Source organism: Salinicola sp. V024 (assembly GCF_052645315.1).
In genome coordinates this window covers 686,827-778,627 of the sequence record NZ_JBQXYB010000001.1, presented here as the reverse complement: position 1 = coordinate 778,627, position 91,801 = coordinate 686,827, and the positions used below count along the sequence as shown (strand labels likewise).

At 61.6% G+C, this 91,801-nt stretch carries 82 protein-coding genes (1 of these 82 cut by a window edge); 27 read left to right on the top strand and 55 right to left on the bottom strand.

Going from position 1 to position 91,801, the window contains the following annotated elements:
* Nucleotides 1–318 precede the first annotated feature (318 nt).
* A complete protein-coding gene (locus ACUN9V_RS03550) occupies nucleotides 319–1,266 on the top strand; it encodes an AEC family transporter (RefSeq protein ID WP_075561691.1) in 948 nt (315 codons plus the stop codon).
* A 155-nt stretch (nucleotides 1,267–1,421) separates the two neighbouring features.
* Here the strand turns inward: ACUN9V_RS03550 and ACUN9V_RS03545 are convergent, their stop codons facing one another.
* The 17 genes from ACUN9V_RS03545 to ACUN9V_RS03465 all read right to left on the bottom strand — a co-directional run bounded on the left by ACUN9V_RS03545 (nucleotide 1,422) and on the right by ACUN9V_RS03465 (nucleotide 22,477).
* Nucleotides 1,422–2,999: an aldehyde dehydrogenase (NADP(+)) gene (locus ACUN9V_RS03545; RefSeq protein WP_445510348.1), complete on the bottom strand. Its 1,578-nt coding sequence runs from the start codon at nucleotides 2,997–2,999 to the stop codon at nucleotides 1,422–1,424.
* Nucleotides 3,000–3,256: 257 nt separating this feature from the next.
* Nucleotides 3,257–4,000, bottom strand: coding sequence for a FadR/GntR family transcriptional regulator (locus ACUN9V_RS03540; RefSeq protein WP_110693759.1), 744 nt, complete (start codon nucleotides 3,998–4,000; stop codon nucleotides 3,257–3,259).
* Between the two features lie 116 nt (nucleotides 4,001–4,116).
* A complete protein-coding gene (locus ACUN9V_RS03535; RefSeq protein ID WP_445510347.1) occupies nucleotides 4,117–4,926 on the bottom strand; it encodes an NAD-dependent epimerase/dehydratase family protein in 810 nt (269 codons plus the stop codon).
* 64 nt (nucleotides 4,927–4,990) lie between these two features.
* Complete coding sequence (locus ACUN9V_RS03530) at nucleotides 4,991–6,271, bottom strand: TRAP transporter large permease (RefSeq protein WP_445510346.1); 1,281 nt, start codon at nucleotides 6,269–6,271, stop codon at nucleotides 4,991–4,993.
* Between the two features lie 4 nt (nucleotides 6,272–6,275).
* On the bottom strand, nucleotides 6,276–6,797 hold the full coding sequence (locus ACUN9V_RS03525) for a TRAP transporter small permease (RefSeq protein WP_445510345.1): 522 nt from the start codon (nucleotides 6,795–6,797) through the stop codon (nucleotides 6,276–6,278).
* A gap of 75 nt (nucleotides 6,798–6,872) precedes the next feature.
* Entirely contained in the window at nucleotides 6,873–7,874 is a 1,002-nt protein-coding gene (locus ACUN9V_RS03520; protein WP_445510344.1) for a TRAP transporter substrate-binding protein, read from the bottom strand.
* Between the two features lie 305 nt (nucleotides 7,875–8,179).
* The gene (locus ACUN9V_RS03515; protein WP_445510343.1) at nucleotides 8,180–9,508 is read right to left on the bottom strand and encodes an enolase C-terminal domain-like protein; all 1,329 of its coding nucleotides are present in this window, start codon (nucleotides 9,506–9,508) and stop codon (nucleotides 8,180–8,182) included.
* Nucleotides 9,509–9,681: 173 nt separating this feature from the next.
* On the bottom strand, nucleotides 9,682–10,812 hold the full coding sequence (locus ACUN9V_RS03510) for an L-talarate/galactarate dehydratase (protein ID WP_445510342.1): 1,131 nt from the start codon (nucleotides 10,810–10,812) through the stop codon (nucleotides 9,682–9,684).
* Nucleotides 10,813–11,027: 215 nt separating this feature from the next.
* Nucleotides 11,028–12,059: a LacI family DNA-binding transcriptional regulator gene (locus ACUN9V_RS03505; protein WP_445510341.1), complete on the bottom strand. Its 1,032-nt coding sequence runs from the start codon at nucleotides 12,057–12,059 to the stop codon at nucleotides 11,028–11,030.
* Between the two features lie 189 nt (nucleotides 12,060–12,248).
* Nucleotides 12,249–12,719, bottom strand: a complete 471-nt coding sequence (gene sixA, locus ACUN9V_RS03500) for a phosphohistidine phosphatase SixA (RefSeq protein WP_445510340.1) — start codon at nucleotides 12,717–12,719, stop codon at nucleotides 12,249–12,251.
* Nucleotides 12,719–13,768 (bottom strand): NAD(P)H-dependent glycerol-3-phosphate dehydrogenase, encoded by a 1,050-nt coding sequence (locus ACUN9V_RS03495; RefSeq protein WP_445510339.1) that lies wholly within the window; start codon nucleotides 13,766–13,768, stop codon nucleotides 12,719–12,721. The genes sixA and ACUN9V_RS03495 overlap by 1 nt, the downstream gene beginning before the upstream one ends.
* 171 nt (nucleotides 13,769–13,939) lie before the next feature.
* Nucleotides 13,940–15,385 carry an NAD(P)(+) transhydrogenase (Re/Si-specific) subunit beta gene (locus tag ACUN9V_RS03490; protein WP_445510338.1) on the bottom strand — a complete coding sequence of 482 codons (1,446 nt, stop codon included), beginning with the start codon at nucleotides 15,383–15,385 and terminating at the stop codon, nucleotides 13,940–13,942.
* Nucleotides 15,386–15,401: 16 nt separating this feature from the next.
* Nucleotides 15,402–16,973 carry a Re/Si-specific NAD(P)(+) transhydrogenase subunit alpha gene (locus tag ACUN9V_RS03485; protein WP_445510337.1) on the bottom strand — a complete coding sequence of 524 codons (1,572 nt, stop codon included), beginning with the start codon at nucleotides 16,971–16,973 and terminating at the stop codon, nucleotides 15,402–15,404.
* Nucleotides 16,974–17,362: 389 nt separating this feature from the next.
* Nucleotides 17,363–18,835, bottom strand: coding sequence for a protein adenylyltransferase SelO (locus ACUN9V_RS03480; protein WP_445510336.1), 1,473 nt, complete (start codon nucleotides 18,833–18,835; stop codon nucleotides 17,363–17,365).
* A 210-nt stretch (nucleotides 18,836–19,045) separates the two neighbouring features.
* Nucleotides 19,046–19,981 (bottom strand): glucosaminidase domain-containing protein, encoded by a 936-nt coding sequence (locus ACUN9V_RS03475; protein WP_445510335.1) that lies wholly within the window; start codon nucleotides 19,979–19,981, stop codon nucleotides 19,046–19,048.
* 151 nt (nucleotides 19,982–20,132) lie between these two features.
* On the bottom strand, nucleotides 20,133–22,031 hold the full coding sequence (gene htpG / locus ACUN9V_RS03470; RefSeq protein WP_445510334.1) for a molecular chaperone HtpG: 1,899 nt from the start codon (nucleotides 22,029–22,031) through the stop codon (nucleotides 20,133–20,135).
* A gap of 110 nt (nucleotides 22,032–22,141) precedes the next feature.
* Nucleotides 22,142–22,477 carry a YkvA family protein gene (locus ACUN9V_RS03465; protein ID WP_445510333.1) on the bottom strand — a complete coding sequence of 112 codons (336 nt, stop codon included), beginning with the start codon at nucleotides 22,475–22,477 and terminating at the stop codon, nucleotides 22,142–22,144.
* A 404-nt stretch (nucleotides 22,478–22,881) separates the two neighbouring features.
* Here ACUN9V_RS03465 and ACUN9V_RS03460 point away from each other — a divergent pair, with 404 nt between their 5' ends.
* Nucleotides 22,882–24,855: a transglycosylase SLT domain-containing protein gene (locus tag ACUN9V_RS03460; protein WP_445510332.1), complete on the top strand. Its 1,974-nt coding sequence runs from the start codon at nucleotides 22,882–22,884 to the stop codon at nucleotides 24,853–24,855.
* A 134-nt stretch (nucleotides 24,856–24,989) separates the two neighbouring features.
* Here ACUN9V_RS03460 and ACUN9V_RS03455 read toward each other — a convergent pair whose 3' ends face one another.
* Both ACUN9V_RS03455 and ACUN9V_RS03450 read right to left on the bottom strand, forming a co-directional pair.
* Complete coding sequence (locus tag ACUN9V_RS03455; protein ID WP_445510331.1) at nucleotides 24,990–25,568, bottom strand: exopolysaccharide biosynthesis protein; 579 nt, start codon at nucleotides 25,566–25,568, stop codon at nucleotides 24,990–24,992.
* 152 nt (nucleotides 25,569–25,720) lie between these two features.
* Nucleotides 25,721–26,137, bottom strand: a complete 417-nt coding sequence (locus ACUN9V_RS03450) for an NINE protein (RefSeq protein WP_246837660.1) — start codon at nucleotides 26,135–26,137, stop codon at nucleotides 25,721–25,723.
* A 556-nt stretch (nucleotides 26,138–26,693) separates the two neighbouring features.
* Here ACUN9V_RS03450 and ACUN9V_RS03445 point away from each other — a divergent pair.
* Nucleotides 26,694–26,900, top strand: coding sequence for a cold-shock protein (locus ACUN9V_RS03445; protein WP_071232112.1), 207 nt, complete (start codon nucleotides 26,694–26,696; stop codon nucleotides 26,898–26,900).
* Nucleotides 26,901–27,032: 132 nt separating this feature from the next.
* Here ACUN9V_RS03445 and ACUN9V_RS03440 read toward each other — a convergent pair whose 3' ends face one another.
* From ACUN9V_RS03440 to ACUN9V_RS03425, 4 genes are all read right to left on the bottom strand, one after another.
* Nucleotides 27,033–27,473, bottom strand: a complete 441-nt coding sequence (locus tag ACUN9V_RS03440; RefSeq protein WP_075561669.1) for a nucleoside deaminase — start codon at nucleotides 27,471–27,473, stop codon at nucleotides 27,033–27,035.
* 113 nt (nucleotides 27,474–27,586) lie between these two features.
* Nucleotides 27,587–28,510, bottom strand: a complete 924-nt coding sequence (gene yegS, locus ACUN9V_RS03435; protein ID WP_445510330.1) for a lipid kinase YegS — start codon at nucleotides 28,508–28,510, stop codon at nucleotides 27,587–27,589.
* Nucleotides 28,511–28,765: 255 nt separating this feature from the next.
* Nucleotides 28,766–29,959 (bottom strand): multidrug effflux MFS transporter, encoded by a 1,194-nt coding sequence (locus tag ACUN9V_RS03430; protein WP_445510329.1) that lies wholly within the window; start codon nucleotides 29,957–29,959, stop codon nucleotides 28,766–28,768.
* Between the two features lie 67 nt (nucleotides 29,960–30,026).
* Nucleotides 30,027–30,722, bottom strand: a complete 696-nt coding sequence (locus ACUN9V_RS03425; protein WP_110693777.1) for an MgtC/SapB family protein — start codon at nucleotides 30,720–30,722, stop codon at nucleotides 30,027–30,029.
* A 150-nt stretch (nucleotides 30,723–30,872) separates the two neighbouring features.
* Here ACUN9V_RS03425 and ACUN9V_RS03420 point away from each other — a divergent pair, with 150 nt between their 5' ends.
* Entirely contained in the window at nucleotides 30,873–31,721 is an 849-nt protein-coding gene (locus ACUN9V_RS03420) for a formate/nitrite transporter family protein (RefSeq protein WP_445510328.1), read from the top strand.
* Between the two features lie 91 nt (nucleotides 31,722–31,812).
* Here ACUN9V_RS03420 and ACUN9V_RS03415 read toward each other — a convergent pair whose 3' ends face one another.
* Complete coding sequence (locus tag ACUN9V_RS03415; RefSeq protein WP_445510327.1) at nucleotides 31,813–33,513, bottom strand: 2-isopropylmalate synthase; 1,701 nt, start codon at nucleotides 33,511–33,513, stop codon at nucleotides 31,813–31,815.
* A gap of 234 nt (nucleotides 33,514–33,747) precedes the next feature.
* Here ACUN9V_RS03415 and ACUN9V_RS03410 point away from each other — a divergent pair, with 234 nt between their 5' ends.
* From ACUN9V_RS03410 to ACUN9V_RS03395, 4 genes are all read left to right on the top strand, one after another.
* Entirely contained in the window at nucleotides 33,748–34,233 is a 486-nt protein-coding gene (locus ACUN9V_RS03410; protein WP_445510326.1) for an Lrp/AsnC family transcriptional regulator, read from the top strand.
* Between the two features lie 120 nt (nucleotides 34,234–34,353).
* On the top strand, nucleotides 34,354–34,869 hold the full coding sequence (locus ACUN9V_RS03405) for an invasion associated locus B family protein (RefSeq protein ID WP_445510325.1): 516 nt from the start codon (nucleotides 34,354–34,356) through the stop codon (nucleotides 34,867–34,869).
* Between the two features lie 215 nt (nucleotides 34,870–35,084).
* Nucleotides 35,085–36,062, top strand: a complete 978-nt coding sequence (locus ACUN9V_RS03400; RefSeq protein WP_445510324.1) for a tripartite tricarboxylate transporter substrate binding protein — start codon at nucleotides 35,085–35,087, stop codon at nucleotides 36,060–36,062.
* A gap of 158 nt (nucleotides 36,063–36,220) precedes the next feature.
* Nucleotides 36,221–37,063, top strand: a complete 843-nt coding sequence (locus ACUN9V_RS03395; protein ID WP_445510323.1) for an HpcH/HpaI aldolase family protein — start codon at nucleotides 36,221–36,223, stop codon at nucleotides 37,061–37,063.
* 91 nt (nucleotides 37,064–37,154) lie between these two features.
* Here ACUN9V_RS03395 and ACUN9V_RS03390 read toward each other — a convergent pair whose 3' ends face one another.
* Nucleotides 37,155–37,358, bottom strand: coding sequence for a putative motility protein (locus ACUN9V_RS03390; protein ID WP_075561660.1), 204 nt, complete (start codon nucleotides 37,356–37,358; stop codon nucleotides 37,155–37,157).
* Between the two features lie 211 nt (nucleotides 37,359–37,569).
* Here ACUN9V_RS03390 and ACUN9V_RS03385 point away from each other — a divergent pair, with 211 nt between their 5' ends.
* From ACUN9V_RS03385 to aldA, 4 genes are all read left to right on the top strand, one after another.
* Nucleotides 37,570–38,178 (top strand): hypothetical protein, encoded by a 609-nt coding sequence (locus ACUN9V_RS03385; protein WP_445510322.1) that lies wholly within the window; start codon nucleotides 37,570–37,572, stop codon nucleotides 38,176–38,178.
* A gap of 109 nt (nucleotides 38,179–38,287) precedes the next feature.
* Complete coding sequence (gene nfo / locus ACUN9V_RS03380; RefSeq protein ID WP_445510321.1) at nucleotides 38,288–39,136, top strand: deoxyribonuclease IV; 849 nt, start codon at nucleotides 38,288–38,290, stop codon at nucleotides 39,134–39,136.
* A 103-nt stretch (nucleotides 39,137–39,239) separates the two neighbouring features.
* Nucleotides 39,240–39,527, top strand: coding sequence for a hypothetical protein (locus ACUN9V_RS03375; protein ID WP_075561657.1), 288 nt, complete (start codon nucleotides 39,240–39,242; stop codon nucleotides 39,525–39,527).
* Between the two features lie 177 nt (nucleotides 39,528–39,704).
* Entirely contained in the window at nucleotides 39,705–41,180 is a 1,476-nt protein-coding gene (gene aldA / locus ACUN9V_RS03370; protein WP_445510320.1) for an aldehyde dehydrogenase, read from the top strand.
* Between the two features lie 111 nt (nucleotides 41,181–41,291).
* Here aldA and ACUN9V_RS03365 read toward each other — a convergent pair whose 3' ends face one another.
* The 14 genes from ACUN9V_RS03365 to ACUN9V_RS03300 all read right to left on the bottom strand — a co-directional run bounded on the left by ACUN9V_RS03365 (nucleotide 41,292) and on the right by ACUN9V_RS03300 (nucleotide 58,348).
* A complete protein-coding gene (locus ACUN9V_RS03365) occupies nucleotides 41,292–42,491 on the bottom strand; it encodes an MFS transporter (protein ID WP_445510319.1) in 1,200 nt (399 codons plus the stop codon).
* A gap of 49 nt (nucleotides 42,492–42,540) precedes the next feature.
* Nucleotides 42,541–43,425: a LysR family transcriptional regulator gene (locus ACUN9V_RS03360; RefSeq protein WP_445510318.1), complete on the bottom strand. Its 885-nt coding sequence runs from the start codon at nucleotides 43,423–43,425 to the stop codon at nucleotides 42,541–42,543.
* 39 nt (nucleotides 43,426–43,464) lie between these two features.
* Nucleotides 43,465–43,956, bottom strand: coding sequence for a pyridoxamine 5'-phosphate oxidase family protein (locus ACUN9V_RS03355; protein WP_075561653.1), 492 nt, complete (start codon nucleotides 43,954–43,956; stop codon nucleotides 43,465–43,467).
* A gap of 317 nt (nucleotides 43,957–44,273) precedes the next feature.
* Nucleotides 44,274–46,940, bottom strand: coding sequence for an aminopeptidase N (pepN, locus tag ACUN9V_RS03350; RefSeq protein ID WP_445510317.1), 2,667 nt, complete (start codon nucleotides 46,938–46,940; stop codon nucleotides 44,274–44,276).
* Between the two features lie 240 nt (nucleotides 46,941–47,180).
* Nucleotides 47,181–47,591, bottom strand: a complete 411-nt coding sequence (locus ACUN9V_RS03345; RefSeq protein WP_439285078.1) for a YbaN family protein — start codon at nucleotides 47,589–47,591, stop codon at nucleotides 47,181–47,183.
* Nucleotides 47,592–47,842: 251 nt separating this feature from the next.
* Nucleotides 47,843–48,637, bottom strand: coding sequence for an AraC family transcriptional regulator (locus ACUN9V_RS03340; RefSeq protein WP_445510365.1), 795 nt, complete (start codon nucleotides 48,635–48,637; stop codon nucleotides 47,843–47,845).
* A gap of 236 nt (nucleotides 48,638–48,873) precedes the next feature.
* On the bottom strand, nucleotides 48,874–50,157 hold the full coding sequence (locus ACUN9V_RS03335) for a benzoate/H(+) symporter BenE family transporter (RefSeq protein ID WP_445510316.1): 1,284 nt from the start codon (nucleotides 50,155–50,157) through the stop codon (nucleotides 48,874–48,876).
* 69 nt (nucleotides 50,158–50,226) lie between these two features.
* Nucleotides 50,227–51,030 (bottom strand): enoyl-CoA hydratase/isomerase family protein, encoded by an 804-nt coding sequence (locus ACUN9V_RS03330; RefSeq protein ID WP_295037572.1) that lies wholly within the window; start codon nucleotides 51,028–51,030, stop codon nucleotides 50,227–50,229.
* Nucleotides 51,031–51,105: 75 nt separating this feature from the next.
* The gene (locus ACUN9V_RS03325) at nucleotides 51,106–52,635 is read right to left on the bottom strand and encodes an AMP-binding protein (protein WP_445510315.1); all 1,530 of its coding nucleotides are present in this window, start codon (nucleotides 52,633–52,635) and stop codon (nucleotides 51,106–51,108) included.
* Nucleotides 52,635–53,141 (bottom strand): (2Fe-2S)-binding protein, encoded by a 507-nt coding sequence (locus tag ACUN9V_RS03320; RefSeq protein ID WP_439285070.1) that lies wholly within the window; start codon nucleotides 53,139–53,141, stop codon nucleotides 52,635–52,637. The genes ACUN9V_RS03325 and ACUN9V_RS03320 overlap by 1 nt, the downstream gene beginning before the upstream one ends.
* On the bottom strand, nucleotides 53,122–53,970 hold the full coding sequence (locus tag ACUN9V_RS03315) for an FAD binding domain-containing protein (RefSeq protein WP_445510314.1): 849 nt from the start codon (nucleotides 53,968–53,970) through the stop codon (nucleotides 53,122–53,124). Before ACUN9V_RS03315 ends, ACUN9V_RS03320 begins: the two co-directional genes overlap by 20 nt.
* Nucleotides 53,967–56,972, bottom strand: a complete 3,006-nt coding sequence (locus tag ACUN9V_RS03310; protein ID WP_445510313.1) for a xanthine dehydrogenase family protein molybdopterin-binding subunit — start codon at nucleotides 56,970–56,972, stop codon at nucleotides 53,967–53,969. Before ACUN9V_RS03310 ends, ACUN9V_RS03315 begins: the two co-directional genes overlap by 4 nt.
* 309 nt (nucleotides 56,973–57,281) lie before the next feature.
* Nucleotides 57,282–57,767, bottom strand: a complete 486-nt coding sequence (locus ACUN9V_RS03305) for a YajQ family cyclic di-GMP-binding protein (protein WP_075561644.1) — start codon at nucleotides 57,765–57,767, stop codon at nucleotides 57,282–57,284.
* A gap of 41 nt (nucleotides 57,768–57,808) precedes the next feature.
* Nucleotides 57,809–58,348: a GNAT family N-acetyltransferase gene (locus ACUN9V_RS03300; protein WP_445510312.1), complete on the bottom strand. Its 540-nt coding sequence runs from the start codon at nucleotides 58,346–58,348 to the stop codon at nucleotides 57,809–57,811.
* A 224-nt stretch (nucleotides 58,349–58,572) separates the two neighbouring features.
* Here ACUN9V_RS03300 and ACUN9V_RS03295 point away from each other — a divergent pair, with 224 nt between their 5' ends.
* Nucleotides 58,573–60,060: a RimK family protein gene (locus ACUN9V_RS03295; protein WP_439303725.1), complete on the top strand. Its 1,488-nt coding sequence runs from the start codon at nucleotides 58,573–58,575 to the stop codon at nucleotides 60,058–60,060.
* A gap of 103 nt (nucleotides 60,061–60,163) precedes the next feature.
* Here the strand turns inward: ACUN9V_RS03295 and ACUN9V_RS03290 are convergent, their stop codons facing one another.
* The 5 genes from ACUN9V_RS03290 to ACUN9V_RS03270 form a co-directional block, all read right to left on the bottom strand.
* Entirely contained in the window at nucleotides 60,164–61,048 is an 885-nt protein-coding gene (locus ACUN9V_RS03290; RefSeq protein ID WP_445510311.1) for a DUF2797 domain-containing protein, read from the bottom strand.
* Complete coding sequence (locus ACUN9V_RS03285) at nucleotides 61,036–61,302, bottom strand: YeaC family protein (protein WP_075561641.1); 267 nt, start codon at nucleotides 61,300–61,302, stop codon at nucleotides 61,036–61,038. Before ACUN9V_RS03285 ends, ACUN9V_RS03290 begins: the two co-directional genes overlap by 13 nt.
* Nucleotides 61,299–62,180: a rhomboid family intramembrane serine protease gene (locus tag ACUN9V_RS03280; protein ID WP_445510310.1), complete on the bottom strand. Its 882-nt coding sequence runs from the start codon at nucleotides 62,178–62,180 to the stop codon at nucleotides 61,299–61,301. The genes ACUN9V_RS03285 and ACUN9V_RS03280 overlap by 4 nt, the downstream gene beginning before the upstream one ends.
* Before the next feature lie 353 nt (nucleotides 62,181–62,533).
* A complete protein-coding gene (locus ACUN9V_RS03275) occupies nucleotides 62,534–63,511 on the bottom strand; it encodes a metallophosphoesterase (protein ID WP_445510309.1) in 978 nt (325 codons plus the stop codon).
* Between the two features lies 1 nt (nucleotide 63,512).
* Nucleotides 63,513–64,394, bottom strand: a complete 882-nt coding sequence (locus ACUN9V_RS03270; protein ID WP_445510308.1) for an NAD(+) kinase — start codon at nucleotides 64,392–64,394, stop codon at nucleotides 63,513–63,515.
* 279 nt (nucleotides 64,395–64,673) lie between these two features.
* Between ACUN9V_RS03270 and ACUN9V_RS03265 the strand changes: the two genes are divergently transcribed.
* From ACUN9V_RS03265 to ACUN9V_RS03235, 7 genes are all read left to right on the top strand, one after another.
* Complete coding sequence (locus ACUN9V_RS03265) at nucleotides 64,674–65,039, top strand: hypothetical protein (RefSeq protein ID WP_445510307.1); 366 nt, start codon at nucleotides 64,674–64,676, stop codon at nucleotides 65,037–65,039.
* Nucleotides 65,040–65,050: 11 nt separating this feature from the next.
* On the top strand, nucleotides 65,051–67,222 hold the full coding sequence (locus tag ACUN9V_RS03260) for a pyrroloquinoline quinone-dependent dehydrogenase (RefSeq protein ID WP_445510306.1): 2,172 nt from the start codon (nucleotides 65,051–65,053) through the stop codon (nucleotides 67,220–67,222).
* Nucleotides 67,223–67,407: 185 nt separating this feature from the next.
* A complete protein-coding gene (locus tag ACUN9V_RS03255) occupies nucleotides 67,408–68,715 on the top strand; it encodes a DUF3100 domain-containing protein (RefSeq protein ID WP_445510305.1) in 1,308 nt (435 codons plus the stop codon).
* Nucleotides 68,716–68,744: 29 nt separating this feature from the next.
* Nucleotides 68,745–69,905, top strand: coding sequence for a M20 aminoacylase family protein (locus tag ACUN9V_RS03250; RefSeq protein WP_445510304.1), 1,161 nt, complete (start codon nucleotides 68,745–68,747; stop codon nucleotides 69,903–69,905).
* Nucleotides 69,906–69,957: 52 nt separating this feature from the next.
* Nucleotides 69,958–70,869: an NAD(P)-dependent oxidoreductase gene (locus ACUN9V_RS03245; protein WP_445510303.1), complete on the top strand. Its 912-nt coding sequence runs from the start codon at nucleotides 69,958–69,960 to the stop codon at nucleotides 70,867–70,869.
* Nucleotides 70,866–72,425, top strand: coding sequence for an aldehyde dehydrogenase family protein (locus tag ACUN9V_RS03240; protein ID WP_445510302.1), 1,560 nt, complete (start codon nucleotides 70,866–70,868; stop codon nucleotides 72,423–72,425). Before ACUN9V_RS03245 ends, ACUN9V_RS03240 begins: the two co-directional genes overlap by 4 nt.
* A gap of 231 nt (nucleotides 72,426–72,656) precedes the next feature.
* Complete coding sequence (locus ACUN9V_RS03235; protein ID WP_445510301.1) at nucleotides 72,657–73,529, top strand: VOC family protein; 873 nt, start codon at nucleotides 72,657–72,659, stop codon at nucleotides 73,527–73,529.
* Between the two features lie 14 nt (nucleotides 73,530–73,543).
* Here the strand turns inward: ACUN9V_RS03235 and ACUN9V_RS03230 are convergent, their stop codons facing one another.
* The gene (locus tag ACUN9V_RS03230; RefSeq protein ID WP_445510300.1) at nucleotides 73,544–74,461 is read right to left on the bottom strand and encodes a LysR family transcriptional regulator; all 918 of its coding nucleotides are present in this window, start codon (nucleotides 74,459–74,461) and stop codon (nucleotides 73,544–73,546) included.
* A gap of 244 nt (nucleotides 74,462–74,705) precedes the next feature.
* Here ACUN9V_RS03230 and ACUN9V_RS03225 point away from each other — a divergent pair, with 244 nt between their 5' ends.
* The 3 genes from ACUN9V_RS03225 (at nucleotide 74,706) to ACUN9V_RS03215 (ending at nucleotide 76,858) form a co-directional block, all read left to right on the top strand.
* Nucleotides 74,706–75,041, top strand: a complete 336-nt coding sequence (locus ACUN9V_RS03225; RefSeq protein WP_110693807.1) for an antibiotic biosynthesis monooxygenase family protein — start codon at nucleotides 74,706–74,708, stop codon at nucleotides 75,039–75,041.
* Nucleotides 75,025–75,660: a cell wall hydrolase gene (locus ACUN9V_RS03220; protein WP_445510299.1), complete on the top strand. Its 636-nt coding sequence runs from the start codon at nucleotides 75,025–75,027 to the stop codon at nucleotides 75,658–75,660. The genes ACUN9V_RS03225 and ACUN9V_RS03220 overlap by 17 nt, the downstream gene beginning before the upstream one ends.
* 148 nt (nucleotides 75,661–75,808) lie before the next feature.
* Complete coding sequence (locus ACUN9V_RS03215) at nucleotides 75,809–76,858, top strand: DUF1853 family protein (RefSeq protein ID WP_445510298.1); 1,050 nt, start codon at nucleotides 75,809–75,811, stop codon at nucleotides 76,856–76,858.
* On the opposite strand, the gene ACUN9V_RS03210 is transcribed toward ACUN9V_RS03215, so the two are convergent.
* Entirely contained in the window at nucleotides 76,794–77,684 is an 891-nt protein-coding gene (locus tag ACUN9V_RS03210; protein WP_075563163.1) for a carboxylate/amino acid/amine transporter, read from the bottom strand. The two genes, ACUN9V_RS03215 and ACUN9V_RS03210, sit on opposite strands and share 65 nt — an antisense overlap.
* A gap of 28 nt (nucleotides 77,685–77,712) precedes the next feature.
* Here ACUN9V_RS03210 and ACUN9V_RS03205 point away from each other — a divergent pair, with 28 nt between their 5' ends.
* A complete protein-coding gene (locus tag ACUN9V_RS03205) occupies nucleotides 77,713–78,165 on the top strand; it encodes a DUF6314 family protein (RefSeq protein WP_439303739.1) in 453 nt (150 codons plus the stop codon).
* A gap of 202 nt (nucleotides 78,166–78,367) precedes the next feature.
* On the opposite strand, the gene ACUN9V_RS03200 is transcribed toward ACUN9V_RS03205, so the two are convergent.
* Together ACUN9V_RS03200 and ACUN9V_RS03195 are read right to left on the bottom strand one after the other, a co-directional pair.
* A complete protein-coding gene (locus ACUN9V_RS03200) occupies nucleotides 78,368–78,526 on the bottom strand; it encodes a YqaE/Pmp3 family membrane protein (protein ID WP_075563162.1) in 159 nt (52 codons plus the stop codon).
* Nucleotides 78,527–78,691: 165 nt separating this feature from the next.
* Complete coding sequence (locus ACUN9V_RS03195) at nucleotides 78,692–78,967, bottom strand: hypothetical protein (RefSeq protein ID WP_445510297.1); 276 nt, start codon at nucleotides 78,965–78,967, stop codon at nucleotides 78,692–78,694.
* Nucleotides 78,968–79,281: 314 nt separating this feature from the next.
* Here ACUN9V_RS03195 and ACUN9V_RS03190 point away from each other — a divergent pair, with 314 nt between their 5' ends.
* The 3 genes from ACUN9V_RS03190 to ACUN9V_RS03180 all read left to right on the top strand — a co-directional run bounded on the left by ACUN9V_RS03190 (nucleotide 79,282) and on the right by ACUN9V_RS03180 (nucleotide 81,177).
* A complete protein-coding gene (locus tag ACUN9V_RS03190; RefSeq protein ID WP_445510296.1) occupies nucleotides 79,282–79,602 on the top strand; it encodes a hypothetical protein in 321 nt (106 codons plus the stop codon).
* A 259-nt stretch (nucleotides 79,603–79,861) separates the two neighbouring features.
* Nucleotides 79,862–80,590, top strand: a complete 729-nt coding sequence (locus tag ACUN9V_RS03185) for an RNA methyltransferase (protein WP_445510295.1) — start codon at nucleotides 79,862–79,864, stop codon at nucleotides 80,588–80,590.
* Nucleotides 80,591–80,769: 179 nt separating this feature from the next.
* Nucleotides 80,770–81,177, top strand: coding sequence for a hypothetical protein (locus tag ACUN9V_RS03180; protein ID WP_445510294.1), 408 nt, complete (start codon nucleotides 80,770–80,772; stop codon nucleotides 81,175–81,177).
* Nucleotides 81,178–81,288: 111 nt separating this feature from the next.
* Here the strand turns inward: ACUN9V_RS03180 and rpsA are convergent, their stop codons facing one another.
* The 7 genes from rpsA to ACUN9V_RS03145 all read right to left on the bottom strand — a co-directional run.
* Complete coding sequence (gene rpsA / locus ACUN9V_RS03175) at nucleotides 81,289–82,968, bottom strand: 30S ribosomal protein S1 (protein WP_439303742.1); 1,680 nt, start codon at nucleotides 82,966–82,968, stop codon at nucleotides 81,289–81,291.
* Between the two features lie 227 nt (nucleotides 82,969–83,195).
* Nucleotides 83,196–83,876 carry a (d)CMP kinase gene (cmk, locus tag ACUN9V_RS03170; protein ID WP_445510293.1) on the bottom strand — a complete coding sequence of 227 codons (681 nt, stop codon included), beginning with the start codon at nucleotides 83,874–83,876 and terminating at the stop codon, nucleotides 83,196–83,198.
* Nucleotides 83,873–86,110 carry a bifunctional prephenate dehydrogenase/3-phosphoshikimate 1-carboxyvinyltransferase gene (locus ACUN9V_RS03165; protein ID WP_445510292.1) on the bottom strand — a complete coding sequence of 746 codons (2,238 nt, stop codon included), beginning with the start codon at nucleotides 86,108–86,110 and terminating at the stop codon, nucleotides 83,873–83,875. The genes cmk and ACUN9V_RS03165 overlap by 4 nt, the downstream gene beginning before the upstream one ends.
* Nucleotide 86,111: 1 nt before the next feature.
* Nucleotides 86,112–87,212, bottom strand: a complete 1,101-nt coding sequence (gene pheA / locus ACUN9V_RS03160; protein ID WP_075563156.1) for a prephenate dehydratase — start codon at nucleotides 87,210–87,212, stop codon at nucleotides 86,112–86,114.
* 63 nt (nucleotides 87,213–87,275) lie between these two features.
* Nucleotides 87,276–88,415, bottom strand: coding sequence for a 3-phosphoserine/phosphohydroxythreonine transaminase (gene serC, locus ACUN9V_RS03155; protein ID WP_445510291.1), 1,140 nt, complete (start codon nucleotides 88,413–88,415; stop codon nucleotides 87,276–87,278).
* An 89-nt stretch (nucleotides 88,416–88,504) separates the two neighbouring features.
* Nucleotides 88,505–91,324, bottom strand: coding sequence for a DNA gyrase subunit A (gene gyrA, locus ACUN9V_RS03150; protein ID WP_445510290.1), 2,820 nt, complete (start codon nucleotides 91,322–91,324; stop codon nucleotides 88,505–88,507).
* A gap of 161 nt (nucleotides 91,325–91,485) precedes the next feature.
* Nucleotides 91,486–91,801: the 3' portion of an acyl-CoA thioesterase gene (locus tag ACUN9V_RS03145; protein ID WP_439303748.1), read on the bottom strand. It continues 116 nt past the right edge of the window; only the last 316 of its 432 coding nucleotides appear in the window; its start codon lies off the right edge, out of view; the stop codon is at nucleotides 91,486–91,488.

Genomic DNA, 91,801 nt, shown 5'->3' with positions numbered 1-91,801 from the left:
ACCATGACCTACAGCATGGATCTGCCTGAGCCCGAGAAGAACTTCGGCGTCGATCTATCAACCTTCTGGCGGGACTAAGCACTTGGAGGGGCTGGCAGGCACCTTCAACCAGATAATCCGGATACCCTAAAAAATTAACGACTTCCGTCGAACGTCATTGCCGGGGTAGTGACGCTCCACCCGACTTCAACCAAGGATTGTACTGTGTCTCGCAAAGGAACCCATCGTGATACCCGTCTGCGTAACCGATTATTCTGGGCCGTGCTGGTCGCGGCACTGATCATCGGCTTCTGGCTAGTGCGCGGCGGAGACTGATTCATGGGGCTGCTCGCGGCTTTCACCCACACCCTGGAAATCACGCTCCCGGTATTTCTGATGGTGTTCCTCGGCCTGGGGCTCAAGCGACTCGGCTGGATCGACTCGCACTTCATCACTACCGCATCGATGCTGGTGTTCAAGGTCACCATGCCGGCGCTGCTATTTCTGAGCATCGTCAAGGCCGACCTCAGCCGCGCCCTGCAGCCGGAGCTGATCGGCTACTTCATCGGCTACACCGTCATCAGTTTTCTACTGGCCTGGGCCTGGGCAGTCTGGCGACACCCGCGTGTCGAGCGCGGTATCTTCACTCAGGGCGCGTTTCGCGCCAACAACGGCATCGTCGGCCTCGCCCTGGCCGCCGGCCAGTACGGTGATTACGGACTCTCCGTCGGCGGCGTGCTGGCCGGCGCGGTCATCGTCATCTACAACGTCCTCTCAGTGTTCATCCTGTCGCTTTACAGCGATGACGTGGCCACGGATTTCCGCAGCCTGGTCAAGAACCTGGCCAGAAATCCGCTGATCCTGAGCGTCGTATTCGCGATTCCGGTGGCACTATCGGGCCTCGAGCTGCCCGGCTGGATCATGACGTCGGGTGGCTATCTCGCCGGCATGTCACTGCCGTTGGGACTGATCTGCATCGGCGGCACGCTCTCGATCAGCGCGTTCAAGCGCAGCAGCACCATCGCCCTGGACGCCAGCCTGTGGAAGCTGGTGTGGGTTCCGCTGTTCGGGGTGCTCGGTGCCCTCGCCGTGGGCATTCAGGGGCCGGCGCTGGGGATTCTTTTCCTCTACCTGGGTTGCCCCGGCGCCGCAGCCAGCTTCGTCATGGCCAAGGCGTTCAAGAGCAACGACAAACTGGCGGCCAACATCATCGTCATCACCACGTTCGCCTCGATGTTCACCCTGAGCCTGGGGCTGTTCGTGCTGAAGTGGCTAGGATTGACATAGGGCTTTGAAAGAGGGCTTTGAAAGAGGGCTTTGAGATAGCGATTGATACCGCAATAACGGCCACCGCTGCCGGACGAGCATGGCCGTAAAAAAAAGGGCCGCTCTCTCGAGCGGCCCTTGTCGTTTCGTCGTTGCCTGGAATCCGGCGATCGAGATCAGCCTTCGCGCTCGCCATCGAGCAGGCGGCTCAGCTTCAACGGATTGCCGTCGCGAATGGCTTCCGGCAGCAGCGCCTCGGGCAGATCCTGATAGCAGACCGGCCGTAGAAAGCGAAAGATCGCCGCCGTGCCGACCGATGTCGACCGAGCGTCGGAGGTCGCCGGAAACGGGCCACCATGAACCATCGCATGACTCACCTCGACACCGGTCGGCCAGCCGTTGGCCATCACCCGACCGGCCTTACGCTCGAGCGTCGACAGCAAGGTCCTAGCTGCGTCGATGTCCGCGTCGTCCATCTGCAATGTCGCCGTCAACTGGCCTTCCAGCGCCTCGGCAACGCGCTTGGCCTCGGCCGAATCTCGGCAGGCGACGATCAGCGAGGAGGCCCCGAAGATCTCGGCCTGCAGCGCCTCATCGGCGATCAGATCTTCGCCGGTCGCCATGAAGAGACCGCTCTGGCACTGATAGGCACCTTCGCCGATCCGGCCGCGCGCCAATTCACGCACCTTGGCATTGGCAGCCAGCGCCGAAACGCCGCGGCCGTAGGCCTCGTGAATGCCGGGCGTGAGCATCGTCTGGGCGGTGCTGTTTCTGACGGCCTCCGCCGCCGCCTCGACGAACGCGTCGAGATCCGGCCCCTCGATGGCGATCACCAGGCCCGGATTGGTGCAGAACTGGCCGGCGCCCATGTTGAGTGAGCCGACGAACGACTCGGCCAATGCCTTGCCGCGCGCCTTCAACGCCGCCGGCAGCAGGAAAACCGGATTGATGCTGCTCATCTCGGCGTAGAACGGAATCGGCTCCGGGCGACTCTGGGCGATCTCCAGCAGCGCCAATCCGCCCTTGCGCGATCCGGTAAACCCACCCGCCTTGATGCGCGGATCGGCAATCAGCGCCTGGCCGACTTCGAAGCTCGAATCGTGCAGCATCGAGAAGACTCCTTCCGGCAGGCCGCACTTGTTGACCGCCGCCTGCACGGCACGCCCGACCAGCTCGCAGGTGCCGGGGTGCGCCGGATGCGCCTTGACCACCACCGGGCAGCCCGCGGCCAGCGCCGATGCGGTATCACCACCGGCAACGGAGAACGCCAGCGGAAAGTTGCTGGCACCGAAGACGGCTACCGGACCCAGCGCGACATGACGCTGGCGCAGATCGACCCGCGGCATCGGTTGGCGATCCGGCAGCGCCGGGTCGATGCGGACATCGAGCCATTCGCCGGCCCGCACGGTCTTGGCGAATAGACGCAGCTGGCCGCAGGTGCGGCCGCGCTCGCCTTGGATACGGCCCTGAGGCAGACCGGACTCGGCCACGGCCTGTTCGATCAACGCATCGCCGATCGCCTCGATTTCATCGGCGATCGTCTCGAGAAACGTGGCGCGATCCTCGAGCGACGATTCGCGGTAGCTGTCGAATGCCGACCAGGCCAGTTCGCAGGCTCGTGCCACGTCTTCAGGCGTGCCGCCGAAGAACTCGGTCGGCAGACGTTCGCCGGTGGCCGGGTTGATCGCCACGATCGGATCGCGACTGCCTTTGACGGTTTGCTGTCCAATCAGTAGTTCACCGGTCAGATTCACGTTACCTCCTAGCAGAATACTCGAATGAAGCATTGATGAAGCGAGAGCACGCTTGGGCGAGGGTTGCTGGAACATGACAATGCTCGATTCCAGCGATGCCGAACGTGGCGACGAAGACTGTGATGATGCCGCGAATGCGCAAAATCGGGTGTCGAGAGGCTTGCAGCAACAGGACACCGCCACCCCGAAGAATGGCAGTGCAATCCAACGGCACTTCGATCATGTCGGTTCGAATGATCATACTAACCGGCGCAGCCTTACGCTTGCGGCCTGTCCTGGTACACAGCGTAGTTGTCATACGCCCGCTGAAGATGGCGATACATGGCATCACGGGCGGTTTCCGCCTCGCCGGTGACTATCGCCTGGAGAATATCGGCGTGCTCACGAGCGACCCTTTCAAGATAGTAAGATACGGCTTCGGGGTCGAGCTCTACCGATAACAGCTTGGTGCGGGGGATGGCGCCTTCATTGAGCTGATCGTACAGCGAGACGAAGAACGGATTGTGGGTGGCTTCGACGATGGCCCGGTGAAAGACGTAGTCTTCATGACGCGCCTGACTACCCGAATCGCAGGCGGCCAGAAACTGTTCATGAGCCGCCTGCATCGCTGCCACGTTTTCCGGCGTGCGTCGTTCGGCAGCCAGCGACGCGGCCTGGGAATCCAGCGTCATGCGCAGTTCCAGCACGTGCAGAATATCTTCCACCGTGTTGGCGCTGATGCGCCTGGCCGGGAATTGATGCTCCGGGGCAGAACGCAGAACGCGCGTGCCGATACCCCGACGCGTTTCGACCAGCCCCATCGACTTGAGATGGGCAATCGCCTCGCGCACTGCGGTCCGGCTGACGCCGAACATGTCGCACAGTTGGCTCTCGGTCGGCAACTTGTCCCCCACCGCGATGCGACCCTGAGTGATCAGAGCCTCCAACTGCCGGGCAATCTGGCGCGAAAGACTCTCCTGAGAGGAGATGCGCTTGATCTCCCAAGCTTGGGTCTGCTCCATCGTGCTGCCTACCTTATTGAATGTCTTGTCCGACACGGGATCTGTGATCGCCCTGCGCGGTCATTGCGGTAAAACGTTCGAGACAGCATACCAGTTTGATCCATCCAGGCACGGGATCACGTTTCGTCGTCGGGATGCCCCAGGGTCACGAACTTGCCGCCCTGATAGATGACAGCCAGGTCATTCGGATCCTGCGGGGACACTGCCGCTTCGGCCTCGACTTCGGCTCGCCACGGCGCCGAGCTCTCCTGCGGCGCCCAGCCCAGAAACTGGGCATGACGGTTGTCCCACCATTGCTCGTCGTTGTCGGAGACGCCGTAGATCACGGTGTACCCCAGCTTGGGTGCCGTGAACGCACGCTCGAGTAGCGCGACGAAGTCCTCCACGCCCAGCCAGGTTGCCAGCATGCGGGTATCCTTGGGCTTGGGAAAGCAGGAGCCGATGCGCACGCTAAGCGTCTCGATCGCGAATTTATCGAAGTAGAGACTCGCCAGATCCTCGCCGAAGCACTTGGAGACGCCATAGAGCGAATCCGGCCGACGCGGTACCTGGGTATCGATTCTTGTCGTGCGCGGATAGTAGCCGATGGTGTGGTTCGAGCTGGCGAACACGATCCGGGGTTTGCCCTGCTTGCGCGCCGCTTCATAGAGATTGTAGGCCCCGATGATGTTGGCCTGCAGAATGCCTTCCCACGGCTTCTCCACCGAGATGCCACCAAGGTGAACGATACCGTCGCAGCCGCTGACGAGTTTTTCCACCGCCGACGCGTCGGCCAGATCGCAGCTGACGATCTCCTCGTGCGTCTCGGCATCGTTGATCGCCTCGATGTCAGACAGGCGAACTTGATGGGCCAGCTTCGAGAGATACGGACGGATAGCCTGCCCCACGCCACCGGCGGCGCCGGTCACCAATAATCGATTCAGCATGTTTGGGTCTTCTCCTGATTGAGTGAGATGTCGAATGATCCAAAGGCCGGAGTGCCTTACCGAATCACTGCAGCAACTCGGGCAAGGTCAGCGAGATGGCCGGCACGTAGGTGACCAGCATCAACACCACGAACAACGCCAGATAGAACGGCCAGATGGTCTTCACTGTCTGTTCGATCTTGATGCCGCCGATCGCGCTACCGACGAACAGACACCCACCAACCGGCGGCGTGCACAGCCCGATGCCCAGATTCATCATCATCAGAATGCCGAACTGGATCGGGTCCATGCCGAACTGCTGCGCCACCGGCAGGAAGATCGGCGTGCAGATCAGAATCAGCGGCGCCATGTCCATGATCATGCCCAGCGCCAATAGCAGCAGATTGAGCATCAGCAACACGACAATGGGATTGTCGGAGAACGAGGTCAGCGCATTGGCCAGCATTTCCGGCACGTTATACAGCGCCAGCAGATACGAAAACGCCGAGGCACAGCCGACCAGAATCATCACCAGCGCGGTTGTCTTGACCGCCTGATAGACCGCCTTCTTGAACGAAGCCCAGCGAAGCTCGCGATAGACGAATCCGGTGACGACGATGGCATAGATAGCGCCGAACGCGCCGGATTCGGTCACCGTGAGGATCCCGGACAGTACACCCCCGACGATGATCACCGCGGTCAACAGCCCCGGCAAGGACGCGATAAAGCTGATCAACAGCGCGTACCACCCCGGGAAGGGTTCGCCCCCGTAGCCGCGTTTGACCGCTACCAGGTAGGCCGCCACCGCCAACGCCAGACACATCAGAATACCGGGGACGATACCCGCGACGAAAAGCTGGGTGACCGAAATGCCGCCACCGGCTGCCACTGCGTAGAGAATCATGTTGTGGCTGGGCGGAATCACGACGCCGGCAATGGAAGACGTCACCGTCACGTTGACTGCGTAGTCGGTGTCGTAGCCTTTCTCCTTCATCACCGGAATCAGGATCGAGCCCAACGCAGACGTGTCGGCGACCGCGGATCCGGAGATGCCGCCGAACAGCATCGAAGAGGTCACGTTGACCATCCCCAGACCGCCGCGGACACGCCCGACGGCTGCCGAGGCGAAGCGGACCAGACGTGTCGAGATGCCGCCGTGCAACATCAGCTCGCCGGCAAAGATGAAAAACGGAATCGCCAGCAACGAGAACACCGAAATGCCGGAAACGATTCGCTGGAATCCCACGAATAGCGGCAATCCCTCGTAGAGGAACGTCACGATCGAAGCCAGACCCACCGCAAACGCGATCGGTGCGCCTACGATCAGCCCGAGAAGAAAGACGCCGAAAAGAATGGCTAGTCCCATGATGTCAGCTCCCTGCCCGGCCGGTGCGCGTGATGCGTTGAATGAGATTGGCGCAGGTGAAGATCACCAGAAGCACGCCACAAGCGACCAGAGGCGCAGCACGCCAGCTCTCGGAAAGCCCGATCATCGGGATCGGTCGACCTGAATTGCTCAGCATCATCAGCCACCCCTGCCAAGCCATGAACCCTCCGAAAAGCAGCACGAACCCGTCGGAAATGGCATGCATGATCACGCGCGGAATTCTGGGCGCGCCCTCGCGCAGAAAGTCGATACTCAGGTGGGAGTTGAACCGGACGCCGGCGCCTGCACCCAGGCAAGTGATGTAGACCACAATCAACAGCGAGGATTGCTCTATCCAGGTCGGCGTGTCATTGAGTACGTAACGACCAAACACCAGCCATCCGAAGGAAAAAATCAAGAACACTAGTAATACGCCTGCAACGATCAGACACAAACGCGCCAGACCGTCCAGCAACCTGTCTGGCAACGCATCGGAATTGGCAGACGAATTCGGGATGTTATCCACGATGGGTTTCCCTGATTGATGTCGGAGACAAACAACGGACCCCCGAAGATCGAGGGTCCGTCACGATTGAAGGGTTTACTGGGTATTGCGAATGTCGTCGATCAGCGATTCGAGGTCGGGGTGCTTCTTGATGAATGCCTGATAGATCGGCTCCATGCGCTTCTGGAATGCTGCCTTGTCCTCTACCTCGTTGACCTTGACGCCAGCCGCCTCGACCTTCTCGCGGCTCTCCTTCGCCCCTTTCTCCCACAGTTCCCGCTGCTCTTTGGCCGCATTTTCCGCCGCCGTACGCACGATGGATTGATCCTCGTCAGACAGCTCTTCCCAGCTGGATTTTGCGACACACAGGCACTCGGGGATGATCAGGTGACCGGTCTCGGAGTAGTACTTGGCAACCTCGTAATGGTTGCTGGATTCGAATGATGGGAAATTGTTCTCGGCACCGTCGATGACGCCGGTCTTGAGCGATTGAAACACCTCGCCGTAGGACATCGGCGTGGCGTTGCCGCCCAGCGCATCGACCATGTCCACGTAGAGGTCATTGTTCATGACGCGTAGCTTGAGCCCTTTCACGTCATCCGGTTCATTGATGGCATGATCGGTATTGTAAAAACTACGAGCACCGGAGCCGAACCACGACAGCGCAATCAGATCCTTTTTCGCCAGGGCATCCGCAAAACGCTGGCCGATCTTTCCATCCATCACGCGATACATCTGGTCGACGCTATTGAACAGAAACGGCAGAGACAACACATCGGTTTCGGGCACGATGGGCCCCATCGGTCCCATATTGAAATTACCGAAATCCAGAGCGCCGCTACGGGCCTGATCGATGGCATCGGGCTGATCACCCAGTACCGCATTGTTGTAGATGCGGGGATTGATTCGTCCGTCGGTATTCTTGGAAACTTCCTCGTCGAACGATTTCAATGCCACAGAGTTGGGATAGCCGTCAGGATGCACGTTCCACCCCCGCCAATCTTCCGCGTGCGCAGGAAGGGCCGCGACGGATAACGCCCCGGCGACGGCTACAGCAGGTAAGGAAGCAGAAATATTGTTCCAGAAACGTTGTGTCATCATATGACTCCCTCGCTTGATTCAAGCGAATTGTGATTATCGAAACGTAGGATGCCATACATCATACTTGCCCAATATTAGACTTTGGAATTGACGGCCAAGCCGTCGGGCATCAAAGCATGATGAGTATTAGTTTTTTCTTTAAATTATCTTAAAAACAACGAAATAGCGCCAACACCAACCGGCCTTTACCGACGCCGCAAGCTGACGTCGGCCTACCCTGAAACGCGCTCGACGAGTATAGGACAGCATCCCGAGATGCTGTCCTAACGTATCGATATTGGGCCATGACTCCCTGAGCGGTTTTAACGCACCAGCGCCGGGCGCTTGGGATCGAACGACCAACCGTCGATCAGGTACTGCATGGCCATCGCGTCGTTACGGCTTCGCACATCCAGCGTTTTATAAAGCGCGTGTGCTTGCGTCACCTGGGCCATGTCGAGCTTGATCCCCAGCCCCGGCGCTTTCGGAACGCTCAGCTTGCCGCCGCGGATCTGATAAGGCTCTTCGGTCAGGCGCTGACCGTCCTGCCAGATCCAGTGGGTATCGATGGCCGTGATGTTACCGGGGCACGCCGCCGCCACGTGCGTCATCATCGCCAGCGAGACGTCGAAGTGATTGTTGGAGTGCGAGCCCCAGGTCATCCCCCACTCGTCACACAGCTCACCGACCATCACCGCACCCTGCATGGTCCAGAAATGACAGTCCGCCAGCGGGATATCGACGGCGTTGAGCGCCACCGCGTACTGCAGCTGCTTGAAATCGGTGGCGATCATGTTGGTTGCCGTCGGCAGCCCGGTCCGCTTCTTGAACTCGGCCATCACCTCACGCCCGGACCAGCTCTCTTCCTGGCCACAGGGATCCTCGGCATAGCTGAGAAGATGCTTGATCGGATCGAGAATCCTGACCGCCTCGTCGAGTTTCCACGCCCCATTGGGGTCCAGCGTCAACCGGGCCTCGGGGAAGGCGTCGTGTAGTGCTCGAATGCAATCGGCCTCCTCTTCGCCGCGCAGTACACCTCCCTTGAGCTTGAAGTCCTTGAAGCCATAGCGTTCATAGGTCGCCTTGGCCAGGTTGGCTACCGAATCCGGGGTCAGCGCTTCCCGGCAACGAACCTCATCCCAGGCGTCGACCGGGTCTCGAGGCTTGTGATACGGCAGGTCGGTCTTGTCGGGATCCCCCAGCAGGAACAGATAGCCCAACGCCTCGACCTCGTCGCGCTGGCGACCGAAGCGACCCAGCAGATCGGCGACCGGCTGCCCCAGCGTCTGACCGTAAAGATCGAACAGGGCCGATTCGATGGCAGTCAACACGTGGACGGCGACGCGCAGATCGAAGGTCTGACGGCCCCGCTCCTCGCGGCCGTTACCGGCCAGCAGCAATCGCGAGCGATTGAGCGTCTGCTTGACCTCGTTGACTCTCGAGCCTTCGACCAGCGAACGACACTGTTCCAGGCCTTTGAGAATACCTTCGCTGGACGGAATCTCGCCGACGCCCTGGTTGCCGGCATCGTCTTCGAGAATCAGCAGACAGCGAATGAACCAGGGCGCATGCCCGCCGCTCAGGTTGAGCAGGAAGCTGTCGTAGCCGGCCACCGGCATTACCGTCATCCTGGTCACTTTGGGGAAACTCATATCGCACTCCTCGTACAACAAACTGTCGGAAATTACCCAACTGATTCCGTAAAAAGTTGCCGAGCGATGGTCAGACAAAGCAAAAATCGACTCGAAAGACGGAGTTTACGTGGGTGTAAATGAGTACTTTCGCGTCGATTTTTAACGCCGTATGACCGAGCGCAGGCATTTTTTCAGCCGCGCTTGCCGAATTCGGCGCTATCCACGGTCCACTTGCGCGCCTGCTCGGTCAGCGTAATACCCAGGCCCGGACGATCCGGCACGACCATGCGGCCGTCGCGAGTTTCCAGCCGCTCGTTGAACAGCGGCTCCAACCAGTCGAAGTGCTCGACCCACGGCTCGGCCGGATAGGCGGCGGCCAGATGCAGGTGAATTTCCATCGCGAAGTGCGGCGCCAGCTGCAGGCCGGCGGCATCGGCCAGTGTCGCCAGCTTCAGGAACTGGGTAACCCCGCCGATACGCGGCGCATCCGGCTGAATGATATCGGCACTGCGGTGCTTGATCAGCTCCATATGCTCGCCCACGCTCGCCAGCATCTCGCCGGTCGCGATCGGGGTATCGAGCGCGGCGGCCAACGCGGCATGCCCCTCGACGTCGTAGGCGTCCAGCGGCTCCTCGATCCACACCAGGTTGTACTGTTCCATGACGCGACCGAAGCGAAGCGCCGTCGCGCGATCCCACTGCTGGTTGGCATCGATCATCAGTGGCACATCGTCACCGAGATGCTTGCGCACGGCTTCGACACGCTGGAGATCGATCCGCATGTCGGGCTGACCCACCTTGATCTTGACGCCCTTGATGCCGTTCTCCAGCGATCGCGTCGCGTTCTCCTTGACCTCTTCGATCGGCGTATGCAGGAAGCCGCCGGAAGTGTTGTAGCACTGCACGGAATCGCGATGCGCGCCCAGCAGCTTGGCCAGCGGCAACCCGGCTCGTTTGGCCTTGAGGTCCCATAACCCGACATCGACCGAGGCGATGGCCTGCGTCGACAGACCGCTACGCCCCACCGAGGCGCCGGCCCAGACCAGTTTCTGCCACAGCTTGCCGGTATCGTTGGGATCCTCGCCCAGAATCGCCGGGGCAATTTCCTTGGCATGGGCGAACTGGCCATAGCCGCCGGCACGCTTGGAGTAGCTGAAGCCGATGCCCTGATGACCATCACGTGTTTCGATCTCGGTGAACAAAAACGAGACTTCGGTCATCGGCTTCTGACGTCCGGTCAGCACCTTGGCATCACTGATGGGCGTCGCCAGCGGCAACAGCACGTGAGAGAAACGGATCCAGCTGATGGCATCGTTGGACATCGGACTACCTCATTGACGTGGCTGAGAGGATGACCTCCCGACTTGCCCGATGACGATGATGATTGCGCTATCACCGTGATATCGGACATCTGATGGCTTGGAATGTTAGCGCAATCAATTTGTATGACAAAGCGCCTGCCAGTTAATTACGACCAAAGGATGACAATGCCCTACCGCGCCGTAGAAGGAAGCGCCGACGCGGCTCGGGCCGTCATTTAGGTAGTGTCTCGATCGACGATCTCGAATCCGATATCCAGCGTTTGCCCCGCCCGTTGAAACGTCGGTTGCGCCATCCGCTGCAGCAGATGTTCGGCCGCACGCAGCCCGATGGCAGCCCCGTCGATACGGACGGTACTCAACGCGGGGAAGCTGGCAGCGGCATAGCTGCTGTCGCCGAAGCCCATGATTGCCAACTCTCCCGGCACCGACAACCCGCGACTTTGCGCCTCCGCCAGCACCCCGAGGGCGAGGATATCCGAGCTGCAGACGATGGCGTCCAGCGAATGCTGATCGAGCAGTTCGGCGCTCTTCTCCCGCCCCCAGGGCATGCTCGAGGGCGTACCGACCTCTCGCAGCTGATACTCCCCTGCCCCCGCCTGCTCCAGTGCCGAGACGAAACCGACGGCACGCCGTTTGGCGCGAGAATCGTCGGCGCTGATGAGCCCGAAGCGACGACAGCCCCGCGCCAGCAGATGCTCGGCCACGGCGCGCCCCACCGCCTCGTGGGAGAAGCCGACCAGCATGTCCAGCGGATCATCGGTCATGTCCCAGATTTCGACCAGCGGCACCTGGGCAGACTTGAGTCGTTGGCGCGTCAATGCGGAGTGGCGACAGCCGGTCAGCACGATCCCGTCAGGGCGGCGGCTCAGCACCGTCTCGAGAATCGTCTCTTCCTGTTCCGGGGTATAGCCGACCAGGCCCAGCAGCACCTGGTAGCCCTGAGGGGACAGCGCACCCATAACCGTCTGCACAACCTCGGCAAACAGTGAATGCGCGACCGTGGGCACTAGCAGCGCGACCAGCCGGCTTCGGCTCGAGGCCAGGGCACCGGCGACTCGGTTGGGCACGTAGCCGGTCTCCAGCACCGCTTGCTGCACCCGCAGCCGCGTACTCTCGCTCACCAGTTCAGGCCGGTTGAGCGCACGCGACACCGTCATCGGCGCCACGCCCGCAACGCGCGCCACATCGGTCAAGCGCGCGCTACCGGTCGAGCGCGACGAGCGATGTGTCCCGCCGCTATCGTCCATAAAAATGATTACCCACTCGGCTATCCTTCGGCTCGGCTATCCTGCGACTCGGCTGTTTTTCAACTCTATCCTTCAACTCGAAACCCAATTTGGCCGACCTCATGGCAAGCCTCGCCCAGCGGGGCCTGGTAGCGCCATCATTTAATCACGGCCCATCCCGCTTGAGATCCATAGGCTGCCCCATTCGATTCAACGATGGGGCGGAGAGACGAACGCCTTCAGGCTTGCGCAACCTGCCGCCCAGACGTCGGCCTCAAGCAAGGCGATTCCCGCCGTCGGAAACCCCACGCCCGCGCTGGCCGAACCGTCTACCAGCCGCCCCGTCAGAAGACCAACCAGCGGCATATGGCTGACGAGGATCAGTGGCCGCGAAACGTCCCTCTGGGTCAGCCGTTCGACCAGCGCGCCGACATCGTCATCCGGCGTCACGCCTCCGACCGTTTCGATGTCGCCATCCACGGCATCGGCAATGGCCCGTGCGGTCTGCTGGGCCCGGTGATAGGGACTCGACCAGATCGTCGCACCGGTGAGCGCTGAGCGTGAAGCCAGCCAATGGCCGGCGCTCTGCGCTTCCTGCTCCCCGCGTCGGGTCAGCCGCCGCTCGGAATCGGCGTTCCCCGGCGCCGCCTCTCCGTGCCTGACGACTGCAAGCCACCCCATCACTCGGAATCCGGTGCCAGTTCATGGGCCCGGGATACCGCTTCCCGCGACAGCATGAACTCGACGTCACTGCTCTGCTCGCTTTCCATCAGCGCCTTGGCCATGTCCTTGGCCGGAACGCCGCCGAACATGACCTGATAGAGCCCCTGGGCCAACGGCATGTAGATATCTTCCTGGCGGGCCTTTTCGCACACCAGTTTGACCGTATTGACCCCTTCCGCCACCTGCCCGAGCACTTCGATGGCCGATTCGAGATCGTGCCCCTGCCCCAGGGCGTAGCCGACACGGTAGTTACGCGAAAGCTCCGAGGAACAGGTGACGATCAGGTCGCCGACGCCGGAAAGCCCCAGGAACGTCATCGGATTGGCACCGAGAGCGACCGCGAACCGGCTCATTTCCGCCAGCGCCCGGGTCATCAGCATGCTGCGCGTATTCTCGCCCATGCCCAGTGCGGCCGCCATGCCGGCGGCGATGGCGTAAATGTTCTTGAGCGAGCCCCCCAGTTCGGCGCCATAGCGATCGTTGCCGGCATAGACGCGGAAATAACTGCACCCCAACGCCGCCTGGACATAGGCACGTGTCACCGGATCGTCGCTAGCGATCACCGTCGCGGTCAAATGCTTCTGGGCGATCTCGGCGGCGAGATTCGGGCCGGACAGCGCGCCGATGTGCGAAGAGCCTGTCTCTTCCTCGATCACCTGGCTCATCAGCTTGAAGCCATCGGCCTCGATACCCTTGGTCGTGCTGACAAGGATCTGCTCGGGTCGCAGATACGGCCGTACCTGCTGCAGCACGGTGCGGAACGCCTTGGAGGGGATGGCGATGAACACCACGGCGGCCTCGGTCACCGTCTCCGCCAGATCGGTAGATGCGACCACCGCCGGATTGATCGAGTAATCGGGCAGGTAGCGACCGTTGCGATGTTCGCGGTTGATCTGTTCGACCAGGGCTTCATCGCGCAACCACTGCCGAACGTCGGCGCCATTGTCGGCGGCGATGCTGGCAATGGCAGTACCGAAGCTACCCCCGCCGAGTACGGCGACCTGCATGCGTTCTTCTGACCCGTTCTTGCCTGACCCGTTTTTATCGGACCCGTTCCTATCAGACATGGTCGTTCCATTGACGATGAGCGTTAGCGACATTGTAACGAAAAAACGCCCCGAGACGGGGCGTTTAGTAGCATCGTTGTGACGAACCGGGGGGCCGCCGCGAGCCGAGCGTCACCAATCGATCATCGATACCAGCGAATCGATACTGGACCGGGCGTCGCCGTAGAGCATGCGGGTGTTGTCCTTGAAGAACAGCGGATTCTCGATACCGGAGTAACCGGTACCCTGTCCGCGCTTGCACACGAAAACCTGCTTCGATTCCCAGACCTTGAGCACCGGCATGCCGGCGATGGGGCTGTTGGGGTCTTCCTGCGCCGCAGGATTGACGATGTCGTTGGACCCGATGACGATCACCACGTCAGTGCTGGCGAAATCATCGTTGATCTCGTCCATTTCCAGCACGATGTCGTAAGGCACTCGCGCCTCGGCCAGCAGCACGTTCATGTGCCCCGGCAGCCGACCCGCCACCGGATGGATGCCGAACCGCACTTCCTTGCCGGCCACGCGCAGCTTGCGCACCAGATCGCTGACTGCACTCTGCGCCTGGGCCACGGCCATGCCGTAGCCGGGTACGATGATCACGCTGTCGGCGTCGTTCAAGGCGCTCGCCACGCCGCCGGCGTCGATCGCGATCTGCTCGCCTTCGATCTCGGCGGCCGGTCCCTGCGTCCCGCCGAAGCCGCCTAAAATGACGCTGACGAAGTTGCGGTTCATCGCCTTGCACATGATGTAGGAGAGAATCGCCCCGGAAGAGCCCACCAGCGCGCCGGTCACGATCAGCAGATCGTTGCCCAGCGTGAACCCGATCGCTGCGGCGGCCCAGCCCGAATAGCTGTTGAGCATGGAGACAACCACCGGCATGTCGGCGCCGCCGATGCCCATGATCAAGTGCCAGCCGATAAAGAACGCCAGCGCTGCCAGCAGCAACAGCGTCCAGAAGCCGGCGCCGTTGAGATAGGCGATTGCCAGCACCAGACACAGTGCTACCGCGCCCGCGTTCAACCCATGCCCACCGGGCAGTTTGTGTGGCTTGCCGCCGATCTTGCCGGCCAGCTTGGCGAACGCGACCACAGAGCCGGTGAAGGTGACCGCACCGATGAACACCCCTAGCACCACTTCGACCTGCAGAAAGGTCAATTCCGCCGGTGTCTTGTGGGCCAGGGTCGAGGCGAACGCCGACAGCCCGTCGAAGGAGACCCCGGCCGCTCGCATCGCCACGACGCGGGCACGTTCCAGCTCGGCATTCCAACCGATGAAGACGGCTGCCAGACCGACGAAACTGTGCAACGCCGCGACCAGCTGCGGCATCTCGGTCATCTCGACCTTGCGCGACAGCCAGACTCCGATCAGTCCGCCTATCAGCATCATCGGAATCAGCCAGCCGTAGCCGCCGACATTGGGCCCCAGGGCAGTGAAGACCACGGCGATCGCCATCCCGACGATGCCATACCATACCGCACGCTTGGCCTTTTCCTGATTGCTCAAACCACCCAACGAAAGGATGAACAGCACACTCGCCGCGATCGCCGCGGCGGAAACGAACTCATGTTGCAACATATCGATTCTCCGCGGATCAGGATTTCTGGAACATGGCGAGCATACGGCGGGTAACCAGGAAGCCGCCGACGATATTGATCGAGGCGATCAGCACGGATATCCCGGCCAACAGCCCGACCAGCCAGCTTCCGGAGCCGATCTGCAAGACGGCCCCCAGGATCACGATTCCCGAGATCGCATTGGTCACCGCCATCAGCGGCGTATGCAGCGAATGACTGACGTTCCAGATCACCTGAAACCCGACGAAACAGGCCAGCGCGAAGACGATGAAGTGCTGCATGAACGAGGCCGGCGCCACCAGCCCCAGCAGCCACATCAAGACACCGCCCGCGACCAGCATGCCGATCTGACGTTGGCTCTGAGTCCGGAACGCGGCATGCTCGGCCGCCTTCTTCTCGTCGAGCGTCGGCTCCTTGACCTTCTCTTTGGGTTTGGCAGCCGCGATCGCCTTCACCTTGGGCGGCGGCGGTGGGAAAGTAATCTCGCCGGCATGGGTTACCGTCGCGCCACGAATAACGTCGTCTTCCATGTCGTGAACGATGGTGCCGTCTTTTCCCGGCGTCAGATCGGTGAGCATGTGGCGGATATTGGTGGCGTAGAGCAGCGAGGCCTGCGTCGCCATCCGCGAGGGGAAATCGGTATAGCCGACCACGATCACGCCGTTGCCGGTGACGATGCGCTCGTCGGGCACGGTCAAGTCGCAGTTGCCGCCCTTCTCGGCGGCCAGATCGACGATCACCGAGCCGGGCTTCATCGCCGCGACCATCTCCTCGAGCCACAGCTTCGGCGCAGGCCGACCCGGAATCAGCGCGGTCGTGATGACGATATCCACCTCCGGCGCCTGCTCCCGGAACAGCGCCAGCTGCTTTTCGCGAAACTCGGGGCTTGATGGCGCCGCGTAACCGCCACTACCCGAGCCGTCCTGATTGTCCTCGAAATCGAGGAACAGGAATTCGGCGCCCATCGATTCGATCTGTTCCGCTACTTCCGGGCGCACGTCGAAGGCGCGGACCACCGCGCCCAGACTGGTTGCAGTGCCGATCGCCGCCAGGCCGGCAACACCTGCACCAATGATCAGCACCTTCGCCGGCGGAACCTTGCCAGCCGCCGTCACCTGACCGGTAAAGAAACGTCCGAACTGATTCCCCGCTTCGATCACGGCACGGTAACCAGCGATGTTGGCGGTACTGGAGAGCGCGTCCATTTTTTGGGCACGCGAGATACGCGGCACCATATCCATGGCGACAACCGTCGCGCCCTTGGCACGGCAGCGCTCGAGATTTTCCTCGTTCTGCGCCGGCCAGAAGAACGTGATCAGTGTCTGACCTTTCCGCAGCTGCTCGATCTCCGCTTCGACCGGCTCCCGGACCTTGATCACGACGTCCGCTTCGCTCCACAGTGCATTGGCGCCGTCAATGACGGTGACGCCGGCATCGCGATATGTCTCGTCGCTGAACCCGGCGAGCGCGCCGGCACCGCTCTCGATCAGGCACTCGTGCCCTAGCTTCTGGATCTGCTGCGCGCTTTCGGGCGTCAGCGCCACTCGCGCTTCTCCTTTGGCGAGCTCCTTGGGCGCTCCAATCCTCATTCACTGCTCTCCCGATGGTCAGCCATGCATCGACACTCCTTCCTGTGCATCTCGATAACGCGCGGTTCCCTGCCCTCAAGGCGATAACGCCGTAGCGGGGAGAGATCGTCGTCAGTTAATCATCGCGATAGATAGTCATTGCGATAGGTGATGACAGTTTTCCGGAGAACGACCACGGGGATCAAGCGATTAGGAGGAAAACCAACCCGGTCAATAACTTATGGCAGGCATAATAAAAGCGTTATAGTTAAATTCTCCGCCAACCCGTTGTTTTGAATATCAAAACCCGGACCCCTGATTTCCGTTATCCAACTTATAACGAATGACTTATCACTAAAAAATGCCGGCTCGAGAACCGGCACTATTCAATGATCGGACGGTCGGAATCTTTACGACGAGCAGGAGAGGCAAACCGGCGGCGCGCTGGGAAGCGGCGCCTCGGCCCAGACATCCATCCCCGGCCGACGCGTGAAGGGTGACGAGAGCAACTCGCGGAATGTCTGCAGCGGGCGGGTATCGCCTTCCTGCGCGGCCTCGATCACCTGCTGGGCGAGATGGGTACGCAGGATGTAGAACGGATTGACCCGACGCATGGCCGCCAGCCGTTCCGTCTCTCCCCGAGACTCCTGCGCGAGACGCTGGCGGTAGCGCTCGAGCCAGGCATCGAGCGGACTATCCGGCCCTGCGCTTTCGATTTCCGCGGTCAGCGACAGGCCGCCGACGACGTCCTGGTCACTCAATGCGCGGAAACTCCGGTGGAAGTCGGCCCGCGAACTCTCGATCAGCGACAGCCAATCCTCGATCAACGCCCCGTCGCTCTCCTGCTCGGTCTCGAGCCCGAGACGCCCGCGCATCAGGATCGCGTACGCCGCCTGCAACGTGGGCTCGTAGCTGTCCAGTATCTCGCGCAGCCGTTCCACTTCGATCAAGGGCGTCAACGACTGGCCCAGCACGGTCAGATTCCACAACCCCACGCCGGGCTGCTGATCGAAGGCATAGCGTCCGGTCGCATCGGTGTGGTTGGGCGTCAGATTGGATTCGAAGCGATCCATGAAGGCATAGGGACCGTAGTCCAGCGTCAAGCCCAGAATCGACATGTTGTCCGTGTTCATCACCGCATGAACGAAGCCGTAGGCTTGCCAACGGGCGATCAGTTCCGCGGTTCGCGTCACCACGTCCTGGAACAGCGCTTCCAGCGGGGCGGGCTCCTGCGCGAGATCGGGGCGATGGCGATCGATGACGTGGCGCATCAGGCGATCGATATCTTCGACGCGCTGCTGCTGATAAAGCCATTCGAAGTGGCCGAAACGTACGTGACTCTCGGCCAGTCGCAGCAGCGTGGCACCCGGTTCGACGCGTTCACGCATGACTTTTTCGCCGTTGACGGCAACAGCCAGGGCCAGGGTAGTCGGGATCTTGAGCCCGGCCATCGCCTCGCCGGCGAGATACTCGCGTATCGAGGAGCGCAGCACCGCACGGCCGTCGCCGAAGCGCGAATAAGGCGTCTGTCCCGCGCCCTTGAGATGCAGGTCGACAGGACCCAGCGGCGTCATCGCCTCGCCAAGCAACAGGCCGCGACCGTCGCCCAGCGCCGGATTATAGGTGCCGAACTGGTGGCCGGTATATTTCTGGGCCAGCGGATCCATGCCCTCCAGCAGCTGCTCGCCACTCATCAGCGCGGTCAACCGCTGGCGATCGATATCATCCACCTCCAGCCCAAGCCGCGTCGCGCCGAGCGGGCTGACATCGAGCAGTCGCGTATCGCGCCTCGGAGTGGGCGTTACGCGAGTGAAAAAGTCGTCGGGGAAGCGGGACCAGACATTATCGAAGGTCAGTGCCTCGAGGGACGTTTCGCTGGCCATGATGGCCTCCTCGGGTTGGCAGAAAAGTCGCTGTAGTCTAGCTCAACTGGGCGAACACACACGAACCGCCAGTCACGATGGGCAACCGGCGCCGATCAGGCACGGAATCGATTAGGCACGGGATCGATTAGGCACGGGGTCGATTAGGCAAAGGAGCCCCACAGCGGCCATAGCGGCCGCGCGGGGAGAAAACAATAGGCGGGAAAGCCGTCAGGCCGGGCTATCGGCCGCGAACGAGCTGTCGGCGCCATGGGTGCGTATCAACTCACCGTTGGTGCGCAGCAGCGACAACAGCTGACTTTGGTAGCCGGGTGACGTCGAGTAGTTGTGCAACGTGCCGATCAGCTTCTCGGCGGAGATCGACTTGCCGGTCGCGGCCAGCGCGGCCCGTTGTCCACGAAGCTGAGCATAGGCGCGGTGGGTATTCAGGTTATGCAGATAGGCCCCGACACCGTCGCGGACGCTATCGAATACCTGAAAGCGGCGTGACGTACCCTGCTGCGCGATACCGCAGCCGGCGCTGAAACAGCGCATGCCGAACAGGTTGTTGCTCTCCTTCGCCAGCCGTGAGGTTCCCCAGCCGGACTCTTCCACGGCCTGGATCACGACCATTTCCAGCGGTACGGTGTTGACCCTTGTCAGCAACGCCTGGCTGACCTTGCCGGGCGAGCACTGCACGCCATAGTCATCGCATAGCCGAGCCAGCCGCTGCTTCTCGTCCGCGGTCAGGGGATTGATGCGCGTATGTACGCCGACCAGCCAATTCCGATCGCGCTGAATACGCGCATTTTCCGCCTGCACCAGCGGTACCAGCATACTCAGGAAGGCAGCCTTGCGTTCAGGTCCGGCCTTGAGCTCGGCCAGATCCGGCAGCTCGGTGACCGGGTCCAGCGCGGGCGGCTGAACACGCGTATCCAGCGTCGCCACGGTCCGGGAGGAAGCCGGCACGGTTTCGGATATCGACTCGGCATGAGCGGCTATCGGAAACGTTGCCATAGTGACCACCAGACAGAGTCCCGCAATCCGCGTCGCGACACTGTGGCAGCGCTTTACGCCTGCCGCGTCGTGGCACCGATCTCGAGTCATGAAGCGTGCGAAAGGTGAAAAAGAGAGCCGGGTAAAAACCGGCAGGAAGGATCGCGACATACTCGCGCCTCCGTCGAGAAGAAGACGGCAGATTAACAACAAATAGCCGCCGGGTTGAGGAAAAAACGTGCAAGATGAGTATTTTCATTAACGAGACGGCCGGCCACGAGGGCCGGCCGTCAAGGTTCAGAAACGACTCAGATGAAGATGATCAAGCACTTAGCAGTGCGTTGAGGCGCTTGACGTAAGCCGCCGGATCATCAAGATGGCCGCCCTCGGCAATGACCGCCTGATCGAGAAGAATACGCGCCAGATCGTCGAAATTGCCCCCTTCTGTACCTTCGAGGCGCGATACCAGCGCATGATCGGGGTTGAGCTCGAGAATCGGCTTCACCTCCGGCAGCGGCTGCCCCGCCGCCTCCATCATGCGCCGCATCTGAAAGCCCATTTCATGCTCCGGCAGTACCACGCAGGCCGGCGAGTCGGTCAGGCGATGGGTCACCCGCACTTCCTGCACTTCCTCGCCGAGTGCCTCTCGTACACGTTTGACCAGGTCTTCCTTGGATTTGGCAGTTTCCTGCTGGGCCTGCTTCTCGGCTTCGTCGGCCATGTCGTCGAGTTCCAGGTCGCCCTTGGCCACGTCGGCAAAGGACTTGCCGTCGAACTCGGTGAGGTGGCTCATCAGCCACTCATCGACCCGATCATGCAGCAGCAGGACTTCGATGCCCTTCTTGCGGAAGATCTCGAGGTGCGGGCTGTGGCTCGCGGCCTTGAACCCGTCGGCAACGATGTAATAGATCTTCTGCTGGCCTTCCTTCATGCGGCCGACATAGTCCGCAAGCGACTGATCCTGCGTCGTGCTGTCGGTATGCGTGGTCGAGAAGCGCAGCAGCCCGGAGATCTTGTCGCGATTGGCGTAGTCTTCCGCCGGCCCTTCCTTCAACACGTCGCCGAATGTGTTCCAGAAGGTCTGATACGCCTCGCTGTCTTTCGACAGCTTCTTGAGCATGTCCAGCGCGCGCTTGGTCAACGCGGACTTCATCGAGTCGACCTGCGGCGATTTCTGCAGCAGCTCGCGGGAAACGTTCAGCGGCAGGTCGCGGGAATCCAGCACACCCTTGATGAAGCGCAGATAGAGCGGCAAGAACGCCTCGGCATCGTCCATGATGAAGACGCGCTGGACGTAGAGCTTGAGCCCGCGCACCCCGTCCCGCTGGTAGAGATCGAACGGTGCACGCTCAGGAACGTAGAGCAGGCTGGTGTACTCGAGCTTGCCTTCGACCTTATTGTGACTCCAGATCAACGGATCGCTGAAGTCGTGCGAGATGTGCTTGTAGAAGGCTTTGTATTCGTCATCGCCGATCTCGGCCTTGGGACGCACCCACAGCGCCGTCGCCTCGTTGACGGTCTCCCAACTGACGGTCTCGCTGCCGTCGATCTCGTTGCCCTCTTCGTCGCGCGCCTTCTCGACCTTGGGCATGCGTACCGGCACATCGATATGATCGGAGTACTTGCGCACCAAGTTCTTGAGACGGAACTCGTCGGCGAACTCCTTGGCGTCGTCCTTCAGATGCAGCACGATCTCGGTGCCGCGCTGGGGGTAGTCGACGTCGGCAATCGTGAACTCGCCCTCGCCCTTGGAGCGCCACTCGATGCCCTGATCGCTGTCGGCGCGACGAGTGCGCACCACCATTTCGTCGGCGACGATGAAGCCGGAATAGAACCCGACACCGAACTGACCGATCAGTTTGGCATCCTTCTGCTTTTCGCCGGAGAGCTGCTTGAGAAAGTCGGCGGTGCCGCTCTTGGCAATGGTACCCAGGTTCTGGATGACTTCGTCACGATTCATGCCGATACCGGTATCGCGAACGGTCACCGTGCCCGCTTCGGCATCGTGCTCGATCTCGACACGGAGTTCGGCATCGCCCGCGTAGAGCCCGTCATTCTCCAGCGCCTCGTAGCGCAGCTTGTCGCAGGCGTCCGCCGAATTGGAGATCAGCTCACGCAGGAAAATTTCCCGATTGGAATACAGGGAGTGAATCATCAAGTGGAGAAGCTGCTTGACTTCGGTCTGGAAGCCGAGCGTTTCTTCTTGAGTCGCGGTAGTCATTGACGAGCCTCTTGACGCTATTACGAAATTAAGACGGATCCGAAATTAAGACGGACAAAACAAGGTGTTCAGCGATATGGGGCTGGCTTTCCCCATTTCAAGCCAGCCCGTCAATCCGCAACGATTTCCTCATCGTCGATGCCTTTCCAACGCCGATAATCGCCCATCGCGCGGTCGACCCGCGTCAACAGCCAGCCCACGATGAAAACATCGTCGACCAGCCCTATGATCATCAGGAAATCGGGGATCAGGTCCAGCGGCGATACCAGATAAACGAGTGCTGCAGCCATCCACCCGAAGGCGGCCCAGGGAATCGGGCGATAACGGCCCCGAAAGACATCCATGCACATCGGCCCGAAAACCCGGAACGCGCGGCCGATACGGGCCAGGGCGCCACCGCGCTGCTTGAGGCGGGAAAACTGTGTCACAAAACGCCAGGGATTCATGGGAGAACCTCCGATCAGGATGTTGGGCGCAGAAGCACTCGATCGACGCCGGCCTGGAACTTAAATGGTCACGATCCGGTCAGGATTCAACATCGGCACCTCGAAAGACCGTGGAAGAGTGTGGAAGAGCGTTCAGATCGCCGCGACGAACCCCTGTCGTTTTCGATCGCCACGTATCGAGGCGCTGGCCCGAACAAAGATCGGCGATGACGTCTTGCAGCCGAATTCAAATCTTCGCCGTCAAACACTACCCAAGCCGGCCCCCATCGGCGACGATGGGCGCTGAGTCGACGTCGCTTCGATGCGCGTCACGATGGCCCCCTTCGTGACGCGGTCTTGCCAGGAGCGCGATCCGTACAAGCACGCGCGTTGAAGAATAGCGCTTCGAGAAAGAGAGAGACCCAATGCCCGCATTGCCTATCCGCAGACGTTGGTTGAGCTGGTGCCTGGCCGGCGCCATGGGCGTCAGCGCCGTCGCCAACGGTGCCGTTTCGCCCACGGTGAACGCCAGCAGCGATCAGGCCATGAAGCAGGCGCTGGACGCCGCCCGCGACCGGCGCTGGAACGATATCGATGACGCCGCCATTCAGGATCACGTCCTGGCGGGCTATGTGGAATATCACCGCCTTCGTGCCCGGCTTTCCAGCGCTACGGCGGCTCAGGTCAACGATTTCATCGTGCGCTACGGTGACTCGCCGCTGGCCGACTGGATGCGTGGCTCGGCGCAGACACAATTTGGCAAGATGGGACGCTTCGACGATCTGCTGGCCATCAGCGATGGCGAACCCTCGGGCACCATCCGGCAATGCTACTACTACACCGCACTGCTCGATCGTGAACCGGCCAAGGCCGCCGCCGGCGGCGAAGCGCTATGGCATGTCGGCGCCTCCCAGCCCGCGGCCTGTGATTCGCTGTTCTCGACCCTCGAGGATCGCGGCGTGTTGACCGACGAGGACACCTGGGAGCGCATGATGCTGGCCTGGGAAAACGGCCAGAGCGGCCTGGTCACCTACCTCGGGCGAGATCTCGATGATTCCTGGCAGCGAGCGATCGATAGCTTCGATGACGTCCGCGGCAACTATGCCGACGTCACCCGGATTCCACTGGATCTCGGCCCCGATGGCCAGGCCAGCGGGGCACTGATTGCCGCCACGATGCATGGCCTGACCCGCGCAGACACCGAGGCTTCACTGGAAGCGTGGCGCAAGATTTCCGCCCACGTTTCACTCAGCGAAGAGCAGCGTGACCGGATCGAGCATGATCTGGCGTTCTATTCGATGGTTCGCGATGTCGGCAATAATCAGGGCTGGGTCGATACGACGCTGCCGCGCTTGGCGGATGCCGATCTGATCGAGCTGCGGATTCGCAATGCGGTCACCGAGGGCAATTGGGCCAACGTCGCCCGCTGGAGCGAAGCGCTGCCACCGGAGGTACGCGCCGAGGCTCATTGGCAGTACTGGCTCGGCCGCGCGAGCGAGGCAATGGGCGATGACGCCAAGGCGCACCAGGCCTACCAGTTGGCGGCACAGGATCGCAGCTTCTTCGGTTTCGCTGCCGCCGACCGCCTGGGGCAGCCCTATCAACTGCAGATGGCCAATACCGAGGTCACGACGCTTCAGCGAGAACTGACGAATATGCTGCCCGTGGTACAGCGCACGGAAGCGTTGATGCGAATCGGCGAAGACGGGCTGGCCCGCAGCGAGTGGTACACCGCCGCCGCCAGAGACACGCCGGCTCAGGCCGAGGCGCTGGCCGATTACGCGATTCGCCAGGGCTGGTACGGCATGGCGATTCAGACCACCATCGCCGCCAAGCAGTGGGATGCGCTACCGTGGCGCTTCCCGGCCGCCTATCGAGATTCGTTCCTGAAATGGGGCGAAACCAACCAGGTCGATCCCTATCTGCTGATGGGCATTGCTCGCCGCGAGAGCGCGTTCAATCCGCTTGCCGCATCACCGGTCGGCGCGCGGGGCCTGATGCAACTGATGCCCGGCACCGCCGATCACGTCGCTCGCGAGCTGGGGATCAGCGCGCCCAACACATCCGAGCTTTTCGAACCCCAGCTGAACATTCGTCTCGGCAGCACCTACATTCGCTCGATGCTGGAGCGCTACCGCGGCAATCGAATCGCCGCGACAGCCGCCTACAATGCCGGCCCCCAGCGAGTCGATCGTTGGCTGAACAGTGCACCGCCCGAGTTCGATCGTTTCGTCGAGAGCATTCCGTTCCGCGAAACTCGTGACTACGTACAGGCCGTGCTGGCGTATCGGGTGATATTCGAAAGCCTCGCCAAGCAGGGCAACACTCAAGGCGTCGCCATGCTGTCTCCGGCCGAGAGTCAAGGCAACTACGACCCGACGCTGATCGCACGTAACTGAGGCCAGGCCTCTCCAGGCACCGTTCGACAGCGAAACGCCCCGACTGTCCGCGAATCAGCTCAACGGCTGAGTCAAGGACAGCATCGGGGCGCTTTTTCGGCGGGACTCGAGAATGACGGGTCTATCGAGTCGATCTACACAAGCCAGATACCGATGCCGGCTCCGCCAGCTAGCGTGACGCCGAGCCCCATCAGCATCATCAGGCCGTCCCCCGCCGTCAGCCCCAGCGCCATGACCGCGATCGCCAGCGCCGGTATGGCTGCCGCGAACGGCAGCAGTTCCAGCGGGATCATGCTCAGCCCGAGTACGACCATCAGCAGCGCAAGCAGACGCTGAGTGATATCTCCCATCAGCCAGCGCAGCCGAGGCTGCAGAAAGCGATCGATGCGACGCGTCCAGGGCTTGGCCCGCTGCGTGACGCGATGCCAGCGATCGTGACTGACGCCCCGCTCACCCAACGCCTTGGGCAGCCAAGGACTCTTGCGTCCGAACACCAGTTGAATCGCCATCAACGCAATGAAGGTACCGCAGACGCTGGGCACTCCCGGAACGCCGCCAGTGGGTAACAACGCAATCAGCGCCGGCAGCAGCACCACCGGGCCGAAACCTCTGGCGTTGAAGGTATCGATAATATCCTGCAGCGTGATGGTGTCGTCCTCGACCTGACGGTCGAGCGTTTCGAAAATAGCGGTCAGCTTCAGGCGCTCCGCCATGCGTCACCTCCTTGTGACATCGTCTGTAACACTGCTCCACGGGCCCGTTCCATCAAATCGCCCGCAACATTGATCCGCAATATCATCGCGCAAGATCAAAATATCGATTGGAACGGGTATCCGCGAGGCAGCCGTATCGGCTCCGACGGGCCTTAAAGCCCGCGGCGCGCATGCTTGAGCGAAATCTGATCGTTGAGCGTCCAGAAATCATAGAGTATGCCGATCAGGAACAACCCCCCGGTCAACAGATAGATCAGGCCGGTGATCCATTTGCCCATGTACATTCGATGAATGCCGAACAGACCCAGGAACGTCAGCAGGATCCAGCCCAGCGTGTAGCTTATCGGCCCGGATCGAAAGCGTAGATCGGCCTGCCGATCCATGCTCGGAATGAGGAACAGATCGATCAGCCAACCGATGCCGAACAACCCCAGCGTCAGAAACCATAGGGTCCCGGTGACCGGTTTGCCGTAGTAAAAACGATGGGCTCCCGTAAATCCGAAGATCCACAGCAGATAACCGATGATCTTGCTGTGCGTGTCGTTGAGACTGATTTCGCGTTGCACCACGCAGACTACTCCTGACTTTTTCGATGACTGAAAACAATTGGCCACAGCCATGATTGGCTGTCACGGCCCCTCCTCCTCGAGGTGAGCGACAGCTTACCCGAGACACCCGCCATGACGCATGCCCCGTTAGCACTTCAAAGCATCGATACCCACGGCCAATAGTGTCAGCGTGCCCGGGATCGTGCAGTGGCCTTCCCGCAACGCCGTCGAATATGACAGCGATATATCAATCTTCTTTAAAAGCGTTAATAAAACCATACCGCATGCCGCGATCAACTTGAAAAAACGGCCTGACCGACAGTAGACGCCAACAAAATTTCCCTCTATGGTTCAAAAGCGGGGCATGGAAAAGGTTCTATCAAAGTCAAGCCATTCGCGCTTGTCGAGGTATGGCCACCAATGCAACATCCGTTGCGTAGGTTTGCAGGCAGAATGTCGTCGGTTGTTAGTCGATCTCGTCCAACTCCTAGTGCGCATTCCCCTTGGTCGGACCACGCATTTCGGGCATCCCCCGGGAGGCTCGGTTACATCACTATGCAAGTTAAGGATATCGACAATGGCAACCGGCACTGTGAAGTGGTTCAACGACACCAAAGGCTACGGTTTCATCTCCCCCGACGATGGTGGTGATGACCTGTTCGCACACTTCTCCGAAATCCAGGCTGACGGCTTCAAGACGCTGCAGGACGGTCAGAAGGTCACCTTCGACGTCACGCAGGGAAAAAAGGGCCTTCAAGCCGCCAACATCAAGGTATCTGGTTAATCCCAGTCAAGGGTCACAGACGTGGAAGCTTCGGCCCATGGCCCGACCGCCTTGAACAAAGCCCACCTAACGGTGGGCTTTTTTGTTCACGATCCAGTGGCGCTCAAGCAGAGAGATGTTTGGCGGCCAGGCTCAGGGTTCGCCGATGTCCTCGTTCCAGACTGTCGGATAGGCCGCGATGAACTGCGTCATCATTTCGCGGCAGGCGGGGTCATCGAGAACTTCGATCTCGACGCCGCGTTCGCGCAGCAGCGCCTCTTCGCCCATGAAAGTACGGTTCTCGCCGATGACGACCCGAGGTATGCCGTATAAAAGGATCGCCCCGCTACACATCGAACAGGGGGACAGCGTCGTGTAGAGCACCGAATCACGGTAGACCGAGGCGGATCGCCGACCGGCGTTTTCCAGCGCGTCCATCTCCCCGTGCAAAATGGCGCTTCCCTTCTGTTGGCGCTGATTGTGCCCGCGACCGATGATCTCGCCCCGGTACACCAGCACGGAGCCGATCGGCACGCCGCCATTCTCGAGACCACGCTTCGCCTGGTCGATCGCTGCCTGCATGAAGTCGTCCATTCCGGCTCTCCTCTCTAATCGCTGGTCGATCAACACCTGCCTCTTGTGCCCATTGCATCGCGCTCCCCGCTTTGCATCCACGTCTCTGGGTGGACCTTTTGCGAGGTCTGCCGTCAGGCGGGAGGATGTAACAGGGGGCAGTTCTCCGGGACCACCAACGGCAACGCATCACGGTCCAGCGAGGCGCGAAAGCGCTCGTAGCGCCGTGGTTCACCGTCGAGGTTCAAGGGAAAGGCGCCGTTACTGTCGAACTCGACCCAAGGCACACGCAGATAGCGCACGAACTCGCCGTCCTGAGGCAGATTCTCGAGTTCATCGATGATCCGTTTCAGATCGCCCAGCGAGTTGAAATGACGCACGAACAGCAACTCGAGCAGGCCGTCGTCCAGCCTGGCCGAAGGTGCCAGCCGTTGACCGCCGCCGGCCTGGGAGCCGTTACCGATCGCCAGCATGAACAGCGGAACTCGTGCCTCGCCGTCCGGCCAGCGCATATGCCCTTCATAGGGTTGGTAATTCCAGGCCTTCAGCATGCCCATCAACGAATAGGCGCCGCCCCCCAGAAGCCGCTTCAGCCCTACCGGGGTCGAGGTGGTGATCTCCGCCCCGAAACCGCCGGAGGCGACATTGATGAAAGGCTCGTCATCGAGCTTGCCGACGTCAACCTGGCGGATGGCGCCCGTCAGCGCCAACTTCAGCGCGTCTCGTGGCGCCATCGGCACGTTCAAACCCGTGGCGAAATCATTGGCGCTTCCCAATGGCAGGATGCCCAATGCTGGTCGCCGTTCGGGAGTCTGACGCATCAATCCCGCGACGATCTCATTGATCGAACCATCTCCGCCCCCGGCAACGATTCGCGTGGCCCCGGCTGCGACGGCATCATCGACCAGCCAGTTGCCATCACCGCCTTCCCAGGTCACTCGAACCCGAAGCTCGTGCCCCTCTCGACGCAGAGACTCGACCGTCTCCCGAATCTCCGGCTGTTGCGCGGATTTACCGTTAAGAATCAACCATGTGCTGTCCTTGCCATGACTGGCCATACCAATCGCTTCCTTTCCCGGGGCCGACCGATCACCGTCGTCGTGCCATCATCTTTCGCGGCTTCGCTGCCGCCAATTGCTTCATTCTAGCGTGTTCCGCTCATATCGTTGTCGGACTCGTTAAACCACACTCCAACGCAGCACTAGGTTACCCGACGTGCCGATGAACAACCGGCGGTCGTGGATGGCGTGTGGCGTACCGCAAGCAACGCGGCGGTGACAGTGCCTATTAAGAATCTTTCCGTCTACAAGGCCTCAATCGCTGGAATTGGCATTTTCCGTTACTCGCTTTGCCAACACCCACAGGACGATCCCGCCTCCACTGCAGATCAGTGCCAATGAGACCTGCGGTGCCAACGGCGTCATCAGCAATAGCGTTGCCAGCGTCGCACCGCCGCCCAGCTGAATCGAGCCCAGCAGCGCCGCTGCCGTCCCCGCACGTTCGGGAAACGGCTCCAGCGCCAGGCTCGCCGCGGCACCCAAGACCATCGAAAAGCCTATCGAAAGCAACGCTATGGGCCCCATGAAGGTCACGACCGATACCGGCACGCTTCCATACAGGCAGGCGATCAGGACGCCGCCACCAACGACGACGATCAGTCCCCGCTGCACGGTCGACTTCCTTCCCCAGCGCGCCATCAATCGGGGCACGATGAAAAACGCCACCGTACTCACCAGTGCGTTGCCCCCGAACCACAGGCTGAAGACCCACTCCGGTTGGCGCAGACGGTCCATCATCACCACTGGCGCGGCCGAGACGTAGACCAGAATGGCCGCCATCATCGTGCTGACGAGAATGGCGTAATAGAGGAATCGCCGGTTGAAAAGCACCGGTCGATAACGTGACCAGCGATAGAGGCGCTTTTCGATAAGCGTCCCGGGCGGCCGGGTCTCGCCGAAGCGCCAATAGGCGCTGAGCCACAACAGCGCTGCGAAGCCGGTCATGAACGCGAAGTTACTGCGCCATCCCAGCGCGACGGTCAGCGCCCCGCCCATCACCGGTGCCAGCGACGGTACCAGCGTGAGTGAACCATTGAGATAGCTGTAAAGCTTGGCGCCCTCGGTCGGCGTATAGCCGTCACGGACGGCGGCGAAGGCCACGGTGACGGAAGCGCAGGCGCCCAGCCCCTGAAGTATTCGCGAAAAGTACAGCATCTCGATCGAGATCGCGGTCATCCCGATCAGCGCCGCTACCATATAGATGGCGACGCCGCCCAGCAGCACCGGGCGCCGCCCGAAACGGTCGGTCAGCGGACCGACCAGCAGTTGCCCGACGCCAACGCTCATCAGAAACAGCGTGATCGTCAACTGCAGCGCCGCGTAGGAACGCTCGAACTCACCGGCCATGGCGGTCAATGCCGGCAGATAGATATCGATCGCCAAGGGCGACAGCATCACCGCGCCCATCAGTATCCAGAAAGCCGGACGCTTCTCGCGTGCCTGCATCATTACCTCGCCGCCATGTCAGGAGCGCCTACTCTATCGGCTGGCAAGGGAATGACAACCATTCTCGACATCAATCTCCGGTGGGCGAAAGCTGAAACTCCAGCAGACGATCATGGTCGCGCAGATTGGCGGCCAGCGGCGGGATATACTTGCGATCGTGGGTTCTCAGCATCATGCGGTATTCGAACTGGCGGCCGTCGTCGCGCGTGCGATAGCTCAGGCTTTCGATCTTGAATCGGTGCGACGCCATCAGATCGTGAATCTGCGTTTCAGCCATCACCGCCTGACTGTCGAATCGCAACACGCAGCGGGCGAATATCCGGCTGGGCATCCGCGCCTCCACCATCCGGAACAGGGAGAGCGTCAGCAAGGTCACCACGGTCGCCAATACCGCCGGAAACAGAAACCCGATGCCGTAAAGAATACCCAGCGCCGACGTTATCCAGATCGAGGCGGCGGTCGTCAGCCCTCGGACCGTCAAACCCTCCTTGAAAATCACCCCGGCGCCCAGGAACCCGATCCCGGTCATGATGCCCTGTGCCATGCGTGTAGGGTCCGTACGGATCGTGGCTTCCGGCACCGCTGTACCCAACCACTGCCACTGATACATCGTGACCATCATCAGCAGCGCCGAGGAGACGCAGACCAGCGCATGGGTGCGGAACCCCGCCGGGCGCCCGTGAAAGGTGCGCTCCAGCCCGATCAGGCTGCCAGCCAGCCAGGCCATTCCCAAATGCGTCAGCATCGTCCACGATTCCGGCGACATGCTTGGCTATCTCCTTGTCTCGTTTACGACTATCGTTTCGTTCATGACTGTCGTTTCAGCATAGTGCTTGCCGCCAGCTGTCGCAGCCTACCCTGACGGTAATGCGCGCTGCCGACGCGACCTTTTATCTCGCTACGAAGGAATGCAAGCTTGAGTAAACACCACAGCCTCACCCCGCCCAGCCGCGTCAGAGAGGAGGAGGACGAACACGATCTCCAGCTCAATGGCGAAGATCTACCCTCGAAAGCGGCGGCCGTACACGAATCCATTCGCGAGGAAGGCGAAAAGGAGTTGAGCCGCACCGTATCGGCACTGCTCTGGTCTGCCATCGCCGCCGGCCTATCGATGAGCTTTTCGATGCTGGCGAAAGGCCTGCTGCATGCGCGTCTACCGGATAGCGATATCGGGTTTCTGGTCGAATCACTGGGCTACACGGTAGGCTTTCTGGTGGTGATCATGGCTCGTCAGCAGCTCTTTACCGAGAACACCGTTACCGCGGTACTGCCCGTGATGAGCCAACCGCGGTTCGGTAAATTCGTCTGCCTGCTTCGCCTGTGGGGGGTCGTGCTGATCGGCAACCTGGTCGGCGTCGCGGTTTCGGCATGGGCGATTCTGGCCCTGCCGATCTTCTCGATGCAGACCCACGAGGCATTTCTCTCTCTGGGCGAACATATCCTCGAGAATACGCCGATGCAGATGTTCTCGAAGGGTATCGTGGCCGGCTGGATGATCGCGACCATGGTCTGGCTGCTGCCGAGCGCGGGCAGCGCCAAGATCTGGGTGATTCTGATCGTGACCTACCTCGTCGCCATCGGCGGATTCACGCATATCATCGTCGGCTCGACCGAAGTGATGTATCTGGTCTTCTCCGGTCACGCGAGCTGGGCGGATTATCTGTTCCGATTCGGCCTGCCGACGCTACTCGGCAACCTCGTCGGCGGCACTTTCATCTTCGCCCTGATCAGCCACGCCCAGATCCGCAGCGATAGCGACAACTGATGGCCGTTGGTCGACGACAATGACAGAGGGAAAACGCAGACGGGGCGCCATTGGGCGCCCCGTCTGCGTTTCCGCCAAGTCTGATGAGCCGTTACAGCGCTCGCGCCGCTTCGCGTGCCTCGCTCGGCTCGGCAGTCGTCGCCAGGTTGATCCCGGCGATCAGTGCCTTCAGCGAGGCACTGACGGTGTCGCTGTCCTCGGCCACGGCGCACACACGCTGCCCGTCGACGTTGAGCTGGACGAAGGCGATGGCATTGGCCTCGCTGTCACCCCCCAGTGAATGCTCTGCATAGTCGACGATACCAACGCTGATGCCGGAATGCTTCTGCCACGCATCGGTAAACGACGACATCGCGCCATTACCCTTGCCCGAGAGCCGCAGCGTCTCGGCGCCCTGCCAAAGGGTTACTTCGATACCCTCGTCCTGGCCCTTGGACAGACGATAGTCGGCCAGCGACAACGGTGATTCGCAGGTGAAGCGATCGAACATCACTTGGCGAATCATCTCGCTAGAGAGCTCGCTGGCCCGCGTCTCGCTTTCCTGCTGCACGTAAGGTGCCAGTGCCAGCATCATCCAGCGCGGCAGGCTGATGCCGTAATCGCGCTCGAGCAGGAATGCCATGCCGCCCTTGCCGGACTGGCTGTTGACCCGAATGACCGCCTGATAGTCACGACCGATGTCGTGCGGATCGATGGGCAGGTAGGCGACCTGCCAGGGTTCGTCCGGCTGCTGATGCTTGAGCGACTTGCGAATCGCATCCTGATGGCTGCCCGAAAAAGCGGTGTAGACCATCTCGCCGACCCACGGGTGGCGCGGATGAATCGGGATATTGGTGCACTCGTTGACCACTTCGATGATCTCGTCCGGCCGCGACAGATCGAGCTCCGGATCGATGCCCTGGCTATAGAGATTCATCGCCAGCGTGACGATATCCATGTTGCCGGTACGCTCGCCGTTGCCCAGCAGCGTGCCCTCGACGCGCTCCGCGCCGGCCAGCAGCGCCAGTTCCGCGGAAGCCACCGCACCGCCACGATCATTGTGGGTATGGATCGAGATGATGACGCTGTCGCGATTCTTGATGTGCTGGCAGAAGTATTCGATCTGATCGGCGTGATGATGCGGCCCCGCCACCTCCACCGTGGTCGGCAGGTTGAGGATGCACTTGTTGGTCGGCGTCGGCTGCCATACGTCCATGACCGCTTCGCAGATCCGCAACGAGAAGTCGATCTCGGTGCTGGAGAAGCTCTCGGGGGTATATTCGAAGCGCCACTCCACCTCCGGATAACGCTCGGAATAGGTCCTGACCCAGGTCGCGCCCTGTACCGCGATATCGACGATGCCGTCGCGGTCCATCTCGAACACCCGTTCGCGCTGCACGGTCGAAGTGGAGTTGTAGAGATGAACGATGGCGCGCTTGGCGCCGACCAGCGATTCGAAGGTCTTTTCGATCAGGTGTTCCCGGCACTGCACCAGTACGGCGATGGTGACGTCGTCAGGGATCTGGCAATCATCGATCAGCCAACGCACGAAATCATAATCGGGCTGGCTCGCCGACGGAAACCCGACCATCACCTCCTTGATCCCGACCTTGACGATCTGGTGCCAGAAGCGCTTCTTCTGCTCCACGCTCATCGGCTCCAGTAGCGCCTGATTGCCATCGCGCAGGTCTTCGCTGACCCAGATCGGTGCGTGATCGAGATCACGGTCCGGCCATTGGCGATCGAAGGCGGGTACGCGGGGCGCTGGACGGTATTTTCTATGATCAAAGGCGCGATGATCGGAAGCAGACATGGTGAAATTCCTGAAGGTGAAGAATTCGGCGCGTTTCGACCGCTGATGGCAGTCCGGTCGTCGTGCCGCAAGGGGGATATCCCTGCGGGCGGCTCCGCTGCTCGTGGCGGCGGCTCTGGACGACAGCCACAGTGTAAAACGTTTCCTGCGGCAGTTTATTGCGAAAGAAAGCGCCAACCGAAGTATATTGGCATAAAATTGCTGAAAATATTCTATTTAAGGCAGAAAACACCCATGACCCCGCCGGCGCCGCTAGCCCTGGATCGATACGATCGACGCATACTCGAACTCCTCCAGCAGGAGGGGCGTATCAGCAATCAGGAACTGGCCGACCGTATCGGCCTTTCGCCCTCCCCCTGCCTGCGACGCGTCAGGGCGCTGGAAGAGAATGGCCTGATCGTGCGATATCGCGCCGATGTCGACGCGCGTCATCTGGGTTACCAGCTGATGGCGCTACTGCATATTTCGATGGATCTTCACACCCCGGAGCGCTTCGACAACTTCGAGCGCCACATTCGAGAAGTGCCCAACGTCATCGAGTGCCTGATCATCACCGGCCAGGCGGCGGACTTCCAGCTCAAGATTCTGGTGCGCGACATGGACGACTACCAGCATCTACTTCTGCACGTCATCAACCGCATCGAGGGCGTCACCGGCGCCCATACCAGTTTCGTTCTGCGGCGCGTGTTCGAGAATCGCGGCGTGCCGGTGGAGCTCTGACCCCGTATCTGCCCCTGAATGCCAAGAGTGCCCCTGAATGGCAGAAGTGCCCCGCGCCGCGCGAATTAGGCCATACTCATGCATGACGACGCCCGATCGATCACAACACAGGAAAATGCAATGTCTCTTCGCCGTACCCTGCTCGCCTCGCTGCTGCCGCTGGCCGCCGCCATCCTGACGCCGGCACAGGCTCAGCAGTCGAGCGAACCACAGGTCGATACCGAGCAGTTCCAGTCCTGGGAAGTGCGCTGCCCCAAGGGCGGTGAGCGCCAGAGCTGCGTGATGAGCCAGATGGTCAGCAACCCGGGCAGCGACGACTCGCTGATGCGCGCCATGGTCGGCCTTCCGGCCCAGGCCGACGGTCCGGTCATGGTCTTCCTGCTGCCGCTGGGCGTGCGTCTGGCGCCGGGTATCCAGCTTCAGGTGGACGACAACGAACCGGTGGGCATGCCCTACCAGGTCTGCCTGCAACAAGGCTGCCGCGCCAATCTGGCGCTGTCGCCGCAGTTGCTCGCTCAGCTGCGCGGCGGCAACAAGGCCACGGTCAGCGTCATCGCCCCCGACGGCAAGCGGCTCGACATGGACCTGTCGCTGATGGGCTTCACCAGCGCCAGCCAGCGAATCGCCTCGCAGTAAAGGGCCCCGCTTCCGCACGCGAGATGTCAGGCCCGGCGCCCTGCGCTGGGCCGCATCGGCGGGCCGATCCCGACGGTGTACTGTCGACGCTGTTCGCCAGCTCCCATTAGACGATTGCGCAATTGTCGGGACAGTGAGGTCTGGGTTAAGACTTTGCATGCAAAGTTCATCTTGAAGACTCACTTTCAAAGACAAGCACGCCCAGCGAGGTCATCATGAAACGATCCAGCGCGCCCCGTCATCTCAGCCTGCTGTTGTCCGCCGCCGTTCTGGCCTCGCCACTGGCATGGGCGGATTATCCCGAAAAGCCGATCACCCTGATCGTGCCCTGGGCGGCAGGCGGCGGTACCGATGCAACCGCCCGCATCATCGCCTCCTCGCTGGAGGAGCAGCTCGGCCAGACGATCAACGTCCAGAACCGAACCGGTGGCAGTGGCGTCGTCGGCCATACCGCGATCGCCAACGCCAAACCGGACGGTTACACCCTGGGCCTGGCGACCGTCGAAGTCGCGATGATGCACTGGCAAGGGCTGACCGACCTGACCTATCAGGATTTCACGCCGATCGCGCAGATCAACTTCGACTCCGCCAGTCTCTCGGTCGCTGACGACTCGGCGTTCAAGGATCTCGAAGACTTCGTGACCAAGGTCAAGGACAACCCGCAAGGCACCTATACGGCATCCGGTACCGGCCTGGGCGGCATCTGGCACGTGGCACTCAACGGTTTTCTGATGGATCAGGACATTGCCGCCGGGAAGATTACCTGGATTCCCAGCCAGGGTTCGGCGCCGGCCATGACCGAGCTGGCGTCCGACAGTATTGACCTGGTGGCATCTTCACTGCCGGAAGCCAGATCGATGATCGACGCCGGAGAACTTCACAGCCTCGGCGTCATGACCCCTGAAAGACTCGAAGGCTTTCCCGATATCCCCACCTTCAAGGAGCAGATCGGGAGTGATTTCACGCTCGGCGCCTGGCGTGGCATTGTCGGACCCAAAGGGATGGATGAAGACGTGGTGGCAACGCTGGAAGACGCCTTCAAGAAAGCCTACGACAGCGACGCCTATCAGAACTTCATGGCCAAACAGGGTTACGGCGTGGTGTGGCGAGACGCCGATGACTTCGCGCAGTTGATGGCCGAAGACGACGAGAAGTTCGGCAAGATCATGGGCGAGATGGGACTGACGAACTAGATCGCTACCGCGACATGGGTGAAACCGATAACTCTGGAATCGTGTTTTTCTCGAGGAGAGGGGTTGTCCCCAGGATAATGTCTGTTCCATGCGGGCCGGCGCAGCAAATGCCCGGTCCGTCTTGTTTCTTTTCCCAGCCACGACAGGAAGCCGTAGCCATGCAACTGCCAGAGAATCCATTCAAACGCTCGCTCGATGGCAATACACGCTATGGCTGCTGGGCCGGGTTCGGTACCGGCTACGCGACCGAGATTCTTGCCACTACCGGCTTTGACTGGCTGCTGATCGACGGCGAACATGCGCCCAATACGGTGCCCTCCGTACTGGCCCAGTTGCAGGCCATCGCTCCCTATGCGATCGCCCCCGATACCATCACCCCCAATACCATCACGACCTATGCCTGCGCCCCGGTGGTGCGAACCGTCAACCACGACCCGGCGCTGATCAAGCAGCTACTCGATATCGGCGCCCAGACGTTGATGATTCCCATGGTCGACACGGCCGAGCAGGCGGCGAAGCTGGTGGCGGCGACCCGCTATCCGCCTCACGGTTTCCGGGGTGTCGGCGGCGGTTTGACCCGGGCGACGCGCTGGGACAGCGTCGAGGATTACCTGGCACGCGCCCATGAAGAACTCTGTCTGGTGGTGCAGGTGGAATCTCAGAGCGGCGTCGATAACGCCGAAGCGATCGCGGCCACCGAGGGTGTCGATGCCGTCTTCGTCGGCCCGGTGGATCTCTCCACCGGTGTCGGTCACGCCGGCAACCCCAACCATCCGGACGTGCAAAAGATGATTCGTCACACGCTCGAGGTCACCCATGTCGCCGGCAAGGCGGCCGGCATCCTCGCGCCCGCCGAGGCGGATGCCAAACGGTATGCCGAATGGGGGTTCGATTTCATCGCCGTCGGCATCGATATCAGCCTGCTGCACCAGGCCGCCATCGAAACGATTTCCCGCTACAAGCCGGACACGCCCAAGCCCAGGTCGAGCCTGGGGTATTGAAGCAGCGAGAGGCATGATCGCCCGGTGACGTCGGATAAAAAACGCGCTCCGTGGAGCGCGTTCGCTATCCGCCTTATCAACCGATCAACCTTCACGCATAGGTGTTGATCTGCGTTCCCACACTACCGGAAGAGGCCAGCTCGGCTGTCGGTGCCACGGAAGACATCAACTGCTCGATGTGCGAGGCCTGCCCATCGAGAGACTTCTTCAGCAGGCTGTTCTGCGCTTCCTGGCCCTGATTGAAGTTCTGCAGCGCCAACGCTGTGCCGACGGCGGCATTGACTGCGGTATCCATCGCAAACTCCTTGATCTGAAGGAAGGTGATGCGTCCACCTGTCTTACGGTTTTTCGATCTTTCGGTCCATCCACTCGGGTATCGGCCGATCCGGGCATCAACTTTAGCCATCGATGATCGACATGACCCGATAGACGATGGCCGCCGCACCGGAAACGCGCTGATCTATCGGTTAAGCTTGGCCGTGGGATTTCACACCTAGGAAAGTTCGATGCTCAAGCTCCTGCCCACGACCGCGCTCGCATTGTTGACCGTCACCGCCTTGAGCGCCTACCAGCAACACGATTCCCCGACTCAGGCTGACGGCGTCTCCACCCAGACATTCCACGCCGCGGATTATCCGCTGAGCATGACATATGACGCCGAATTGACGCGTGTCGATGGCGAGGCGTCCAGCTACTTCGACAACGGTGGCTGGCAACTCGAAGATGACGCACCCGGCGATCGATTGATCCTGTTGAAGCTGCCCCAGTCCGACGAAATCACCACGGCGCTATGGCGCCTCGGAGCGAGCGATGACGCGAGCGCCGTCGACCATTGCCTGACCGTGCCGGCCAACGCCCAGGCGATGTCGTCGAAAACGACCATCGGCGGGAAAGCCTTCAGCGGATTCACCCTCGGCGACGCGGGCATGAGTCACTTCCAGAACGCCGAGGGCTATCGCGCCATGATCGATGGCCGCTGCTACGCCATCGACCTGATCGTCCAGGGCACCAACGGCGAAGTCTACGACCCGCCGCGCAAGGCTCCGTTTTCCGTGGATGACGCCATGAGTCGGCTGCGCTCGATCAATGAGGGGATCTCGTTCGACCGCGAATGAGGCTTATGCGGGATCGGGTGTCGCGTTTAGCCGGCCTGGCGCAGCCGCGGGACATCGCGATGAAGCGGCTGGTAAACTGCAAGCGCTCGTTCCAAGGATTGAATCACCCATGAAGACCATCGGAGCCCACGTCAGCGCCGCAGGCGGTGTCGATCAGGCAGTGAGTCGCGCAACCGAAATCGGTGCCAACGCCTTTGCCCTGTTCACCAAGAATCAGCGCCAATGGAACGCCAAGCCGTTGGAAGAGACCACGATAGAGGCGTTCAAGACGGCCTGTCGCGAGCAGGGATTCGGCCCGGACCAGATCCTTCCTCACGACAGTTACCTGATCAATCTGGGTCATCCGGAAGCCGACGGGCTGGCTAAGTCTCGGGCTGCGTTCCTCGATGAGTGCCAGCGCTGCGAACAGCTGGGACTGACACTGCTCAACTTCCATCCCGGCAGTCATCTCAAGAAGATCAGCGAACGCGACTGCCTGGCGCGAATCGCGGAGTCGATCAACGAGGCGCACGCGGCCACTCATTCCGTCGTCGCCGTGATCGAAAACACGGCCGGGCAAGGCTCCAATCTCGGTTTTCGCTTCGAACAGCTGGCCGAGATCATCGAACAGGTGGACGACAAGAATCGCGTCGGCGCCTGCATCGATACCTGCCACGCCTTCGCCGCCGGCTACGATCTGCGCACCGAAGCCGCCGCCGTCGCCATGCTCGATGAATTCGAGCGTATCGTCGGCATCCGATATCTGCGTGGCATGCATCTCAACGACGCCAAGAGCGAATTCGGCAGTCGCGTCGATCGCCATCACAGCCTGGGCAAGGGTAATATCGGGCTCCCCGGATTCACCGCGTTGATGCGCGACAGCCGCACCGACGGCATCCCGCTGATTCTCGAAACCGTCGAGCCAGCCATCTGGCCCCAGGAGATCCAGTGGCTGCGCGATCAGCAGCCCACCGACTGAGCGTCCCCTATCTGATTCCCAAACCCGAGTCTCGAACTCGCTTTCCAGGCCTGGCCCGCGAAAGCTGGCTCTGACACCACTAAGCTCCAAGGAACTGCTCGATATGGATGGATTCTTCAACTGGCTCGGCGAAGCGATCGGTAACGTGATTCGTACCGTGGTCAATGGCCTGCATGCTGTCTTCGGCAATCTATGGCAGGCAATCGACGGTTTCGTCGACGGTTTGACCGGTTCGCTCGGCATCAACGACTCGATCTTCAGCATCGTCGTGCTGGTGATTGGCGTATTGCTGCTGCTCAACGGCATCCGGTCGCTGATTCGAGGCGGCGTCGTCGGCGGCATCGTCTGGCTGCTGCTCGGCCTGCTGATACTCAGCTGGCTGATCCGCTGAGCTGAATATCCGAGACTCGCGAGCTATTGCCCATTCCTGTTTGATCGGCGATCCAAACTTGTCATCGTTGGCCTCGTCTACCACCTTGAAGTCACAGGGCCGCATTGATTAGCGGCCTATCGACGGCAAGTCCTGCCGTCCTTCCTCTCGAGGAAACAGGCCAAGGAGGCAAAATCGATGAGTCAGTCACTCAAATCGCAGCAAAACGGCGTCGACGTCTACAACCAGTTCATTGGCGGCCAGTGGCTCACCGGCGACGGCGAACTGCTGGACGTGCTCAACCCGGCGACCGGCGACGTCATCGCCCGCGCCCAGCTGGCCGATGAAAAACTCGCGGATCAGGCACTTCAGGCCGCCCAGAAGGCGTTTCCGGCCTGGTCGCGCAAGACCGCCGTCGAGCGCGCCGATTATCTTTATCGCCTGGTCGAACTACTTCAGGAAAACCGCGAGCGCCTGGCTCGCCTGATCACCACCGAACAGGGCAAGCCGCTGTCGGAGGCGGATGCCGACGTCGGGATGTGCTGCGATCTGATCCGCTTCGCGGCGGAGAACACCCGGCGGCTCGAGGGCGACATCATCCCCGCGGATGATCCCGACGAGCAGATCTGGATCCAGAAAGTGCCGCATGGCGTGGTCGTGGGCATCACCGCCTGGAACTTCCCCGCGGCGCTGATCGGGCGCAAGCTCGGGCCGGCGCTGGCGGCGGGCAACACTATCGTGCTCAAGCCGTCCGAAGAGACGCCGCTGACGGCGCTGGAGATCGTCGAGCTGGCGCGCCAGGCAGGCATTCCCGATGGCGTGGTCAATCTGGTCAACGGCCGCGGACGCGAGATCGGCAATCACCTGATCACCAGCCCGATCACCCAACTGGTGAGCATGACCGGTAGCGTGCGCGGTGGCCGCGAGATCAACAAGGCCGCCGCCGAGCATCTCAAGATCGTAAGGCTCGAGCTGGGCGGCAAGGCGCCGTTCATCGTCATGGACGACGCCGATCTCGACCCGGCCGTCGATGCCGCCATCGCCTCGCGCTACAACAACTGCGGACAGGTCTGTACCTGCAACGAACGCATGTACGTGCAGTCAGGCATCTACGATCGCTTCCTGGAGCGTTTCAAGCAGCGTGTCGAGGCGCTCAAAGTCGGCAACCCGTTGACCGACAATGACGTCGACATGGGGCCGAAGATCAACGCCGCCGAACTCGACAAGATCCACGACATGGTCGAACACGCCCAGAGCCAGGGCGCGACGCTGTTGACCGGCGGCAAACGTCTGACCGGCGGTGATTACGACAAGGGCAACTACTATGCCCCGACGATCCTCTCCAATGTCGACAACGACATGGATATCATGAAAGACGAGATCTTCGGTCCGGTCGCACCAATCATGAAAGTGGACAGTTTCGAGCAGGCGATGGAGTACGCCAACGCTTCGGAATACGGCCTATCCGCCTATGTGTTCACCCAGAACGTGAAGCAGCTGATGGCGCTGACCCGCGAGCTCGACTTCGGCGAGATCTACGTCAACCGTGGCGGCGGCGAGTCGGTTCAAGGCTTCCACAAGGGCTACCGCAACAGCGGACTGGGCGGTGAAGACGGCAAGTATGGCCTCGAAGCCTACGTCAAGAGCAAGACGATGTACGTGCACTATTCATAACGTCCACGTCCACCACGTACGACGCATCATGCACTATGCGTGACAGTCTGGTTCAGCTTCATGTTCCAGCCATGCAACGGGCCGCCAATGGCGGCCCGTTGTCGTTGGCGGCTATTGCTGATTCCACGACGGCAGCACGTGGTCACGATAACACCACACGATGAGCACACCGGCGACGAGCATGACGAGCGCCACCGCCAGGAGTATCGATCCCGTCGCCCAAAAACCGGCCGTCACGCTCACGATCAGCCCACCGAGCGGCTGGGTAAGATTGTTGAGCATTACCACCAGACCGGTCGTCTTGCCGAAGTCTTCCGGCGGAATGACCCGACGGCGCAGGCTGCGAATCGACACGCTGAACATCTTGTCGAAGCCCACCACCAGCAGGAATCCCAGCGCGTAGAGCCAAGACATGGCGGTCACGCTTACCATCAGCCCGCCCAGCGCCATCGCCGTATACGCCACCAGCCCCAGCCGATCCGCCGGAATCAGCGATCTTGCAGTGAAGAGCAGCACCAGGACAGTGGCCAGCGCGCCGCCGGCCTGCAAGGCACCGTAGTAGATTTCGCCATGGCCCTGAATGCCGGTGACTATCGCCGGCGCCGTTGCCAGCAGCGTCCCCAGCAGCAGATTGACGGCCATCGCCAGCCCGATCGATGCCGGCAAAGCGGGACTGGTTCTCAGGTGACGGCCAGCGATCAACAGCGCCCGATACCCGTTGGGCGAAGCCGATCGTGGTACCGGAAGCTCGGGGCGGGCCACACGCTGCCATCGCCACACCGTGATATCGCTCAGCAAAAACCCGAGCGCGATGACCACTACCACCACTTCCCATTCAAGTTGGGCCAACAGCGCTGCCGCGAACACCGGGCCAAGTACCGTGCCCAACTGATCGAACAGCTGGGCGTGGGAGATCAGCCTTTCGTAGCGCGCCGAACCGAACGCCTGCACCAATAGCATTTCTCGCGCCATCACGCCCTGGGTCGACAGCACGCCGACCACGGCCGATAGCCCGATCAGCCACGCCACATGGGGCAGTGCCAGATATCCCAGGATCGCGACCACGCAGGTGGCCATGCGCCAGCGCTGACCCAGCCGCAGCAGAAGATCGTTACGATGGCGATCGCAAAGCTGGCCGCACAGCGGGAATGCCACGAAGCGCGGCAGGGTCTCGAAGAAGAACGCCAGACCCGACCAGGCGACGCTGCCGGTGAGCTGATAGATCACCAGCGGCACCAGGAACAGCAGCATCTGGTCGGCCAGTCGCGACAGCAGCAGCGACACGAAGAAGTGGTGGTTGGAAGATTTCATTTCTCCCGCAGCCTCGCCTGAATGACCGGAAATGTCGAGGGTTCCTCGGTCATCGGCCCAGACCCGCCCCTGACAGATGGCTCAGGAACTGGCTGAACGCCGGCGTCTCATAACCTTTGCGCCAGGCCAGCTGAGTCTTCACGCGGCACAGCGGCGTCACATCGAGCGTCTCGGGCATCTTCATGGTGTCGAGAACGCTCTCCGGCAGCACCGTCACGCACCGGCCGGTGCTGGCGAGGGCCACCATCACGTGATACGAGGATGTCTCCTGGACCGTCCAGTCGTCGCTTTCCGGCAAATTCAAGGTCTCTTCCGCGATACGCCGGTAGGTGCAACCCGGTGGAAAAGCCGCCAGCGTTCTCAGCGTAGAATTCTGCAGGTCGGCAATCCCCTTCGGCGACAGCAGTAACAGCGACTCCTCCCAGGCATCCTGGAACACGAGATCGAGAACCTCCAACCGATCCGACCATTCACTGCCGAGAAACGACGGCGGGATCGCCAGGAGTGCGCAGTCGATTCGCCCCGAACGAACATCGTCCATCAGCGTCATCGAGGGTCCGGTCCGGAGCTCCAGGCGCACCTCGGGGAATGCCGCATCGAAGCTCGCCAGGCAGTCCGGCAGGCGACTGGCAGCAGTCGCTTCCATGCTTCCGATACGGATCGTGCCCGGGGCTCGACCGCCGGTCACCACGTGCATCGATTCGGCCCGCAGCGCGAGCAGCTTCTCGGCATAGTCGAGAAACATCTCGCCCGCGTGCGACAGCGAGATCCGCTTGCCGGTGCGTACCAGTAGATCGACACCGAGGCTCGCCTCCAGCTTCTGCAGCTTGGTCGTCACGTTCGAGGGGCTCTTGCCCAGGCGCCTCGCGGCACCGGTCACGCTCAGCTCCCTGGCGACGCAGACGAAAATCCTGAGCGATTCGAAATCATCCATGTCGCCTGCCTCGCCGGGCCGAGTATCGATGCTCGCCCGTCATGTCAGCGCGGCCTTGACGTCCTCGAGAGAGACTTCCGTTCTCATCTTCAGCGTATCCGGCGCCAGCTCTTTCTCCGACAGACTGTTCAGCCAGGCGCGCCTCGGCGTGGCGCGATAGAAACGCTTGATGCCATCGCCCAAGAAGCTCGTCAGATCGACCGTGTCATCGGGGTACAGCAGGCGGAACGCCTTCTCGGCCTCGTCGATATCCGCGACCTCGCCGGCCTCGCACTGCAGATAGATGCCGCGCAGGTTATTCGTCCCTCTGGTGCGGGTCGAGTCGTAGAACGTGAGAAAAGCCCGGGGATTGGCCGCAATGTTGTGTGAATGCACGGCCTCCTTCCACGAGGACCAGTAGAACGTCAACGCCGAGTCGGGTATGGCCGTCACCGGGGTGTTCCAGGGCACATCGTCCCGGGAGGTCGCGATATTGGCGTAGAGACAATTCGCCAGTAAGTCGGCGCTGCGTTCAGCAAGATCAATGGACATCACGTCACCTGTATTTTCATATCGAGAACGAAAACAATAATTCATTCTCAATAAGAGAACAATAGGGGCGCGCGTGAACGCGAACCGATCATTGAAAGCGTTGCCAGACGATTCGTGTATATCGTTCGTGCGCCGCTCATTCCCCGCTCATGCCTCCGGATACAGGCGACTCGAGGACACGAAAAGGCCGCTACGGATAGCGGCCTGGATTCCACAGAGAGCCCTGTCAGCCTGTTACACGGAACGGCCCCATGAAACGGTTTCGTAAAGCGGTTCCATAAAACGGTTCCATAAATGCCCTGTGCGCTAAGGCAACATCAGGCATCCGCCAGCGCGCGCTCGACCATTTCGAACACATTGGGCGACAGTTTCTCGGCGCGGATACGCTCGAGCTCGGCTTTCATCAACGCCTGACGCGTCTCATCGAAACGCTGCCAGCGGGTCAGCGGCGTGATGATGCGTGCGGCAATCTCCGGATTGAGGCGATTGAGCTCGATCACCACGTCTGCCAGCAGTTTGTAACCCTCGCCATCGAGGCGATGGAAATTGATCCGGTTCTGGGCAAAGGCACCGACCAGCGCGCGCACCTTGTTGGGATTCTTCATCGAGAACAGCGGATGTCCCATCAGGAAGCGAACGCGCTCGAGCACATCGGGCTGCGGGCGAGTGACCTGGATCGTGAACCACTGATCCATGACCAGCGGATCGTGGGCCCACTTCTCGCCGAACGCCTTGAGCGCCGGCTCGGCCAGATCGGTACGATCGCTGTGGGCCAGCAGCGTCAGCGCCGCGCGCACATCGGTCATGTTGGCGCTCTGCTCCAGCTGTTGCTGCGTCAGGCTGACGGCCTCGTCATTCTCGATGCTCATCAGATAGGCGAGTGCGACGTTCTTGAGACGCCGCTGAGCGATTTGCTCCGGTGTCGGCGCGTAAGGCTCGTCGCTCAGATTGTCACGATAGACGGCAAGGAAATCGTCGCGCAGCTGCCAGGCCAGCGACTGACGCACGAACTCCCGCGCGGCGTGAATCGCATCGACATCGACCGTCGGCTGCTGTTCGGCGATATACGCTTCCGACGGCAGCGTCAGCATCTCCGCCAGCACCGCCTTGTCGTCGCCGGGTTCGTTGAGCAGGCTGCGATAGGCCTCGATGAGGCGACTGTCCATCACCTTCTCGACGCCATTACGGTGCGCCGCGATCAGATCGTCCAGCGCCAGCAGGGTCAGACGCTGGCCGGCGTCCCAGCGGTTGAAACCATCGGTGTCGTGGGTCAGCAGGAACGCCAGCTCCTCCCGCGAATACGGGTAGCGAAGCTTCACCGGCGCGGAGAAACCGCGCAGCAACGACGGCACCGGCGCCTCCTCGACATCGGTGAACACGAAGGTCTGCTCCGCTTCACGCAGATGGATGACCGCGTCCTTGCCCAGTTTCTCGCTTTCGCCGTCTTCACCGCTCAGCGTCAAGGTCAGATCGTGGCCGGATTTGGTCCCGACCAAACCCAGGCGCACCGGGATGTGCAGCGGCAGCTTTTCGTGCTGGCCCGGGGTTGCCGGCGTGCGCTGAGACAGGCGCAGGTGATAGTTACCCGTGGCGTAATCGTATTCGCCATGGGCATCGATCTCCGGCGTGCCCGCCTGGGAATACCAGCGCATGAACTGATCGAGATCCAGCCCGGATACCTCTGCCATGCAGCCGACGAAATCCTCGATCGTCACTGCCTGACCGTCGAAGCGTTCGAAGTAGAGATCGCTGCCACGCCGGAAGTCTTCCCAGCCCAGCAGGTGTCGCAACATGCGCACCACCTCGGCACCCTTCTCATAGATGGTCAGGGTGTAGAAGTTGGAGATCTCGATGTAGTGATCGGGCCGGATTGGGTGGGCGGTCGGGCCGGCGTCTTCGGCGAACTGCGCGGTGCGGAAGAACGAGACGTCCTCGATCCGCTTGACCGGCGCCGAGTTAACGTCGGCGGAAAAGGTCTGGTCGCGGAAGACGGTGAAGCCTTCCTTCAGCGAGAGCTGGAACCAGTCGCGACAGGTGACGCGATTGCCCGACCAGTTATGAAAATATTCGTGGGCGACGATACCCTCGACCCGCTGGAAGGCCGCATCGGTGGCGGTCTGCGGATGAGTCAGCACCGCCGCCGAGTTGAAGATATTGAGCCCCTTGTTCTCCATCGCGCCCATATTGAAATCGTTGACGGCGACGATCATGAAACGGTCGAGATCGTATTCCCGGCCGTAGGTCTCTTCGTCCCACTGCATCGAACGCTTGAGCGACGCCATGGCGTGCTCGGTCTTGTCGAGATTCTCCGCCTCGACCCAGATCTGCAGCAAGACGTCGCGACCACTCATCGTGGTGTAGTGGTCCTCGACTTTTTCCAGGCTGCCTGCAACCAGCGCGAACAGATAGCTGGGCTTGGGGTGCGGATCTTCCCAGGTCACGAAATGACGGCCGTTGGGCAGCTCGCCCTGCTCCACCGGGTTGCCGTTGGAAAGCAGCACCGGGAGCGACTCGCGATCGCCGATTAGCGTGGTCGAGAACGTCGCCATCACGTCCGGCCGATCGGGATAGAAGGTGATTCGGCGGAAGCCTTCCGGCTCGCACTGGGTGCAGAACATGCCGTTGGAGCGGTACAGGCCTTCCAGCGCGGTGTTGGCGTCGGGGTCGATCTCGACTTCGGTATCGAGCAGGAAGCGCTCCGGCACCGTGGGGATGGTCAGCGTCTCGTCGCCGACCGTGAACTCGTCGGCGTCCAGCGTCTGGCCGTCGATCGCGACGCTGATCAGCTTGATCTGCTCACCCGCCAGTTCCAGCGGCAGGCCAGCCCCATTTTCGCCCGGCTCGCGATCGGGGTGACGTTCCACGTGCAAGCGTGCCTTGACCCGGGTGGCAGACGGCTCGAGATCGAAGCTGAGCTCGGTGTGCGTGACGCGGTACGCCGGCGGCAGATAATCCTTGAGATAGGTCGCTTGCATCTCAGACATGGCAACGCTCCTTGCAGAAATGGGTAGGTCGAATCAGCGGAGCGCATCAGAGAACCGAGCCCGGATCACGGGATGGAGTCCGTCGTAATTCATCGATGCCCTTGCCGATCGACGATCGGACACCATTCTACCCGCGTGACCAGCGCAATATCGAATCGCTGACGTGGCTATGGATAGTCAAGGCTCTGGATAGCCGTGGCTCGAATGCCAGGAAGGGAAACAGCAGCAGCCGTCGAGAGGTCAACGTCGCTCGGAGGCATCTTCCGACCAGACGCCGCGCACCGGGCACTGCAGGCTAGGTAGCGGGCGTGTCACGATCCAGACCGCGAGCCCGGAAAGACCCACGATCAAGCCGATCTTGAGCGGCCAGTGGGAAACGGTAAAAGCGATGATCGCACACGACACGCTGAGCATGACTACGGCCATGATCTTGGCGTGCTTGGGGATGGCACGCTCCCGCTCCCAGGACTGGATCGGCGGACCGAAGCGCGGGTGATTGCGAATCCAGTTGGCGAACCGGGGAGAGCCTCGGGAAGCCAGCCAGACCGCCGCCAGCATGAAACACGTGGTCGGCATCACCGGCAGAAAGAGACCGATCACGCCCAGCGCGAAGCTGATGGCGGCCAAGGTGACATAAATGGCATTACGCATGCCGGACATCCCCACTCCGGTGTGTCGATAGCGCCACCCGAGAGCGACGCCAGAACAGGTAGTGTAAACCAGCCCCGGTCACCCGCTCCAATGTCCAGCCATGGAAAAGGCCAATGTCGGCGGTAGAAAGACCGACCATTCACATGGCGGCGGTTAATATCGCCCGGCCATCCGGTCTGGGCACTCTGGGGCTGAATAGCGAGACAGCTGCTGCCGCACTCCGCCCATGCTTTCACGCTTCATGCCCCGCTTCAGGGTGAGTAATTATCCATGACGCGCTGATACTGACTCGGCGCCGCACCGATGTGACGACGAAAGAAACGGGTAAAATGCCCCTGCTCGGAGAAGCCCAGCTCCTGAGCCAGATTGCCTAGAGAGCCTTGGCGGTTATCGGCCAACCACTGAAACGCCGAACTCATGCGCCCCATGTTGGCCAGCATCTGAGGGGTCATCCCCGTGGTTTTTTTGAACAGCGAGAAGAAATGCGCGCGTGATAGTCCACACTGTCGAGCAATCAGATCGAGATCCAGATCGCCCGGCGCGGATTCGAGAATGAGCCCGATGCCTCGTCGTATACGGACGTCGTAGAAATCGCCCGCAGTACCCGCCTTCAACCTGGCCAGATGATGCCAATCGGAGTGCTTTTCGACGATCGATATCAAGAGATCGAACAGCAGGCTCTCCATTTTTTCCCGGGGCATCGGCCCAAACCCGAGCATCTCGCCGATCAGGATATCTGCCTGACGACGCATGCGAGGGGTCAGTTCGATACACGGCTGTGCGAAAAAATCGGGGCGAGCGCTGGTCGAGAGATCCGTTTGAAGCGCCGCGAGCCAGCGTGGTTCGATATACAGTGCCAGAATCACACTTTCGGATACGCCGGCCTGGTGGTCGTAATAGTGAGGTTCCCAGGCGTTGACGAGCACGGCGGTGTCATCGGTGAGCGGTAGTCGACGCCCGCGCACCGAGAAATAGGTGTTCTGCCCGGTGGCCTTGATGAGGACGTGACACTCGGAATGGGCATGAGGCACCAGCGGCTCGTCCATATCCAACAAGGCGATTCGTCCGAACCCTCCATGAAAGATTCGATAAGCATTCGACATAGTGCCTCTCGGTCATCCCGATTATGTTGATGGACAACATCCCACAGTATCATTTTGAAGCCGATCCAACGGTGGCATTGGACCAAAGATGAAACCGCTCACGAAGCGATGATCACCTGACGTCACGCCATCCCGATCTCGCCAGGTACCACCGCGCCTGCCTTTCACCGATGTACCGCCTAGACCCGGCTGCGGTCGACAGGAGCGCTCCCGCCCGGCGTTGCCGATACGCCATTGACGGGGGCCTCGCGCAATATGGCCGATACTGCGATGCCAGCGACCAACGCCCAGAATGGTGAACTGATTCCCAACAGACTCAATTTGCTCATCGCCACTACCAGGGCCACGAAGGCCCCGATTTGATAACCGGACTGTTTGTTGAAGGCTTGCTGGAAAGCCGCCAGCAGCACACCGATCATCGCCACACCGGCAACACTGGCAATCAACGCCTTGGGCAGCGCCATGATCAGCGGCACCGCACCGCCCGCGAACAACCCGAAGGCGCAAAACAGCACGCCATTGACCAGCGTCGCGCCATAACGCTTTTCACGGTCGGCGCCGGCTTGATCGGAGGCGCAGATCGCCGTCATCGGTCCGGCAATGTTGGCGTTGTGCCCGCCGAGCAGCCCGGCCACAATGCCGCCGATGCCGCTGATGATCGTCATCGCGTTGACCGGCGGCCGATATCCCTCGGCTAGCAAGACCCCCGTAGCCTGGGCGTTTTCCGCCCCAAGCACCAGCGCTGCCAGCGGGATCGATATTGCCACGAAGGCATCGAACGAGAAATTCGGCCAGGTAAACTGTGGCGCCACCATCGCGATATCCACGCCGCCGGTCTGGATGGCACCCGTGAAAAAGGCCATCAGAAAGCCCACTACCGCAGCGACCAGTACCGGCGGAACGGACTTCAAAAAGCGTGATGTCAGAAAGAAGGCAATGAGCGCCGTTCCGGCAATCAGCGGCGCGGCGCCTACCGAGTCGACGGCCCCGACGCCGAAGCGGATCAACGCCCCGGCGATCATCGCCATGACGATCGGCATGGGTAGCCAGCGCATGATGCGCCCTACCCAGCCGCTGAGGCCCAGCAGAAGTACGATGAGGCCACTCAAGATGAACGCCCCGACCGCCTCGGCGAACGGTATCGTTACCAGTGCGGCGCTCATGATCGCCGCCCCCGGGATGGAATAGGCTCCCGTGATGGGTTGGCGATATCTAAGCGCCATGATCAAGCTGATCAGACCGCCGAGAAAATAGACCGCAAATAGCCACGCCACCGTCTGCCCATTGGTCAAATGTCCCGCGTTCGCCGCACTGATCACGATCAGCGCGGGTCCCGAGCAACCGAACAGCGCTGCAACGATTCCGGTACTGATGGACTTGAAGGAAAGAGCCGAACGCAGGTCTTTCCCCCAATGGATACGGTCTCCTCCCGGCAACGCAGCCCGGGTATCTTTTTGAGACATGGCGTGACTCCTCGTTATCGTTTTCTAGCTATCGTGTCGTTGCTGGTGAGCGTTCAGCGGTCGCCGAATTTACTCCCCGCGGAACACCGCCTTGCGTTTGGCATGAAAGGCTTCGACCCCTTCGCGGAAGTCGTTCGAGCTGCGCAGACGGCTGTAGCAGTGGCCTTCCATCTCGATGGCAACCGACAGCGGCGAGTCTTCGTTGTCGTTGATCAGCTTCTTGGCGGTGCGCTGTGCCAGCGGCGAAAAGCGACGCAACTCCTCGACCAGCGAGCGGGTGGCGGCTTCCAGCTGATCATCCGGTACGCATTCGGTAGCGATACCCCACTCCAGAGCCTGCGCCCCGGTAATGCGCTTGGCGCGCATGACCATGTGTTTGGTGCGGGTAATGCCGATGATCTTCTGCAGTCGAGCGGAGCCGCCGGATCCCGGAATCTGGCCCAGGTTCTGCTCGGGCAGGGCGTAGCGTGTGGTTTCGGAGGCGATGCGGAAATCACACGCCAGCGAGAGTTCGAAGCCGACGCCGAAGGTATAACCGCGATTGGCGACGATGACCGGCTTCTCGCACCGTGCCGGTGCCGCCACGTTCCACGCCAGCTTGGAGACATGTTCCGGCGAAGCCTCCAGAAACCCCTTGATGTCACCGCCGCTGGAGAAATGCTCTCCTTCGGCACGCAACACGATGACTCGCACATCGTCGTGGGCGTCGAGCGCCTCGAATACCTGCCGCAGCACCTCCCGCTGCGACATGGCGATCACGTTGAGCGGCGGACGATTGAGAACAATATCGGCCCGCTCGTGATCGGCATCGATTTGCACCTCGAAGCCGTCGAACTCGGAAGCCAGAAAATCCTTGATCGCGGGTTGAGTCATGACAGTTCCTTGATTGGGTTGAATCGTGAGCGGGTCGTGGATCGGATCGAACGTGAATCGGACGCGAACCGGCAGTTAGTCGGTGGCCAGGGAGTCGGCGCGGTCATCGAGGAGCACGCGACGCAGGACCTTGCCAACGGCGGATTTGGGAATGTCTTCGACGAAGATGTAGCGGCGCGGGCGTTTGAAGCGTGTGAGGCCAGCTTCGTTGCAGTGCTCGCTCAGAGCGTTTTCGTCCACCGCGCCACGCACCTTGACGAACGCCGTGACGATTTGGCCCCACTGCTCGTCGGGCAGCCCGGCGACCACCACTTCCTCGACCTGCGGATGCAGCGAGAGCACGTTCTCGATCTCGGCGGGGCTGACGTTCTCGCCGCCGGTGATGATCAGGTCGTCGACACGGCCGGTGACGAAAAGATCGCCGTCCTCGTCCAGATAGCCCATGTCGCTGGTGAAGTACCATCCATCGCGGAGCGACTTCTGGTCGGCTTCGGGGCGCCGCCAATATCCCGAAAAAGCCTCGTCTCCGGCCAGATCGGCGATGATTTCACCCTCTTGTCCCGCCGGCAGGACTTCGTCGGGGGATGCCGCATCGACCGGCACCACCCGGATGCGTTGATTGAGCGAGGCGCGACCGGAGGAGCCCGGCTTGCGGTTGGCTCGTTGATCGATGGTGAACGTGTATATCTCGGAGCAGCCGTAGTGATTGACGAACAGACTCGGCTCAAAGGCAGCTTCGACGCGGGCCATCAGTCCGGCGCTCATCGCCGCCCCGGCGAAACCGATCTTGTCGACGCTGGCCACACGCTCGGCACGGAAGGTCGGATGCTCGATCAGCATGTGATAGAGCGTGGGAACGAGATAGAGGTTGGTCACCCGATCGCGCTCGATCGCTTCCAATGTGGCTTCCGGGTCGAAGCGCGGCACGCAGACGAAGGCGCCATCGATCAGCGCCATCGACAACAGCGAACGTACCCCCATGGTGTGATAGAGGGGCATGACGCCTAGCGTGCGTTCGTCGTGGCGATAAAGATTCTGGGCCACGTGCGCCATCGCCGCAGCGCGCTCCGCTTGATGCGTTCGCGGTACGCCCTTGGGCCTTCCGCTCGTGCCCGAGGTATAGAGCATCAGCGAGATATCTTCGGGTCGAGCTCGACACAGCGTCTCGCCCTGCCCGCCGAGCAGCGACTCGAATGCCACCGCCGCGTCGTCGCCGCAGCTGCCCACCGCGATACGAGAAATGGCGTAGGCTTCCTCGCAGGCCAGAACTGACTTGGCGCCTGCGGCATCGAACGCGACGCCACGGGCCTCGGCGTCTTCCAGACAGTAGCGCACGTCCCGGTCCGTCGAGCGCCAGTTGATCGGGGTGACGATAATGCCGGCAAACTGACAGGCCCAATGCAGCGTTGCCATCTGCCAACGATTTTGCATTACCACGATCAGATGGTCTCCACGGCCCAGCCCCAATGCTTCCAGCCCGCGTGCCACGCTCTGGATATCCTCGAGCCATTCGGCGTAGCTGCGCCGGAACTCACCATCCGTGATCGCTATCGACCGCGGACGTCGTTCTACCGTTGCGAGAAAACTGCGGCCAAGGTCGAACATTAGAGTGCCTCCTGTCGGTTGTTCTGTCTGGCCCGGGCCACTGCCAGCACGGCCTGGACGATGCCGGTGTAACCGGTACAGCGGCAGAGATGACCCGACAGCATGTCGCGCACCTCGGCTTCGCTCGGGTCCGTCACGCGGCCTAGAAATTCGTGGCAGGACATCAGTATCCCCGCCGTGCAGAATCCGCATTGCAGAGCGTGATGTTCCCGAAACGCGTGCTGCAGATCGTTGAGCTCGCCCTCTTTTGCCAACGACTCGATCGTTTCCACACGACGGCCTTCGACTTGTACGGCGAGCATCAGGCACGATCGTGTGGCGCGTCCGTCGACCATCACGGTGCAGGCGCCACATACGCCATGCTCACATCCGACGTGTGTCCCGGTAGCGCCGAGCGAGTGCCGCAGGAAGTCACACAGCTGCGTGCGCGGTTCGGCATAGGCACTGCGCTCGCGACCATTGAGCGTTAGCGTGACGCGATAGCGTTCATCGAGCCGGACGTACATCGGCGGTCTCCTCCTGGACGATCTCTTCGGTCATCAGTCGCCGTCCCATTTCTCGTACCAGGTGACGGCGGTAAGTGGCAGAGGCGTGAATGTCGTCCTGCGCCTCGAGAGACCAGGCCAGCGTGTTGAGGGCGTCGTCGAGGTCGACGTCGCGGGGAATGCGTCGCACCACGGGCCGGTCAGCAACGCCGCCCACGCCGAGGCGGTATTCGGTTTCGCCGATGTCGACAGCCAAGGCGACGATGGCGAAATCACCATGGCGCATGGCGACCTCCTGGAAGCGATAGCGGTGCCCTGCCTTGCTGAGCGGAAAGCGCACTTCGGTGATCAATTCGTGGGGACGTCGAGCGGTGGTCAAGACCCCCTGAAAGAAGTCATCCCCGGTCACGCGACGCGGTTTACCACGCTTCGTCTCCAGCACCACTTCACCGCCCAGCGTGGCGAGACATAGCGGCAGCTCGGCACTGGGGTCGGCATGCGCGATGGATCCGCAGACGGTGCCGCGATTGCGGGTCTGGAAATGGCCGATCCAGGGCAGCATCTGTGCCAGCAGCGGCACTTCGTCAGCGAGTGCGGCGTACTCCGCCAGTTCGGCCTGGGTGGTGGCAGCACCTACCGCAAGATAACCGTCGCGTCGCTCGATATAACGCAGCTCGTCGACGGCACTGATGTCGATCAGCACCCGGGGCTGACTCAGGCGCATGTTGAGTACGGCCATCAGCGATTGGCCGCCGGCGATGATTCGAGCATCTTCCCCGCGTTCGACCAGTTGCTCGATGGCCTCGCGACGGGTCGTGGGTCGGTAGTAATCGAAGGCAGCTGGTTTCATTGGTCACCTCCGCGCTTGCCGGTCAGAGCGCGCAATCGTTGCCATAGCGATCCTTTGTTCGTGCTGCCACTCAACCGTTGCGAGAGCCGCGAGAAGATCTGACCGATGAGCATCTTCGAGGCGCTGGAGAGCATGCGTCCGCCCACCGAAGCGATCTTGCCGCCCACCGTCACCTCATAGTCGTAGTCCAGGCGGGTCTTTCCGCCTTCGATTTCGCTGAATCGAATTTTTGCCGCCCCAGCGGCATCGCCCATCCCGCTCTTGCCGGCGCCGGAGAGACGCAGCGAGTGCGGTGGCTCGAGTTCGGTCAATTCGACCCGGGCATCGAAGCGGGCCCGGATCATGCCGACACCGACGGTGACGTCGGCGCGATAAGTGTTGTCGCCGGTCAGTTCCAGAGAATGGCAGCCTGGAATCATGGCTTTCAGTGTTTCGGGGTCGAGAATGCTTTCGAAAACGTGCTGCGGCGACGCGGGAATTTCGACACTGTCACTGGCGCTCAGCTTGGAACCTCCACCCGTCGACGCCTGCGCGCTCTCTTCAGCCACACCTTCCGGCCTTGGTGGTTCCTCGATTCCCATCAGCATGCGGACTTTCGATGGCGTCAACGGCAGCTCGATGGCCCCCGGTTCGACCGCGTCACCCAGCGCATCTGCTACCGCGTTGGCAATGCACACCGGCGTACTCATGTTGTTGCCTTCACCGACGCCTTTCGCCCCAAGCGGCGTGAATGGGGAGGGCGTTTCCATGTGCAGAATGGTCGGATCCGGCACTTCAACGGTGGTGGGGATCAGGTAATCGGCCAGCGTGCCCGAGGCAAAGCTGCCATCCTCGTTGTAATGGAAGGCCTCGTAGAGCGCGGCACCTACCGCCTGAGCGAAAGCGCCGCGCACCTGCCCGTCCACCAGCTGCGGATTGAGCATGCGTCCGGCGTCATGCAGCGTGACGTAGCGGTCGATCGTCACGCGACCGGTAAGCGAATCGAGCTCCACGCCGCAATAATCGAAAATGAAGCCGTAGCAGAGCGAGCTGTTGATACGCTCGTCGTCATCGGGCGCCGTCAGTTCGGCCGGCGTCCAGAAGGCGGTTTCGCGCAACCCGCCCGTTTCACCTTCAGGCAGCGTTCCCGGCGCCCAGTGAGTCGCGCCGGCGAGACGCTGGAATGACGTGGCGTGGACACCGTCGGCGGTATAGATTCGCCCTTCACCGAAGCGGATGTCCTCGACCGGCACCTGCCACTGTTGCGCGGCGATGGCGTCCAGACGCGCCCGAATCTTGAGCGCCGCGTTATGGACGGCGCCAGCCACCGCACCGGCAAAACGACTGGAATAGTTGCCCGAGGCGATCGACCAGGCATCCTTGCCGGTATCGAGCTCTACATCGACACGGATGCTCTCGAGGGAAATTCCCAACACGTCGGCGACCACCTGGGCCGCGACGGTTCGATGCCCCTGACCTTGGGGCGTGGAAGAGACGTGGACGCTGACGCTACCCAGCGGGTCGACACTAATGGTGGCGGTACTCACCGCGCCGTTCTTGGGCCCGGCACGGCGACGCTCCTCCGGCGTCTGCGCCATGGTGATGTAGCCCATGTTGGAGATCGACGGCTCCACGGCCACCGTATAGCCGATTCCGTAATGGCGACCTTCGCGACGGGCAGACTCCCGACGCTGGCGCAACTCTTCGAGGCCGCCCTGCTCGACACCAAGTTCGATGCCGCGTCGATAATCACCGGAATCCAGCAGCGCCCCGGCGGCGCAGCGATAGGGAAAAGCCTCGGTGGGCACCAAGTTGCGACGAATCACATCGAGCGGGTCAAGATCCAGCGTCACGGCAATACGCTGCATCAGTCGCTCCAGTGCGAAGTAGACCTGAGGCCCGCCGAACCCACGATTGAGGCCTGTCGGCATCTTGTTGGTCATGACGATACGGTTGCGGACCTGGAGGTGATGAATGTCGTAAGCGCCTGTGAGATTGCCGTGCATTCGATAGGTGGTGGCAGGCTCCGGGGCCCGTAGATAGGCGCCGCAATCATCGAGCTGATCGAAACGCAAGGCCGAGACACGCCCGTCGCTCGCAAAGGCCGCTTCAATCGTGGTGACTCGGTTGGTGGCCGACGATGCGCCCTGCAAATGCTCGAGCCGATCCTCGACCCACTTTACCGGCGCCCCGACCTTGCGTGCCGCCAGCCCCATCATCACGACATAAGGAAAGACACCCTGCTTGATCCCGAAGCTGCCGCCGGAATCCGGCGGCGTACGCAGTCGCAGACGATTGGCGGGCACCTGCAGGGCACGCGCCATCACCGAATGAATCGCGTAGGGCCCCTGGAAATTGGCCATGACGTCGTAGCCACCCTCCGCGGGATCGTACTGACCCAGAACGACGTAGCACTCGATCGGCGTGCAGGCACTACGAGGGTAGCGCACCTTGAGGGAAAGTCTGTGCGCTGCCTGCTCGAAAGCGGTATCCGCATCGCCATAATTGAAATAACGATCATTGACGACGTTACTGCCGACGGCCTCGTGCAGTACGCTGGCGTCATCGTTAGTGGCCATTTCGGGATCGATGGAGACGCCAAGAACGTCGTATTCGACCTCGACGGATTCGAGGGCGTCCTCAGCCAGATAACGGTCCTCGGCGATGATCACCGCCACCGGTTCACCGACGTAGCGAACCTTATCGACCGCCAGACACCAGTGCTCCATGGGCTGACGGACTCCCACGGGAAACGGTGCCGCCCAGCGTTTGACGTCCTCGCCAGTCAGCACACCTCGCACGCCCGGTATCTGCAAGGCAGCCTCTATCACGACCCGCTGGATTCTGGCGTGCGCATGGGGCGACCGAACGACCGCCGCATGCAGTGTTCCGGGCGGGACGGCGAGATCGTCAGCGTAGCGCCCCAATCCTCGCAACAACGCCTCGTCCTCGACGCGCGGCTGGCGCTTGCCGACGTAGGAGTGCGGCTGCTGATGATGATGAAGCAGTGTTGCTGAATTCATCGACGACTCCTCGATGGGCGTGAAGCTGTGCCGAGGAGTCTATGATCGCGGACGATTTCGATGCATTGCCGATCGATACGGAGTTTATCCGCAGAGTCGGATCGTTTGCCGCCGAGTCTGATTTCAAGACTAAAGTCTGACGCTACCGATCATCGGAGATCGACGAGCGACTTTGACTCGGGTACGACGACGAGAACAAAGGACAGCATGGAAAGCGCAAAATAGAAGGCGAGGCGACAAGGAGGCGAAGAAAGACAAATATGGAAAAACGGGCCCGCCTGTCCAGAGCAGGCCCGAGGGGCTGGAAACTCAGTCACGAAAGTTATCGTATTGCAGCGGGAGGTCCGGGCCGTCCTCTCCCTTGAGCAGCGCGATGGCCTGTTGCAGGTCGTCGCGTTTCTTGCCGCTGACGCGGACCTTGTCACCCTGGATCGCCGGCTGCACCTTGAGTTTCGAATCTTTCAACAGCTTGACGATCGCCTTGGCGTCCGGCTGCTCGAGCCCCTGCTTGAGCTTGACCTGCTGGCGCGCCTTGACGCCGGAAGTCTGGGCATCCTCGATTTCCATGCAACGCGGGTCGATGCCTCGCGCGATCAGCTTGTTGCGCAGCACGTCGATCATCTGTTGCAGCTGGAACTCGGCGTCCGCCTCGAGCGAGACGGTCTCGCCTTCCAGCGCAAAGCTGGCATCGACGCCGCGAAAGTCGAAACGGGTCTGAATCTCCCGATTCGCCTGATCGACGGCATTGGTCGCTTCGTGACGATCGAATTCGGAAACAATGTCGAAAGATGGCATGTCAATCCTCCTTGAAAAAGGGCCTGTGTGTGCGGCCGAAGTCAGTCTTCAAGAGCCGCAGCCGGTATTTCGGCCGACTCGAGTCGCTTGTCCATCTGCCAGGCGGCGCAGCCGTCGGCATAGTAGTCGTCCAGCCAGCGGCGCGCGTTAAATCCCATCCGCCGGTAGAGTCCCATCGCCACGCGATTGTCGGCACGGACCTCCAGCAAGAGGCGTTGGCTGCCCCGCCCGCGCGCGGCATCTTCGAGCGCCTGGAGCAGCTCCCGGCCGAGCCCGGTACCGCGAGCGACGGGGTCGACGCAGAAAGAGTAAAGCCTGGCCGTCACGCTGTTGCGCCGAAACAGCAGCGTGCCGTAGCCAACGACGCGCTGATCGTCGCTGACTGCCAGCAGATTGACGGCGTTGGCACGGGTCAACAGATGCGCGAGTTGGCGGCGGCTGAAACGGTCGTCGTCAAAGCAGCGCTCTTCCAATTGATACAGGGCGTCGCAATCGGCGGGCAGGCCTGGGCGAAGCGTGCGGCGCAGGCGTGCGCTCTCATCTGGGATTTCGGTGGCGGGCGGCCCTTCGGCGGCATTCATTCGACGAACTCTCTCGACGTGCTTTTTTGACTTGCGCTTTCGTCATGCCATCCCGGCATGCTGTCTCGACGGCGCTGACCAATCGAGCCGAAATTATTTCATGCCGGCAACGGCTTGTCGTCGACTTCGCATCACTGCAAGCTGTTTTCCCTTGCAGTTCCGGCTGCATTTTCGTATCAACGCCGAATACTCTCGGGCAACGTCGAAAAAGGAGTCACCTATTCATGTCTCGCCTGCGTATCGTCGTTGACCGTCTCACCGACTGGCAACCTTATTACCCTTCCGAGGACCTGACCGTCGCCGACGACTTTCTGGCCTTGGCGGGTTCGGCCGCGACCGATGATGCCACTCACGTCATCAATCTGTGCGCCAACCTCGACTACCTGGAAACCGGCTATTACGTCTCGCTGCTGGCGCAGGCCCGCGATCAACGTGTTCTACCCAGCGTCGAAACGCTCAATCAGTTGTCACGCAAGGCGCTGATCGACATGCAACTGGCAGCGATCGACCCGTTGCTGATGGAGCTGGACAAGCGCGGCGTACTCGCGGGAGACACCTTCACGCTGCGCGTCTTCTTCGGCGAATGCCTCGCGCCTGAGCTGCAACGCCTGGCGCGCCGCCTGTTCGAGCGCCTGCCTCATCCACTGCTGGAGGCCCGTTTCGAGAAGCGCCAGAGCGTCTGGCGCCTGACGCGTCTCAAGCCTCTGGCGCTGACGGCGTTGCAGCCCGAGGAGGAAGATCGATTCGCGACGGCGTTGAACCGTCACTCCACCCGGGTCTGGCGAACACCGCGAGCGCGGCGTCGTTATCGCTTCGATCTGGCGATACTGATCGATCCGCAGGAGGCTTTGCCGCCCAGCAACCGAGGCGCGATCAAGCGCTTCATTCGTGCCGGACGACGCCTGGGTATCGATGTCAGCCTGATCACCCACCGCGACGCCGGCCGGCTGGCCGAATTCGATGCCCTGTTCATCCGCGAGACGACCCGGCTGGATCACCACACCTATCGCATGGCCAAGAAGGCCGAGCATGAAGGCCTGGTCGTGATCGACGATCCGCAGTCGATCCTGCGCTGCACCAACAAGATTTTCCTCCACGAGCTGCTGGGCACCCACAAGATCCCCGCGCCTCGGGGCCAGCTGCTGTATCGCGGCGACATGAAACGGCTCGACGAAAAACTCGCACACCTGGAGTACCCGCTGGTACTGAAAGTGCCGGACGGCGCCTTTTCCAAGGGCGTGGTCAAGATTCGTTCGCGGGAGGAGCTGGTCGCCGAGGCGCCCAAGCTGTTCGAGTCGTCCGCCCTGCTGCTGCTGCAGGAGTGGCTGCCCACCGATTTCGACTGGCGCATCGGGGTGCTGGACGGCCAGATGCTGTTCGCCAGTCGCTATTACATGGCGCGTGGCCACTGGCAGATCTACGACCATTCCAGCGGCAAGACCCGCAGCGGCGGATTCACCACCCACGATCTTTCCGAAGTACCGCCACCGGTGGTCAAGGCGGCGCTGCGGGCGACCAAGCTGATCGGCAACGGTCTTTACGGTGTCGATCTCAAGCAGATCGGCGACCGCGTGGTGGTCATCGAGGTCAACGACAACCCCAACCTGGATGCCGGCGTGGAGGATCTCGTACTGAAGGACGCGCTCTACGAGCAGGTCATGGCGGTATTCCTGAAACGCATGGAGCGTCAGCTCGAGCACAAACCGCGCTGACGGACCTGCCGGCTCGGGCTAGGTCACTTCGGGCTAGATCACCCGGGGCTAGATCACCTCGGACTATGTCAGCCCCGGGGCATTCAGCTCGAAGCGCTCCAGCTCAGGCCGCTTCAGCGCTCGCGGACACCTGATAGCCGGCGAATTTGCGCAGGTTGATGACGCCGGTATCGAGAATCAGGTACTGCCCCTTGAGGCCCAGCAAGGTGCCCTCGATCGACGGCGTCTTGTCGAAATTCAACGACACGATCTTGCGCGGCCATTCGAGAACGGGGTATTCGATCATCAGCGGTGCGACGTCGTCGACCGTCTGGATGGCGTCTTCACCAAATCGCCGGCGCAAGGCTTCGAGCCCCGGCGCGAGCTCGGCCAGCAGACGATCGCGCTCGGCGATCAGGTCGAGCGGTTCGACCTCGCCCTTGAGCATCGCTCGCCAGTTGGTGCGATCGGAGACATGCGACTTGAACAGCGTTTCCACCATCCCCGACTGCTGGCGCGTATCGACATCGAGAATCGGCAACGCCTGGATCGCGCCCTGATCCAGCCAGCGCGTCGGCATGTTGGTGCCCCGCGTGATGCCGACCTTCAGTCCGGAAGCGTTGGCCAGGTAGACAGTGTGCGGGCGAAAACAGTGGCGTTCGCCCCAGGCTGGATCGCGGCAGGTGCCCTGGAAATAGTGGCAGGTCTCCGGACGCATCATGCAGAGATCGCAATGCGCCAGCGATGAGAAGCAGGGATAGCAGTGGCCCTGGCCAAAGCTCTTGCGCGTGGCTCGCCCGCACTCGACGCAGTGAATCTGGCCGCTGGAATGCAGGCGAATACGCTGCCCTACCCAGCCGTTGATCGCCAGGCGCTGTTCGCCGGTACGCAGGTGATAGTCGGCTTGGCCGGTCTCCATCGGCAGCCGGATATCGAGCTTGCGCAGCTGGCCGCTGGCGGCCTGGCCCTGCTGTCGTGAAGCAGGTCGACCGAGAATCAGTTGATCCATTTGACCGCGGCTTCCTCGGCCGACGAATGGCTCCCGGAAGCGCACTCGTTGCGCTCCAGGTATCCGACGCGCTGGTCCGCGGGCACATCGTGGATCATTTCATACTTGATGACCGCTTCCAGACACAGCTCGGTCTGCTCGGGGCTCAAGCGGCGACCATCGGGCCATTTTCGCAGTTGGATGGCCTGTTTGAAGTTCTCGTACATCTCCACCGTCATCTGCGCGACCATGCGGTCGAAATTCATTTCGCTCATTCTTTCTCTCCTGAAACATCGTGGCCGGCGCCGCCGGAAGCGTCACGGCTGGCGAACCAGCCCATGATCAACCCGACCAGCAACCCTCCCAGATGGGCCTCGTTGGCGATATTACCCAAGCCGAAGGCGTCTCCGAGGCCCGTCATGGTGAAGATCATCCAGCCAAGCATGAAGACCATCAGCATCTGTGGCACGAAAAAGCCGCTGCCCGGTCGGCGGCGAGATATCAGCCATACGTAACCCAGCAGCGCATAGTCGACCCCCGACATTCCCCCGAACAGGACGGTGCCGGTGAAGTACTGCGCGAGGTTGGAAAACAGTGCCGCGATCAGAACGATGACGCCGAGCCGACGCCAGCCCTGGACCGACTCGACCTGCCGGCCGAAATACCACACCCACAGCATGTTGAAGATCAGATGCATCCAGCCAAAGTGCAAGAATGCCGGGGTAAAAAGACGCCAGATCTGACCACCGGCCAGGGTATCGGTGACCAGATCGCCTGGCACGATTCGCTGACCGGCCACGTCGAGCGGAACGATGGCAAGAGCACGAACGATGGCATCACCGGCAAGGAACATGGCGAGGAACACCAAGACGCAGACGGCAATCAGGCCGGCCGCAAACGGCGCCTGGCCGAACGCCTGCCCGGTGACACTCGGCCGACGCCGAGGTGCCGACGGGGCAGCCGACGTCTCCAGCTCGCCGCGATGCCAGAGTTCGATCAACCGGGCAGCCTCATCTCGCTGTTCGGGATCGGCCAGCCACAGCACCTGCTGGTTCTCCTGCTGGGTAAAGCGATGCCCGATATGATGCGCCCACAGCGCTTGCCGCAACGGACGCGCATCCAGGTCACCGGGCAGTTCGAGAAGTTTGTACATGAAAGACGTCCGACCCACTTACCGAGAGAATAGCGAAACATCGACTCCGGAGACGCTCGTGACGCTTGACCACGAACGTGAGCATCGATGCCGGCAGGCATCCATACCAAAACGAGTCCGCGCGGCCATTCTACAGAGCCGACAAAGAAAAATCCGGCGGAAGGCCGCCGGATAAGAGCAAGGGATCATTCAAGGGAACACTGACTTTGAGGACCTCGGGTGGCGGTAGTTCCCGGAAGGCTCGAAAAAATTCCGATTCTTTCTCGCGCTCGATCGGGTTTTTCCCAAAAGTATCTTCGAATCAAAAACCTGCAGCCGTGTAAAAAAATGCAAAACTCAGGATCGCGAAGACGTCAGTCCCGAATACCCTCCTTCGATACATCGACCCAGACGAAACGATTGGCATCGAGCCGCTGTTCCCCTTCCCAACGGTAAGCCACCAACCGGCCGTGCTTCACCGCGCTGTAATCGAGGCAGGCGATGTTGGCCCGCGGCAGCGCCGGCACGCCCTGGCACCAGTAATGACCGACGAACAGCGGCGGCGCCGATTCCGGATAGAAAGCCAATCGCTCGCGCTCTGCAGCGCTCAGCGGCCTATCTTCGAGCGCCGGCGGCAGATTGTCGGGTTGAAACACCACATCGCCATAGGTGTGCGGGTTTCGGCACCAGAAATGCGTTCGAAACGAGCGCCGCGTGAAGCCATCCCCCGATCGCATCTCCACGCCAGACGGTAAAGGCATTTGCGTGCCCCGGGTCAACCGATCCATGACCCGGTGCGCGAAACTGCCGGGGAGCGTCGACTCGGTCAGGAACGCACGATCGATACGGGCATCGGGCCTGTGTTCGAGAAAAGCGTCGACCAAGGGTTCGTCCCAGCACGCATGTACGACCCGCAGCCCCTCCAGGTCGAGACAGAGCGGCAGCGTCATGAACCATGCAAGACAGGCCTCCCACTCCGCCGGAAAGGCGTGAAACTGTTCCAGGGTGCGCTCGATGATGCGGTTGTTGCGGGGCGTATGTTCCCGTAGCCAGTCGCGCTGGCTATCGCCGGGCGCCTGGTGGCAGTAGGCCAGAGCGTTGTACTCGTGGTTGCCCATCACGATGCGCGCCTCGCCGGCATCGACCATGCGTTTGGCGATGGAAACGGCGAGCCGAATGTTGGGGCCGCGATCGATCAGATCGCCCAGAAAGATCACCTGGCGGCGGGGATGAAGAAATACGCCGTCTTCCGCTCGATAGCCGAGCTTCTCGAGCAGCCTGACCAGACTCCGGCCGCAGCCGTGAACATCCCCGATCAGGTCGTAGCCATCGACTTCGCGTTGCTGGACCATGTCAGTCTCCCAGCCTGCTGCTCCATCCCAGTTTGGAACGGCAGGCTTCGAAGAAACTGTGTCCGCGCGGGTGAATCAGCGTCAGACGTTCGGCATGGCGACGGACGTAGAGCACGTCGTCGGGCTTGCAGACGACGCGGGTCTGACCGTCGCAGCTGACATGCGGATACGCCTGATTGATATCACCGATCTGGATCCGAATCTCGCTGGCGGCATCGATCACGATCGGCCGACTGGAGAGCGTATGCGGGAACATCGGCACCAGGGTGATGGCTTCGAGCCCCGGATGCACGATCGGCCCGCCGCCGGATAGCGCGTAGGCCGTGGAGCCGGTCGGTGTCGCCATGATCAGGCCATCGGAACGCTGCGAGTAGACGAAACGATCGTCGACGAACAGTTCGAACTCGATCATTCGCGCGGCCTTACCGGGGTGCACGACGACATCGTTGAGACTGGTGCCGGAGCCGATCAGGCGTTGGCCACGATAGAGTTCCGCCTCGAGCAGGAAGCGGCGCTCGGTGTCGTACTGTCCATCCAGCACTTCGCCAACCTTCTGTTCGACCTCGTCCGGCAGGATATCGGTCAGAAAACCCAGTCGCCCGCGATTGATGCCGAGGACCGGTATCGCGCTGTGACATAGCGTTCTCGCCGCGCCCAGCAGGCTGCCGTCGCCCCCCACCACGATCACCAGATCGCACAGCGTGCCCAGCTCTCGACGCCGGGCTTCGCCGTGGCGATGGCCGGGAACCAACGCGGCGGTACGATCCTCGATCACCAGATCGAGACCACGACGCTCGAGAAAGATCATCAGACGCTTGAGCGTCTCGACGACCTTGTCGCTGCCCAGACGGCCAATCAGACCGATGGTATTGAACGATTCCATACAACGTGTCTCTCGCGACGTGACGGCCGGCCATTATGCTGGCTGCTCTCGCCCGTCGGCAAACGAGGCTCGATTCACGCAAAAAAAGCAGGATAGTTTCTCTGCTAACTTCTAAAAATCCTTTATACTTTCGCAGGCCTGGCATGTGGAAAATACGAGCAAGCGTAGCCACACCATCGAGCTGTTTCGTCGATGTTTTTTGGCCTGATGCAATATCAGAGCAACGCAGAAGTAGCCGCCAGGTGCACCAAATCGCTCTCATCAGGAGACAACAACCTCATGTCGCAATCTCGATCATTCAGGGCGGGCATCATCGTGCTGCTGGTGGGCTCGCTCATCGGGCTCGCCGTGTCACTTTATGCCTATTTCACTCCGCTGACCGGTGTCAACGACACGCTCGGCGCGCTCGTCGTCATCCTCTCGACGATCGCGCTGGTCGTTCTGACGCTGGTGCTGGCGCCGCTGTCATGCCGTAGCGGCCGCGTCGCGCTGCGTGTGCTGATCCTGCTGGCACTCGTCGGTACCGGCTTCGCTGGGCTGTTGCTGCACCAGTGGTTGCTGACGGCCGCCATGGTGGTTGGCCTTATCGGTCTGCTGATGGACATGGCCAGCCCGACCGCCTCCACCAAAACAGTTCATTCATGAGGAGCCGATTCATGCCCATACCCTCGCCGACACTGTCCATCCCCACGCTGAAAGCCACGGCTCAGCGGCTGGGAATGGCCACGGCACTCGCGCTCTTGATCGCTCCCGCACCGCTGCTGGCGCAAGATCAGCCCACCGAATCCAGTCAGTCATCGGCCAACAGCAGTGCCGATGATTCGTCAGCCGGGACTCAGGGCGCCACTCAGTCCGATGCCACTCAAAGCGAGTCGACCCAGAGCGACAGCGCTGCCGACGCTCAGGATTCCGAAGACGTTGCCACGACCGACACCGGCGGCCGCGAGGACAGCGATCGCCCGTCGATCCCGCTGGTTCCCGAAAACGCTACCTGGGACAGCTTCCACGGTCAGCTCAACGCGCAGAAATACAGCCCGCTCGACCAGATCACGGCGGACAACGTCGGCGATCTCGAGAAAGTCTGGGAATTCCATACCGGTGACGTCTCCGATGGCTCCGGTGATACGCCGGCCACGGTGTGGTCCGCGACCCCGGTATTCGCCAACGACACCATCTATATCGGCACGCCCTTCTATCGCCTGATCGCGCTGGATCCGGGCACTGGTAAAGAGAAGTGGAGCTTCGACACCCAGTCCTCGCGCAAGGCGCTGACCCAGCCGGTGTTGAAGAACCGCGGGGTCTCCTACTGGGAGGCTGAAAACCCGGTCGCCGGCGAGCCGTGCCAGAAGATCGTCTACATGGGAACCATGGACGCTCAGCTGTTCGCGCTGGACGCCGACACCGGCAAACTCTGCAAGGGCTTTGCCGACAACGGCGTACTCAACGTCAACCAGTGGAACGACACCCACGCCGAGTGGCCGCTTTCCGTGCTGCAGCCACCGACCGTGGTCGGCGACCATCTGATGCTCGGCTGGGCCGGCATGGACTGGGCCTACGAACAGGCACCGCCGGGAACGATCTTCTCGCTCAACGCCCAGACCGGCGAGCTCGAATGGACGTTCCAGGCGCTCTCCGATGAGATGCGCGAGAAGAGCGGTACCGCCAACGTCTGGACGCACATGTCCGCCGATCGCGAGAACGGCCTGCTCTATCTGCCGGTCTCCTCGCCGTCACCGAACTACTGGGGCGGTAACCGCACTGAAGAGGCGCCGCTGGCGACCTCGACCACCGCGCTCGATATCGAGACCGGTAAAGTGGTGTGGTCGCGTCAGTGGGTTCACCACGATATCTGGGACTACGACATCAACTCCGCCCCGACGCTGATGGACATCACCGTCGACGGCAAAGAGATCCCGGCACTCGTTCAGGCGACCAAGCAGGGCTTCCTATTCGTGGTCAATCGCCTGACCGGCGAGGACGTCTGGCCGATCGAGGAGCGTCCGGTACCGCAGGGCGATGGCAGCGTCGAAGGCGAAGTCTATGCCCCGACACAGCCGTTCCCGACCAAGCCCGCGCCGCTGCTGGATCAGTCCAAGAAGCCCAAGATCTGGGGTCTCGCCGACGCCGTGGGTGGCGGTCAGTGCTCTCGCCTGTGGGACGATCTCTGGTACGAAGGCATGTACACGCCGCCGACTACCAAAGGTGAAGGTGCGCTGACTTATCCGGACAGCTCGGGTGGTGTGCAGTGGGGTGGTGTCGCGTTCGATCCCCAGAGCCAGACCGCTATCGTCAATACCTCGCATATCGTGCAGACCCTCAAGCTGTACAACCGCGAAGACTACGAGAAGGCCGATAGCGGCTCCGGCAACGAGAGTGGCTTCGCGCCGCAGAAAGGCGCGCCGTACGGCATGCGCCTGCAGGTGGCGACCAACTGGCTTGGCATGCCCTGCTGGGAGCCGCCCTTCGGCGAACTCGTGGCGATCGACATGCATACCGGTGACGTGAAATGGCGTCGTCCGATCGGGGCTTCTCAGCAGTACGGCTTCTTCATGCCCGAAAAATGGGGTTCGCCGACCATCGGTGGCCCGGCTGTGACGGCGGGCGGTGTCGTGTTCATTGGTGCCTCGATGGATGCCAAGCTGCGCGCCTTCTCGCTGAAGACCGGTGAAGAGCTGTGGGAAGACCAGGCCCAGGCACCCGCCGTGGCCAATCCCTCGGTCTACGAGTACAAGGGCCGCCAGTACGTTGCCTTCGTCGCCGGCGGCAACACGATCCTCAAGGATCAGGTTGGCGATCAGGTCGTGGTATACGCCCTGCCGGAGGATTGATTCTCTAGTTCGGCAACACTGATGCGGTAACAGCCGCAATCGTCGTGACGGGGTGGGCCTTTGGCTCACCCCGTTTTACGTCAGGCCATCCAATAAACAGAACACCTCGCGCCTTTCATTCGATCACGCTCTCTCTCGATACTCGGTCAATCACCTCTCCACCAACAATAAAGAGGTCGCGACCGATGTCCCTCTCCCAACTGCTCAACTGGCGCCTGCACCTGCTGGTCGTCGTGCTGTCGCTGTTCAGCGAATGGATCGGCATTCTCAAGATCCCGCTCGGGCCCGGCGCCCTGCTGCTGCTGCCGTTGTTCTATGCCTTCATTCTCGGCGTACTGCTCAACCCCCATCTATTTGCGGGAACGAAGCGATTTCTGCCGGAAAGTGTCAGCCAGGCGGCAACGCCGCTGATCCTGATTTCGATCATGCCGTTCATCGCGCGCTTCGGTTCGACCATCGGCCCGGCCATCGATCAGCTCATCAGCGCCGGCCCCGCACTGATCCTGCAGGAACTGGGTAACCTCGGCACCATGCTGGTGGCGTTGCCCGTGGCAGTACTGGTACTCAAGATGGGCCGAGAGGCCATCGGCGCGACCTACTCGATCGCTCGCGAACCCAATATCGCGATCATCTCCGACAAGTACGGTCTCAAGGGGCCGGAAGGGATAGGCGTGATGGGGGTTTACGTCGTCGGCACCATGTTCGGCACGCTGTGGTTCGCGCTGATGGCCGGCTATCTGGCCTCGCTGGACTGGTTCGATCCACGCGCGCTGGCAATGGCCTGTGGTGTCGGCAGTGGCAGCATGGTTGCGGCCTGCTCCGGGGCGCTTGCCGGAGCCATGCCCGATCTCGCCGATGACCTGCTCGCGTTTGCCGGCGCCAGCAACCTGCTGACCTACGCCACGGGGCTTTACGTATCACTGTTCATTGCGCTGCCCGTCGCGGAATGGCTCTATCGCCGCCTGGGCGGGCGTAGTCGCGCCGACAGCATGGCGGGTGTCACGGCGGCCGATGGTGGCAGTCAGGGTGAAAACGACGACCTGGCCGCCGAAGAACGCCCCGAAACGAATCTCGGCAAGACCGCCGCGGTGCTGGCGATGGCCTGCGTCGTCGGCTGGATCGCCAACACCGTCAACGGTGCCTCGCTGATCGATGCCCTGCCGGGCATGATCATTCTCTATGTCATGACCCTCATCGGCCTGGTGATCACGCGGGCGGCCCCGTTCTATCTCCCCGGCGTCGCCTGGGTATCGCTGGTCAGTATCCTCATGACGCTGCCGTTCTTCCCGGGTAGCGGCTGGATCGTCGATCAGCTCGCCGCGGTCAATTTCCTCGCCATCGTCACCCCAGTGCTGGCCTACGCCGGGCTGGCCCTCAGCCGCCGCGAGTTCACGATGTTCCGCCAGACCGGCTGGAAGCTGATCATCATCTCGCTGCTGGTATTCACCGGTACCTATGTCGGTTCGGCGGTCGTGGCCCAACTGTTGCTGTAAGTCATTTACCGCCATTGTCGGAGGAGATCATGAACCAACCCGCTTCCTATCCCGATCCTGAAACGTTGACCGAATGGCGCCACGACTTCCATCGGCATCCGGAGATCGCGTTCGAAGAGACTCGCACCAGCCAGCGTATCGTCGAGATTCTTCGCGAACACGGCCTCGATCCGGTCACCGGCCTGGGCGGCGGTACCGGTGTCGTCGTCACCATCGACGGTAATCGGGGAGCTGGACGCAGCATCGGACTACGTGCCGATATCGATGCCCTGCCGATCGAGGAACTCAATGACGTCGACTACCGCTCGACCATATCGGGCCGCATGCACGCCTGCGGCCACGACGGCCACACCACCATGCTGCTGGGCGCGGCCTGTGCGCTGGCCAGAAACCCCGACTTTGCCGGCCAGGTGCACTGCATCTTCCAGCCCGCCGAGGAGAGCGAAGGCGGCGCCCGCGTGATGGTCGAGGAAGGCCTGTTCGAGCGCTTCCCGATGGAGGCGATTTACGGCCTCCACAACTGGCCGGGGCTCGCCGTCGGTGAAGCCGCCGTCCACGACGGCCCGGTGATGGCGGCGTTCGATGTTTTCACGCTCAGACTGACCGGGCGCGGCTGCCACGCCGCCATGCCACATCTGGGCACCGACGTCGTGCTGGCCGCCTGTCAGTTGGCCAATCAACTGCAGGGGTTGATCAGCCGGGAGACCCCGCCGCACCAGTCCGCGGTGCTGAGCATTACCCAGTTTCACGCCGGTGACGCCTACAACGTCATTCCCGAGACGGTCGAACTGCGCGGCACCGTGCGCTGCTTCGATGCGGCGCTCAAGGCCAGGCTGGAGCAGCGCTTTCGCGACGCCATCGATGCCACTGCCCAGTTCCACGGTCTCAAGGCTGAATTCGACTACCAGGCGCGCTATCCGGCGACGATCAACAACCCTGAGCATGCCGCGCACTGCGTCGACGTCCTCGATACGCTCCCCGGTATCGCCAAGATCCACCGCGACATGGCGCCTAGCATGGGGTCGGAAGATTTCGCCTTCATGCTGAACCAGTGCCCTGGCGCTTATATCTGGCTGGGCAACGGCGATAGCGCCGCCCTCCACAACCCGGCCTACGACTTCAACGATGCCATCGCTCCCCTCGGCGTTGCCTACTGGCAAGCGCTGGTGAAGGAACTGCTGGACGACTGAAAAGACGCTCCGACCGGAACGCTTCATTGCAAGATCAAGCCAGGAGAACTGCATGAAAATCACCGTCATCGGTCTTGGCCAGATGGGCGGCAATATGGCGCTGACGCTCAAGCGCGCCGGCTTCGATGTCACCGGCAGCGACGTGTTCGAAGCCGCCCGCCAGCGTCTGGCCGATCAGAGCCTCGACACCGTCACGCCCGACGCGATTCCGGCCAGCGACGTTTATCTGCTGTCACTGCCGACCTCCGATCACGTGCGTGAAGTCATCGAGACGTCCCCGGGCTTGCTCACACTGGCGCCCAAGGGCAGCGTGATCGTCGACACGTCCACCAGCGATCCGGTGGTCAGCCGCGAACTGGCGGCCAAGGTGATCGATGCCGGCCTCGAATGGCTGGATGCGCCGGTCAGCGGTGGCCCCAAAGGGGCGGCGAGCGGCAAGCTGGGCATGCTGCTGGGCGGCGACATGGCAACGATCGAGCGCGTCATGCCGATGCTAGAGGCGATGTCAGCCAAACGCACGCATGTGGGTGGCCCGGGCAGCGGCCACGTCGTCAAGCTGGCCAACAACTACCTCTGCGCCACCAACCTGATCGCCACCGCCGAGGCTGTCACGCTGGCTGCCAAGGCGGGAGTCGATCCGGCGGCCTGCCTGGCCGGTCTCAACAGCGGCTCCGGTCGCAGCGCCATCAGCGAGATCAACTTCCCCGAATGGATTCTCTCCGGGCACTTCGACTCCGGCTTTACCAGCGGTCTGATGCGCAAGGACCTGCGCCTGGCGCGTGATGCCGCCGAAGGTCTCGACCTCGACCTGGCGCTGTTGGATCAGGTGGTCGCTGGCTGGCACGTCAACGCCGATCGGCCGGCGGATGCCGACGATTTCAATCACATCACCTCGCCGATTCTGGCCCAGGCCGGCATCGATTTCGCCCCTTCCGCCGCCGGCGATGAAGAGACCTCCGCATGAATGAACTGAACCGTCAGGCACAGCAAACCCTGCATCGTCTTCTCACCCAGTTCGGTTTGTCATTGGAAGCCGGAGACACGCCCTGTTCCAACTGGATCAATGGCGATCTGGTCACCGGTCAGGGCGATGCCATCAGGCTGACGAATCCGGCTACCGGCGGTGAGCTGATCAACTATCGTGATGCCGGTCCCGAACTGCTGAACCAGGCCGTCGAAGCCGCTTCACGGGCCCAGGTCGAATGGATGGCGCTGACCGCCAGCGAACGGGGTCGGCGCATGAACACCGCCGTCCGCCGGCTGGAAGGTCATGAGGAGGATCTCGCCCAGCTAGAGAGCGTGGTCGCCGGCAAGCCGATTCGCGATTGCCGCGGCGAAGTCGGCAAGGTCCGCGAAATGTTCGAGTACTACGCCGGCTGGTGCGACAAGCAGCACGGCGAGGTCATCCCGGTGCCGACCTCGCATCTCAACTACGTGCGCCACGTACCGTTCGGCGTCGTCGGTCAGATCACGCCCTGGAACGCGCCGATGTTCACCTGCGCCTGGCAGCTGGCGCCGGCCCTCGCCGCGGGTAACGGTGTCGTGCTCAAACCCTCCGAGCTGACGCCGTTCTCCTCTGTGGTGATTGCCCGCCTGCTCGAGTCCGGCGGCCTGCCGCAAGGCCTGATCAACATCGTCAACGGCCTCGGCCCGACCACTGGCGCGGCACTGACCGGCCATGACGGCATCAGCAAGCTGGTATTCGTCGGCTCGCCCGACAGCGGCCGCCTGATTGCGGAAGCCGGCGCCCGTCGACTGGTGCCCAGCGTGCTCGAGCTCGGCGGCAAATCCGCCAACATCGTGTTCGACGATGCCAGGCTCGACGACGCCGTGGCTGGCGCCCAGGCTGCGATTTTCGCAGCGGCCGGGCAGAGCTGCGTGGCCGGCTCGCGACTGCTGATCCAGCGCGACATTTTCGACGCCGTGGTCGAACGCGTCGGCCGCGCTGCCAGCCAGATCGCCATTGGCCTGCCCGCCGATGAAGCGACCCGAATGGGACCGCTGCAGAACGCGCGCCAGTTCGAGCGCGTGACCGGCATGATCGAACGCGCCAAGGCTGCCGGGGCTCGCATCGTTACGGGCGGCGCTCGCCCCGCGGACCTGCCGGAAGAAGCAGACGGTTACTATCTTGCGCCCACGGTCATCGCCGATGTCGATGCCTCGATGGAGATCGCCTGCGAGGAAGTGTTCGGGCCCGTGGTCGTCGCCCTGCCATTCGATGACGAAGCCGACGCCATTCGCCTCGCCAACGGCACTCGCTTCGGCCTCGCCGGCGCCGTGTGGACGCAGGATCCGGCCAGGGCGCATCGCGTCGCGGCTCAGTTGCGCGCCGGCACCGTCTGGATCAACAGCTACAAGGCGATCAACGTGATGTCGCCCTTCGGTGGCTTCCGCGACAGCGGTTTTGGTCGATCCAGCGGTCTCGATGGCCTGCGCGAATACACCATTCCGCAAAGCGTGTGGGTCGAGACCGGCCTCGAAGCCAGCGTCGCCATGGGGTATGGCAGCGGCCAAGCGTAGCGATCTAGGCGCGGTCGACAGTGAGAAACCGGCAAGCCTGAGCCCTCGGGCTGCCGTGAATCTCGCCGCATGGGCCCAATACGTCGAAAGATATCGACCGTGTCGTGGCAGAGCCGGATCGAGAGAGCGGTGCCGAAATGAGAAAAAGCGCGGCCGATCCCGTACCCTGCCCATCTCTTATCTCGATATTAGGCAATACTGCAGACAACGACACCATCGGACGGACGGCTCATGAGCTTCGGTATCGATCACCCTTTACTGGCGGTCAGTGATCTCGATCATGCCGCCCGAGCAGCCACGGATCTGGGTTTCACCGTCAACGCACGCCATCAGCACCCGTGGGGCACGGACAATCACCTGCTGTTCTTCAGCAATAATTTCATCGAATTGATCGGCATCGGGCGCCCCGAATGCCTCGATTACCAGGACGATAACGGCTTCCAGTTCGGCCGGCTAATCGAGGCTCGTCTGAAAGCGGTCGGCGACGGTATCGCCATGGTGGCGCTCGATAGCAACAGCATTCAGCGCGATCATGCGCTGGTGGCAGCGCGAGGCTTTACCGAGGCGTGTCCGATCATTTTTCGACGCACGGCACATCTGCCAAGCGGACGCGACGAAGAGGTCAGCGTGGCGCTGGATATCCTACATGATGCGGAACGCCCCTTCCTGACCCAGTTCCTGTGCCAGCAGCTGCGTCCGGAACTGTTTCGTGTCGACCCGACCCAGGAATCGCATGTCAACACCGCCACCTCGATCGCCGACATCTGGTACGTCAGCGATGATCCCGGCTATGACGTCGAATACTTCAGACGCATTCATGGCCCCCAGGCCGTACGCGGCGGCGACACCGAATGGACCATTCATACCCACAAGGGCGACTGCCACCTGCTCGATCGCCGAGCCCTGGCGGAAACCTTCCCGAGTCTGGGGGATCTGGAAGAGCAGCCGCCACGAGCCGTGGCGTTGACGTTGACCTGCCGCGACCTGAATGCCGCCATCACGCAATGGGAAGCTGTCGGCATCGACTACCACCGCCACAGCGAAACCCAGGCCGATATCGCGCCAGGTGTGCTCGGCACGCTGCTGCGTTTCGAGCAGCGCTGAACGTTTCAGTCAGATCAGCCTGACGGCGAACGGAATGCCTGCATCCACGAACCGAGATGACGCAGCAGCTTGAGACTCGCCTGAGGTTGGCGCCGACCCACCCGAGTGACCATGTGGGCCTGGGAATTCTGAAACAGTGCCGACGCCACCGGCAAGGCAACGACATTGCCTTCGCCCAGTTCGTGGGCAACGGCAAAGCGAGGCAGTAGCGTGATGCCCATACCCGCCACCACCGCGCGACGCAGCACGGCCATCGAATTGGTCTCCACGGCCACCTGCGGCCTCAGGCCCGCCTGCACGAAGGCCTGATCCACCAATCGGCGCACGCCGTGGCCCGGCTTCCAGAGCGCCATGGGGGTTTCGCTGAGCCGTTGCAGCGAGATCGGCTGCGATTCCCGGGCCAGCGCATGATCCACGGGGCAGATCGCCAGCAGCGGCTGGCCACTGGAAGCCCAGAAGCGAATCTGCGGGTGCACTCGCTCGTGGAACATCAGCCCGATATGTGCCCGATCCTCGACCACGGCTTCGATGATCTCGTCGGTGCTGCCCTGCTCGATGTCCAGACGCACGCCTCGGTAGCGCTCAGCAAAAGCTTTCAGCGGGGCATCGATCAGATCGTTGATGAACCCCTCGCCGACGACCAGCGAGATCGTACCGGTCTCGAGCCGCTGGTACGCCTCCAGCCGACCGATGAATGCATCGTCGAGGTCTCCTCGCTGGCGACAGTAATCCAGCGCCATCTCGCCCACCGGTGTGGGCCTGATCCCTCTCGGCGTGCGTTCGAGCAGCGGCGCTTCGAAGGCAGATTCCAGCAGTGCAATCTGCCGGCTGACCGCCGACGGCGCGATGCCGAGCCTGGCCGCGGCCTTGCGCAGCGAGCCGGATTCGACCGTGACCCGAAAATAGACCAGGCGCTGATGAGGAATATCCATGGTTGATGACCGAGAAGCGGGAACCGTTGCCTCGATTAGCCCACTAACCCCTGGTGACGTCAACGCCTCGCTCCATCCTGGCTGAGCCTTTCCGGCTCGACTTTTGCCACGGGATGCTGGCAATGTTGTCCAGTCAGGGCTGAAAACGAGCGGCGAAGGTCTTCACACGGCGTCTTTCGCTGACGCCGATGTTCTAACCAGAAGAATGTCTTACCAGGACGATGTCTTAACCAGGAGTCAATGCATGTTCATCGCCATGAACCGCTTTCGCGTCAACCCGGAACGCACCCAGGAATTCGAAACGATATGGCTGGAGCGAGAAACGCACCTTCAGGACCTGCCCGGGTTCGTCGAATTTCAGATGCTGCGTGGCCCCCAGGAAGAAGATCACGTTCTCTACGCCTCACATACCGTGTGGCGCACTCGCCAGCATTTCGAGGACTGGACGCATTCTGAAGCCTTCCGTGCCGCTCATGCCAACGCCGGCCAGAGTCGACGCGAAGGTCTTTATCTAGGCCCGCCCAAGTTCGAGGGTTTCGAGGTCATTCAAACGATCGGCACCGATGACCAGGCTGTCTAATCGGCGATACTGGGGTCTGTCCCGCTACCTTGCGCTAACCGTTCTATTGTTGGGCTGTACTTCAGCGTTGGCCGGGCCGCCGCCCACCAAAGCCGAAATCGCCAGGCAGAAGGCCGAACGGCTCGAGCAGCGCGTCGTCGAAACAGATCAGATAGCGCCGGCTCCCGCCGCGATACGACTCACGCCCGAGGGTACGCAGGCCGTCGATCCCAACGGGCGAGCCCCGCTGGACGACGCGATCACCTGCCTGGCCCGGTCGATCTACTGGGAGGCCAAGGGCACCGACTCGCAAGAAATGCAGGCGGTCGCCAACGTGATCATGAACCGACTGGGCGATCCGACCTTCCCTTCCACGCTGTGCGGCGTCGTTCAGCAGGGTTCGGAGACCGGCCGGTGTCAATTTTCCTGGTGGTGTGACGGGCGTCCCGACGAAGCCGACGAACCCAAGGAATATACGACGGCCAGAGAAATGGCTCGGCGTGCACTCAACGGCACACTGCCTGACATCACCCATGGCGCGCAGTTCTTTCATCATCGCAGCATCGGGCCGGGCTGGATGGCGACGCTGGTCAGGACGACACAGACGCACGAGTTCAGTTTCTATCGCCTCCCGGGGTGAGCGCGGGCATTGATCGAACGATCTGCCCGCTCCGAATCAACGGACGTCACCGCCGTGGCCGTGAAATCTAGGCCCTCGGCATACGACATTCGGCGCCACGATCGAGCGGCTTCCGACTGCGGCGCCGGACCACACCCATCGAGCCATGATGATTCACGACTCAGAACCTGACGCACTATTCGACGCCTTTCACCCGACGGCAGAGCCGTTGCGCCAGGATCTGGCGCCACTCCGCCAACTCTGGGTGCGCGACATCGCCTGGCTGCTGCACGCGCCGGATATGGCGACCCTCGATGCGACATCCGGTTATTTCGGCCGCCCCACATTGGCAGAGCTCGGCCTCGATGAGCCTCGCCGAAGGCGTCGCTGGCTGCTGACGCAGGAATCTCGCTCAGCCAGTTTCGAGGCCCATCATCAGGCGCGCCGTTCCCATCGCCTGGGCATCTATCATGAGTCGCTGTGGCAATGGATTCTGGATCACGCGCCCCGCACCCGGTTACTGGCCCACAACGTGACGCTGCGCGAGGACAGGCAGACGCTCGGCGAACTCGACCTGCTATATGCCACCGAAGCGTCCACGGCGACGACTGAAGCCGAGCACGAGCCGCTGATCTACCATGCCGAACTGGCCATCAAGTTCTTTCTCGGGTTACCCGAAGGCCCCGGCGACGAACGAAATGCCGCGCGCTGGATCGGCATCGGCAGTTTCGACTCCCTGGCGATCAAATGCCATCGCCTCCAGTTCCATCAGTTACCCAAGGGGCGATCGCCAGCCGCCCAGCATCAGCGCCAGCGGCTCGGCGCCGAAGGACCGCTGCACCAGCGGATCATCATGCCCGGGTTTCTCTATCACCCCTGGCGTCAGCGCCTGCCGCTGCCGACGCTAGCCAATGAGGGCGTCTGGCAGGGCCTATGGTGCTCCCATCGGTGCTGGGCCGCCCTGGCCCGGCGGTTACCCGAGGCGACTACCGGCCACTGGCTGATCAAACCCCACTGGCTCGCGCCACCGATAATGGCGCCGATGTCCCTGGCAGAGCTGAGTGCTGCGCTCGCCGACCACTTTTCGCTTCACGGCTCACCCAGGCATCTGTTGCTGACCCTGCCGGACGGACGCCGTTGCCGGATTTTCGTGGTCAGGAGCGACTGGCCGCCGGCGTTGCCGTTGCCACCCCGCTGCGCTTCGCCCAGCGCGCATTGAGCCACAGCGAACCGGCGAGAATCGCAGCGCCGACGCACAATCGGGTCAGATCGGCGTCCCGATTCCAGATCAGCAAATTGACGATCAGACCCGCGGGAATCAGCGCGTTGTTCATGATGGCCAGGGTACCGGCATCGACGCGGCAGGCGCCCTTGTTCCAGAGAAAATATCCCAATCCGGAGGCCGCGATCCCCAGCCAGCCCAGCACCCCCCACTGCAGCGGCGTGGACGGCAGTTTCGTCGCATCGCCGAGAATCCAGAATGCCGGCACTGCCAGACACAGCGCTCCCAGATAGAACCAGCCGAAAAGGTGGCGATGCGCCACGCCACTTGGCAAACTGCGCGCCAGATGGCGATAGCCGACCTGGCCAAAAGCGAAACTCAGGTTGGCCCCCTGCACGACCAGAAAACCCAACCAGTAGTCGCTGGTCACGCCGTCGTAGCGAATGACCGCGGCCCCTGCCACGGCCACGACCGCCACCAGCAGGTAGCGCGGCGAAAAGCGTCGTGCCAGCAGATCATCGATCAGGGTGATGTACAGCGGCGTGAAGATGGTAAACAGCAGGACTTCGGGTACGCTCAGCAACAGGAAGGATTGATAGAAGAAGAGATACATCACGCCAAGCTGCACGCTACCGATCGCCATCAGCCCCAGGCGAACGGGCCAGCGTAATGCGGCGGGGCGCAGAAAGGGAAGAAATACCAATGTCGCCAGGATGATACGGGTCATGACGGCGAAGTAGCTGTCGACTTGTCCCGAGAGATAGACGCCGATCAGACTGAACGAGAAAGCCCATAGCGCCGTGACGCCAACGAGATACGACATGAATGGTAAACCTTCAAAAGAGCCAAAGTTGACAGCCATTATACGGCTACGTCGACTTTTGCCCAAGCTCTCGCGCTTCGAATTTGACGCACGCTCCGGTGAAGCGTCGCACGTCGGCTGGAACGGTCACGGCGAAGGCTCGCTCGACATCACGCAAGAAGACAACCATGTGCGATTTTTCGAGTCGGGTACCTTTACGGTCGCCGGTGGGAGTCGTAGCGTTCCCATGCGTAACGTCTATCGCTGGGAGCTCTTTGATAACCGCGTCGGGCTTTTCCACGAAAGACGCGGAGTCGAAGCGGCCGTTCCGCTGTTCGATCTGATCGCGGAGAGCGATGACACTCTGGTCAATGCCGAAGTTCATCAGTGCGCGGCGGATGCCTATAGCGCCAGGCTGGTGCTGACGCCGGAAGGACTGGACCTCGAATGGCGAATCGTCGGTCCGCGCAAGGACGAGCGAATTCTCTATCACTATCGATGATGAATCACTACCGGTGATGAATAACTACCGGCGATGAATGGGAGTTCCATCGCGTCGTCAGGAGAGTCAGGAGATCCCCTGAAAAGACCCTGCTCTGAAACGACGACGGCTTCCCGAAGGAAGCCGTCGTGACTGTCTCGAAGGACTGTTTCGAAGGTCTGTCTCGAAGGACAGTTTCGAAGGACTGTGTCGAAGCGGTGCCTCAACGCGTTGCGATGATCCAGATCGCGTGGATGATACCGGGAATATAACCCAGCAGCGTCAGCACGATGTTGATCCAGAACTGCAACCCCAGACCGACCTGCAGGAATACCCCCACCGGCGGTAGAATGATAGCGATAATAATACGAATGATGTCCATGTAGCCTCCTTTGCCCAGAACGACATCTTTATTGATCTTCGACAATCCATTGCGGCGCCTTGAGAGTAGAGATCCCACTCCCGAGGGCAAATTGACGAAAAGCTTTGGTTACTCTTGCTTCACCCCGTGTAGAGCATAGTGCCCATCAACGCCGAACGCAGCCTTTCATTGATCACGCTCCTTGTCATTTATCTCGCTCTTCGCATCGCGCCCTTTGGCGCGACCCCGATCGCCTACCTTGCTGTGGATCGAGCGCGAATTGGAAGCCAGTTCGTCGTGGTGGCGCTCCCAGTCTTCCCAGTCATGCGGCGTTCCACTGCGGGGGCCATGTTCCGCGGCCTCGCGGGCACGGGCCCAGGCTTTCTCCTCGAGCGACTGAGGCTTTTCTTCCTCCTTGTCGAGCGAGATCCCCTGCTTGGCCATGTAGCCTTTTGCATTCATGAGCTGATTCTCCTGTTCGCGCCTGAGCGGTACGACGAACCACTCGCATGAGGAGCCGGTTTGCGACATCGACTCGCTCACAGCTACGTCACGACGGCAAAGGCAGTTACGACACTGACCTCTGATATGGCGTCGAAGTCCCGGGAGTTCAAGCCTCCCGCTTCTGAAAGGGCTCCGGCCTGAGCGGACTGCCAAGATGAACGACAAAGTGACGACTGCAAATTCTGCGGACAAATGGAGACTATGCACTATAGTTAATGTGCTTTGACCGTAGTAAAGCGCGATGCCGTTCTCCTCCACAAAAGGAATTTGTCATGAGAAAGAATCTGATCACCGCTTCACTGACCGCCCTGATGCTGATGGGTTTCGCCGGCGGCGCCATAGCGCAGAGCGATGCAATGCAGGAAGCCGAGAACGCCAATGACAAGCCTCTCGCCGAAGGTAGCGGCGTTACCGCCTCCGGCAAGGAAGATACCGACAAGGAAAGCAGCCACAGTGATGCCGCCAACCAGTCGCTCGATGCCGTCGACTCCGAGACCGATGAAGCCACTGATGTTTCCGATTCGAAAGAACTGGACGACATCAACGCCGAGGGCCAGAGCGACGCCGCAGGGGACGCCATCGAAAGCCAGTAACTTTCGATAGCCAGGAACTTCCGATAGCTAGGAACTTTCGAAAACCAGAAACTTCCGAAAGCCAGTTCCTGATTATTGTCAGATAGCTTCAACACGTTTGAAACCAGTGACGAACCCACCCTTCCGGTGGGTTTCGTCGTTATAGGGCTCAGCGCGTGGATAGTGGTAACGCAGCAACCGACTCCCTCCCAATTTCCATTTATGTCAGACTTCGTCTTTCTTTTGTTATCAGGCCTTTGTCAGCAGGAGCCTCACACGCATGCTGGATCGCATTCGCATCGTTCTCGTTCAGACGTTCCATCCCGGCAACATCGGTGCCAGCGCACGTGCCATGAAGACCATGGGCCTGAGCGATCTGGTACTGGTGTCGCCACGCCAGTTTCCCGATGAAGAAGCGACTCGGCTCGCCGCTGGCGCGACCGATCTCATCGACGACTGCCGCGTCGTCGAAACGCTTTCCGAGGCGATCGGCGACTGTGTCCAGGTCATTGGTGCCAGCGCTCGTCTACGCAGTCTGCCCCTTCCCTGCTACCACGCGCCGGATCTCATGGCGGCGGAGCTGTGGCAGCGCCTGCCGGAAGGGCCAGTCGCGATCGTTTTCGGGCGAGAGCGCTATGGGTTGACCAACGAGGAAATCGGCCACTGCACCCATCAGTTGAACATCCCCGCCAATCCCGACTATGGCGTGCTGAACCTTTCCCAGGCGGTGCAGATCGTCGCTTATGAAGCGTTCAGACAGTCCCGAATGCACGGAGAGGCGCAACAGATGCCCAGAGCGGCCGGCCCCTATCCTACGGTCGAGCAGCTCGAACACTTCTATGGTCATCTCCATCGAGCCCTGGATAGCGCCGGGTTCCTGACCCAGCCCCATGCCAAGACGGAGGCCCATCTGCGAGCACTGTTTACCCGCGCCGAACCCAGCCGCAAGGAGCTATCGATTCTCCGTGGGGTTCTCAACGCGCTGGAAAACCGCAGTGCCCCGGAGTGAGATGCCATACGCTGGGAAGCACGCTGCCGCAGGCTTTCCAGCCTGACTCCTCTAAAAGCCTTTCAGAAAAGCCAAGCGTTCGGAGAACCTTCTCAAGAAAACACATTGACGTCGAGAAAGCACTTTGACAGCGGCTCGCCAGCGATAGAGAATGGGAATCAATCTCATCAAAAATGGCGATGACGACGATGATAACCGAGCGCTCCCAGCTCTACTACACCTGCGTCTTTCTCCAGGTCTCGTTCCGGGCCATCGGAAATTCGATAACGGCGGCCGACGATGAAACTCGGCGTTGCTGGCTGGATGCCCAGACACTGCAATTGCTGCTCGGTGAACTCCAGCGCTGTCGCCAAAATGCATCGCCGTTTCGCGATCTTCACTCGCCGCTGGACCAGGCAATCTATCACTGCGGTCTGCTGATGGCCCAGTGCCCGGGGGCCCTCGACCAGCGATTGTGTCGACATCATCTCGACGCCATTTGCATGCCACTGGGGCAAGCCATCAGCCAGCTCGCCGGAAAGCCATCAATGGAGACGAAACAATCGCCCAAAGTTGACCGGCGCTTTCGCCACTGGTTCGGCCGCTGAGCTTTCTCAGGCTCGAGCCGAGTGATCGGCCAGGTTTATGTCTGACGGTGACCCATAAAAAAACAGCGCCCGGAGGCGCTGTTTTCTGTGGGATAGAGCTAATTCAGAGAATCAGTCTTGGCCCATCTGCTGCTTGATCAGATCACCGATGGTGGTCGGGCCGTTGGGCTCCGCTTCCTGATCACGCGTTTTGCCCGGCGCACGACGCGGCGGCTCGACCTGGTCTTTCGCTTTGATCGAGAGATTGATCACGCGGCTCTTGCGATCCACGCTGACAATCCGTGCTTCGACGCTGTCGCCTTCGTTCAGCACGTTGCGCGCGTCTTCGACACGGTCAGCGCTGATCTCGGAGGCCTTGAGCACGGCCACGACGTCAGTCGCCAGCTCGACATGGGCTTCCTTGGCATCGACTTCGACGATGCGGCCCGTGACGAGCGCGCCCTTGTCGTTGACGGCCAGGAACTCGGAGACCGGATCGGACTCGAGCTGCTTGATACCCAGCGAAATGCGCTCACGCTCCGGATCGATCGACAGGATGACCGCTTCCGCTTCATCGCCCTTCTTGAACTGACGAACCGCTTCTTCGCCGGTTTCGCTCCAGGAGATGTCGGAGAGGTGAACCAGACCGTCGATGCCGCCTTCAAGACCGATGAAGATACCGAAGTCGGTGATCGACTTGATGGTGCCGGCAACGCGGTCGCCCTTGTTGTAACGGCCGCTGAAGTCTTCCCACGGGTTGGTGGTGCACTGCTTGATACCCAGGGAAATACGACGACGCTCTTCGTCGATGTCGAGAATCATGACTTCGACTTCATCACCGACCTGAACCACCTTGGACGGATGGATGTTCTTGTTGGTCCAGTCCATTTCAGAGACGTGAACCAGACCTTCGACACCCTCTTCCAGCTCGGCGAAGCAGCCGTAGTCAGTCAGATTGGTGACGCGAGCGTTGACCTTCATGCCTTCCGGATAGCGGTCGACGATGTTGACCCACGGATCTTCGCCCAGCTGCTTGAGGCCCAGAGAAACGCGGTTACGCTCACGGTCGAACTTGAGCACCTTGACATTGATCTCGTCGCCGACGGCAACGATTTCGCTCGGATGCTTGATACGCTTCCAGGCCATGTCGGTGATGTGCAGCAGGCCATCGACGCCGCCGAGGTCGACGAAAGCGCCGTAGTCGGTCAGGTTCTTGACGATACCGATGATCTGCTGGCCTTCCTGCAAGGTGGCGAGCAGCGCTTCACGCTCGGCACTGTTCTCGGCTTCGAGCACGGCACGGCGGGAAACGACGACGTTGTTGCGTTTCGGATCGAGCTTGATGACCTTGAAGTCCAGCTCTTTGTGTTCGAGATGCGCGGTATCGCGAACCGGACGCACGTCGACCAGCGAACCCGGCAGGAAGGCGCGGATGGAGGCGACGTCGACGGTGAAGCCACCCTTGACCTTGCCGTTGATCACGCCCTTGACGATCTCGTCCTTCTCGAAGGCCGCTTCCAGCTCCTTCCACGCTTCGGCGCGCTTGGCCTTCTCGCGTGACAGGCGGGTCTCGCCGAAACCATCTTCGACGGCTTCCAGCGCGACCTTGACTTCGTCACCGACCGCAATGGTCATTTCGCCATTGTCGTCGCGGAACTGCGCCACGGGGATTTGCCCCTCGGACTTCAGGCCAGCGTTAACAGTGATCCAGTCGCCTTCGATGTCAACCACGGTCGCCATGACGATGGCACCGGGTTCCATGTTGATGTCCTGGAGAGACTGTTCAAATAACTCAGCAAAGCTTTCGCTCATGTGATTCCTACGTGATCAACGTTAATGACGGTCAAACCGTCTTCCTCCGTACCACCAGCGAGCACGGGCCTTATCGACATATCCCTGGGGATGTTAGCGCTGGTTCGACCTGCAACGACTTGCCAGTCGGATCGTCGCACGTCATGACATCTTGCCAGGGGCCCCGGAACGGAAGTGCGTCGTCCGCCGGTGCCGTCCAAAACCGATCGTCGCCAATCCTGCAGGCTTCAGACCAGGTTCCGTTCGGCGAGCAGCGTCTCGATACGCTCCACGACTTCCGGTATATCCAACTGCGTCGTGTCCAGCTCCACCGCATCTTCAGCGGGTTTGAGCGGAGCCACGGCACGCTGCATATCACGCGCATCGCGCGCTTGGATTTCTTTCAAAAGGGTCGAGAGTCTAGCATCTTCCCCTGCCTGCTGCAATTGGAGCAAGCGTCGCCGCGCCCGCTCCTTGGCGGAGGCGGTCAGGTAGATCTTGAGCGAGGCGTCGGGAAAGACTACCGTTCCCATGTCGCGGCCGTCGGCGACCAGCCCGGGCGCCTGACGAAAATCCCGCTGACGCTGGAGCAGTGCCTCGCGTACCGGGGGCAGCGCCGCGACCTGGGAAGCGGCACTACCGACTCCCTCGCTGCGAATCGCCTGGGTCACGTCGTCGCCTTCCAGCAGAATCTGCATCGCGCCATTCTCGACCGCGAACACCACGTCGAGATTCTGGGCCTGTTCGGAGAGCGCCCGGGCGTCATCGACGGCAACGCCCTTGCGCAGCGCGGACAGCGCGATCAGTCGATAGAGCGCGCCGCTGTCCAGCAGATGCCATCCCATGTGTTCGGCGATCATCCGACTGATGGTGCCCTTGCCGGCGCCACCCGGGCCATCGATGGTGACGATTGGTGCGGCCTCGCTCATGTCGGGGCCTCCGTCAGTTCGAGCCCGACCCTGTTCGCCAGTGAAACGAATCCCGGGAAAGACGTCGCCACGTTGGCACAGTCGTCGATAGTGATCGGGCCGTCGGCGCGTAGCGCGGCAATGGTAAAGGCCATGGCGATACGATGATCGCCCAGGCTATCGACCTGACCACCTCGATAGTTGGCGGCGTCGCCACCCTTGCCGACGACATCGATACCGTCATCGTAGACGGTGGTGTCGACGCCCAGGATGGTGAGACCGTCGGCCATCGCCTGGATCCGATCGGACTCCTTGACGCGAAGTTCCTCGGCGCCCCGTAGCCGGGTCGTGCCCTCGGCGTTGGCCGCGGCGATGAACAGCGCCGGGAACTCGTCGATCGCCAGCGGCACCTGGTCGACGGGAATGTCGATCCCCTTCAACGGCGCGTAGCGGATGTGCAGATCCGCGACCGGTTCGCCGCCGACTTCCCGCGGATTTTCCAGCCGCAGATCGGCGCCCATCGCCTTGAGAATATTGATCACGCCGATACGGGTCGGGTTGACGCCGACATGCTCGAGGACGAGATCGGAACCCGGCGTGATGGCCGCGGCGATCAGAAAGAAAGTCGCCGACGAGATGTCGGAGGGCACGTCGATCGGCGCGCTGGTGAGCTCGCCGCCGCCCTGCAGCATCGCCAAGTCGCCATCGCGGTCGACCTGGTAGCCGAAGCCGTTGAGCATGCGCTCGGTGTGGTCGCGGGTCGGTGCCGGCTCCCGCACGCGGGTCTCGCCCTCGGCATAGAGACCGGCCAGCAGCAGGCAGGATTTGACCTGGGCGCTGGCCATCGGCATGTCGTAGTCGATGCCTTTCAGCGGCTGACCGCCGTGAATCTTCAGCGGCGGGCGTCCGCCTTCGGCGGTATCGATCTTCGCCCCCATCAGCCGCAGCGGATCGGCGACTCGTGCCATCGGCCGCTTGGTCAGCGAGGCATCGCCGGTCAGCTCGGTATCGAATGCCTGCCCGGCGAGAAGGCCGGTGAACAGACGCATGGCGGTGCCGGAATTGCCGACGTAGATTGGCCCCGCCGGCTTTTTCAGTCCATTCAGGCCCACGCCGTGGATGGTCACGCGCCCCTGGTGCGGGCCTTCGATCGCCACGCCCATGTCACGGAACGCCTGCAGCGTCGCCAGACTATCCTCGCCCTCGAGGAAGCCCTTGACCTCGGTAATACCGTTGGCCAGCGCCCCGAGCATGATCGAGCGATGAGAAATGGACTTGTCGCCGGGAACGCGAATTCGGCCGCTGACCGAACCGCCGGGCGACACCCGGTACTGAACCTGTCGTGCTTCCATGGTCTGATAACTCGTCTGATTCAACAGCGTTTCGAAATAATGTCTGGCGTGGCTGGCCCGGTCGAACGTGCCCAGCATGGCGTCGCTATCGCCCTGCTCCACGGCCGTCCGCAGCCGGGCGAGCCCGGCCTCGAAATCGTCCAGCGCCGCCAGTAGCGCGCCGCGATTGGCGGTGAAGATGTCGCGCCACATGACCGGATCGCTGCCGGCGATCCGGGTGAAGTCGCGAAACCCGCCGGCCGCATAGCGAAAGATATCCAGGCGCTCGTCCTGCCGCGCCAGGGTATCGACCAGCGAAAATGCCAGCAGGTGCGGCAGATGGCTGGTTCTCGCCAGCACCTGGTCATGCCGGTCGACCGGCATCTCCAGCACTTCGGCGCCACAGCGTTGCCAAAGTGCGCGCACGGTGGCGACGGCGCGAGGCGCCGTGACAGCTTCCGGGGTCAGAATGACCTTGTGATGACGATAGAGCTCGGGATTGGCCGCGGCCACGCCGCTCTTCTCGGAGCCGGCAATCGGGTGACCGGGCACGAAATGCGGCGGCATATGGCCGAAGGCTTCTCGCGCCGCATCGCAGACCCGGCGCTTAGTGCTGCCGACGTCGGTCAGGATGCGTTCGCCGATCAGCGCCACCAGCTGCGCGAAAACCTGGCTCATGGCCAACACCGGCACCGCCAGCACGACGACATCGCTCTTGGCCACCAATGGCGCCAATTCGCCACCGCCCTCGTCGATCAATCCCATCTCGAGCCCGGTGGCGATCTCGTCGGGATTCGGGTCGCACGCCAGGATCCGGCCGCGATAGCCATTGGCCTTGAGCGCGGCGGCCAGCGAGCCGCCGATCATGCCGAGCCCCACGATCAGCAGCGTCGGCTCGACAACCGTTGTATCGCCTCCCCCCATCCTAAAGCACACCCACCGGATAGGAGCCGAGCACTTTCATGTCCTGAGCGCGACGGCGGACTTCATCCAGCACGCTGGCGATCTCGGGCTGATCGAGATGGCCTTTGAAGTCGATGAAGAACACGTAGTTCCAGGCGCCGGTTCGAGACGGTCGCGTCTCCAGCCGTGTCATGTCGACTCCGTGGCGATGGAACGGCTCGAGCAGACCGTGAAGCACACCGGGCTCGTTGCGCATGGCGACCACCACCGTGGTCTTGTCGGTACCCGAGGGCGGCACCAGCTCGTTGCCGATGATCAGAAAGCGCGTGGAGTTGTCCGGACGATCCTCGATCTTCTCGGCGACGTGGTCGAGCCCGTAGAGCTGGGCGGCCATGTCGCCGGCGATCGCCGCGCTGTGCCACTCGGTCTTGACCAGCCGCGCGGCTTCGGCGTTGGACGATACCGCGACGCGCTCGGCGTGCGGATAGTGCGCGTCCAGCCACTTGCGGCACTGGGCGAAGGATTGCGGATGCGAGTAGATCCGGGAGATCTTGTCGCGACGGGTCACGCTCGACATCAGCAGATGATGGTGAATGCGCAGCACCACCTCGCCACTGATATGCAGCCCGGAATCCATGAAGGAATCCAGCGTGTTGTTGACCACGCCCTCGGTAGAGTTCTCGACTGGCACTACGCCATAATTGACCGCGCCCGCCTCGACTTCGCGGAAGACCTCGTCGATCGCCGCCATCGGCAGGCTGATCGCGCTGTGACCGAAGTGCTTCAGCGCCGCCTGCTGGGTAAACGTCCCTTCCGGACCGAGATACGCCACCTTGATCGGCTTTTCCAGCGCCAGACAGGCCGACATGATCTCGCGAAACAGCCGCGCCATCTCCTCGCTGTGGAGCGGCCCGGGGTTGTTCTCCATCACCCGGCGCAGCACCTGGGCCTCGCGTTCGGGGCGATAGAACACCGCATCGGGGTCATCCGCCGTCTTGACGTGGGCCACCTGGGCGGCGCATTCAGCCCGCTCGCTGATCAGGCGCAGCAGCTCGCCGTCGATGGTATCGATGCGTTGCCGCAAGGCCGCGAGATCCAGCGGCGAGTTCGGGGAGTCACTCATGACCGTTTCCTGATTGACTGTATCCTGATGCCCATATTGCCAAGGCGTTGGATGACGCTGCGCTCACCCGCGGCGGCGCTCGAAATCCTGCATAAAGGTGATCAGCGCCTGGACATCGGCTTCACTGACCGCATTGTAAAGGCTCGCGCGCATCCCGCCGACGCTGCGATGCCCCTTGAGGTTGAGAAGCCCCGCCGACTCGGCTTCGCTCAGAAAGACGGAATTCAACGACTCGTCCGCCAGCGTGAACGGCACGTTCATAATCGAGCGGTTGACCGGATCGATCGGGTTGGCATAGAAGTCGCTGGTGTCGATCGCGGCGTAGAGTGCCTCGCACTTGCGTCGGTTGATCGTCTCCATCTCGTCCAGCCCGCCGATGTCGTGCTTGAGCCACTGAAACACCAGACCGGCCAGATACCAGGCGTAGGTCGGCGGCGTGTTGATCATCGAATCGTTGTCGGCGTAGACCTTCCAACCCAGTAGCGACGGCGTTTGCGGCAGCGCCCGCTCGAGCAGGTCGTCGCGCACGATGACCACCGTGATACCGGCGGGGCCGATATTCTTTTGCGCGCCAGCGTAGATCACCCCATAGCGACTGACATCCAGCGGCGTCGATAGAATCGACGACGACATGTCGCAGACCAGCGGCACCTCGCCATTCGCCCCGTCGACCTGAGGCACGTAGTCGTAGGCCAGGCCACCGATGGTCTCGTTATGACAGTAATGCAGATAGGCAGCGTCGGCGGAGAGCGCGATCTCGTCCGGGCGCGGTACGTGAACGTAACCGTTGCCGCGGGTCGAGCCGGCAATGTGAGGACCTGCCAGATGCTCATTCGCGAGATCCAGATGCTTATTCGCGAGATCCAGATGCTCGGCTTCCTTGATCGCCTTGCCGGACCAGATGCCGGTATCCAGGTAGTTGGGTGACCCGCCCGGCCCCAGCAGATTGAGCGGCACACAGGCGAACTGCATCGTCGCCCCGCCCTGCATGAACAGCACCCGGTAGTTGTCGGGAATCGCCAGCAGATCGCGAAAATCCTGTTCTGCCTGAGCGGCGATCGCCTCGAACGTCGGGCTGCGGTGACTCATTTCCATCACCGACGCGCCCTGCCCGCGGTAATCGAGCATCTCTTCGCGGGCGCGCTCCAGAACCGCGGTCGGCATCGCCGCCGGACCCGCGCAGAAATTGTGCAGACGTGTCATTGCCAGAATTCCTAGAAGTTGTCCGAAACTCGTCAACGGCTGAAAAACGTGCCACTGCCAGCGCCCCGGCTTGGCCGGGGCGCCTCACTTCACTCGCCGCGCGGCTCGTCGTCGTTCGAGCCATTGCCGTCCACCCCGTCGTCATCCGCCTCGGCGTCCCGATCAGTGTCGGACTCGTCAGCGGTGTCGTCAGCGGTCTCGGAGCCAGGCTGATCGGCATCAGCATCAACCGTTTCGGCATCGACCGCTTCGGCGTCGAGCAGCTCGTCGTCCTGAGGCTCGTCGACACGCACGGTCTTGACCAGGTGCTCGTCGTCGCCCGTCCGAATCAGCGTGACACCCTGAGTGTTACGCGAGCTGATCGAGACTTCGGCGACACGCGTGCGGACCAGCGTACCGCGGTCGGTGATCAGCATCATCTCGTCGCTCGAGCGTACCTGCATCGCGGCCACCAGCGACCCGTTACGTGCAGTCGTCTGCATCGCGATTACGCCCTGACCACCTCGACCACGGAGCGGGAACTCCTCGAGCCGGGTACGCTTGCCGTAGCCATTCTCAGAGCCGGTCAGAATGTAGATCTGCTCGTCATTGACGGCGACGTTGCCATCACTATCGCCAGCATCGGTCGGGCTGTCGGACTCGGCGTCGGCTTCGGCATCGATGGTCTGGCTCTGGGGAATGATCAGGCTGATCACCTGGGCGCCGTCGAGCAGGCGCATCCCGCGCACGCCGCGTGCGGTACGGCCCATGGCGCGCACGTTGCCTTCCTCGAAGCGGATCGCCTTGCCGTTGGAAGAGAGCATCATCACGTGATCCGAACCGGAGGTGATCGCGGCACCGATCAAACGGTCACCCTCGTCGATGTCGATGGCGATCAGACCGACGCTACGCGGGCGGGAGAACTGATCCAGCGACGTCCGCTTCACCGTCCCGTTCGCGGTGGCGAAGAAGATGTAGCTGTCGGCGCGATACTCGCGCACCGGCAGGACGGCACTAATCGACTCGTCGGCGTCCAGCGGCAGCAGATTGACCAGCGGCTTGCCGCGCGAGCCGCGGCTGGCGTTGGGCATCTCGTAGGTCTTGAGCCAGTACACCTTGCCGCGGCTGGAGAACAGCAACATGGTGTCGTGGGTCGAGGCGACCACCAGATGTTCGATGACGTCCTCGTCCTTCATGCTGGTCGCCGACTTGCCGCGGCCGCCGCGCTTCTGCGCCTGGTAATCGGTGATCGGCTGGGTCTTGGCATAGCCGCCACGCGACAGCGTGACCACCATGTCTTCCTCGGCGATCAGATCTTCCATGGAGAGGTCGAGACGACTGGTGTGGATCTCGGTCCGGCGGTCGTTGCCGAACTGATCGCGAATCGACTCCAGCTCCTCGCGGATGACCTCGAGCAGGCGATCCGGCGAGGCCAGAATATGGTTGAGCTCGGCGATCTTCTCGAGAATGCTCAGGTACTCGTCGAGCAGCTTCTCGGTCTCCAACCCGGTCAGACGGTGCAGACGCAGTTCCAGAATCGCCTGGGCCTGCGCCGGGGAGAGCCGATACATGGCGCTGTCTTCGGACAGTCCGTAGGGTCTTTCACCAGCGCCCTCTTCGAGATCTTCCGGCTTGCACGACGTGGCGCCGGCGCGCTCGAGCATCCCGGTCACCTGACCCGGCTGCCAGTCGCGGCCCAGCAGTTTCTCCTTGGCCTCGGCGGCATTGGGCGAAGCCTTGATCAGCTCGATCACCTCATCGATGTTGGAGATCGCCACCGTCAGACCTTCGAGCAAATGACCGCGCTCGCGTGCCTTGCGCAGCTCGAAGAGCGTGCGGCGGGTGACGACTTCACGCCGGTGACGCACGAAGGCTTCGAGCAGTTGCTTGAGGTTGAGCGTCTTGGGCTGGCCGTTGTCGAGCGCGACGATGTTGATCCCGAACACGTTCTCGAGCTGGGTATGCGCGAACAGATTGTTGACGACGACGTCGCCGGACTCGCCGCGCTTGATCTCGATCACCACCCGCAGGCCGTCCTTGTCGGACTCATCGCGCAGCTCGGCGATGCCCTCGACCCGCTTCTCTTTCACCAGCTCGGCGATCTTCTCGATCAGCCGCGCCTTGTTGACTTGATAAGGCAGCTCGGTGATGACGATATGGTCACGACCGCTCTTCTTGTCGAACTCGACGGTGTGCTTGGCACGCACATAGATGCGTCCGCGACCCGTCCGATACGCCTCGAGAATACCGGCGCGGCCGTTGATGATACCGGCGGTGGGGAAATCGGGGCCGGGGATATACTCCATCAGATCGTCGATCGTCAGGGTGTAGTCGTCGATCAGCGCCAGACAGCCGTTGATCACCTCGACCATGTTGTGCGGGGGAATGTTAGTCGCCATGCCGACGGCGATGCCGGAGGCACCGTTGATCAGCAGGTTCGGCACCTTGGTCGGCAGCACCTCGGGAATCCGCTCGGTGCCGTCGTAGTTGTCGACCCAGTCGACAGTGTCCTTCTCGAGATCGGCGAGCAACTCATGAGAGAGCCGCGACATGCGCACCTCGGTGTAACGCATCGCGGCGGCGTTGTCGCCATCGATGGAACCGAAGTTGCCCTGGCCGTCGATCAGCACGTGACGCATCGAGAAGTGCTGGGCCATACGCACGATAGTGTCGTAGACCGCACTGTCGCCGTGGGGATGATACTTACCGATCACATCGCCAACCACGCGCGCCGATTTCTTGTAGGCCTTGTTCCAGTCGTTGCCGAGCTCGTGCATGGCATAAAGCACACGCCGGTGGACCGGCTTCAAGCCATCGCGGACGTCAGGCAGTGCCCGCCCGATGATGACGCTCATCGCATAGTCCAAATAGGACTGCTTGAGCTCATCTTCGATGTTGACTGGCAGAATTTCTCTGGCGATATCACCCATGGGTCGTCAAATCCTTTGCACCGCTGCCACGACCGGAGTCCGGCCGTGACAGCGTTAATAAAGCCCCGGCAAGGCGACTGAGAGGCTCAGCCGCACAATCATGGGATAATACCATTTCAGGGGCTTCAAAGGCAGGCGTTGACGCGCTTTGAGCGGGTTTTCTACGTCGCTTCGGGTATCGCCACTACCAGCGGCCCCAGTCGCTCCGCCCATTCGCCCGTCATCGGGATCACCTGGCCGCTCTGCTGATCGAGCAGCACGAAGGTCAACGAGGCCGCCACCACCAGCTCGCCGCTGCCGACGTGAGTGATCCGATGCCCGACGACACCGCTGCGGCCGCCGATTCTAGTCAGGCAGGTCTCGACCTCGAGATCGTCGTTCATCACCGCCGCCCGGCGGTAATCGATGTTGAGATTGACCGCGACCAGCGCCACGCCCTGGGCCAGCCCCTCGGCGAATTCGGGATGGGCATCGACG

Excerpts from the sequence above, each read along its gene's own strand:
- ACUN9V_RS03550 (WP_075561691.1), top strand. The coding sequence starts at position 319 with ATGGGGCTGCTCGCGGCTTTCACCCACACCCTGGAAATCACGCTCCCG.
- ACUN9V_RS03540 (WP_110693759.1), bottom strand. The coding sequence starts at position 4,000 with ATGGAGCAGACCCAAGCTTGGGAGATCAAGCGCATCTCCTCTCAGGAG.
- ACUN9V_RS03535 (WP_445510347.1), bottom strand. The coding sequence starts at position 4,926 with ATGCTGAATCGATTATTGGTGACCGGCGCCGCCGGTGGCGTGGGGCAG.
- ACUN9V_RS03530 (WP_445510346.1), bottom strand. The coding sequence starts at position 6,271 with ATGGGACTAGCCATTCTTTTCGGCGTCTTTCTTCTCGGGCTGATCGTA.
- ACUN9V_RS03520 (WP_445510344.1), bottom strand. The coding sequence starts at position 7,874 with ATGACACAACGTTTCTGGAACAATATTTCTGCTTCCTTACCTGCTGTA.
- ACUN9V_RS03515 (WP_445510343.1), bottom strand. The coding sequence starts at position 9,508 with ATGAGTTTCCCCAAAGTGACCAGGATGACGGTAATGCCGGTGGCCGGC.
- ACUN9V_RS03510 (WP_445510342.1), bottom strand. The coding sequence starts at position 10,812 with ATGTCCAACGATGCCATCAGCTGGATCCGTTTCTCTCACGTGCTGTTG.
- ACUN9V_RS03505 (WP_445510341.1), bottom strand. The coding sequence starts at position 12,059 with ATGGACGATAGCGGCGGGACACATCGCTCGTCGCGCTCGACCGGTAGC.
- sixA (WP_445510340.1), bottom strand. The coding sequence starts at position 12,719 with ATGGGGTGGCTTGCAGTCGTCAGGCACGGAGAGGCGGCGCCGGGGAAC.
- ACUN9V_RS03495 (WP_445510339.1), bottom strand. The coding sequence starts at position 13,768 with ATGCAGGTCGCCGTACTCGGCGGGGGTAGCTTCGGTACTGCCATTGCC.
- ACUN9V_RS03490 (WP_445510338.1), bottom strand. The coding sequence starts at position 15,385 with ATGTTGCAACATGAGTTCGTTTCCGCCGCGGCGATCGCGGCGAGTGTG.
- ACUN9V_RS03485 (WP_445510337.1), bottom strand. The coding sequence starts at position 16,973 with ATGAGGATTGGAGCGCCCAAGGAGCTCGCCAAAGGAGAAGCGCGAGTG.
- ACUN9V_RS03480 (WP_445510336.1), bottom strand. The coding sequence starts at position 18,835 with ATGGCCAGCGAAACGTCCCTCGAGGCACTGACCTTCGATAATGTCTGG.
- ACUN9V_RS03475 (WP_445510335.1), bottom strand. The coding sequence starts at position 19,981 with ATGTCGCGATCCTTCCTGCCGGTTTTTACCCGGCTCTCTTTTTCACCT.
- htpG (WP_445510334.1), bottom strand. The coding sequence starts at position 22,031 with ATGACTACCGCGACTCAAGAAGAAACGCTCGGCTTCCAGACCGAAGTC.
- ACUN9V_RS03465 (WP_445510333.1), bottom strand. The coding sequence starts at position 22,477 with ATGAATCCCTGGCGTTTTGTGACACAGTTTTCCCGCCTCAAGCAGCGC.
- ACUN9V_RS03460 (WP_445510332.1), top strand. The coding sequence starts at position 22,882 with ATGCCCGCATTGCCTATCCGCAGACGTTGGTTGAGCTGGTGCCTGGCC.
- ACUN9V_RS03455 (WP_445510331.1), bottom strand. The coding sequence starts at position 25,568 with ATGGCGGAGCGCCTGAAGCTGACCGCTATTTTCGAAACGCTCGACCGT.
- ACUN9V_RS03445 (WP_071232112.1), top strand. The coding sequence starts at position 26,694 with ATGGCAACCGGCACTGTGAAGTGGTTCAACGACACCAAAGGCTACGGT.
- ACUN9V_RS03440 (WP_075561669.1), bottom strand. The coding sequence starts at position 27,473 with ATGGACGACTTCATGCAGGCAGCGATCGACCAGGCGAAGCGTGGTCTC.
- yegS (WP_445510330.1), bottom strand. The coding sequence starts at position 28,510 with ATGGCCAGTCATGGCAAGGACAGCACATGGTTGATTCTTAACGGTAAA.
- ACUN9V_RS03430 (WP_445510329.1), bottom strand. The coding sequence starts at position 29,959 with ATGATGCAGGCACGCGAGAAGCGTCCGGCTTTCTGGATACTGATGGGC.
- ACUN9V_RS03425 (WP_110693777.1), bottom strand. The coding sequence starts at position 30,722 with ATGTCGCCGGAATCGTGGACGATGCTGACGCATTTGGGAATGGCCTGG.
- ACUN9V_RS03415 (WP_445510327.1), bottom strand. The coding sequence starts at position 33,513 with ATGTCTGCTTCCGATCATCGCGCCTTTGATCATAGAAAATACCGTCCA.
- ACUN9V_RS03410 (WP_445510326.1), top strand. The coding sequence starts at position 33,748 with ATGACCCCGCCGGCGCCGCTAGCCCTGGATCGATACGATCGACGCATA.
- ACUN9V_RS03405 (WP_445510325.1), top strand. The coding sequence starts at position 34,354 with ATGTCTCTTCGCCGTACCCTGCTCGCCTCGCTGCTGCCGCTGGCCGCC.
- ACUN9V_RS03400 (WP_445510324.1), top strand. The coding sequence starts at position 35,085 with ATGAAACGATCCAGCGCGCCCCGTCATCTCAGCCTGCTGTTGTCCGCC.
- ACUN9V_RS03395 (WP_445510323.1), top strand. The coding sequence starts at position 36,221 with ATGCAACTGCCAGAGAATCCATTCAAACGCTCGCTCGATGGCAATACA.
- ACUN9V_RS03390 (WP_075561660.1), bottom strand. The coding sequence starts at position 37,358 with ATGGATACCGCAGTCAATGCCGCCGTCGGCACAGCGTTGGCGCTGCAG.
- ACUN9V_RS03385 (WP_445510322.1), top strand. The coding sequence starts at position 37,570 with ATGCTCAAGCTCCTGCCCACGACCGCGCTCGCATTGTTGACCGTCACC.
- nfo (WP_445510321.1), top strand. The coding sequence starts at position 38,288 with ATGAAGACCATCGGAGCCCACGTCAGCGCCGCAGGCGGTGTCGATCAG.
- ACUN9V_RS03375 (WP_075561657.1), top strand. The coding sequence starts at position 39,240 with ATGGATGGATTCTTCAACTGGCTCGGCGAAGCGATCGGTAACGTGATT.
- aldA (WP_445510320.1), top strand. The coding sequence starts at position 39,705 with ATGAGTCAGTCACTCAAATCGCAGCAAAACGGCGTCGACGTCTACAAC.
- ACUN9V_RS03365 (WP_445510319.1), bottom strand. The coding sequence starts at position 42,491 with ATGAAATCTTCCAACCACCACTTCTTCGTGTCGCTGCTGCTGTCGCGA.
- ACUN9V_RS03360 (WP_445510318.1), bottom strand. The coding sequence starts at position 43,425 with ATGGATGATTTCGAATCGCTCAGGATTTTCGTCTGCGTCGCCAGGGAG.
- ACUN9V_RS03355 (WP_075561653.1), bottom strand. The coding sequence starts at position 43,956 with ATGTCCATTGATCTTGCTGAACGCAGCGCCGACTTACTGGCGAATTGT.
- pepN (WP_445510317.1), bottom strand. The coding sequence starts at position 46,940 with ATGTCTGAGATGCAAGCGACCTATCTCAAGGATTATCTGCCGCCGGCG.
- ACUN9V_RS03345 (WP_439285078.1), bottom strand. The coding sequence starts at position 47,591 with ATGCGTAATGCCATTTATGTCACCTTGGCCGCCATCAGCTTCGCGCTG.
- ACUN9V_RS03340 (WP_445510365.1), bottom strand. The coding sequence starts at position 48,637 with ATGGACGAGCCGCTGGTGCCTCATGCCCATTCCGAGTGTCACGTCCTC.
- ACUN9V_RS03335 (WP_445510316.1), bottom strand. The coding sequence starts at position 50,157 with ATGTCTCAAAAAGATACCCGGGCTGCGTTGCCGGGAGGAGACCGTATC.
- ACUN9V_RS03330 (WP_295037572.1), bottom strand. The coding sequence starts at position 51,030 with ATGACTCAACCCGCGATCAAGGATTTTCTGGCTTCCGAGTTCGACGGC.
- ACUN9V_RS03325 (WP_445510315.1), bottom strand. The coding sequence starts at position 52,635 with ATGTTCGACCTTGGCCGCAGTTTTCTCGCAACGGTAGAACGACGTCCG.
- ACUN9V_RS03320 (WP_439285070.1), bottom strand. The coding sequence starts at position 53,141 with ATGTACGTCCGGCTCGATGAACGCTATCGCGTCACGCTAACGCTCAAT.
- ACUN9V_RS03315 (WP_445510314.1), bottom strand. The coding sequence starts at position 53,970 with ATGAAACCAGCTGCCTTCGATTACTACCGACCCACGACCCGTCGCGAG.
- ACUN9V_RS03310 (WP_445510313.1), bottom strand. The coding sequence starts at position 56,972 with ATGAATTCAGCAACACTGCTTCATCATCATCAGCAGCCGCACTCCTAC.
- ACUN9V_RS03305 (WP_075561644.1), bottom strand. The coding sequence starts at position 57,767 with ATGCCATCTTTCGACATTGTTTCCGAATTCGATCGTCACGAAGCGACC.
- ACUN9V_RS03300 (WP_445510312.1), bottom strand. The coding sequence starts at position 58,348 with ATGAATGCCGCCGAAGGGCCGCCCGCCACCGAAATCCCAGATGAGAGC.
- ACUN9V_RS03295 (WP_439303725.1), top strand. The coding sequence starts at position 58,573 with ATGTCTCGCCTGCGTATCGTCGTTGACCGTCTCACCGACTGGCAACCT.
- ACUN9V_RS03290 (WP_445510311.1), bottom strand. The coding sequence starts at position 61,048 with ATGGATCAACTGATTCTCGGTCGACCTGCTTCACGACAGCAGGGCCAG.
- ACUN9V_RS03285 (WP_075561641.1), bottom strand. The coding sequence starts at position 61,302 with ATGAGCGAAATGAATTTCGACCGCATGGTCGCGCAGATGACGGTGGAG.
- ACUN9V_RS03280 (WP_445510310.1), bottom strand. The coding sequence starts at position 62,180 with ATGTACAAACTTCTCGAACTGCCCGGTGACCTGGATGCGCGTCCGTTG.
- ACUN9V_RS03275 (WP_445510309.1), bottom strand. The coding sequence starts at position 63,511 with ATGGTCCAGCAACGCGAAGTCGATGGCTACGACCTGATCGGGGATGTT.
- ACUN9V_RS03270 (WP_445510308.1), bottom strand. The coding sequence starts at position 64,394 with ATGGAATCGTTCAATACCATCGGTCTGATTGGCCGTCTGGGCAGCGAC.
- ACUN9V_RS03265 (WP_445510307.1), top strand. The coding sequence starts at position 64,674 with ATGTCGCAATCTCGATCATTCAGGGCGGGCATCATCGTGCTGCTGGTG.
- ACUN9V_RS03260 (WP_445510306.1), top strand. The coding sequence starts at position 65,051 with ATGCCCATACCCTCGCCGACACTGTCCATCCCCACGCTGAAAGCCACG.
- ACUN9V_RS03255 (WP_445510305.1), top strand. The coding sequence starts at position 67,408 with ATGTCCCTCTCCCAACTGCTCAACTGGCGCCTGCACCTGCTGGTCGTC.
- ACUN9V_RS03250 (WP_445510304.1), top strand. The coding sequence starts at position 68,745 with ATGAACCAACCCGCTTCCTATCCCGATCCTGAAACGTTGACCGAATGG.
- ACUN9V_RS03245 (WP_445510303.1), top strand. The coding sequence starts at position 69,958 with ATGAAAATCACCGTCATCGGTCTTGGCCAGATGGGCGGCAATATGGCG.
- ACUN9V_RS03240 (WP_445510302.1), top strand. The coding sequence starts at position 70,866 with ATGAATGAACTGAACCGTCAGGCACAGCAAACCCTGCATCGTCTTCTC.
- ACUN9V_RS03235 (WP_445510301.1), top strand. The coding sequence starts at position 72,657 with ATGAGCTTCGGTATCGATCACCCTTTACTGGCGGTCAGTGATCTCGAT.
- ACUN9V_RS03230 (WP_445510300.1), bottom strand. The coding sequence starts at position 74,461 with ATGGATATTCCTCATCAGCGCCTGGTCTATTTTCGGGTCACGGTCGAA.
- ACUN9V_RS03225 (WP_110693807.1), top strand. The coding sequence starts at position 74,706 with ATGTTCATCGCCATGAACCGCTTTCGCGTCAACCCGGAACGCACCCAG.
- ACUN9V_RS03220 (WP_445510299.1), top strand. The coding sequence starts at position 75,025 with ATGACCAGGCTGTCTAATCGGCGATACTGGGGTCTGTCCCGCTACCTT.
- ACUN9V_RS03215 (WP_445510298.1), top strand. The coding sequence starts at position 75,809 with ATGATTCACGACTCAGAACCTGACGCACTATTCGACGCCTTTCACCCG.
- ACUN9V_RS03210 (WP_075563163.1), bottom strand. The coding sequence starts at position 77,684 with ATGTCGTATCTCGTTGGCGTCACGGCGCTATGGGCTTTCTCGTTCAGT.
- ACUN9V_RS03200 (WP_075563162.1), bottom strand. The coding sequence starts at position 78,526 with ATGGACATCATTCGTATTATTATCGCTATCATTCTACCGCCGGTGGGG.
- ACUN9V_RS03195 (WP_445510297.1), bottom strand. The coding sequence starts at position 78,967 with ATGAATGCAAAAGGCTACATGGCCAAGCAGGGGATCTCGCTCGACAAG.
- ACUN9V_RS03190 (WP_445510296.1), top strand. The coding sequence starts at position 79,282 with ATGAGAAAGAATCTGATCACCGCTTCACTGACCGCCCTGATGCTGATG.
- ACUN9V_RS03185 (WP_445510295.1), top strand. The coding sequence starts at position 79,862 with ATGCTGGATCGCATTCGCATCGTTCTCGTTCAGACGTTCCATCCCGGC.
- ACUN9V_RS03180 (WP_445510294.1), top strand. The coding sequence starts at position 80,770 with ATGACGACGATGATAACCGAGCGCTCCCAGCTCTACTACACCTGCGTC.
- rpsA (WP_439303742.1), bottom strand. The coding sequence starts at position 82,968 with ATGAGCGAAAGCTTTGCTGAGTTATTTGAACAGTCTCTCCAGGACATC.
- cmk (WP_445510293.1), bottom strand. The coding sequence starts at position 83,876 with ATGAGCGAGGCCGCACCAATCGTCACCATCGATGGCCCGGGTGGCGCC.
- ACUN9V_RS03165 (WP_445510292.1), bottom strand. The coding sequence starts at position 86,110 with ATGGGGGGAGGCGATACAACGGTTGTCGAGCCGACGCTGCTGATCGTG.
- pheA (WP_075563156.1), bottom strand. The coding sequence starts at position 87,212 with ATGAGTGACTCCCCGAACTCGCCGCTGGATCTCGCGGCCTTGCGGCAA.
- serC (WP_445510291.1), bottom strand. The coding sequence starts at position 88,415 with ATGACACGTCTGCACAATTTCTGCGCGGGTCCGGCGGCGATGCCGACC.
- gyrA (WP_445510290.1), bottom strand. The coding sequence starts at position 91,324 with ATGGGTGATATCGCCAGAGAAATTCTGCCAGTCAACATCGAAGATGAG.